We start from the raw sequence: 115,343 nt of genomic DNA on the forward strand, positions 1-115,343 counted from the left end.
GATTTGGGTATTTCCTCACCGCAAATTGATGATGGTAGCCGTGGCTTTAGCTTTATGCGCGACGGTGTGGTCGATATGCGTATGGATACCAGTCGTGGCCAATCAGTCGCTGAGTGGTTAGAAAAAGTTGACGATGAAACTTTGGCCAATGTGCTTTATGAGTTTGGCGAAGAGCGTCACAGTCGCCGTATTGCGCGTGCGATTAAGCAGATGGAAAGTTACAAGTCCACGCTTGAGCTGGCAGAAGTGATAAAAGTGGCGCATCCAAATTGGCAGCGCGGCAAGCATCCAGCCACACAAAGCTTTCAAGCCATGCGTATTTTTATTAACAATGAGCTGGGCGATGTCGATGACTTTTTAGAACAAAGTATTCCTATATTAAAGTCAGGCGGTCAGTTGGCAGTCATCAGCTTTCATTCGTTAGAAGATCGCCGCATTAAGCAGTTTTTGCAGCGTCATAGCAAAGGGCAATATCCAGAAGACGAAAATCTGCCAATGCCGCCAAATCGTCCACGGTATTTTAGCAAGCCCAAACGTGTTGGCCCTAGTAAAGCTGAGGTCAGTCATAATCCGCGCTCGCGTAGTGCATGGTTGCGATTAGCGACACGTACGGATACCGATTATCAGCAAAAACTAAAGTAATAAAACCTGTCGATGGCATGCTCTAGTATTCTGGTGAGTGAATGTGACTAAATGTCTTAATATTTACGCAACTGTTAAAAAGCTGTAAATATTATCTGCTAGGCTCAGCAGTTACTTTTTTGTTTATATATGCGCTAATTTGGCGATGACGATTAGTTCTTAGCATAGATAACAGTTGGTTTTAGAATAAACGTCAATCATGGCAGGTTTTTATGGCTATCATTGCACAGCATGTTTGGTTGTATTTTTCTTGATGGTACTGAGCAGGGATGAGATTGTTATTACCTGCAGACAGTTGCTGCTCTTTTATATTTGAAGTTTACTTTTTTGAGATCGTCATGGCAATATCTGACAAACCAGCAAACCGTCGCGCCGCTACAGCCAATACCACTGACGTTGGCGAGCTATTCGTGCGCCGCTTTAATGTGGTCAGTATTTATGTCGCCGTGTTATTGCTATTGGCAGCGGCTATCGTCTGGAGCGGTATCAAAACCGCTGAGGAAGTGCAGCAATATCATCAGGATTATAGAACCTTGCAAGACATGAAAAAACAAGAACGTAAGCTGAAAATTGAACATCAGCGCCTATTAATTGAACAGCAAACCTTTAGTGCGACCCCGCAAATAGCCAGTCGTGCTGTTGCTGAGCTTGGCATGTTTTCACCAGCCCTCACGGATAAGCTCATCATTCAGCCGGGTGCTGCCGTTGCATTGGCACCAGCCCAGCCGTCTAGCGCAGAGATGATTAGAGTCAATGATTCAGACGTAATCGAAACGGATGCTCCTACGACCGATGCTCCTGTGACCGACGCCAACCTTGCGGAGGCAGGACAATGAGTGATAAAAAGCCAAATACCAATCGCGGTAAAACAACTGCAAAAAATACCAGTAAAAAACCTGCCAGCGGTAAAGTGACCAAACCTTTGCGTCCTGCTAGTGCGGCCAAATCAGGACAAACTGACAGCAAGTCCTCAGACAATCGCAAAGCCAAACTCTTTGGTCGCCTCAAAAAAAATGAAGATCAAGGCGCGTATACCAGTGTCAAAAACCGTAAAAAAATGGTTTTTAATAAGGCCACTGGTGCATCATCTCGTGGCGGCTTTGAGTACGATAAAAACCGATTCCGTACTGTTTGGGGCATGGCGCTTGTCGTACTGGCGCTACTGATAGGACGTGCCTATTATATCCAAGTGGCCAACGCGCAATTTTATCAAGATAAAGGTAACGAGCTCATCACCAGCGTACGGACGCAAAAGTCCTACCGTGGTATGATTACCGATCGCAATAATCTACCCTTAGCTGTTAGTGCGCCGCTTGCGACTGTCTCCTTTAGTCCGCATGATTATTCGCGTGAATACTACGAGCTCAAACGCATTAAAATCACCAATCCTAATAGTCCACAGCTACAAGCACGCATGCAAAAGCGACTGGATAATATGGATCTGACTCGACTGGCAGCGGCAGCAAATATTCCGGTCAGTGAATTAAAAAAGGTCACTGCTGTCGACGATAGTATTGATGTCACCGATGAAGCGGCGGTAAAAGCAGCACTACCGTCGGGCGCAGGCTCGCATTATTTGCCACTACTGAATAAAGTGACGCCTGAGATAGCTCAAGGCGTCAGCTCGCTTGATTTCCCTGGTGTGTACGAAAAAAACTTCTTTCAGCGTTATTATCCGCAGCCCCAACCGAACTCGCAGCTGTTGGGTTTTATGGGGCAAAATGCCAACGATCCTGAAGGTGGCTATGAGGGACGCGCCGGTATCGAGCGCCAATTTGAAAAAGATCTGGCGGGTGATGATGGTAAGGTGTTGGTACTTAAAGACGCCAAACAAAACAGCCTAAAAGAAATTAAACAGGTTGAGCCAGAAATACCTGGCAAAGACGTGGCGTTGACGATTGATTCACGTTTACAGTATTTGCTTTATAAAGAGTTAGAGAAAGTAGGGCGTTTACAACAAGCCCGCTGGTCAACTGGTATGGTCGTTGATGTACAGACTGGTGAAGTGTTGGCATTGTCGACATGGCCATCATTTAACTCAAATAATCTAAATGAGATGACTGGTGAAAACCAGCGTAACCGTGCGCTCCTTGATGTATTTGAACCGGGTTCAGTCATGAAGCCATTTACCGTTGCTGCCGCGCTAGATTCGGGCAAATACACATCGACTACTTTAATTGATACCAATCCGGGTTCAATTCGTGTACGTGGTTATACCATTCGTGACCATAATAATTTGGGCACCATCAATCTTGCCACACTCCTACAAAAATCAAGTAACGTGGCCTCGACCAAGATTGCCTTATCTTTGCCCGCTGATGCTATTACCAATATGCAAAAGCAATTTGGCTTTGGTTCAAAGACACCATTAAAGTTCCCAGCGGAAGGCAGTGGGCTTGTGGTTACACCGGAAGAAAAAGAGACTTCACGTCGTGCAACGATCAGTTATGGTTATGGTATGGAGGCGACTGTAGCGCAGGTGGCGCAGGCTTATTCGGCATTGGCAGCAGGCGGGGTTATGCATCCTTTAACCTTGGTTAAGAGTGACAAAGTGCAGCCAAGCAAACGCATCATGGCGCACGAACAAGCCATGTCGATTGTACAGATGTTAGAGAGCGTTACCGAAGAAGGTGGTACTGCCAAAGCAGCGGCGATTGACGGTTATCGAGTGGCGGGTAAGACGGGTACGTCGCGCCGTATCAACCCAAAAGGCGGTTATTATACTGACCAATATCGCAACGTCTTTGCTGGCATGGCGCCAGCATCAAACCCAAGACTGGTCGGTGTCATCTTAGTAGAAGACCCTCGAGGGCTTCATTATGCTGGTCTGACCGCAGCACCCGTATTCCATAACGTCATGAAAGAAGCGCTACGCCTCTATAATGTGCCATTAGATAAGCCCTTAAAAACTGAAGCCCAGTAGGCATGGATATGGATTTTTAAGTATCCAGCTACTAATGATCTGATTTGTTTTAACTGTTTAGGATTTGCCAATGACTATGCTCACTTCATCGCCAACCAGTGCTACGGTTAACTTGCAACAGCTTATGGATGCTAGCAATCGTAATGACCATCGCCTAGCGCAGGCATTATCGGCGATGATAGCAGCATCAGCTCAAGCGCTAGCCACTCAAACATCAACAAATCAGGCAGCTGCTGCTCAACTAAATACAGTTGCCAACGTACCGTTTCAGCGGTTTCGTTTGGACAGCCGTCAGGTAGCGCCAAACGATGTGTTTGTACTACTAAAGAGCCATACGCCAAACTGTCAAAAAAGTCGTGATTACCTTTATCAAGCCGCTAAAAATGCGGCTTTTATCCTATCAGAAATCGATCCGATTGCTTTGCTTGCCACGGCTAATGTGCCACCACATGCCAATATTGCTCTAAGCACGGATGACTCACAGTCTGTAGCGCAGCAGCAATTAGACTCCTTGCCTTGCCCTGTATTATATGTGCCCAACATCCGTGATTTTTTGGGTGATTTAATCCAATCTCATTTGCAGCATCAGCAGCCAGTGACACTACCAGCAGTGGTGGCGGTGACAGGTACCAATGGCAAAACCACCATCAGTCAATTGGTGGCGCAATTAACCCAGTTAACCGGTATGAGCAGTGCGGTTATGGGTACGGCGGGTAACGGTAGACTAGGTGCCTTGGTGCAAGCCAGTCATACCACTGGCGATGCGCTAGCCGTCCAGCAGTTCTTATATCAAATGGGGTCAGAAAACGCCGAGCTATTGGCATTGGAAGCCAGCTCACATGGTTTAGATCAGCAGCGTTTGCAGGGTATGCTTGTGTCGGTGGCGATTTATACCAACCTAAGCCGCGATCATTTGGATTATCATGCTGATATGGCAGAGTATGCAGCGGCCAAAGCCAGATTGTTTGATAAAGCCCATTTTCCGGATTTGACCCACGCTATTATCAATATCGATGATGAGCATGCGCAGGTTATGTTGGATACTGCCCATGCCAGCGAATTGACGGTTTGGACTTATAGTTTGGATGCTTCAAAAACGGCTACTTTTGTCGCCGCTAAAATCAAGCCCAGCTTACAAGGTGTCGAGATTAGCCTGCATACAGATTTCGGCGATGGGAAAGTTAATAATTTAGATATCGTTAGTCCATTACTTGGACGTTTTAACGTGGCGAATTTGCTTGCTGCTATGGCAGCAGCGGTGGCGATTGGTGCTAAGTCAAATGTAGGTATTGAGCGTATTGCGCCAGTCGTGCCACAGCTACAAGGTGCTGTTGGTCGTATGCAACGTGTGCCCTCTAATGATGGCTGCTTTATCGTTGATTATGCGCATACGCCTGATGCTTTAAGTCAGGTGTTAGCCAGTCTAAAAACCCATTGCAAAGGTCAGCTATGGGCAGTGTTTGGTTGCGGTGGCGACCGTGATGCAGGCAAGCGCCCATTGATGGCGCAAGCAGGGCTGGCAGGTGCGGATCAAGTGATTCTAACAGCAGATAACCCACGCACCGAAGACCCACAAGTGATCTTGCAAGATATGCAAGCAGGCATGAGTGCGGAGCAATATCAGCGTACCCATATCGAACCAGCACGGCAAACAGCGATTGAATATGCCGTCAATCAAGCGGCTGCCGATGATATTGTGGTCATCGCTGGCAAGGGTCATGAGACTTATCAAGAAATCAATAATGTCCGTTATGATTTTGACGACAGTGTTATTTTACAACATGCCCTAGAGCACGCTGGGCGCGTATAAAAGAGTGCTGTCTAAATGTTTAGCATCAATAATTTTTAGCACCACTAATTTTTTTAATAATATTTATAAGTTTTAACATGCAGGGTCTGTTGAACATTCAAATGTGGAACTGGCAGTGTCTATTTTTTAGACAATACGCAGTGAAATTTTTGATGACTAGTCGTTCTAGGTTAGACAATTTCGCCATGTATTGGCAAAAAATAGCCCTGCCCTGAAAGGCTAATACTAAAATCGCCCCAAACGTTGTTGTAAACCTAGCTAAGGTCTCGACATTATCGTCGGTTTACGCCTAGTTTGGGGCAATTTTAGCGATCAGCAGTCCTAATATTTGAATGTTCAACAGACCCTAGTTATAAGAAATACGTAATCATCATATAAGGTAATCACTACTATGACAGCCGACAACGATAACACCATACAGTCGCAAGGGCTGTATGTCTGGCAAGCAGATAACTTGCTAGCAGCCACCACCGCTATTGATGGTCACTGGCAGTTAGATGCAGGACAGTTAAATGAAGGGCAAGCAGAGATAAGTAACGGCATTACTAGCAATCGTATTGCCACTGACACGCGCACGATAAAAACCGGTGATATATTTTTAGCCTTAACCGGTGACAATTTTGATGGTCACGATTATATCAATATGGCTGCCTCACAGGGCGCAGTTGCCGCTATCGTCTCACGGCCTATCTCTACCAATATTCCGCAGTTAGTTGTCAAGGATACTCGCTTAGCGCTAGGGCAATTAGCCGCCTATCGTCGTCAGCAGCATCAAGATTTGACCGTGATTGCCATTACTGGCTCCAGCGGTAAGACCACTTGTAAAGAGATGCTCGGAAGTATCTTTGGTAGGTTGGCGCCGACGCTCATCACTCGTGGTAACCTCAATAATGATTTGGGTGTACCGATGATGCTGCTCGAATTATCCGATCACCATCGCTATGCCATTTTAGAGTTGGGTGCCAATCATATTGGTGAAATTGCTTATACTACTGAAATTGTCCGTCCGGATGTGGCTTGTATTCTGAACATCGGCACCGCCCATCTGGGTGAATTTGGTAGCCGCGAAGGGATTTGCCAGACTAAAGCAGAGATTTATCATACTTTGAATGACACGCAATTTGCGATCGTTCCCGATAAAGATGATTTTACCAATCAATTACGCCGCATTGCTGAAAAGCATACCTCACATGTCATCGGCTTTGGTAATACCGATGTCAGCGCCAGTCACTTAGATGTCGAGCCTGAACGCAGTGAATTTAAGCTGCATATTGGCAACCAAGTCCATGATATTAGCTTGCCACTAGCAGGTGAGCATAATGTGAATAATGCGTTGGCGGCGGCGGCTTGTGCTCATGCCCTGAATATCGACGTGAATGATATTGTGATCGGGCTTGAGAACGCACGTCCCGCTAAAGGGCGCTTGAACAGTCAGCTCCTCGGTATGCATCGCCTGATTGATGATACTTACAATGCCAACCCACATTCGGTGCGCGCGGCTGCCAAAGTATTGGCGGCGCAAACCGGTACACAGGTGATGGTGTTAGGAGATATCGGTGAGCTTGGCGATGCTGCGGTGAGCGAGCACCAAAGCTTGGGTCGTACCATCGCAACCACGGGTATCAATGTACTGCTGTGTGTTGGCGAGTACGCGCCTTACACCGTGGCTGGGGCACAAGAGATTTCTGAGATTAGCGCGCATGCGTTCGCTGATAAAGATAGTTTACTGCAATATTTACAGTCTTACTTGCAAGCGCAACAAGCTCAGCCTTGTACGGTGTTGTTCAAAGGCTCTCGTTCCATGCAGATGGAAACACTTATTCATGCGCTAGTAGAGGAGTAGGCGGTGTTAGTTTGGTTGTTTGGCTGGCTTGGCCAGTATTACTCACCGTTTTCTGCGGTTTCTTCGTTGACGCTACGGGCGCTACTTGCGGTCGTTACGGCACTGGCCTTTAGTATGTTCTTTGGCGGACCGGTTATTCGGCATTTGCGATCATTAAAGTACGGTCAGGCCATTCGTAATGATGGCCCGCAGTCGCATTTGGCTAAAACTGGTACGCCGACCATGGGCGGGGTGTTGATTTTGAGCGCCATCGGGGTGTCGACCTTACTCTGGGCACGCCTCAACAATCCTTATGTCTGGATTTTGCTGATTGTGATGATTATCTTTGGCGCGGTCGGTTGGGCGGATGATTGGCTCAAAATTAAATATAAAAACCCCAAAGGTTTGATTGCTCGCAAAAAATACTTTTGGCTGTCTATGGGGGCGTTATTCGTCGGTATCTCGTTGTATTATATCGCCACGTTGCAACCGGATATGGCTACCACCCGCGAGATGCAAGATTTATTAATACCCATTTTTAAAGACTGGATGATTCCGTTCTCAGCCGTGCCTTTCGGCATTGGTTTTATTATTTTTACTTACTTTGTAATTAACGGTTCTTCCAATGCTGTCAACTTGACCGATGGCTTAGATGGCTTGGCAATTTTGCCTGTCGTTTTAGTCGCCGCTGGTTTGGGCGCGATGGCCTACGTCTCGGGTGACGTACGCTTTGCCGATTATTTGCATGTGCCTTATATTGCTTATAACTCTGAAGTAATTATTGTCTGTGGTTCGATGATCGGTGCTGGCCTTGGCTTCTTGTGGTTTAATGCGCATCCCGCGCAAGTCTTTATGGGGGATGTGGGCGCGCTTGCCCTCGGTGCGATGTTAGGTACGATTGCCGTCATGACCCGTCAAGAGATCGCTTTTGCTATTATGGGTGGTTTATTCGTCGCCGAGGCGCTATCGGTTATGCTGCAAGTCGGCTCCTATAAACTGCGCAAAAAACGCGTCTTTCGTATGGCACCGCTACATCATCACTTTGAAGAAATTGGCTGGAAAGAAACGCAAGTGGTTGCCAGATTTTGGATTATCGCCATTTTACTGGTCATACTTGGTTTGATGACGTTGAAGCTGCGCTAAGCCGCATTAAAATGGTATTAACCTAGGTGCTGTAGTAAATAAGTATTTATGTGATTAAAAAAGCCATCTCAGCGATCACTGAGGTGGCTTTTTGTTTTCTTAAATTCTATGTTGACGACTTCTTTTATCTATTAATCCACGCAATTTTTGTTAAAATGCTAGCCATATTGCTATGACCTAGAGATGCTTGTGTCCTTATTTGTTTGTCCCCTTTGTCAGTCCCCCTTACAGCCTGCTGCCGATACGTGGCGCTGCGATGGCAGTTTAAACCCTAAGCAAACTGCGCATCCGTTTGATGTGGCGCGTCAAGGCTATGTCAATCTGCTGCCCGTACAGCAAAAAAAATCCAAAACACCGGGTGATAGCCAGCAATCTATCGAAGCGCGCAAGCGGTTTTTGGCAGCTGGGCATTATGCGCCGTTACAAAGATTGGTTTGTCAGCAAATGAAGCAATTATTAGGGCAAGATGGAAGCATCTCTGTGCCAACAGCTAAGCCTAATAAAACCCCAGTCAACTGGTTAGACATCGGTTGCGGGGAAGGTTATTACACGCAGGCAATGGCGCAGATGGGCTCAGATATTATCGCTACCTTGATAGCAGCTGATATCAGCAAGCCCGCGTTGGTTGAATTGGCTAAAGTGAGCAAAGCCGCCAGTCAGCTGTGGTATCAACAACATAAAGACAAGGCTGAAAAGACGACGGTGATTTACCCGTTAGTCACCAGTGCGGCACATCTGCCTCTGCGTGCTCATAGCGTCACGGGTATCAGCAGTATCTTTAGCCCTATTTTGCCTGAGGCTTTCGCTAAGGTATTGGTTGATAAGGGCTACCTAATCATTGCCAAGCCCGATGTCAGACATTTAGCAACGATGCGCGATGCATTATTTGATAGCGTGCGCGAGCATGATTCTGATAAGTTTTTGCAGGAGTTGGCACCATACTTTACGTTGATAGAGACGCATCGAGTCAGTACCGAGATGACATTGTCAGCGACTGACTTAGCCGACTTGCTGACCATGACCCCGTATGCCTACCGCGCTCGTAGCGAAAAAAGACAGACATTACTGGCAGCGGTTGAACAACAAGCATTTAGCACGGAAGCAAAATTTGTGGTGTATATTTTGCAAAAAAGCGCTGATAAATAATGAGGACACGCCCTAGCACCCAGCCGTTATTTATAAAATAGGCCCCATCGTCGCGACAATATTGTTCCAAATTCTATATGGCAATGACCAGTCTGCAACTTGTTGACGGCTGACTTCTTCTGAATCAGCGATATACTGATACTGGCGTTCAATAATATCGGCGGTTAATACGGTATCGCTAAAGACGATATTGTTTTCGTAATTCAAATCAAAGCTACGCAAATCTAAATTGGTCGATCCAATTAAGCTGATCTGACCGTCAACGGTCAAGGTTTTAGCATGTAGCAATCCCGGTTTGTACTCATAGATTTTTACCCCTGCTTCTAGCAATTGCCAGTAATAACTGCGGCTGGTGGCAGCGACTACCAACGAGTCGTTGTGTTTGGGGAAGATCATCGTGACCTCTACGCCGCGATAGGCGGTGGCACATAACACATTGATGAGGGAATAATCTGGGACAAAGTAAGGGGTTGAGATGGTCAGGGTTTTCTGTGCTTGGCTAATGAGCACCCCCAAGAATTGCGGTGTTGCGCCTGAGCGTTGGGTGGGGCCATCAGCAAAGACTTGTGCGGCAAAGCCTGTAGAAGTTGGCGAGCCTAGTCGCTCGGTAGGGTAATAAAAGCTTTCAATCGCTGTGTCAGGGTTTTCTATCAGCCAATCACTGGCAAAAAGCATTTGGTTCTGTGCTACGACAGGTCCTTCGACGCGCAGCATAATATCGACCCACGGTGCAAAATTTGGCTTCACGCGAAACTCAGGGTCCGCGCAGTTTTGACTACCAGAGTAACCAATGCTGCCATCGATCACGGTAATCTTGCGGTGATTACGCAGATCAATACGGCTAAATAACATCACCTTTATAAGGTTGTTAATCGGTAGTGCCACGCTGACTTGCACGCCAGCATTTTTCATTTGTTGCCATATCTTTGAGCTCACCATCTTTCGTGAGCCCATGCCATCCACCATCGCTCGACAAGTGACACCGCGACGTGCTGCACGCATCAAGGCTTGGGCAATATCGATACCTGTGCCATCAATCAGCCAAATATAATACAGCACATGAATATGATCGGTTGCTGCATCAAAATCCGCAATCATTCGTTTGTGCGTTTCAGCCGCATCGGCCATGAGTTCCGCACGATTGCCCACCGTGGTATGAAAGCCTGTGACGTTCGCAGAGTAAGCAAACGCCGCTTGATACTCGGTTTTTATGGCGTGTGTTAAAGCCTCATCGCTACCGAGCACTTCAGGGTTCTGCGTATGGAGCTTATCTATAATTTGTTCATGCTTGCGGCTGAAGTCACTGCCTAAATGTACCTCACCAAACATCCAGTAAACCACGACGCCGATATAAGGCAAGATAAACAGGACGACCATCCATGCCAGCCTAGCCGATGAGGTCAAATCATGGCGGGAGAGTATGCGTAAGGATATCAGCACTAGTAATATGAAATGAATGGTCAATAAAATATCCAGTACCATAGCGCCGTCCTTAGTGATTGTCTTTATGCAGGGTGCTGCAATCGTTATTTATTACTCCGTACTTTACCATGGCAACTCGTTTAGACCGTAGCCAACTTGTCATCAGATTGTCATCAATAGCGTTGATGACAACAGCCTTTATTGGGATGAATTAAAGAGCTGTCTGGTGTAAAAACAAAGCTATTCTTTGTTCATCATAGCTTTCAACAGTCAACTCATAACTGGTTACAGATTTTTTAAAATCAGTCTTAGTGAATAGTCAAAAAAAGGAGTATAAGTATCGTGGTTATTCCTTTCATGGACTAAGGCTATGCACGCTGCCATTCGCTATCGATTACTTAATAATTTTACTGTTTTTATTAGCATCATTGGAGTAGCCGTGGCTCTCCTCGATAGTGGTTTTACGCTACCGAATTGGCTACAGCATGTTTTTCATATTTTGTATTTGGTCATTATCTTCTTAGGGTTTGTCGTCACAACAGGGCGCTACATTTATAGCAAAAAACCGCTAACGATTAATAAAGTGGCCGTTTTTGATTTGTTGACCAGTATCGCTATTGTCATTTTACTTGCGGCGCATTTCACGGATTTAATACGCTCAGGCTTGGCTGTTTCCGTTGACGGTTTTGTGGCGATTAAGATTGCGGTGCTGGTTACGTTCATTCGTGAAATCTCTGATCACGATTTCAATCTTGATCGTACTTTTCTAAACCCAGCCCAATTTTTTATCCTAAGCTTTTTGTCGGTGGTGCTGGTTGGCGCTTTGCTATTAATGATGCCCAACGCGACTACCCAGCCTTTGTCTTTTATCGATGCGTTATTTACTGCCACCAGTGCGGTGTGTGTTACTGGGCTTATTGTGGTGGACACCGCGACCTATTACACAACCTTTGGTCAAGTCATTATCATGGGCTTGATCCAAATTGGTGGTCTCGGGATTTTGACCTTTGTGACGTATTTTAGCTATTTCTTTAAGGGTGGTGTCAGTTATGAGACTCAGTTAAGTATCAGTGAGATGTCCTATATGCGTGGGACGGGTGATGTAGTGGCGACCCTCAAATCTATCTTATATGTGACCTTTGCTGTTGAGTCGTTGGCGGCGGCATTCATTTACGCCAGTATTTATGATTTACCTGGTATGGATTTATCTGAGCGCTTGTTTTTTTCTGTATTCCATGCGATTTCGGCTTTTTGTAATGCTGGATTTTCTACCTTTAGTGCAGGCTTATATGATGACGCGCTGCGCTTTAATTATCCTTTACAGCTGATTATTGGCATTACCTTTATTTTTGGCGGTATGGGCTTTGTGATTGTGGTCAATGTACTGCGGTATTTGCGTTACCGTGTCCAGCGCCTGATATATCGTCGTAATCAGCGCTACGCATATCTACCATGGTTACTCAATATTAACAGCCGTATTACCCTCATTACGACGGGTGCTTTGCTGCTAGTCGGGCTCATTGGGGTTATGCTGTTTGAATATAATGGTGTACTGGCTGACCACGGCAGTTTTTATGGCAAATTAGTGACGGGAATCTTCACTGCTGCCACTCCGCGAACGGCTGGGTTTAATAGTATTGATATGGGCGACCTAGCATTTCCGACGATTATGTTGACGATTTTTTTGATGTGGATTGGGGCGTCACCGAACTCGACGGGCGGCGGTATCAAAACCAGTACCTTTGCCATCGCGCTATTAAATACCTTGAGTTTGGCGCGTGGACAGACCAGAGTGGAAGTATTCAAACGTGAAATCGCTGAGATATCGATTCGTCGCGCGTTCTCTATCATGTGGCTGTCGTTATTGGTCATTGGCATGGGCGTGACACTTATCAGCTACGATCAGCCAGAGCTGGACTTGATTAAAGTGATTTTTGAGTGCTTTTCTGCTTATAGCACTGTGGGCTTGAGTTTGAATTTGACGACCGAGCTGTCCGATTTTAGCAAGATGGTGATTTCGGTGATTATGTTCGTTGGTCGAGTGGGTATGCTGACGCTCTTTATTGCTTTATTCAAAAACATGCGCGAGCGTAACTACCGCTATCCCACGGAAGAGATTACTATTAACTAAGTTTCTGTTAATTCAGGCGTGGCACTATTATTAAGGCATCAAAAGGATAATATGAAATATATCATCGTAGGGTTAGGCAACTTTGGCTCGTCGCTGGGTATGGCGCTGACCAGTCAAGGTCATGAAGTGATTGCTATTGACAGCAATATGCAAAAGGTTGAGGCCTATAAAGAGGTCATCTCGCATACCGTCTGTATGGATGCCACCGATGAGTATACCGTCACTGGTTTACCTATTATCGATACCGATATCGTCGTGGTCGCAATCGGCGAAGATCAAGGCGCGAACGTCATGGCAACGGCGCTATTTAAGACCTTAAAAGCACGGCGCTTGATTAGCCGCAGTATCAACCCATTGCACCAAAAAGTGCTGCAAGCCATCGGCGTGGACGATCTTATTCTGCCTGAAAAAGAAGCCGCCGACCGCTGGGCCAAACGGCTGTCACTGCGCTACTTTATAGATTCATTTGAGCTTACCGATCATTTTAGTATCGTTGAGCTTAGTATTCCAAATACATTGATTGGAAAGACCGTTGACGACTTACAGCTCAAGCAAAAATTCAATATTCGATTGCTTAGTACCATGCGCTATGAGTATTATGAAGACAGCTTTGGACGTACGCAACGTAAGCCGAGTATCGAAGGTTTAGCCGAGCCTGAGCAAGTGCTACAGGATAAAGATGTTCTGATTATTTATGGCGCGAACAAGCATATTAATCAGTTTTTACGTAGCGTTGGGGTAAAAATACAGTAGCGGGCTAAATCTAAATAAAGGATACATTGTCTTAACATCAATGATGACATACCTATTACTTAAATAGCAACGCTATGACATTATAAAAGGGAAAGTTATGAATAAGTATCACATATCCGTCCTACTGATTGCCATGACGGCACTGCTGTCAGGCTGTGATCAATCGTCTCAAGACCCGAACGTCATGCTGTCAGAAGGGCAGAAAGACCCCATCAAACAGCTTGAAATCACCTCAAAAATTGATCGTAGCAAATTTGGCTATCAGCAAACCTTTTATGTGCCGATTTACTCTGACATTTATACCGATAGAGACAATCGTAAAGTCTTACTGTCCGCGACTTTGAGCGTTCGTAATACCACCCTAAAGAAATCATTGTATATCAATAAAATCGATTACTACGATACGCATGGGACTTTTTTAAAATCGTATCTGCATAAACCTATTGAGCTACCGGCCATGGGCACGCTCAATTATATTGTCGAAAAAGAAGAGGACAAAGGTGGCTCTGGCGCTAACTTCATCATTGAGGTCGAAGGCATTGACGATACCGTCACCCCAGTTATTGAGGCGGTGATGATAGGCAACTTTAGCAATAAAGCCTTTGCTTTTACGACGCAAGGTACGCCAGTAATACATTAGGGTCTGTTGAGCATTCAAATGTGGTACTGGCAGTGGCTATATTTTAGGTTTTATTCATTCATTTCTAAACCAATGACGTGAGTGAGATGTCCAGTTTTCAGATACACCGTAGCACCCTCTGGCCCAGCTTTGGCTTGCGGCTGTTCACCTATAGGGAAGCGTATCCACCCACCTCGTTGATAGACTTGGTCATCATCTATCAGCTCACCTGCTAATACCAGAAGCTCTGCACCACCATCTATTGGAGTATCAAACAGCAACTCGTCTGCATTTATACGCTGCAAGCTAACCTGCTCGTTACTATCTAAAAACAGAGGACAAACGTCACGGTTATCTCGGCGCCGCCAATTGGCACTATCTTGGGTATCAATCGCCACAGGATTGGACTCATCAGATGACATTTGACGTAGTTTAACAAAAATAACTGCACCTTCCTCACTATAAGGTCTATGACCTGAAGCCGGTGGATTGCGTAAGTACCAGCCTACCGGATAGTGTGTGTCATCAGCAGAAAAAGTCCCTGACAATACCAAAATCTCTTCGCCACCCGGATGCAAGTGATGCGGGAAGTAAGAGCTCGGTGCATAACGAACCAAACTGGTCGCGCGTGCCTTCTCTTCTCCTACGCGGTCAAGCATCACACGTTCCACACCATTTTGTGGCGATTTTACCCATTGGTGATGTTCAGGGGCTAGCGAAGCACGACGTGAAAAATCTGCATTGATAAGCATAAGGTACTCCAAAAAAGTACTAAAGGTATAGACTGAGAGTCTTACTGTTAAAGGTTTTAAAATTCAGAGAGCTACTGACTGATAAACGTCACCGCCTCAGTACTACCATTTTTACTAGGCTGACTGATAGTGATTTTGCTTGCCAAAATATCGCCTTGAGCATTGATTTTATAGCATTCTGATGAAGTGCCATTAGGATCAAAATTGAGGAGTAGGTTCTCTGAGGTCTCTATACATAGCCAAGCACGGTTATTGCTCTCCCTCGTTAGCGACCAGCTTTGTTTATAAGTACCAGTTTGTTTGCGCATACTACTGTCGCTGTAGACGTTTTCGGTGATCAAGGCACTGGAATCGCCAACTGAAGCCATCTTGGGGATGACGGTCGTTTGGTTCGATAGTGAGTATCTACCGCTATTGTCCGTGAAGCCATGGAACATCAAGGGATTGGTCGTAAAATAGTTGGTCGCGATAGATTGATTGGTGATTTGATCGTAGCGTTTAGTGACGGTATTTATCTCAGAAGCTTTAACTGATTTATTGTTGAAAGCCACTGTACCTTTGGGTGTCACCTTAATATCGGCGACAATATTTTGCTTGTCCACTACGGCATATAGTTGTTCGCTGCGCTCTTTGGTATAGACATTGAGTAGGGCGGTCTCAACAGGGTATTGAGTGACGACATTCCCATTACTGCTACCATTATCAGTGCTGCCCATCGGTGCATTGATCGTCACGCAAGCGCTTAAGCTGAGTCCTGCTACTACTACCACCGCTAAATTTTTCATAAGGCCATCCTTCCCATTATTTTAATTTTCTGAGTTGCTAATACCTACTATAATCGAATTTTACGCCACTCGCGTCTGACATTCGTTAATAGCTATTTTTAGCCCGTTTAGATATGATCAATTGAATTGAGGACATGCCCTAGATAAAGAGGCTAAAAAGAATAAGAAGCAGGATAGGGGTCAAGAATAAAATAGCTTGCAGGCATGAAGCGACGATTAGACGGGTGTAAGCTGTCTAATCGTTGCACTGGCATTTTATTGCATACGGTGAAATCAGGCGGGCTGTTTTAGGTTTATTTCTAAAGAACTTGAACTAAGGTGTACCTGCATGACCTACTTTGACTTGTGTGGACAGCATACGACCTTTGGTTTCAGCTTTACGTGATGCTTCATCCCAATCAGGTGCCGCACACATAAATAGTGTTTTACCATCTTGTCCGCCAAGGGCAACCGCAAAGATACCATCAGGTGCAGTATCGATAGTCTCTAAAATCTCACCACCTTCTGCTACACGGACGGCACGCTGATTCAACGTATCCGCAATCCAAACCGCACCTTCGGCATCTAGCGCGAGACCATCAGGTAATATACTGGCATTTTCTATACGCAAACCAAGGTTTGGCTCATCACCTAACTCTCCAAAATTAGCAAAGTCGCGCTTTTCACCAAGGCTACCATCTTCGTTGATAGCAAACTGCGTAATTTTATTGCCAAACAGCTCGTTAACGATCAAGGTCTTTTGATCTGCAGAGATAACCATACCATTTGGAAATGCCAATCCTTCAGCGACAATCTGTGAGCTTCCATCAGGCTTAACCAAAACAAGCCCCGTATTTTCATGGTCAGCACCACCCATCAAGTCAAAGCCAAAGTTACCGATGTAAGCATTACCATTGGCTGAAACCACCATGTCATTGGCATGACCACCGCAATGCTCCCAAATATCGGCATGAACGACCAAGTTACCGTCATTTTCTAGTCGTAATACTTTGCGGTCTTTCATCGATACAACCAGCATACGCCCATCAGGCAGCCACCCTAAACCAGAAGGTTGCTGCTCAACATTAGCAATTTCCTCTGCCACTCCCTCATCGTTGACACGATAAATGCCTTGAGTATAAAAATCAACAAACCATAAAGCATTGTTATACCAGCGAGGGCCTTCTAAGTAATGAAAGCCATCAACGACAACGTCTAATTTATATTCTGACATAATTGTTTCCCTTGAATAGTGGTTATCTTCCTTGATAAATAAAACTGTTTTGAATAGCAACAATGGTTTCTGTTTTAGAGTATCTCCTTATATATCGTTGTCACCTCATCTAAAGTCATGTCTTTGGGGTTGGTTGCAATCAGTCGGGCATAGGTATTTATTACTATGTCTGCCAATGCGGGGATGTCTTGATCTGTTATATCCAATTCGCTTAAGCGATACTTGAGACCACTATTTTCTAAAAACATCTTTAGTTGATCAATAAATAAAGTCGCTGCGTCTAAGTCTGCCAGGCCAGATGTCTGAGTAGGCATGACAGCATGAGCCAGCTCAGCATAAAGCGGGGCGGCTTCTGATAAATTAAATGTGAAAACACCACACATAACGAGTGCATTGGCATGTCCATGAGGGATATGAAAATTGATACTAAGCGGATACGAGAGTCCATGTACTGCTGCTACTGATGAGTTAACAAAGGCAATACCAGCCAAAGTAGAGCCCAATAACATTTCGGCACGAGCGTCGATATCATCGCCTTGAGCCAATACTTTCTCAAAGTTATTCCAGAGCATCTGCAATCCTTTAACAGCCAATGCATCTGAAATAGGATTTTTCTTGGTACGGCTCGTATACGCTTCAACGCAGTGAACCATGGCATCTAAAGCGGTTGCAGCCGTGATGTGACGAGGTAGCTTCAGTGTTAGTGTGGCATCTAAAATGGCGACATCAGGTAGGATTTTAGGCGTATAAATGGCTTTTTTGCTGCCATCTTTTGCCGTGATGACAGAGACAAAGGTAGACTCTGCACCCGTACCAGCAGTCGTTGGTATCGCAAATAAAGGCAGCTTATTAAAGCCACTGACATCTTTGTCTAAAATGTCATTTACTGACTCAAAGTCATTTGGAAGCAAGGCGACGATTTTTGCAGTATCAATAGAGCTGCCACCGCCTAGACCAATAACCAGATCACAGTTATGGTCTCTGGCAATTTTCATAGCGTCATTGACGACGTCAACGGGTGGGTCAGCGATGACAGCATCGAAGACCACCACTTGAATGCCAGCTTCTTGTAATGATTGCTGTGCGATATCGACATAGCCCAGCTGAGTGATTCCAGCATCGGTAACAATAATAGCCGACGTCGCACGGTATTGTTGAGCTAACGCGCCCAGCTTTTTGCGCATACTGTCAGCTTCGCTGATGATATGACCATTGCTATAAAACTCAATCCCTGTCATTTTTTCTTCCTTGTGTAGAGATATATCTAGATATGAATCAGCACTAATCGTAAGATATATAGTCAATCCACTATAAAAGCGTTACAGCGTTAACCTCGCTTGAGGTATTAAATATACATCTAAACTCGGTTGTCTTGTACCACTTTTAAATTGAACCGACTATAGTCAATCCTCTATAAATTGGATGCGGTGTCAAGCTTGCTTAGTCTACTACTTGTAGTACTTTCACTCGCCTTCCTTGTATCCAAATTATACTGAACCGACTATAGCTTACGTAATTCAGTATACGCAACTTCCTTAGTTATAGGCTGTTTAGTATGCGTGCATATCAAGAGTTTATCGTGCTTGCATAACTGATTCAACATACCCTAACTATCTACCTAGCGATATACAGTATCTATAATTCAAAAAAATATCAGGACGTATTGGGTTTGATCATTATCGTCAGGCTGCGTAACTAAAATCTCTCAAGGTAATATTTACAGGATTAATAGCATAGGTTGACCAACGAATAGACCAACACAAGCCACGGGATAGATGGGTTATGTTCGGATAGATTAGGAAAATAGCAGGCATAAAAAAAACGCTAGAAGCGTTATTTATGAAGGTTTTAAGAGGTGTATAGGAGAGGGTAGGACAAGATAGAAAAACTAGGAGGCTTTCTTAAAATTGATAAGATTGGCGGTGAAGGAGGAAGTCGCACTTGTAATATAAGTTATTGATTTTAAACGATTTTTATTTATAAATTAAAGATATAGACCAACTGATAGACCAACACCTTTTAAGTATTGGATGCGAGACAGATAATGGGATTTATACCTTGGTTAAGTGTAACTAAATATTTCTAAGTCCCTATTTGATTTCAAACCTATACTACCACTAAATTTTTTTTGGTTGTTAGTGTTTCTTTCATTTTTATTTTCTAGATAATTAGCATGTTCTCGTATCAGTTAAGGTCGATTGTTTTCAAATATATTCTTACCGCAGCCATAGGTTCGGCGCTGTCTCTTACCGTCTTACTTATCACTCATAAGCTCAGTGATTTCACTCGGTTTTAAATAAATGGTACCTAAGCCATTTTTGAAATATCCCCTTTCAATACTCCTATATAGAAATAATCGCTCACATCGGACAATACTTCATCATAATGCGGTTTGATAAAGACTTTGCCTATGCTATGGATAAGGCCTCACTTCAAATGATCATAACTGTCTATACTGACTGATGTTCCAGTGAGCATTACAGTACTATTTGCTAGATTCAGCATGGTCTTGAGTGATACCCTAATTACCGCATTATAACGTAGCAAATATAAGTTGATTCAACTTAGCGTTGATATTTTTGCAAAGTTTCAAATTGACGCCATCATTCACTCATATAAGCTACTATCTCAAAACCATCTTGTGTTTGGTACGTAAAATTCAATTCACTATTTAATAAATTACCCTTGCTATTAATTCTATAATATTGATCGACTGTGCCATCAGGCTCGCTACCGACTAACAGGTTCTCTGAGCTTGTAATACGAAGCCAAGCAGTATCTTTAGTCGCTTGTGTTAACGACCATGATTGAGTGAACTTTTCCACTTGTTGGCTTTTACTACTATCCGAATAGACGTTTTCTGTAAGATAAGTACTTGAGTCGCCAACACTCGCTACCTTGGGAATAGTCGCGCTTTGAGTCGCTATAGAATACTCGCCTGAATCTTTGGTAAAACCATGGAAAACCAATGGATTTAAAGTAAAATAGTTTACGCCTACTGATTTATCAACGACCTGTCCTTCGACTTTACTAACCGTAACTACTTCGGCACTCTGTACCTGCTGATTATTGAATACAGCTGTACCTTTGGGCATGACTGTAAATTCTTTTGCCATTTTTAGACCATACATAACAGTAGACAGATCTTCACTACGCGTTTTTGTATATATGTTATTCATTGCAGTCTCAACCGGAAATTCAGTCACGGTTTGATTGCTGTTATTACTCGTTATCCCTGTATTCATTGCTGTTGTGCAAGCGCTTAAAGCTAGGCTAGCTAGTAGATAGAATGCAACTGTTTTCATATATTTTACTTCTATTATTGGGTTGATTTTAAATATTGCTTACAGCTATAGCGATTGCCGTTTTGACAGGCTTTACCGTACCATTTGATTGCTTCAGCATTATTTTTAGCGACACCATCACCATTGAGGTATAACGACGCAAGCATTGCTTGAATTGATTGGTCGTCCTTACCACTCTCTACTATCTTGTTCAACCACTTAAAAGCTTGCGTATAATCCTGTTCGACATCGTTACCATGGTAGTACATCCATGCTAGACCTGTTTGTGCCAAGACATTTTTTTGATTTGCTGCTTTTGTATACCATTTTAGGGCTTTTTCATGATTTTGCCCAACGCCTTCACCTCTAGAGTACATTCTTCCCAGTTCCAGTTGAGCAGTATCATGACCTTGTTCAGCAGCTTTTTGATACCAGTATGCCGATTTGTTATAGTCTTCTTTAGTACCATAACCATCATAGTACATAAAGCCTAGTGCATAGTACGAACGAACAGCATATTCACTATTTCGACTCTCTGTATTCGCCAGTTGTTTAAACATCTCAAGCGCTTTTTTCTGGCTTTCGTCATCGCCATAATGGTTTTGATAGTCATACGCAAGATGGAACAAAGCAGGGGCATAACCTTGTGCTGCTGCTTTCTCAAGCCAGTATTTTGATTTTTTTGGATCTTTAGGTACTTCATTACCGTAAGCGTATATTAACGCTAAGCCAAACTGCGCTTCTGCCACGTCTTCTTTAACTGCTTTTTGATACCATTCAAAAGCTTTGGTATGATCTAGCGGGACATATATACCATCATGATAAATACCGCCAACTTTCGCTTGGGCGATAGCGTTACCTTGGTTAGCTGCTTTTAAATACCAGCTAAACGCTTTTTCAGCATTGTCATCTACGTCTTTATCTTCATTATAGAAGTCGATAAGTTCATTATTAAAAATACGATAGTCTGGTCTTACGAGCGTCTGATAGTGCTTAGCAAGCCCAAGCTGAGACTGAGCATCGCCTGATTCAGCTAATGCTTTAAGAGACTCAAAATCCGCCGCTAATGCTGACCAGCTGATACTCAGCGCTATTATTGCTGTCGCCATTTTTTGGATAAAATACCGCATTAAAACCATGTTTTGTCTCAAAATAAAAATAGACAAATGTTACACCACTTTCGAAGAATCTCATAATTAAATGCTTGTCAGTTTAAGATATCCATATTAGACCCTGCTATCATTACCTCACTATAAAAACTCGTAACCTTCCAAAGTATTTAGGAATCATCAATGCCCGCTAGCCAAATCAATCAAGACGATATCAATAAAGCCGTATGGAACGCCTGTGATACCTTTCGCGGTGTCATTAGCGCCGATACTTATAAAGACTTTATCTTAACCATGTTGTTCCTCAAGTATTTATCAGACGTCTACCGCGATGAGTACATCAAGCTGGTCGAGCAGTTTGGCGACAACCCTGAGCTGATCCACGCCATGATGTCTAAGCAGCGTTTTGTCTTGCCTGAAGGCGCAAGCTTTTGGGACTTGTACGAGCAGCGTCATCAGCCGGGCAATGGTCAACGCATCGACGAGGCGCTACATGCAATCGAAGAAGCCAACGGTACGAAGCTCAAAAACGTCTTCCAAGACATTAGCTTCAACACTGATAAACTCGGTCAAGAAAAGCAAAAGAACGAGCTGTTACGCCACTTATTAGAGGACTTTGGCAAAGACATCCTCAATCTAAGTGCTGAGCGTGTCGGTAGCCTCGATGTGATTGGTAACGCGTACGAGTACTTAATCAAGCACTTTGCCGCGAGTAGTGGGGCGACGGCTGGTGAGTTCTATACGCCGCCCGAAGTGTCTAACTTACTAGCGACTATCCTTGAGCCTGTCGAAGGTGATGAAATCTGTGATCCTGCTTGCGGTTCGGGGTCGCTACTCATCAAGTGCGGGGCGATGGTACGCAAAAACTCAAATTCTAAGAAGTATGCGCTATACGGTCAAGAAGCCATTGGCTCGACATGGGCACTGGCCAAGATGAATATGTTCCTACACGGTGAGGACAACCACCGTATCGAGTGGGGCGATACCATCCGTAATCCGCTGCTATTGGGTAGTGACGGCAAGCACTTATTACAGTTCGATGTGGTGACTGCCAACCCGCCGTTTTCATTGGATAAATGGGGTCATGAGGATGCCAGCAGCGATCCCTATGGTCGCTTCCATCGCGGTGTACCGCCCAAGACCAAGGGCGACTATGCCTTTATCAGTCATATGATTGAAACGCTAAAGCCATCTACTGGTCGTATGGGTGTGGTCGTACCGCATGGCGTACTGTTCCGTGCGTCAAGTGAAGGCAAAATCCGTCAGCAACTCATCGAAGAAAACCTGCTCGATACGGTGATTGGCTTACCCGAAAAGCTGTTCTTTGGTACGGGTATTCCAGCCGCTATTTTACTGTTTAAAAAGAATAAAACTGATAACACGGTGTTGTTTATTGATGCCAGCAATGAGTTTAAGTCAGGCAAAAACCAAAACCAACTCACTGAGGATAATATTGCTAAAGTCATTGAGACGTATAAGGCGCGTGAAAGCGTCGATAAATACGCGTATCTAGCGAGCTTTAAGGAAATAGCAGATAACGACTTTAACCTAAATATTCCACGCTATGTTGATACCTTTGAGGAAGAGGCAGAGATTGATCTGGATGCGGTGCGTGCTGAGCGTCTTGAGTTGAAAGCTGAATTGGAGCGTTTAGAGACTGAGATGGCAGGGTTTTTAAAGGAGTTGGGTTATGGTGCCTAATGGATGGGAGGTTAAAACTTTAAAAGATATTACTTTAAAAATTCAAGATGGAAATTATGGTGCTAAATACCCCAAATCAGATGAGTTAGTTGACCAAGGCATACCTTTTTTAACATCTAAAGCCCTCGGTGGAAGTGGCAAAACAAATCCAGAAAAATATGATTTTATTACTATTGAAAAGCATATAGAACTAAAAAAAGCACACATAACTACAAATGATATCCTCTTTACCAATCGAGGTGCAAATGTAGGAGTGATAGGTGTAGCTGGCGAAGATTTATCTGATGCAAATATTGGTCCTCAGCTAACTTTGATTAGGTCAAACGAAAAATTGGTCAGTTATAATTATCTGTATTTTTCCATGCAAAGCAGTTTTTTTCAAAAACAAGTACAAGGGCAGGACTCTGGCAGTGCTATGAACTTTTTTGGTATAAAATCTACCGAACAGTTCAAAATAAAAATACCACCCCTCCTAGAACAACAAAAAATCGCCAAAATTCTATCGACTTGGGATAAAGCGATTAGCACCACTGAGCGTTTGATTGACAATAGTAGCCAGCAGAAAAAAGCCTTGATGCAGCAATTGCTGACGGGTAAAAAGCGTTTGCTTGATGACGATGGGAAAAGGTTTGAGAGTGAGTGGAAAACTGCTCCTTTGAAAGACTGTGTGACATTCTTAAATGGAATGCGCAAACCTATTAAGCAAGAAGATAGAGCTGATATTCAAGGTCAATATCCCTATTTTGGTGCAACAGGCATTATTGACTATGTAAACGACTATATTTTTGACGATGAATTAATTTTGTTAGGTGAGGACGGCGAAAACATTCTATCAAGAGTAGTTCCTCATGTGTTTATGGTTTCGGGAAAAATCTGGGTTAATAATCATGCACATGTCATGAAAGCAAATAAAGATAAAAACTCTGAGTTTTTGTGTATATATCTCGAAAGTCTCGATTATAGAAAGTTTAACTCAGGATCGGCTCAACCTAAAATCAATAAAGCTGTATGCGAAAAGATTCCAGTTCACTTCCCTTCATTAAATGAGCAAAATAAAATCGCCACCGTATTAACCAATGCCGATAAAGAAATTGAATTGCTTGAGCAGCAATTGGCTGATTTGCAGCAAGAGAAAAAGGCGTTGATGCAGGTGTTGCTGACGGGTAAGAAGCGGGTGGTGGTTGATGGGGAAGGTTACAACCTGAAGCCCTTCTAGATTAAAGGCGTAGTTTATATAGTGGAAAAGTATATTGGAACAGAAAAAGCGCTCTAATAGAGCGGTTTTATATATGGTGGGGACATAGGTCGAACCTTTGCGGAACTTATCGTTGTAACCTTTTTACTTACTCTCATCCCCGTAAGACCTTGCAAGATTTATTTGAAATAGTTGTTACCATATTCGTTTCTCCCTTGGTGAGCTTAGCGGACGTGTTATATATAAATACAAAAAGTGCAACGTCGTTTAAAGCGTTCCAAACTGTAAAGTCAGATATCAATCTTATAGGGCAAAATAGAACTATTAATACTAAGGTTACAAGCAAAGCTGTTTAATATAGTTAGGGTAAATCTTGCCATGTCGGTTCAAATTAGTCAATATACGGATATGAAGTTTTAATAGTAGCCAGACAGAGATAATGGTGCTAAATAAAATCAAGCCACTGATTAAATATTGACGGAAATCACTATGTCAGCAACATGCCCCAGCTGTAATAAAAAACTTGGTTATAATGATCTTTTACCTTTTATTAATAATATGGCCACATCTAACGAAAGCTTCTTTGAAATGGATGAGTATTGCCCGAAATGTGGTAAAAATATTATTTTGAGAAAAGATGGTTATAAATACTCAATGAAAGAAGCCAATGGGAATTTTGTGATGATTACTCATAGCTAGTTTTTTTACTGTACAGAGGGATGCACGTCTGCTTATTCAGGCCTTCTATATCAACATAACCGCCATATTTAGTACCCTTTAGGTATTGCGTAACCTTGGCGGTTTTGCTTTGTCCTTCTAGCGCAGTACCATATCAGCTCTAAACGAAATACAGCTACCTATAGCGATATCAGATAACCCATTGCTATACTAACTCAGTATGGTTTGACCCTTTATCGATAAATCCTACCGATGCAAAGCGTAAAGCTTGGACATAAAAATGGAAATAAAAAAGTTAACGCTAAATAACTTAGGACGCTTTGAGAGCCTTGAAGTGGACTTTGCTCCGACTGAAGATAACCAGTCGAATGTTACCGTATTTATTGGTAATAATGGCGCAGGCAAGACCTCAATATTAGACGCATTAGCGACTTCATTAAGCTGGTTCGTCGCACGCTTGCGTACCGAAAAGGGCAGTGGTCATGCCATTGATGAGCTGTATATTATCGATAACGCACCAGCAGCTAGTATTACTTTGCAATTATCTGATGATATTCAAACCGATAGCGAAGCCGCGTTTTTATCGTATCAATGGACGTTAGTTAAAGCACGTAAAGGGCGCAAAAGCGATAAGTCTAGTAATTTGAGCCATCTTTCTAAGCTTGTAGATAATTACCGTCAGCAACTTACCGATAATGACAGTGCGAGCTTGCCTTTGATCGCTTATTATCCTGTTGAGCGTTCGGTATTGGATATTCCGTTAAAGATCAAAAATAAGCATAACTTTGATCAAATAGATGGCTACGATAGCGCGCTCAATCAGGGTGTGGATTTTCGACGTTTTTTTGAATGGTTTAGAGAGCGTGAAGATATTGAGAATGAGGAAGAGAGTAAACGTCATAAAGATCTTTTAGCAAAAGAACGAGGGAGTATAGAGGAAATAAGATTAGACATATTAAAAGCCCAAAAAAACCTTAACGAATCTCGTAGTAAGATATTGTCTTCTGAGGCTTCCAACAAAGTTATATTAGAAAGTAAGGCACTAGAAAACTTAGTTGAAGGTATGATTGCAGAGATCAATTTACGTCTTGATACTTTAGTAAGTGGGGCTTATAAAGTAAATAGAGACAAACAGCTAAACGCTGTTAGAAACGCTATTACAGCTTTTATGCCAGATTTGAGTAATATACGTGTACAGCGAAAGCCTCGTTTACATATGGCCGTCGAGAAAAATGGTCAATCGCTAAACGTCATGCAGTTATCTCAAGGAGAAAAGTCCTTAATGGCATTGGTGGGCGATATTGCACGTCGTTTAGCGATGATGAATCCAGAATTAGATAATCCTTTGCACGGTGATGGCATCATCTTGATAGATGAAGTCGATATGCACTTGCATCCCAGCTGGCAGCGCAATCTGGTGCAGCGCTTTACTGATACCTTCCCTAAATGCCAGATTGTCCTAAGTACTCATTCGCCTTTAGTCATTAGCGACCAAAAGGACATCTTAGTTTACTTGTTAAATGATGGCGAGATCATTGCATTGCCACCTTTATATGGTGAGGACGTTAATACTGTCTTGCTAGAAGTGATGGATACTGATATTCGTGATCATGACATTAACGAAAAGCTTGGCAATCTGTTAGATGCAATTCAGGATGCTGATATTATCACTGCTAAAACCTTGCTGCAAACGTTAGAAACTGAACTTCCATCAGGAAACATGGAGCTTGCTAAAGCAAGGTTGCTACTTCGTAAGAAGGAGTTGCAACTTGCGAAAAATAACTAAGCAAGCAGGATTTGAGCCACAAAGCCTTACCCGCTGGAAGCGAGCAAACCCTCATGGCAATTACGATAACTTGAATAAAGTAGAAAGAGAAGATATCCGGCTTGCTTGTGCCACAGAACAGTTCTATCTTTGTGCATACTGCTGTAAACCCATCTCGGAGAATGGCAAAGATTGCATGAATGAACATGTCTTAGCTAGACGAATAGCACCGAATAAAAGCCTTGATTATACCAATATAGTAGCCAGTTGTAGGACGCCTAAGCAATGCGATAATGCACATGGTTCGCAGCCATTACCACTTACGCCTTTTGATATTGAATGTGAGACAGACTTAGAATTTAAGTTAAGTGGTAAAGTGGAAGGCAAAACTGCTAATGCAAAAGAAACCGTTCGCGTATTAAATTTGGGTAATGACAATAAATCTTTAGTTGAACAAAGAAAGCAGTTTGTACTGGCGCTACTATTAGGAGGGGGTATTGATCCAGACGACGTTATAGACGATAGCGACTTGATACAAATGGTCATTGATGATTTATCTGAACCAAAAAACGGTCAACTTGACGCTTTCGCACCAATTGCGATCAATGTTTTGCGTCAATGGGTAGCGTAATGTTTAAAAGTATCACGGTCTTCAAAGTAAGCATAAGTTGTATTTTTAGTATAGTCTACGAAAACGCCAATCGCCGTAAACGCCCTAGCTAATATAACCGGCACTCTAAGCCCTTTGGCTAACGCGCAATATTGGCGGTTTTTTATTGCCTTTTTTATGGTTGTATCCGCTACAATCGACAAAACCAAACAAACATATGTCTAAAGTGGGCAGATATGACCAATCCAAGTTCTAATATTAGCTCCAGTACAAGCATCAACTTCGCTGAAGAATTCAGCTCAAAAATACCTGCCTTAACCTTACTCACAACGCTGGGCTATCATTTTATTTCGCCCAACCAATGCAATGCTATGCGATCAAAGGTTGCCTCAAATAAAGCCACTAATCAAGTGGTGCTATTGCCAATCATGCGTGCGTTTTTAGCCAAGCAAACCTTTATGTTTGAAGGCACGCCGCATCATTTATCAGACAGCGCCATTGATAAAATCATGCATGAGCTAAACCCTGCTATGAACTTAGGGTTGCAGCTCGCCAATGAAAAGCTCTATAACGCCATGCTTTATGGCGTAACGGTAACAGAATTTATTGAAGGTAAAAAAACCTCGCAAACCATCAGTCTAATTGATTGGAATAACATCGACAATAATAGCTTTCACGTTACAGAAGAGATGGTGGTACAGAATGTCGAAGGTACAGGCAACGTCATTCCTGATATCGTCTGTTTTGTGAATGGTCTACCGCTGGCAGTAATCGAAGCCAAACGCCCTGATTCCAGTAGAGAGTGGCAATCGACCAACGCCCAAGCCATATCCCAGCACATTCGTAATCAAAAGCCAAAATTTATTCCAAATCTATTCGCGTATAGCCAGTTATTACTCGCGGTTAATGGTCATGATGGGTTGTATGCCACCTGCGGTACGCCTGAGAAGTTTTGGGCAAAATGGGTTGAAGAAGTAATTTCTGAGCCTGAGTTTCATCGTTTCAAGAACCAAGCACTCAGTCCTAAGCAGATTAATAAGCTATTTGATCATCGTCCTGCCTCTATTAAAGATGAATATAAGTCGTTGATTGATGGCGGTGATCTAGTCATTACCGATCAAGACCGCCTTATTATCAGTCTTTTGCAGCCCCAGCGTTTGCTTGAGATGATGCGTATGTTTACTCTATTCGATAAAAAGGTTGGCAAAATTGTCGCCCGTTATCAGCAAGTCTTTGGTATCAAAGCCCTGATTGAACGTATCAGTAGTTTCGATGAAAAAGGCAGTCGTGAAGGCGGTGTCATTTGGCATACCACAGGTAGTGGTAAATCTTTCACGATGGTATTCTTCTCCAAGGCGCTTATTTGGTTAGAAGAACTGGCGAAGTGCCGAATTATCGTTGTTACAGATCGTGTTGATTTAGAAAAACAGCTCAGTAATACCTTCAAGTCAGGCGGTGTAATAACCAGTAAACGCGATCATCTTGATGCTATGGCAACTTCTGGTCGTCGTCTAGCTGAGCAGATTGGTCACGGTAATGAGCGAGTTATCTTCTCTATCATTAATAAGTTTGGCTCAGCTGTGAAGTATGATGAGTGCTATAACGACAGCCCAAACATCATCGTCATGGTTGATGAAGGTCACCGTAGCCAAAACGGTGAGAGCAATATCCGTATGGCACAAGCCCTGCCAAACGCTGCTTTTATTGCCTTTACGGGTACGCCATTGCTAAAAGATGATAAGACCGAAAACAAATTTGGTAGCATCATTCACTCTTATACCATGCAGCAAGCGGTCAAAGATAAAACCGTTACCCCATTGTTATACGAAGAGCGTATCCCTGAATTGAATACCAATGACCAAGCCATCGATGCTTGGTTTGACCGTATCACTCAAAAGCTTACCGATGATCAAAAAACCGACCTCAAACGTAAGTTCTCACAAAAAGGTCAAATCTATCAGGTTGAAGGTCGTATTGAGCTGATCGCTCATGACATCTCTGATCACTTCCAAAACTTTAAACAGCAGCATCTCAAAGGTCAGTTGGCTTGTGACTCTAAAGCCTCAGCTATCCGTTATAAGATCGCCTTAGACAAGATTGGTAAAGTGACCTCAGTGGTTGCCATGTCACCACCTGATACCCGTGAAGGGCATGACACCGTTGATGGAGAGTCAAAAGATATTGTCCAGAATTGGTGGCAAGATAATGTTGCCAATCAGTATGGTGGTGATGAAAAAGCCTATACTGAATCCATCATAGAGGCCTTTAGTCAGGACGAAGGTCCTGACATTATGATCGTCGTTGATAAGCTATTAACGGGATTTGATGAGCCAAAGAATACCGTGCTGTATATAGATAAGCCCTTAAAGCAGCACAACTTGATTCAGGCGATTGCTCGTGTAAACCGCTTGCATGAGAAAAAACGTTTTGGTTATCTGATTGATTATCGTGGCATCTTAAAAGAGTTGGATATCACCATTGAGAAATATCAAGACTTAGCCGAGCGTACGCAAGGTGGCTTTGATATCGAAGACCTCAAAGGTTTGTATAATCCGATGGATACCGAATATAAGCAGTTACCTAGACTGCATAGCGAGCTGTGGGCTATTTTCTCATCGGTGAAAAATAAACAAGATGGGCAAGCGTTAAGGCAGGTGCTTGCACCTAAGGTGCAGGAAATTGATGGTAAAGTAGTCGATACTAAGCTCAAAGAACGTGACGACTTTTATGCGGCTTTGACCACATTTTCTAATGCTATGAAAATTGCGTTGCAATCAGCGTCTTTCTTTGAAGACAAATCATTCGATAGTAAACGTGATCGTTATAAGCAAGATCTAAAAGCCTTTATCAATCTACGTAAGCAAGTGCGCGAAGACGCTGATGAGACCATCGATTACGATGAGTACGAAGCGGATATTCGTAGCTTACTCGATAAGCATATTGCAGGGCTTGAGGTTCGCGAGGCAAAGGGCGTTTACCTAGTCGATAATTTAGGGAAAAACGTTAAGCCTGAAGCGATGAGTGACGATGAAGCGCGTAACCAAACGGATAAAATTACTGGTCGGGTGACCAAGATGATTGAGCAGGATTTGGCTGATGATCCTTATGCCCAAGAGTATTTTTCTAAATTGCTTAAGCAAGCGATTGCTGATGCTAAAGCAATGTTTGATGCGCCCGTGAAGCAATACATGATTTTCTTTGGACTTCAGCAAGACGTTCGTGAGCGTAAAGTCGCTGGTATGCCACATGAGTTTGTTGATGACAATGGCAAATTAAACCAACACGCGCAGGCATATTTTGGTTTGTTTAAGAAGCTATTTGATGACGATAGCAATAGTAATGCGTTGGCGGATAAAGGGCTAAACGACGAAAAGCTGGTCGCTTATGCCTTTAAAATTGATGAGATAGTCAAGACAGCAGTCGCGGAGTATTCTATCAATCCAGCAGAGATCGAAAATGCTATTAGTGTCAAATTGCTGCCAATGTTATTTATGGATTTGGGTATCGATAAAGCACAACAGCTCATCGAGGAAGTACTAAAGATTACCCGTCTTGGACTTTCCAGAGACAAGTAGCCTAAAAGCAAGAGAGTAGTAGGCAATGATTGAGAATGGTGTATTTTATTATGGCCAAGATAAGATTGATTATGAAGTCGTGCGTAAAAAAACAGCAGATAAGCCTAAAAGTCCCACGCTCATTAGTGAAAAGACTAAGCCTCGGAAAGTTGTGATTAAAGTACATCCAGATCAGCGTGTGGTCGCTACCGCACCTATCGATGCCAGCGAAGAAGTAATACATGATGCGATGATGAAGCGTGCTCGCTGGATATGGCAAAGCCTACAAGATTTTGCCAAGCAAAAAGATCATGTATTATCCAAGCGCTATATTAGCGGCGAAACCCAGTTTTATCTGGGTCGTCGTTATGTCTTAAAAGTGATAACGAATGCAGAAACTGCCGATGTAATACATAGCACTGTGAAGCTCAGTCGCGGTAAGTTAAATGTAGAATTGTCTAAAAGCGATTCTACATTAAATCTTGAAGAACGAACTGCTCTTGTGAAAAGCCTTATTGATAAATGGTATAAAAATAAATTTAGGTCGATCTCTAGAGAGAGGCTTGAAACCTTGATAAATAAGGCTTCATGGGTAAAAAATAGTCCTTCACTGAAATTAATGACAATGAAAAAACAATGGGGTAGTTGTTCTACAAAAGGCAATTTAATCCTCAATCCACACTTGGTCAAAGCCCCAAAGGAATGCATTGATTACGTGATACTGCATGAGCTCTGTCATATAGTTGAGCATAATCATAGCGAGCACTTTTGGCGGTTACTAACGCAAGTAATGCCGAACTGGAAAGAGGTGAAAGCTAGACTTGATGGGATGGCTGAGCTTTATTTGAATGAGTGAGAAAAAAAGAATTTGATATTTTTTTTATTCTTTTTGAAATGATATATGTGAATATGGCTTAATAAAAAAATATAGATTTTAGTTAATTTTTTTTAAAGCTGTGGTTAATAGAGGCTTATTTTAATGTTATTTGTTGCTACATTATTGCTAATAAGATATATTGCACTTATTGAAAGTTTTATAAAATTTAGCCTTATTTAAGTTGTTTCAAAAATATAAATAAGTTATTGATTTAATTGTATTTAAATATAATTAAATTTATTTTATCACACGTTATGGGTTTATAACCAATGTTCACTAGCTTTTTATTAATAATATTGCGCTTAATTTGTTATGTAATTCCACTAGTGTTTTTGTACTCTTTATTTAAGCCCCAAAAACTTAATATTCGTACAAAGAGAAATGCAAATGGTAAGTATTCGCGGAAAAATTACTATCTAGTAATGGGTGGACTATGGATATTTTTCTTAATTGTAGGAATGATTGTTGCTGAAAATTATTATGATTCCGAGAAGTTTACTTCTAATTCTGATCAAGACACATTCCGCACATCCCTTGAAAGTTATGATAGTGACGAACAAATTATCAATCAAAACACCCCCATAGATTCAAGTATTCAAATTGAAGAAAAATCAACAGTATCATCAGATGAGTATGAAGATATTGAAGAAGGTACTTTTGGTGTTACCCTAGATGATTTAGATAAAAATATTGAAGATTTGAGTAAGAAGCTTGGCGTATATGATGAAAGTGAAGGTGAAACGACCCCTTACAGTATTAGTAAAGGAGAGTTTGACGATACGTTTACAGAAAAGTATACCGAAAATGAAGGTATGATTGGTGTATTAAGTAAAAGTGGTAATATAAAAGAAATGACATTTATTAAGGATAAAGTTCTGCAAAGAGGTGATGATATAAACGTATTATTGGTAGGACTTGGGTCTTCAGTAGTTGGATTGGATCCTGACACAGATTTTTACCGGAATCAGGAGATTTTTACCAGTGAACTACAAAATGCTAAAGATCAATTTGAAGCTGAAGGGCGAAGCAAGCAGTCAGGAAGTATTGGGAATGTCACCTATATTATAGAAATTTCTGAAGAGACTGCTACACAAGTGACCCTTTTACCTTATCAATAAATCATTGAATATTGTTTTTTTACAAAGGGTATTAATAAAATGGGCTATCTTGGAATATTTTACTTACCTAGCTAGTACAGCATTTAATACGATATATAACTAATTAGCATTTTAGTGAAAAAAAACAATCGTTCTATATATAGAATGATTGTTTTTGATTCATAAGCTCAGTTAAAACATATCAAGTGATACTTGTTTTCCAACTTCGTCAAGTACTACTTTACCGCTATAACCTGCACTCTTATAGTGAAGGTTGACATCTGCTCTTTTAAATATACCAGTTAGCTCGATGGTTGACCAGTCTATATTATCTCTTTCAACTCTTGCATCTACTGAATAATTACATGCCCAAAAATCAAAAGAAGGTGCCATTTCTTTCGATTCTTCGCCAAATTGATTTCTAAAAACGCATTGATTGATATCAACATTCCTATAATCTGTACCCTGATCTGTAACTCTATCATGAAATATCATAGCTTCTAATATGTCATCTTCATTGAGAGAATCTGAACTAAAATATGAGCAGGAAGCTAACAAAAATATACTTAGAAATATTAAGCAATATTTAGGTGAATCAATAATAAGAAGATCTTTCGTGTAATTTTTATTCATTTTAGTCCAAAATGTAATTTATGCTAATGGTTTAGGGTTGAATGGTTAATAAAAACGAAATTTCATTTAACAAACATTTCTTCTGGCTAATCATTATAGTCGACTAAGTTCGAAATCGTTATATAATAATTTTCTATCTCAGCTTAGTTTTAGTTGTATTTCTTTATAAACCAATCGATTAAAGCTAAAGGTGATACTTTCCAGTAAAGACCTTAATTATTGAAATAAAAAATACAAGTTTTAAAATGAGACTAAACTAGTGAGTATCAATAAAGCAAGCCATTGTAATTAGCTTGCTTTATTGATTTCACCTAATTAAATCTATCAGCTAATTTAGTTTTTAACCAGTCTGCAATCTCACTCTCTACCCATGCCACACGTCCTTTTGACAGCTTAACCTGAATTGGGAAGGTAGAATCATAGCGATTAGACTTCTTGTCTAACATATCGTAAATAGTTGTACTACTTAGCCCAGTGAAGTAGATAACCTCTTTCAGTGGTAACATTCGTGGCATGCGTAAAACACTTAGATCCGCTGTGCTGGCTTGGTTATTAGTATTTAAATTTCCCATGATTTACTCCTTATAATTGAACGAGAGCGTTTCCTCTCATACAGTTAACGAGTCCTATATTTTTTTACAGCATTCCATGCAGTCCGGTCATTAGCCTTGTTTGAGACAATAAAAAAAGAGCTGAATCAATCAGCTCCTGTTTATACTGCATATCTGGCTTGATGATTTTAACTCACCGCTGTCACGCTTTTTCGTAATCCTTGCTCGATGCTGCTCACGTGCTGAGTCGCTAACCCATTTTGATAGCTTCCCTGCTGAGTACTACTCACATCCTCTGTATCCATGGGATAAAACTCCTCAGCCACATCAAGTAAGCCATCGTTGTCAATTTCAAAGCATGAATTGACGTAACCAAGCTTTGCCGCTTTCTCTAGTGCCGCTTGATCAAATCCGTGTTTGACAAGCTCCGCATCAATTGCCTGCGCATCTTGTACCGCTTGTTTTAGTGTCACATCATCGCGTAGCGTTAAATCTACGAAGTAAATCGGAGTTCGATAGCTTTGCGTGGTGCTTTTGCCACGTAGCGTGAGTTGCAGTGGTAGACACGACAGCTTATTACCTGATACCGCTGCAAAGTAGCTCAGCCGTGCGGATAATGTACGAATACTATTAAAGCCTGTGGTGCGAAAGATAAAGGTGCCAAGCTCATCGTCCTCAGACAAGTTCGCGTACAGCCTACCATATGGCTTACAAGCACCGCCTTGTGCTAATGGGCAGCGATCAGGTGATGGGCAAGGCAGTTGCTCAACGCCATTGCTTGTGCGACGTTGACACTGTTCACCATCGCCCACGCATAGTGGGCGACCTGTTTGTCTATCGAACAGCGTGTACTCAGCTCTTAGGTTTAACTCAGGTTCATTGAACAGCATCCGTACAGGTATTTGTCTTAGCTTACCGTCATTATTTGCGCGTAGCTTTGCATCAAGTGGATGATTGATCCAGCCGTCTTTGTTCTGAACTTGACTGGTGATGGTGAATTGATCGTCCTTAGCAGGTAGACGCTTGCCGTCTTTTTGAATGACACGGCCAATGCTGATACGACCTAAAACTGGCGGGGTTATAGTTAGACCTTTAATCATGGTGATATTCCTTATAGGTTTAATAAAATGTATTTAGTCATAAAAAAGCCCACCGGTTAGGTGGGCAGTTATGCACTTGTTTTGGTTAAGTGTAGTAGGTTTCGGCTTAGCCGTTTAAGATGACGAAGCGGCGACTACCTTGCTTGGTTTTACTAAATTTAGCTAATAGCTCAGGATGTGCGTTGATGGCAGCTTTGCTATCCAAACCGATACTATCTTTCGAGCGTTTCCATGAAATAGCGCCTTTCTCAAACACAGCAACTTCATTATCGGCAATCAGTGTTTGCAACTGATGCTTCACTTGGTCATGACGTTCTTCTAGCTCCTGCATATAGTTACGGTAGCTCAGCAATTGCTCAAACAGTTTGTTAGCACCATCATCATCCGTTAGATCAACCTTGCTTGAGGGTTTAGCCGTTGGGTACAGCTGCTTTAAGGCCCGAGCTGCAGATTCTGAATGATCAGGGGTTGGTGACGTATCTGTTTCTACGTATTGCCAGAACAGACGCTCATGTTCGATGATAGATTCAATCAAGCGCTCGTCACGCTCAACCTTGTATATCTTGGCTTCATGTCCACACAGCAGCACACAGATATGCGCAGCTTGTTTACCTGTGACTGCCAGTTGGTGTTGTACTTGGCAAGTGACATACAAGGGCACGCCATGCTTCCACAGCTTGGCACCATGTTCCCCAGCGGTTTTACACTCTAAAATCTGTACCTCCTCACTACCAGTGATTGCATAGTCTAAGTTTGCTAGCATGAATGGCTGCTCAGGATGCTGTAAAATAGCATTCACGCGACGTACTTTATTACCTGTCCGTTCTTGGTAGTACTTAGCCACCATCGGCTCTAAGGTATTGCCCCAGTACAAAGGTGAATATCCTTCGATGCTCTCATCGATGTCTGATGTCATGCGTCCAGTCTTGATCATCCATAGTTCAAGCATCGATAAATAAGGATGAATACCACAAGCGGCAGCGGCATCCGAACTGCCAATGCCTTGCTTACGAAACTGTAGCCAGTCCTCACGGCTTAAGTTTTTGGTGTTAACCAAGCGTTTAGCAGTGGTTGATGTGTTAAGTTGGGTAGGTTTGTCAGCAGTATCGCTTTGCTTCGTTTTCACTACTGATGGTTTGAACTTCACGGTGGCACGTTTGGCTTGTCTTGGCTGAGTAGAACTGTTTAATGCGATCATGTTCATGGCAAATTCCTTAGATAAATTGACTATTGGGATTCAATGAAATAAGCGACATAAAAAACCACGCTCGAAGGCGTGGTTGATTGTATTGTCAGACTTTACACGTGGCTGGTTAAGCCAGCATCAGTAGCGATTCCTCTAAACCCTTTTGCTTAAGCTTAGCGCCAGAGCCAAACCAAGCACCGTCTAATCTATGGTCTCGCGACATCGCCCTACGTTCGTGATCGACGTATTCAGTGATACTGCATAGCAAACCATAAGCGGTATCTTTGGCAGCATCAAGATCCGCCCCGCGACCTTGACCGTTAAACATGTTCATCACCTGATTCATCGCTTTAGCATTGGGCACAGCGTCTTTCTCTTTCTTAGCGCTATTAAACAGAATGATGTCATTGTCCTGATCGTTGAACACACGGCTAAGATAGTTAGCCGCTTCTGCTTGAGTGACTCGTCGCTCTGACAATTGCTTCATCTCGTAGCTGTGCTCCTCCCACTGCTTCACCGATACCCCTAATTGCTGCTTAACCTTGTCCGCATCAAACGAAGTACTATGCGGTACTTTCACTACGCCTCCGCTTCCGTTAGCTAAGCTAATAGCAAGCGTGTTATTACATACCACACGGATGGAGGTGAACTGAGCGGTGGTTGCTAGCGTACCGTCACAAGCGGTTGCTAATAACAAGTACCCATTACTAACATCCTTACCCTTAAGTGTTGCTGACTGGCCTGTACGAGCCAATGCCCAGAGCTTACGACCTCCCTTAAGTACACCTGCGGTTTCCAGCTCAAAGTCAGACTGCTCGGTGAGATCACGATAAAACTCTAAAATCTCACGAGGCTGAACTTCTTGATAGCGTTGACTGACCACTGATAACGGCTCGAAGTTATCGCTACGGTATAACACTTTCTGCTCAGCAAAGGGCAGGATCAGATTCTGACCTTTATCGTTATTAGCCATGTAGCTAACGTCTGATGACTCTATACGCCAGTCCATACCCGCTTGTTTTGCCCAGACCTCGATAGGCTGCTTGGGAGCCAGTTCATTCCCTAGACCATGCCAAGGGGTTTCGCCAACGTATGCCATACTTTCTATTAAATGTGCCATGAGAATATTTCCTTTTAGATTTGATTAGAATTATTGGTTGTACGAATAGATTAAATAGTGAAAGTTCTTGAGCAGGTATTGCAGGTATAACTAGGCTTTGCTGCCAAAACGAGTAAGGGTGGCTGCTGTAGTTTGTCTTTAGCCAAGCCGATTACTGATGCAATCGCATTACCTGCTATCACACCAATGGCAGGATTTAGCTTGTAATACTTACAGATGCTTACACCAAGACCTGATAGGGCAGATTGTGAACACAGTTGCTCGAAGATATTAAAGGGACTGTTAGTATCCGTATTGCTCGTCACCCTTGATGAGTGACAGTAAGGACAGATCGTTTGCATATAAGCTCCTTAAATTAAGCGCATAAAAAAAGGCCTGCGATTAAGCAGACCTTTGATTAGGATAGATTGGGGTTAGTAGACAGGTAGCTAGGCTTCCTGTCTTATCTCATGATGATACTGTATATCTGAAATTATTTTGATATAAGCGGTAGGCCTCTACGCTTTTTTGTACGATAAATACCATGACCAAAAGTACGCATGTTTGGTAACGCTAGTTTGAGTTGCTGCTCATTTTTGCTTGGCTCAGTTAAGTACAAAGCTGCGCATAGTGCGTTTTCTACTTCTTGTGGATTATTTTGATGGATCATGCCGATACCTAGTTTGCCATGTTGCTTATACTGCTGCTTACGTTCTTTATCGTGGTAGCTATAGTACTCGCCTAAGCCTCCAGTAATCATTTTCCATTTCTCACCGACATCTTTAGCAATATACCAATCATTGTCCCTTTTCGAGCCATCGTACATAAGCAGTAAATGACAGTGTAATCCACCGTTCATTCCTCCTTGTTCAATTGCCCAAGCATTGCCTTGTAAATGCTTAAAACAAGTTTTTTTATTACCGATAAGCTCCCGTAGTTTACTCATGTGTTCATCAAAGTCTTCGATAGATACATGATGGCTCGTCTGCTGTGCATATTTTAAATCGATACGTACAAAGAGCAGCCTTGAGTAGTGATTGGTCAGGCTGTTTACATAGTGCTCTAATCGTCTCTTGTTTTGAGATTCCTGATAGCTGAACGTAATACGTTCACGCTCAATATCATTTTTATAGCAAGACAATGTAGCGATAAATCGCTGGGTTTTCTCATGATTCCAAATAACGTTTTCTGGATAGTCATCTCCAACAATAGCATTGGTGCTATAAATAAATGCGACTACCGGCTGTGAGTAAAATAGCTCAGTATTTAAGTGTGTCATGAACGGGTAATACAACCTGTTCAGTTTGTTTATGGTGTCGTTAAAATTAATGGTGTTCGCTAGTATGTCTGCAACTAAACTGTGAACGTTTGCAGCAATTAGCGGTTGATTTAGGTGCGAGTAAGACATGATTGTGATCCTATTGAATTAATGTTCATAGGGTCAGTTCAGTCCATATTTTTATAATGTGAGTCGCTGAGAGTTGAGCTCTCAGCATTAGTGAAAATAGCTGCTGTGTTTAAATAATAATATATATAACCCACTAAGCACGAGCTGCCGGAAAGCAGTTTTATCCCAACTAGCGTTGAAAATTCGTGTGCTAAGCAACGTCAAATCTCTTTATGCTACAGGTGAATGGTTGGAATGAAGTTAGTACTTTGATATCTGTAATAGTTTAAGTATATTTCGTAAGCTTAGGTCTTATTCTGTGATAGGATAGCTTGATAATGAAATACGTTTTAATAACGTTTTAACAATGGTTTAATAACGATTTAATAACGATTTAATAACGATTTAATAACGTTATTATCTTTATTATTTAGTTAACTAAAGTCTGGTTTTTATTGTTTTGGAGATAGAAAGATGAGTGAAGCTGGGGCTCGAACTGAAATTAATCAGTTAAATCAGACCCAAAAAAATGCAGAATATATCGAAAAGAAGATCAATAGTCTTAGTTTTTATAGCGCCTATTGGTGTTTATTTGGATTGCGATCTTTACATAAATTTCCTGACAAACAGATTTTAAGAGACGACACTCACGTTAAATCAAAGTTAATTCATATATTAAAAAAGGCAAATTATAGCCCTAAAACTTTGGATGAGATCTTACAGAAAAGTGCTGACGAAAGCGTACCTCTATCTTACGTCAGATGGTTTTACGAAGATGATAGAGCGGCTTTATGGCTAAATATGGTTTTGAAAAAATATAATGCAGCGAGCGATTACATACAAACAAAATCAGACATTGCGATTTTTTCCCATAACCTTATCTTTAATGCAAATATCCGAATTTTGGGAAAAGCGATTCATATAGGGCCTGATTCTTACAACGACGCTTTAGTACTGAACAAAAAACAAGTTTTAGGTTTTTTAGAACGAGCTTACGTTCGTAGTAAAGTTGGCTTAGGAAAAACAAAATGGCTGGATAGTCGTAATGACATTCAGGTTAATCACTTATACCAGTATATGCAAAAACCTTGCGATCTTAATAATCTCTACGCAAATAAAATAAATAAAAAAACTGATACGCTTATTAAGCTAGATACTGTTATGCCCCGTCCTAGTCAAGCTTTGATTTATGCTGATACTATTGCCATAAAAGAATCAGATAGGGTTAGTAGGCTTAACCATATACTGGCTTCACTCGATTATTGGATGTTTGATACTTATTGGTTTGATGGAGAAATTGTCGCGGTAGAAGGAGACAAAGCCAATAATAGAATTACGTTTATAGAGATGATGAAGAATGTCTCTAATTCAAAGGCTAACCGTATTAGTAATAAAAATATAAAAGAAAAAGGCTTAGTACTCACTAGTGCAAACAAGAAAATTCTCAGTGTAATTGCTAAAAGACAAGGTAAAACACAGGCGCAAATGCTCAACGACATCGTTGCCAGCTATGATGGAACCTTTTTCTCCCAAATACCTAAAAGCGCTAATAGTATTAGCGCTTTCACAATGGGTAACTATGGTGAGACTTATATATCCTCATTTGAGACTGAGCAAAGCCTGAAAGCCAAGCAAACTAGCCCCGAGACGATATCAGTAGACGTTGATATTAGTAACAATAAAGATATAAGTCATCAGATTAAGACGTTAGAACCGACGCCCTATATTGAAGAGTCTAATGATAATAGGAGCGAAGAGCGTGTCGAAGATGTTAAACAGAACCAATCTGATGAGCAGTCTATAAGTTTGGGTGACAACCACGATGATAATAAACTAATAGATGAACCTGTTCTCCCTCTACATGAAGACACTATAGCTCCTGTAAATATCTTTGCGATGGCAACTGATGGTTCAACAACGAAACTACAGGCTGCAGAAAATAATTTAGCTCGCTCTGCAATTTATGAGGATATTAATATCAATCAAATAGCAGATCATGAAAAAGATCCCTTCAAAAAGAATGCAGAAATAATGAAAAAACAGCTAGGAGGAGCCTTAAAGAAGTGAACTTGAATTTGTATTTTCCCCTAGTTAAAATGCATTGAATGTTATGGTAGTAATCAATCCTTGATGACCAGTAAGGATCTTATATCTTCTGCGTCTAATCCTTTGCTTTTTAAAGCTTGTATTAAAGTATCGCTATCCACATCTGATAGTGATGCTGGTACTTGATTCTGATTTGTCAGCGATTGTTCAATCTGCTGACGAGCTGTCTGAAAATCTACCACTTCACCCGTGTCTCTAAGTATATCTAAGAAGTCAGCCCAAACTTGCATGATTTTTCGGCGTTCATCCAAATGTTGAGCATGATTATAGACTGCTCGAATGCTACTTTTTTTATCATGAGCCATCTGCTTTTCAATCGCATCGCCCATATAGCCAAGCTCGTTTAGGTTAGTGGATGCGATGTGACGGAAACCGTGTCCTGTCTGTTTACCAGCATACCCTAGTATATCTAGCGCGTTATTGATGAATTCTTCGCTATAAGGCTGGTGCATACCAGTATGATAGAACACATATTCATATTGTCCTGTAAGGGATTTCATCTCTTCCAAAACTGCTAGCATTTGATTTGATAAAGGAACGACATGCTTACGTGCAATCTTAAGATTATCAATATCGACACGCCATAGACGGTTAGGAAAGTCGATATGCTCCCACTTCATCATCCTAAGCTCAATAGTACGACAAAAAGAATATGCCAAAAACTTCATGCCTAATCGAGTCTGGTCATGACCATGGTAGCCTTCAATGTCTTGCAAGAGCTTAGGTAGTTCACTAAGATCAACGTGTTTCATGTGCTTGGTCTTCGCTTTCGGGTATAGCTCTTTCAACCCTTCTGTATGATTTACCTCGATTAGACGTTCTCTTTTAGCTCTTTTAAGAATATTGCCAACGAGATCAATAGTGCGTCTGGTTACTTCTCGTGGTGGTGTTCCTTTTTCGGCTCTAGCTTCAATGTTATCTGCCATCGATTTACAATCTTCAAATGTCACGTCTTTCAAGGCTATGCCTTTAAAGCTTGGTAGCACGTCTTTGTGCATGCGATTATAGTCTTGCTGATAGGTGCGATGCTTTACGTTGCGCTTACGCTCCTCTAACCATTCAAGTGCATACTCATTGAACATTTTGGCTTGTTCATTCGCAAGTTTTTCTTGACGCTTTTTATTCTTTGGATTGATTCCACTTGCTACTAAAGCCTTAATATCAGAGTTAGCTACTCGAGCTTCTGCTAAGCCCATCTGCGGGTATGTACCTAAAGTAGTCTTCTGTTGCTTACCATCGAAGCGATATGCACTTATCCAAGTTTTCGTGCCTGAGCTACGTACCAGTAACTGCAAACCTTGTCGATCACTATATTTGTCTGGACAAGAAGGGGTGCACTTATCAGTGGGTTTGAGCTTACGGATCTTACTATCACTTAACATGTTGGTCTATTCCCTATACCTACGAGCTATATGTTTAAAGCGTTAAGAGGATTATGTTGGTCTACAGCATGTAAATCTAGATCGAATGTTGGTCTAATTGAGGTGTATATGAATAATAGACCAACGAATAGACCAGCACAAGCTACGGGATAGGTGGTTGACGTTGGGTTGAATTGGGAAAACAGCAGGCATAAAAAAAACGCTAGACGCGTTATTTATAAGGGTTTTAAGAGGTGTATAGGAGAGGGTAGTACAAGATAGAAAAACTAGGAGGCTTTCTTAAAATTGATAAGATTGGCGGTGAAGGAGGGATTCGAACCCTCGATACGCTATTAACGCATACACACTTTCCAGGCGTGCGGTTTCAGCCACTCACCCACTTCACCGTTTTTGATATAGTAGACAGTTTTGATTGATTAAAATAAAAAATAATCAGTTGTCCGTATATTTGAGACCGCCTAGTATAGCGGATAGCATTTAAAATGTCACGGCTTACGCCTTATCTTTCTTTATTCACAGGCGCCTGCTACGATAGCGTATACGTAATGATAAGCATAGATGGTTGAAAGTTGAATGATAAGTGTCGGCAGGATCAAATACAGTGTCAAAAACAGCATCATAATGACTGTGATGATGGTAGTAAGCATAACCTCGGCGCATGCTGATGACTTTACCCAGTGTAGTCAGTCCTTTTATGGCAGTATCTATCCTGAATTTACCAATCCTAAGCTCAGTAACAAGACACAAGCGCTATGTATGGATGGTTTTGCCGTGATGTATTCGGGAGTATCACGTACGCCGCTGTGGTCGGCAGAGTATTTAGATCGCAAGCGTTTACAGCAAGCCAAAGAGATTGATCGTGAAGACAGTTTTCATGAAGAAAGCCGACTACCCACATCCGCACGTGCCTCATTGTCTGACTATTCAGGCTCAGGCTATGATCGCGGGCACTTAGCGCCCAATGCTGATATGGCGAATCGCAGTCAACAGTATGATAGTTTTAGCTTGGCCAATATTGCTCCGCAATCGCCACGTAATAATCGCTATATTTGGCGCAATATCGAGTCAGCCACTCGTTACTTAACCCAGCAATATGGAGAAGTTTATACCATTACAGGGGTGGCATTTACCGGCAAAAAAACCAAGCAATTGGCTGACCGAGTGCTTGTTCCCAGTCATTTCTTTAAAGCAGTCTATATTCCTGCGATTAATCAAGCAGGGGTCTATTACGCACCAAATGATGAATCAGAGCGTATAGAAATTATCAGTGTCGATGAATTGGCGACCGAAATAGGTATCGATGTATTACCCGTACTGGATGCCAAGACTAAAGCGCAAGCGTTCGAGCTACCACTAAAGGCTGGCGAGAGTTCAGATTTGCCTGAGGCGACTGTTGAAGAACCTACTTGGATGCTTTTTGTCTGGGCGATTCTTGACTGGCTAATCACCCAGTTGCAGGCGTAATGCTTCTACTATTAGCCTACTTAGTCGCTTTTATACAGATTGAGGACACACTCTAATGTCTGTATGTGACAGAAAGTACGAACTATTGAAAAATCACGTAAGATGCTGTTAATAGAAAGGAGACTCAAATGATTGACCCATTTGCCAATAATCATCAAAGTATGCAAATTGGTGAGCTCGTGATCGAAAACCAGCAAGATAAAATTATTATATATGGCGACATTGATTTGACCTTTGATGCCACTGGGCATCAGCAAGCACAACAGTTACATGACTTAACAAGTAAAATTTTACAAGCTTTTGAAAACAACACTGGATACAATAATAATGATGACAAGTCAAAAGAAAAAGATGACCAGCTGGATAAAAATATCGACAATCCCTTCTTGTAACTGTTTGATATAGTTCTGATTTTATAGAAATAATAAACTATAAAAAAATTACTAGGCAAAAGCTTAAAATTGCTTATAATGGGTCAAGACATTGCTTATGTCGTTTAGAATTTTAATGAACAGCTTATCTATTGTTGCGCTAACCCACTACTAGCTAGTAGGAAATCGCACAGCTGGGAATGAAGTTTTAGCGAAGGATAAGCCTAGGAGAGTAGAAACATAACGTTTCGAATAATCATTGTATGAAGGGAGTCAGTCTATGAAATTATTTACAAAAACCACTTTAGCAGTTGCAGGTATCAGTTTAGCAAGCATGGCATTTGCCGCTGATCCTCTAGCCAACACGACTTGGCAGACCTATGATGAAGGTAAGCCAAAAGGCACAGTAAAAATCACTGAATCAAATGGTGTTTTGACAGGTACGTTGATTTCTACTAATTCAGCCAAAGGTAAAAAACACGTTGGCACGACTATCATCAAAGGTCTTCAAGCTGATGGTGGTGGTAAATATAGTGGTGGTACGATTACTGATCCTGAGAAAGGCAAAGATTATCGTATGACTGCACAACTAAGTGGTAGTACATTGAAGCTAAAAGGTTATATCGGTCCATTCTCACGCAGTCAAGAGTGGAAAAAGAAATAATCTAATTCTAAAGAAACTGGATTATTAGATACTTTATAGAAAGCAATTTATATAGTACAAATTATAAAGCACAAAGAAATCCCGCATTACCGAAAGGTAGTGCGGGATTTCTTTGTACTGCAGTATTTTTCTAGATGCTCACCGATTATCTTACGAATTCTGGGTAAGCTTCCATACCGCATTCAGCGATATCACCACCTTCATATTCATCTTCTTCAGAGATACGTAGACCCATCACCACTTTAATGATTGACCAAACGATTAGACTGGCAACAAATACCCATATAAAGATGGTCGCTGCGCCTGCAATTTGACCTACGAACGATGCTGCTGGATTGGTAATAGGAACAATTAGTAGACCGAAGAGACCAATTACACCATGTACCGAGATAGCACCTACTGGGTCATCGATTTTTATTTTATCTAAAGCGAGAATGGATAAAACAACGATAACACCTGCTATCAGACCAAACAGTGTGGCCTGCAGCGCAGAAGGAGTAGAAGGTTCTGCGGTAATCGCAACCAAACCTGCTAGCGCACCATTTAGGAGCATGGTTAAATCAGCCTTACCAAAGATAAGACGCGCTACTAACAATGCACCAATAGCACCGCCTGCTGCTGCGGCATTGGTATTCAAAAATACCATCGCGACAGAGTTAGCACTGGCGATATCACCGAGCTTGAGGACAGAACCACCGTTAAAGCCGAACCAACCCATCCACAATATGAGAGTACCAAGTGCTGCTAATGGCAGATTGGCACCAGGAATGGCACGTATTTCACCGTTAGGGCCATACTTACCTTTACGAGCACCTAATAATAATACCCCTGCTAATGCAGCCGCAGCACCTGCCATATGGACGATACCGGAACCAGCAAAATCAGAAAAGCCTAAGTCACCTAAGTTAAATAAGCCAAAGACGTCTTTGCCACCCCAAGTCCAGCTGCCTTCAACAGGATAGATAACACCAGTCATGACTACCGCGAAGAGGAGAAAAGCCCACAGCTTCATACGCTCAGCGACAGCGCCTGAGACGATTGACATACAGGTTGCGACGAATACCACTTGGAAGAAAAAGTCAGAAGCTGCAGAATAAACAGAATCACCACCAAAGCCATTTTCAGCTGAGGCTGCTAAAGCATCTGCTACCAAAGCCTCACCGCCTGCAATACCGCTTAAGAATAGATTGCCATCATACATAATGGCATAGCCGCAGATCATGTACATGGTACAAGCGGTGGCAAATAGCGCGATATTTTTTGTTAGGATTTCGACGGTGTTTTTTGAGCGTACCAGCCCTGCTTCTAACATGGTAAAGCCCGCTGCCATCCACATGACCAGCGCCCCACACATTAAAAAGTAAAACGTATCAAGTGCGTACTGGAGCTCAAAGATTTGATTTTGCATGTTAATTCCCCCTTGAATATATGCAATATAGATATCGGTATGTCCTATAAATCTGTGTTTATAGGTAAGTCTACGCGTTAGATAGCGTCAGGACCTGTCTCGCCCGTACGAATACGAATGACTTGCTCAAGAGCCGTCACAAATATTTTACCGTCACCGATTTTTCCAGTGCTAGCGATGCGAGTGATGGCTTCGATAGCAGGTTCAACCATCTCATCGATAACGGCCACTTCAACTTTTACTTTAGGTAAAAAGTCCACCACGTATTCTGCGCCGCGATAGAGCTCCGTGTGACCTTTTTGGCGACCGAAACCTTTGACTTCAGTGACGGTAACACCTTTGACACCGATGTCAGAAAGCGCTTCACGCACATCATCGAGCTTAAACGGTTTTAAGATCGCAGTGATTAGCTTCATAAAAAATTCCTTATATGTGTGATGTCGCAGGTTGATATAGACATTGTGCTTCATCGTATGACTGCCATTCTTAACGTAAGTCATTCAAGAACTGTGCCAAACCTAATCAAGGGGGTAGCTAGGATTGAGCCAATTGGTTCAAAAATGCTTATGGTATTGACAAAAAATACGGCTTATAGGGGCACGATAATCGTCATTGTTGTCCATACAAGCAGAGTAGATCAACCTTTAACGTTGGAGTATCGAAAACTTTATTATAACCAACTTTTAAAGCGCTTGGGGAGGCTATCACTTTATTTCATGTGATGATTTGATAAAAGTGTATAGCAAATGAGTACTGAGTAAAAGTAGACAGGAGGAGCAGAGCACAATACTCTGCCCGCAAATTAAACGTTGGCATTATACTTTAGGGAAGAGTAGGTATGGGGTTTTGGTGCTGCCTAGTAGTTTTTTGGTGTCGCTGCCTTTGAGCAATTCATGCAAACGAGACTGACCAAAAGCGCCTGTTATCAGCAGACCAATATTGTGCTCATTTTGATAGTAAGTTAAGGCTGCTGTCACATCGCGGCAGTCTAGCAATGCCTTTTTGGATTTTATGCCAGCTTGCTTGAGACGGGCATAAGCTTCACGTAGTGCATCGCAGTTTTCCGAGTTATCTTTACCGACCATAACAATATGAATGGTTAGGGCGCGAACAAGCGGCGTTTTGCATAGCCAATTAAGCAGTTTATGAGAAGTTGCACAGTTGTCAAAAGCAAATAAAGCAGTCGTAGGGGTCAAAAATGGTGCATGAGTCACCAAAATGGGGCAGTGGCTTAAACGAATAAGTTGACTCAACGTTGCTTTGCAGGTCACATGATGACCAATAACAATCAATTGCGCCTTATTGTCGACATAATCGATACTTTGATTAAGATGTTCATGACGATGCAGCGTATACGTCTTTAATTTTTGGCGCTGCTGCTCGCAATAAGTTGTGGCTTGATGAAGTAACAGTTTGCCTTGCGCTTTTAGTTCACAATTACTCAAATGTTCTTTGGTAGTAAATTGATCTAATAAAGCACTTTCGTCATCGATATTGAGGCAACCAGAATAATTGACCGCTGCTTTTTGTTGCAAGCTTGGTACTGAATGCAACAGACCGATAGGGGCTTGTAAACGAGGTGCTGCCCACATGCTCGCCTCTAGCACGGCTTGTACGTGATCAGGGCAGTCTAAGCAGGCAATTACGCTATCTGGCTTTAAATTACTCATAAGGCCACCACATCATCTAATAATTAAAATACCGTCAAGCGGGTCAACTCATCTGCGATGACACTAAAGCTTGAACTGATATACCAATATAATGGTTTGTCTACAAACCATGAATTAACGTCCGTTCGATAACGCAGGCATAGTGCTTGGTTATCTAACCATTTAATCCAACAAGCCAATGTCTCGGCGATCATGGATAGAGAAACGGTCAATCAACGTACGGCTTGCACTGTTGAGTCCTACCACTTTGACATCAATCCCTTCACGTTGCAAGCGCATGACCAGCTTGTCCAAGGTATCTACGGCACTGACATCCCAAAAATGCGCTTGGCTGACATCGATATGGATGCTATCCAAAGCTTCTTTGGTATCAAAGCTATGCAAGAATTGCGTCGTTGAGGCAAAGAACACTTGGCCTTGGACGTAGTAGTAGCGCGTGTTACTACTGTCGTCATACTCGCTAAATATCGTTAAGAATTGCCCGATTTTATTAGCAAACGCTAGCGCAGACAGCAGCACACCAACACCTACGCCATATGCTAGATTATGCGTAAAGATAGTGGTCAAAACGGTCGCTAGCATGACGATGTTAAATGACATCGGATGGGTCTTGAACTCGCGAATAGATTGCCAATTAAAAGTACCAATGGAGACCATAATCATCACAGCCACTAGTGCTGCCATCGGTATCAGACTGACCCATTCACTCAAAAACACCACCATAATGAGCAGTACCACACCTGCCATCAAGGTAGACAGACGTGTACGTCCGCCTGATTTGACGTTGATCATTGACTGGCCAATCATCGCACAACCTGCCATACCACCAAAGAATCCTGATACCACGTTTGCAATACCTTGACCACGACACTCGCGGTTTTTATCGCTCGGCGTATCAGTTAATTCATCCACAATCGTCGCTGTCATCATAGATTCTAATAAACCAACGATGGCCAACGCGATAGAATAAGGCGCAATGATTAAGAGCGTCGTTAAATTTAATGGAATATCTGGCAGCAAAAATACGGGTAGAGAATCGGGCAAATCACCCATGCTACCGACGTTACGAATATCGAGATTCATATACATCGCTACCGCGGTCAAGCCAACGATACAAATCAGCGGTGAAGGAATCACCCGACCAATTTTAGGAATAAGCGGAAACAGATAAATAATCGCCAAGCCCGCCGCGGTCATGATATAAACGGTCATCCCGACCTTCTCAGTCATAGGGTTAAGTTCAGGTAATTGAGCCATAAATATTAAAATCGCTAGCGCATTCACAAAGCCAATGACCACCGAGCGCGAGACAAAACGCATCAGATTGCCAAGCTTAAGAATACCCATGACGACCTGAATCGCCCCGCACAGTAAGGTAGCAGCCAGCAAATACTGCAAGCCATGATCAGCCACCAAGTCTACCATCACTAGCGCCATCGCTCCTGTCGCTGCCGAAATCATACCCGGCCGACCACCGACGAAACTAATCACGACGGCGATGCAGAATGATGCATACAAACCAACTTTTGGATCGACGCCCGCGATAATAGAAAAAGCAATGGCTTCTGGAATCAAGGCCAGTGCAACCACCACCCCTGATAAAACGTCACCGCGAACATTGGAAAACCAGTCGTCACGTAAGCTATCAAAAAAAGATGTCATAAGTAAACTGCATAGAGTTAAAGGCAAAAAAAGTAATCATTACTCAGTGTTAAAATGATCGCGTTATTACAGGTCGTTATAATCAGTGCTACTAAACGTACTTTTATTATGCTGTTGCTTCATTACCAATCGATAATTAGCTAGCAGCACGCCCATCAATTTATTGATTGGTATCGCTAATACGCTCACCAATAGTCAATATGATGACAGTGCCTAAAATATAAGGCCTAAAATATAGTGTTTAAAATACAGTGTCTAAAATAAAGTATAAGAACCGCCATGACGTACCGCGGTAGAAGGAGATAAATAATCTATCAGACAAAAGCGCATAAGTAGATCGAAGCCAGTGTCTGCCATCTCATTACCTCAATAGGAATCGTTGCGGAAGCAGCGTGACAATAGCGCGGTAAATGTGACAACATGCTAAACTAAAATGCTTAGGTGAAATATCTAGCCCAAATATCTGTTTAGGCCGATATTATAGCATTAGCTACTCAATATAAAAACAGCCGCATAATAGCACAAAGTCATAAAAAACCAGTACCGAAATCTGAACGATACCGTTATCATGCTCTTCATCTTAACAGTATCATTCAGACGGTCTAAACCACGTATATGCTTGATGCCATTTTGTTCGTCCAATAGAAGGAAGAGATATGACCACCCTCACCGCAACAGAAACCTTACTTCATAAGGGCAGTGGTCTACAAGTCGTGGTCGGTTTGGGACAGTCAGGGCTTTCAGTAGCGAACTATCTTACCAAGCAAGGCTACCATGTGGCTGTCACTGACAGTCAGCCGACGCCTGCCTTAGCAGAGCAACTACCAGCAGCCGTTGATATTCGTCAATTTGGAACGATAGATGCAGAATTATTGCAACAAGCGGCACGGATCATTATCAGCCCAGGTATTTCTTTAGATACCGACGCGGTTGCTGCCGCCCGTCACGCCAACATTCCTGTGGTCAGTGATATTCAGCTGTTCTGCGAAGCCTGCACCGTACCGATCGTTGCTATTACGGGCTCCAATGCCAAAAGCACGGTGACGACTTTGGTCGGGCAGATGGCGGCGGATGCCGGTGTCAATGTAGGCGTCGGTGGTAATATCGGCGTGCCAGCACTTAATCTACTTGCCAATCCTGATATGCAATTGGCCGTACTTGAGCTGTCAAGCTTCCAGCTAGAGACCGTGACCAATTTAGGTGCGCAAGTGGCAACTGTTCTTAATATGTCACCCGATCATTTAGATCGCCATGGTGATATGCTGGGCTATCATCAAGCCAAGCACCGTATCTTTCAAGGTGCCAAATCGGTGGTGATCAATCGTGAAGATGCGCTGACTCGACCGTTGGTGGCGGATAATTTGCCACGGCTGAGCACGGGTATCCATGCTCCTGATAAAGGCCACTATGGTCTCATCACTGATCCAGAAGGACAGATCTATCTTGCACGCGGGACCGAGCGGTTACTATCAGCGGACAAACTACAGATTAAAGGGCGTCACAATTTGCTCAATGCGCAAGCGGCTTTGGCACTAGGTGAGCTTGCTGGCTTACCACTAGATAGCATGCTAAACACCCTGCAACAGTTCACAGGTCTCGAGCATCGCTGCCAATACGTCGCCACTGCGGCAAGCCTTGATTATTTCAACGATTCAAAAGGCACCAATATTGGCTCGACCATGGCGGCTATCGAAGGATTAGGCGCGGTCTATGCACCAAAAGACGGTAAGCTGTTGTTAATCTTAGGCGGACAGGGTAAAGGTCAAAAATTTGGTGAATTGACGCCTTTTATCAATAAATACGTCAGCCAAGTACTATTTATTGGTGAGGACGCTAAGCAGATTGAACAGCATCTACGTGCAACGAAATTAAGTGATGAAGTGGCGCTGCATCAATGCCAAACGTTAGAAAATGCATTTGCCACCATTCAACAAGTCACTATAAGCAGCTTGTCACAAGTGCAAGCCGTGTTATTATCGCCAGCTTGTGCCAGCTTTGATCAATTTAGTGGTTATGCGGCTCGTGGTGAGCATTTTAGCCAGCTGGTCAGTCAGCTTGCGACAGATATTTAAATAGCATTAGCTAAATATTGGGCAACTACACAGCAATACAAACACAGCAGTGTGTAGCCAATCGCATTTTGTTGATAAATGATTGTTTTGCTTATAGATTACTGCTACTGTCAATAATCAATCAGGCAGTTTGCTGACTTTATTATTAGAACAGTGATAATGGATACAATAATCCTAGGATAGCTGCCAAATCAGGCGTTATTCTTCTAGTATTGACGGGCTATTATGGTCCGTGTGGTACGATCTACTTTATATTTTTTATACGGTGGCGTTGCATAAACGCCGTGTTTTTTCGTTTGTTAGTGTATATAAAATTATGGCGCTCTCTTCTCTTTTTCGTTCGTCTCCCCAATCGCAGCAAGCCTCTGGCTCAGATGGCATTCTTTCTATGCCGTCAGCGCGTGCAATTTTATTAGCGAGTGTCGGCTGTATGCTGGTGCTCAGTCTACTGATGGTCGCTTCTGCTTCTATTCCCTTCGCGCTCAGTCGCGGCATGACGGAGCTATATTTTTTTAGAAATCAGCTACTCTATATGGGAATTGGACTAATCGCTGCCGCTTTTCCTTATTACTTAGTATCCTTACGAACCTTATATAAGACAGAGACTCAGTTTCTCCTGTTAGCCATTACGGGGGGCTTGCTGGTTTTAACTTTGTTTGGCACGCCGATTAATGGCTCTAAGCGCTGGTTAAATCTAGGGTTTTTGAACTTTCAGGTTGCAGAATTGGCTAAACTGGTCATGATTGTATTCGTGTCTGATTTTGTCGTACGTCGATCTTTTGAGGTTCGTAATGGCTGGGATGGCTTTTTACGGATATTTTTAGTGGTCGGTATGATCACGCTGTTACTGTTATTACAGCCAGATTTTGGCTCTTTGGTGGTCATTGTTGGCACCGTTTTTGCGATATTTTATATCGCTGGCGCACCTTACAAGCAGTTCTTGGCATTGGGCGGCTTGGTGGCTGGATTGGCAGTACTGGCAGTGACCTTGGTACAATATCGCTTGGTACGTGTGATGTCGTTTTTGGATCCTTTTGACGATGTGCAAGACACCGATTATCAGCTGGCACGCAGTTTGATTGCCTTTGGTCGTGGTCAGTTCACCGGCGTCGGTTATGGTGAAAGCGTACAAAAACTGTCACATTTACCTGAAGCGCATACGGATTTTTTATTAGCCATTACGGGTGAAGAGCTGGGTTTTGTGGGGGTCGCAGTGGTATTGCTGCTCGAGGCGCTCATCATTGGCAGTGCCATGCGTATCAGTTATAACGCCCTCAAGCGTCGCCAGATGCGTATGAGCTATACCGCTTTTGGTATCGGTGTGGTCTTTATCGCGCAAACGATTATCAATGCGGCGATGAATATGGGTGCCATTCCGACCAAAGGTTTGACCATGCCATTCTTTAGTTACGGTGGCTCATCGATGCTCATCAGCTTAGTGATGGTTGCCTTGCTGCTAAAGATTTATAAAGAAAGCCCTGAGATTGAAAAAAGCCAGTGCCGTTATTATTAGCAGGTGTTAATTTGTAGAAAAGCGTCGCCAGCAGCGGCGCTTTTTGTTTTTTAATAATTGGGCAGATTTAGTGCGCTTTTGCCTTGTAGCGGAGTGTTATCCCATTGTGCAATTGCTTGCGCTAACATTCGGGTTGGCGTATCTCTATCGACCGCTGGTTGCTGTAATAGCTGCAAAGCGTCGGCGATAAGCTTACTTGGATCGCGAGTATCAATCGGTTGCGCAAGGTTCTGCTTGGAGAGCTTTTGCCCGTCAGGATTGCATATCAAGGGCAGATGATACCAGTGATCGATAGCCGGTAAGTTAGCCGCCTGCATGATACTAATCTGAGCAGTGGTCATGGGTAAAATGTCCAAGCCACGCATAATATGAGTGATTTGTTGTAGCCCATCATCGAGGCTGGCGGCTAAGATATAATTGATCATGCCGTCTTGGCGTCGAACCACCATATCCCCTAAGGTTTGTTGTGGATTATCCCACTGCAACCCTTGAATACCATCGCTAAACCCGATTTTATGGTCTGGCAGTTGTATGCGCAGCTTGTGTTGCTGACGATTGAGATTGGCATTGAGGCAGCAGCGCGGGTAGCGTTGTCTATTGGGCAGCAGTTGCTTAATATCTGTAGCATTCAAACCTGCTGGTAGAGGCTCTAAATCTTGAGTCGTCGAGGATGCTTGTGCTTGCTGAGACCAATAGCGCTCTAAGTCCTTACGTGAGCACTGACAGCCATAAGTCAGCGCCAGCAAGTCTGATGACAAGTAGTCGTTGTAGATATCAATACGCTCAGACTGATAAATGACATCGCCGTCCCACTGTAGCCCGAGCACTTCTAAATCTATAAGAATCTGCTCAGTGAATTGTCTGTCACAGCGTTCCGTGTCGGTATCTTCGATACGCAGCAGCCATTTGCCACCGAGCGACTTGATATGGCAAAAGCTGGCAAGCGCAGTGGTCAAGGAGCCAAGATGCAGCTCACCTGTGGGTGAAGGCGCAAAGCGACCGATAGGAGGTGATGATGGCTGCTGATGGAGAATAGGAGTATGGGCAGTTTGCAAAATAGGGGTTATCAAAGTAATGACTATCAATGTAGGAGGATATAGCTAGAATAAAGAAGAACGGAGCAAAAAGATATTTATTAAATACGCTTGTTTTGTTAGGGCGTGTCTTCATTTTAAAAATGGTGATAAAAATGAGATAAATTGCCGTCAAACAAGAAAAATAGCACCGATAATATCGGGACATTAACCAGTTATTTGACGATGTTTGGCAAGATTTTGCCATTTTTAGCCCATTTAGATGACTATCGAGTGGATTGAAGACACGCCCTAGTCAATTAGTAAAAGCCATCCATAGAACAAGATCTATAAAACGCAACGAGCGACCAATAAATGGTCGCTCGTTATTATAAGACACTCAGTACTCATTTAAATGCGCTAGCATAAGAGAGCGTCTAGGTATGACCTTGGTTTTGACGCTCTTTGATCTCAGATAACGTCTTGCAGTCGATACATTGAGTGGCTGTTGGACGTGCTTCAAGACGACGCAAGCCAATCTCTACCCCGCAAGTTTCACAAAATCCATAATCATCATTGTCAATTTCTGCCATAGACTTATCGATTTTGCGAATGAGTTTACGCTCACGGTCACGCGTACGCAACGTCAAGGCAAACTCTTCTTCTTGAGTGGCGCGGTCATTAATATCCGGCATGGCGCTAGACTCATCTTGGATATAAGTCTTGGTGCGATCTGCTTCGCCAATCAGTTGCTGCTTCCAATCCAACAAAATAGCCTTAAAATGCTCTAACTGCGCATCAGACATATACTCTTCGTCTTTGGCAGGCACATAAGGAGTAAACTTAACATCACTCGGATTCGTGGTCACGGTGCTCATATGGGTATCCTACTTTTTCAAATTAATTCAATAAAACGACATATCAAAAGACAAGACGTTATAAGTTTAACAAACGCGATAAGTTGTCCCTTTATAAAACGTTTTACCACTTGGTAACACAAGTAACACAGCTGAACTCATCGTACGGTTATATTGATATGTTTATATCAATGGTCAGGTATATTGTTATGCATATTTTTATTTAAATGGCTGGGCCTAAATAATGCGACAAATGACTGACTGTGAAAACTTAGCTTGTGGTCAATGTAGCCATCCTAGCTATTATAATTTTGCTTGCGATTAGACGCGTTACCATCCTAACGCGGTTTGGTTCTATCAGTATCGTTATTCACTTATCATAAAGCAAAGTTTGATTTTGCCAACCATATGGACGAAATTTTTTGTATTAAATCAAACATATGGACAAAGACAATTACAGTGTTATTGACGCCGATAAAACTGGGCATCAAGTATCCAACCTTTTAACCCAGCTTGCAACCTCTCCATTGTTGGCTAATTGCAACCAGCGATAACCGGGGCGCGCGTTTTCATCGTAAGCAAAGTCATCTCTATAAGGCTTAAACTGATAGCAAGTCGAGGGCGTGCTATAAACGCTGACCCCTTGACGATGGCGCACTTGTGCTTGATGGGTATGACCGCTAATGATTACTTTTAATTGCTCAAACGGTGCCATATGCTGCCAGAAAGCCTCGGTATTCTTTGCCATATGAGTATCGATCCAGTCAGACTCTATCGGTATGACGTGGTGATGCAAGGCAATGAGCGCAGGCTTACTGCACTCTTGCAACTGCACACATAACCAGTCAATATCTGTCGTTGTCACTTCTCCTGCCACCTGCCCAGAAATAGAGGAATCCAGTAATAGCAGCTGCCAGTATTCCGTTTCAATAACGTGTCGACTTAGCAAACGCGTATCCATCGGCTGGGCGACGAGCTCCCGCTCAAAAAAAGGTAAATCGCTACCAATCTCATCAGTGACATCATGATTGCCAGCAATACAGGCAAAAGGAATATCAGTCGCTTGCAATACCTCAAAAATATGGTCGTAGATAGCAGGCTTTACTTTATTCACCAAGTCGCCCGTCACCACGATCAGGTCACAGCGGATGTCTTCATTTAATGCTTGTTCGATGACTTTTTCAAAGCTATGCTGACAGACAGATATGTCGGAATTATTGTCAATGTCGTCATTAGCTGGGGCAGAGGTGGGCGTTGATAAGTGCAAATCAGTGATCTGCAACACGTTTAGCTGTTCATCTGGCGTGCTGATGTTATTGGCAGGATAGCTTAGCATTGGGTCAGTCCCTTATCGAATCAAAACAAGTATTGCTATTAAAACGAATATGGATAAATCGATCACTTTTAGTTACGGGCTCTTATGGCGCATTTCTCCCATCCTTGATGGAAGATGTTGCCGCTTATAGCCCTACACTTACAAAACGAGCGATATGCAGCATTCTACTAACTATTACATTGATAGCATTAAGGAAAGTTTATATCATAAAGTGAATGAAAGCTCTAGCAATATTGATGAAATAAAGTTGGATAAAAGCCTAATGATCAGCTAAGGCATATAAAAAGCCTCTACGTAACAATAAAGATGGCACAACTAACGGCGCATCGTCCAAAATTTTGCCGTTAGCACTTTTGATAAAATCAGCGCTGCAAAAAATAAAATAGCCAATACCAGTACGATAGATAGTCCAGTCTGAATATCAAGCCAGATACTGCCCCAAACACCTAAGGTGACCCCAAGCTGAGCGATAAGCAGCGCGATAATCACCATTTGCTTTGGCGAGGCTGACCACAAACGTGCTGTTAAAGCTGGTAGCACCAGCAAGCCACTGATTAATAAGCTACCCACTGCTTGCAGGGCAATGGCACAAAACCCTGCCAATAATCCCATAAAAAACAGCCGTTGCCGTGTTGGGTTGACGCCCTGAATCCGTGCTAACGCTTCGTGAGTGGCAAGCTTAATTTGTGCGGGCCAAATATACGTGAGCAATACCAGTCCTACTAGCACACTACCGCCTATTAATGGCAAATCTGCCCAATCAAGCTCGAGCAAATTACCAAACAAAAACCCCAACACGTTGGCTTGCTGATCGGTCAGCTGGGTCAGCGCTAACAGCCCCAAACATAGCAGAGACACTGCAACCACCGCCAGTACGGAATCGACGGGCAAACGCTCATCATCTATCATCACGAGTCCTAGTACCACTATCACGCTAACCAATGCAATGCCAATTCCCATAGGCAGTTGCCACCACACAGCCAATGCGACGCCTAGCAAAGTGCCATGCGCCAAGGCATCGGCAAAAAATGCCATGCGTCGCCACAATACCAAACACCCTAGGGGCGCTGATAGCAATGCTAAAATACTGCCAGCAATCCAAGCAGGCGCAATAATGGCTAACCAAGCACTCATATCATGTATCCAATAAACGGTTTATAAAATAAAGGTCGTAAAGCAGCTTTTTGCTTTAGTCGTTTGGTTATGATGATTACAACTCGCTTGGCGCGTGATGTTCACAGGCATGCGGCTGATGGACATAAGGCTGCTCATAATGATGACCAAACAGCTTTTGAAACTCACTACTAATGGCAAGCTCGCTTGGTTGTCCCTCGCAGCAAATATGCTTATTCAAACAAATGACCCGTCGGCTGCCTTTCATCACCCAATGCAAATCGTGTGACACTACTAGCATGGCACAGCGTAAGAAGTCCGGCAGCTCATCAATAAACTGGTAGAGCCAAACCTCGGTATCAGGGTCAAGTCCTTGCATCGGCTCATCTAGAATCAACAAATTGGGCTTATCTAACAAGGCACGAGCCAATAAAACTCGTTGCGTTTCACCACCGGACAAGTGCAGCATTTGCCGTGATAGCAGGTGCGTCAACGATAAATTATCAAAGATAAACTGGCGTTGCTCAGCCGTTAAGCGTTTCTTATCTGCTTGCGCCAATAAGTCGCAGACTCGTAATGGCAATATTGGCGGTACCGCAAAGCGCTGCGGCACATAGCCAAGCTGTAACTTATGATGGGGCATCATTTGCCCTTTAGTTGGCTCAATCAACCCTAAAATAAGCTTAACCAACGTCGATTTACCAGCGCCATTTGGCCCAATAAGACTGACTGTCTCGTTAACCGCAATATCGATATTAATATGTGATAACAAGCGTTGCGAACCAATGTCATAGCTGATATCGCTTAAGCTCAACAGCTGGCTAGCTTGGTTGGTCTTATTATCCAGACTGATAGACGGAGACGATTGCTCTGATGGTGAAATGGGCAGGCTCATAGGCTAGTGACTAATATATTGGTAAATGATAAATGGCTGAGTACTTAATGCTAAATACTGAATAATAAGTACCTAGATCAGTACTTAATAAAGAAAAAATACAGCAAGCTTTATTGGCATGCTTGGCAACGACCACTGAGCTCAATGACACTACGAGCGACGATAAAGCCGACATCTTGCTCCGCAAAGCTCATCATTTCTTGTACCGGTAAGCTGCTACATTCTTGCACTCGCTGGCATTGATCGCAAATTAAAAATGCGGCGGTATGCTGGGCGCGTGGGTGACAGCAGGGCACATAAGCATTGATAGAGGTTAATTGATGTATCAAGCCTTCGCCCAACAAAAACTCCAAACTGCGATAAACCGTTGGTGGCGCGACATTCTTTGGCGTCTGCTGATTGGTCGGCACAGAATCTTGTGCATCCGGTTCTGACAAGCGCATTTGCTGCAATTGTGTGATCAAGTCGTAGGCACCAACGGGCTTATTGGCGGCCAATACTAACTGATATATCTGCTGCCGCAATGGCGTGAAGCGTACACCACTTATGCGGCATTGTTCTTTTGCCGCCGTCAAGCGCTCGGTTACATCATGCGCGGTAAAATGTTGCACATCGTGCAAATGTTCGCATGTCGATGAAGTAGTGGACATAGGACAAACTCCTAAAAAATATGACGCCTTTTTATGATGGCGTTTTTTATTGTTATAGTATAACATAATGAAATGAAAAACAGGTATGCTGCCTCAACTTAATATTAAAGAGCCTATTATGAATTCATTTTTCAGCCATTCTTTACGCTCGATCATTGTACTACAGCGACTGCTCATTACTGGGATAGTCGCGTTAAGCTGTCTGACGTTGAGCGCCCAAGCCGCTACCGTTAGCGTGAGTAATTATCCATTATTCTTGTTGAGTCAAGCCGTGACTGAAGGTGCGCCGCCTGCCAAGCAATTATTGCAAGCAGGGGAGGTTGGGCATCACGGTAGTATTAGTCCGGGCGATATAAAAGCCATTCAAGACAGTAAGTTTGTGGTATGGTTTGGCGAGCCATTAGAAAACAATTTGGCCGCCAGTCTCAATAGCGCGCCCAATGCCATTGCTTTATTCAAGTTTGATGCGTTCAACCGCCATCCACTACGCGATGTCAAAGGCGAAGCTATCACTGGCACGCTAGATCCGCATATTTGGCTCGATCCTGAAAATGCCAAAGCCATCACCCGTGCGCTTGCCGTGATTCATAGCCATGCAAATCCACAATATAAAGCTCTCTATCAAGCCAATGCACAAAAATTTGCCCAGCGACTGGATAAAGGAGTGCTTGCCACAAAGCAGAGCACAGCGACAAAGGCATTGCCTTATTGGGCGTATCACGATGCCTATCAGTATATGGAGGACAGCTTAAAGCTACAGCTCGTTGGCAGTCTAAGCACCGATCACCATTTAGCGCCAAAAGCCAGTCAGTTGCGCTGGCTAAATGAGAAGCGTCCTGCCAAGAAAATGTGTTTGGTTAGTCCAAGTGCGCCAGCTAAAGGGTTGCTCGCTAAGCTTCAACCTGTGAAGAGTACCGTGCAAGCTGAAGACATGAGCACCAGTAAAGACTTCGTTAGTGGTTGGCAGAGTATGGCGCAGCAAATCCGCCAATGTATCGCATAGCCATTTTTAGCCCATTTACTCGCTTTTGTTGAGATTAAGGGCATGCCCTAGCATAAAGCGTTATTTAGAAGGGTCTTGGCGCTCGATAGCATTATCAAATTGTCGAGCACCAAGACCTTTGTTTTATAAGATATTAGCTAGGCTTTACTAAGTTTTTAGAGGGAGCGTTAGCGCTAAACAATCAAATGCTTGATAAGACGCATATTTTACTTGCTAATCGCGCGCGCGCTCCCTATAATAAGTGGCGTTTTATTTTGGTTAAAAGGCAACGTCTGTATAGTGACTTTTCATGGATAAAATGGTCATGAATAAACTGGTCACGGATAAAATCGTGGCAAATATGCGACATTATCCCAATACTATAGGATAGCTGCTGATGACCAAGCCTGCCAAACGCACGCAAAAAGATGAGATTGGCATCTACCTGAAACGCCAAGCATGGATTTTATTTATCCTGATTATTATTGGCTGGGTAGTAGATGTGACTTGGCTAGACAGTGGGCTGATAGTAGCAAAAAGTACCGCGATCGGTGCGCTACTTAGTTTCGCCACACAAGCCGTCTTTGCAAATTTTATCTTTTGGCATACTGGATATCGCGCGCGCCGACACATTGTCAGCCAGCTATATCGAGGTCAGATGGTCAAATGGCTACTGACAGTGTTTGGTTTCGCACTAATTTTTATTACCGTACAACCCCTATCAGCGCCTGCGTTGTTCATCGGTTTTATGGTAATGCAAATTAGTCACAGTTGGATGTTGTGGCACATACGCTAGCACTCTTTACGATCAGTATTGAAGTGAGTAAGTATCTATTAGCGTTAGATAAGTCATCCTGCCGTCCAACTTCTCTATGGCTAGCTTCACAAAGCCAAAAGAATGACAAATAACTGATTTGACGTTAAGGTATGGACTTATAAGTTACTGCTATAAGTCGTTGAAATTAGCGTAAAAAGTAAAAATAGTCTTATAGATAAGATATAGTTTGGTTAATTGCCATCACTTATAATTTTATTTTTACAATTTCACGAATGATGCAAACCCATGCCACTAAAGGTCAATAGCCGCTAACTTGTTCATACAGCGGATAAAAAAGTCATAATAGACTTTACACGAATACAACGCTGCATTAATATAGGCAGCTAACTGCTTTGTTTTTGGACGCTATATTAAGCGTTTGCCTAAAAAGGCAGGTATGAGCAGACACCTATTCGATATAAACATTAAAGGGCTATTAATGAATAATCATAAGCCCTTTTTTGATAGCTAAAATTTATACTAAGCTAGGTATATAGCACTAGTAAATAGAACTATGGGTTGGATGTTGTTGGTTACATGAGCGCCTTGGTTGGTTTTATCTCCTTACGTGAGACACGTGGGAAAAAGACCGACCAATCGCCTCATCAGATGACAACCGTATTTTTGGTAGTTGATTAAATCGTTGATTAATAAGAAGCTTACATTATGGCATCCGAGCAACAAACATCATCAGAATATATCTCTCACCACTTAACGAATTGGACGTACGGCTATTTGCCGGGCGAAGGCTGGAAAGTTGCCTATACTGCTGAAGAAGCAGGGCTTATGGGCTTTAAAGCTATCCATCTTGATTCTATGCTTTGGTCAGTTGGCCTGGGTATCTTGTTTTGCACCATCTTTTGGATGGTTGCCAAAAAAGTCACTTCAGGCGTACCAAGCAAAACTCAGGCAGCAGTTGAGTTGATCGTTGAGTTTGTTGATAACAACGTTCGTGATTCGTATAGTGGTACCTCAAAACTGATTGCGCCACTGGCGTTGACTATTTTTGTGTGGATCTTCTTGATGAACTTGATGGATTTATTGCCTATCGACTTTATTCCAAGTCTTGCGGGGCAAGTTGGCGCCATGATGGGTCATGATCCACATCACGTATTCTTCAAGATTGTGCCAACGACTGATCCTAACATCACGCTTGGCATGTCATTTTCTGTCTTTGCGCTGATTATCTTTTATAGCATTAAAGAAAAAGGGTTGGGTGGTTTTGTCGGTGAGTTAACACTCCATCCGTTTAGTGCCAAAAACCCAATCATGCAAGCCATTTTGATTCCCATTAACTTTATTCTAGAAGCAGTTACCTTAATTGCAAAGCCTGTATCACTTGGCTTGCGTCTATTCGGTAACATGTATGCTGGGGAATTGATTTTCATACTGATTGCCCTGATGCCGTTTTGGATTCAATGGGCGTTATCAGTACCGTGGGCGATCTTCCACATCTTAATTATTACACTTCAAGCGTTCGTATTTATGATGCTAACGATAGTTTACATGTCGCTTGCATCATCAACTGAACATTAATTAGACATTCAATAGGTAAATGAGGATACATCAATGGATCCAGTATTAGGTGGTTACACAGTTATAGCAGTAGCGCTACTTATCGGTCTTGGCGCACTTGGCACAGGTATTGGTTTTGCTATTCTAGGCGGCAAATTCTTAGAAGGTGTTGCGCGTCAGCCAGAACTTGGCTCACAATTGCAAACTCGTATGTTCATCGTAGCAGGTCTTCTTGATGCTATTCCGATGATCGGTGTTGGTATTGCTATGCTATTGTTATTCGCTAACCCTCTAGCAGGTTAATCAGAAAGCTCAGTTGTAAATGTTTGGTAGTCAAAGTTTGTATCTTAACCATAGCCAAAGTTTGGCTATCAAATATGATCAATGAAACTGATTTTTCATTAACAAAGAGGTGATCACGTGAATATCAATTCTACCCTCATCGGTCAAGCCATTGCTTTTGCAATCTTTGTGATGTTCTGCATGAAATTCGTGTGGCCACCACTTATCGGTGCCATCAATGAGCGTCAGCGTAAAATTGCTGAAGGCTTGAATGCCGCAGAAAAAGCAAAAGCAGATCTGGCGACCGCGGAGCAAGATGTCCAGCAGGAGCTTAATCTTGCAAAGACTAAAGCTGCTGCTCTAATCGAGCAAGCGAACAAGAGCGCCAACCAGCTTGTCGAAGATGCCAAAACGCAAGCCCAAGCGGAAGGCGAGCGCATTCGTCAACAAGCGCAAGCATCTATCGACCAAGAAATCAATCAAGCGCGTGAATCATTGCGTGCCCAAGTTGCTGAACTGGCTGTGCTTGGTGCAGAAAAGATTTTGCAAGACAAAGTCGATGTGCAAAAACATGCCAGTATGTTAGACCAACTGGCGGCGAAGCTGTAATTGTGAGGATATAATGGCTGACTTATCAACCTTAGCACGACCGTACGCTAAAGCCGCGTTTGACTATGCCAATGAAAACGGGGTAGTAAATGAGTGGGAAAACTTCTTATTTATTGCCAGTAACATTGTCAATGACAAGTCGTTCAGTACTTGGCTAGACAATCCAGCTGTTTCTGCTGAGCATAAGTCAGCTGCTTTGATCGATCTTTATGATACACAAGTAGCTAGCGCTGATGATTCTGCTTTTAAGCAGTTATTAGGTGAGGCCCAAGGGGCTCGCCCAGACAACAACGCCAGCTATCCAAAAGTATCAGTGGCACTTAGTAACTTCGTTAATCAGTTATCAGAACAAGAGCGTCTGGCGCTGCTTCCTGAAGTTTATGCGCATTATCGCCGTCATAAGGCAACCAGCTTAAAGCAGCTTGATGCCTACGTGACCTCCGCCTATCCATTGACCGATGCACAGCGTGACATGCTCCAAACACGTCTTGCTGCTTCGCTAAATGCTAGTGTGGTGATTCATGAGTCGGTTGATCCTAGTCTTTTGGCTGGCGCTACGATCAAAGTCGGTGACAAAATCATTGATGATTCGATGCGCGGCAAGTTACAACAGTTAAAAACACAGCTAACTGCCTAATGCCATTCATCAACGTAGATATATAAAAACTGCGTGATAGTAAGAGCATTTAAGTCAGTGGGCGGGTTATCATAAATTAAAGGAAACAAGGCAATGCAACAATTGAATCCAGCGGAAATCAGTAACCTGATTAAGCAGCGTATTCAAGACCTTGATGCGGGTGCAACTGCAAAGAATGAAGGCACGATTGTCAAAGTATCTGACGGTATCGTGCAGATTCATGGTCTTGAAGATGCCATGTACGGCGAAATGATTGAGTTTGAAGGTGAAATCTATGGGATGGCGCTTAACTTAGAGCGTGATTCTGTTGGTGCGGTAGTACTGGGCGACTTCCTAAAACTACAAGAAGGCCAAAAAGCCTATTGTACTGGTCGCATTCTTGAAGTACCCGTAGGTCCTGAGCTGCTAGGCCGTGTTGTTGATGCTTTGGGTAATCCTATTGATGGCAAAGGTCCTATCGATGCCAAAATGACTGACAAAGTCGAAAAAATCGCCCCAGGCGTGATCGACCGTCAGTCAGTAGATCAACCAGTAATGACTGGTTATAAAGCCGTTGATACCATGATTCCAATCGGTCGTGGTCAGCGTGAGCTTATCATTGGTGACCGTCAGACGGGTAAAACCGCGATGGCTATCGATGCGATCATTGCGCAAAAATCATCTGGTATCAAGTGTGTATACGTGGCAATCGGTCAGAAACGTTCGACCATTGCAAACGTCGTACGTAAGCTTGAGCAAACTGGTGCACTTGAATACACTACAGTAGTAGTTGCTTCAGCATCAGAGCCAGCAGCACTACAGTATATCGCACCGTATTCAGGTTGTACGATGGGCGAATACTTCCGTGACCGCGGCGAAGATGCTCTGATTGTTTTTGATGACTTATCAAAACAAGCCGTCGCTTATCGTCAGATTTCACTATTGCTACGTCGTCCGCCAGGTCGTGAAGCGTATCCTGGTGATGTATTCTATTTACATTCACGTTTACTTGAGCGTGCATCACGCGTAAATGCTGCGTACGTAGAAAAATTCACCAATGGTGAAGTAGTGGGTAAAACAGGTTCTTTAACCGCATTGCCTATTATTGAAACCCAAGCTGGTGACGTATCTGCATTCGTACCGACTAACGTGATTTCAATCACTGATGGTCAGATCTTCTTAGAGTCTAGCCTATTCAACTCAGGTATCCGTCCAGCAGTCAACGCTGGTATCTCGGTATCTCGTGTTGGTGGTGCTGCTCAGACTAAGATTATTAAGAAGCTGTCTGGTGGTATCCGTACCGCACTAGCCCAGTATCGTGAACTAGCAGCATTTGCTCAGTTTGCCTCAGATCTTGATGACGCGACTCGTGAACAGCTTGATCATGGTGAGCGTGTGACTGAACTGATGAAGCAGAAACAGTATCAGCCAATGTCTATCTCTGAGCAAGCAGCGGTTATCTATGCGTCGAACGAAGGTTTCTTATCAGACGTTCCAGTTGAAAAAATTGGTGCTTTCGAAGAATCTTACTTACGTTATATGCATGATGAGCAAAGTGAATTGATGCGTGAGATTGATGATACTGCGAACTATAATGATGATATCGCAGGTCGTTTAAAGTCAGCTTTAGAGACCTTTAAACAAAATCACAGTTATTAATTTAACGGGTTAAGCCGAACTGGTTATGGCTGTCGCTGACAGCCTATAAGGTGACGCGTTGTCTGATAAGCTTTTTGCTGAGACAGGCGCGTCACTGCTTTAACCATCATCGGTATTAGATCGCGTGTTGCCACAAGATTTAAAATATTATTTGATCAGTTCAATGTTTTATATTAAAAAATTGTTGCAGGCGCCAATGCTTTTTAACCCTCTTATATTGGAATCATTATGGCAAGCTTAAAAGAGATACGTGCCAAAGTCACCAGTATTAAAAGCACCCAAAAAATTACTCGCGCTATGCAAATGGTAGCAGCAAGTAAGATGCGCCGTGCCCAAGAGCGCATGGAAGTGGGTCGCCCGTATGCTGATAGTATGCGCCGGGTTATTTCACATTTGGTGCATGCCTCATCAGACTACAAACATCCTTATATGGTATCGCGTCCGGTCAACAAGGTCGGCTATATTGTCGTTACCTCTGATCGTGGTCTCGCAGGTGGTTTGAATATTAACCTATTCAAAGCGCTCACCAAAAGCATTCATGAGTATCAAGATCAGTCTGTTCAAGCTGAGTTTGCAGTCATCGGTGCCAAAGGCGTCAGTTTCTTCAAAAATTTCGGCGGAAAAGTCACCTCAGCCGTGACCGACTATGGCGACAAACCAACGTTTGAGCAATTAAATGCACCCGTTCAGGCCATGCTTGAGGATTATAGTAACGGTAATATAGACCGTATCTATGTGGTATATAACAAATTCGTTAATGCCATGACTCAAAAGCCAACCGTCAATCAATTAGTACCTCTACCAGAGGGCTCATTTGGTGACGAAGAGAGCGGTATACAGACAGAACTTAGCTGGGATTATATCTACGAGCCTGACATCAAGACGTTGATTGATGAATTGCTTGGCCGTTATATTGAGTCGATTGTTTATCAAGCGGTAATGGAAAACATTGCCTCTGAGCAGTCGTCACGTATGGTTGCGATGAAAGCGGCAACAGATAATGCTGGTGACCTAATTAACGATTTACAGTTGGTTTATAACAAGCTGCGTCAAGCGGCGATTACCCGAGAAATCTCGGAAATCGTTGGCGGTGCTGCTGCTGTTTCATAATTGACTACACCTATATATAGAAGTTCAAGGAGAACGCAATGAGTAGCGGTCGTATTGTACAGATTATTGGCGCGGTTCTTGACGTTGAGTTCAACCGTAGTGAAGTTCCTCAGATTTATGATGCTTTGCAAGTAGATGGTACCGAAACCACCCTAGAAGTACAGCAACAATTAGGTGATGGCATCGTACGTACTATTGCTATGGGTTCAACTGAAGGCCTAAAGCGTAACCTACCTGTTACTAATACTGGTGCACCTATTTCTGTGCCTGTCGGTATTGGTACCCTAGGTCGCATCATGGATGTTCTTGGTCGTCCTATCGATGAAGAAGGTCCTGTAGAAGCTGACGAAAAATGGTCTATCCACCGTGAAGCGCCAAGCTATGCGGATCAGTCAAACAGTACTGAATTGTTAGAAACAGGCATCAAAGTTATCGATCTACTTTGCCCGTTCGCTAAAGGTGGTAAAGTTGGTCTATTTGGTGGTGCTGGTGTTGGTAAAACCGTCAACATGATGGAATTGATCAACAACATCGCGCTTAAGCATGAAGGCTTGTCAGTATTTGCTGGTGTCGGCGAACGTACTCGTGAAGGTAATGATTTCTATCACGAAATGCAAGAAGCTGGCGTTGTAAACACTGAAGACTTTAGTAAATCTAAAGTTGCCATGGTATATGGTCAGATGAATGAGCCACCGGGTAACCGTTTACGTGTTGCGTTGTCTGGTTTGACTATGGCTGAGTACTTCCGTGATACGAAAGATCCTGCTACTGGCAAAGGTCGTGACGTATTGCTGTTCGTTGATAACATCTATCGTTATACACTAGCCGGTACTGAAGTATCAGCACTGCTTGGCCGTATGCCATCAGCGGTTGGTTATCAGCCAACACTAGCTGAAGAGATGGGTATGCTACAAGAGCGTATTACATCAACTCAGTCAGGTTCAATCACGTCAGTTCAGGCCGTATATGTCCCTGCGGATGATTTGACGGATCCATCACCTGCTACGACGTTTGCTCACTTGGATGCAACGGTTGTACTAAGCCGTGATATCGCATCACAAGGTATCTATCCTGCGGTTGATCCATTAGATTCAACCTCACGTCAGCTAGATCCACAAGTGATCGGTGAAGAACATTACAACGTTGCTCGCGGTGTTCAAGAAATTCTACAGCGCTATAAAGAGCTTAAAGATATCATCGCAATTTTGGGTATGGATGAGTTGTCAGAAGAAGATAAACTAGTCGTTTATCGCGCTCGTAAGATTCAGCGCTTCTTGTCACAGCCATTCCACGTTGCTGAAATCTTTACTGGTGCACCTGGTAAATATGTACCACTACGCGATACCATTGCTAGCTTTAAAGCAATCATCGCTGGTGAATACGATGACTTACCAGAGCAGGCCTTCTATATGGCTGGTGGCATCGATGAAGTAGTTGCCAAAGCAGAAAAAATGAAATCTTCTGCAGCGTAAGTTGCTCAAGCATTGGCTAACGAGTAGATAGGCTATAATACGTTTATCTACTCATCAGTAACGCATTACAGTTTTTACTGTTTTTTGATCGCGTTTTGATAGTAAGGAGTTAAGTATGGCAACGTTACAATGTCGCGTCGTAAGTGCCCGTGAAGAGTTGTATTCAGGCGAAATTAGCATGTTAATAGCGACTGGTACCGAAGGCGAGATTGGTGTATTGCCAGGTCACACACCGCTTATTACTTTGTTAAAACCGGGTGCGATGCGAGTGCAAACACCAAACGGTGAAGAAGAAGTGATTTACGTATCAGGTGGTGTACTAGAAGTACAACCAAAAATGGTCACGGTATTGGCTGATACAGCGATGCGCGCCCATAATCTTGACGAAAGCAAAATTGTTGAAGCACGTAAAAAAGCAGAGCAAATGCTGGTCAATCAATCAGATACGGTACAAACCAACGCTGCCTTGGCATCATTGGCAGAGTCCGTAGGACAGCTACAAGCTATCCGTAAGTACAAAAACCGTGCTTAGTCTTATTATTTGCCGTGTTAAACTTTACGTTTAATCCAGTCTTATATCTCAAAAAACAGTCCATCATGGGCTGTTTTTTTTGCTCATTATTTGGTGTGAATTTAGGTCGTGGTACGATGTATCAAGCTATTCGCTATGAAATATTAAACTATTCACTATAATGCGGGATTTCTGTGTTAGGTTTGAATAAATACACGATATAGTTCGCCCTTTTAATTAATAGATAGCCAATATTAATAATTTTATGCAAAAGTCACTAGCGGCAATCCATATATCTCGCTATATTAGCTGTTGGGCAACAATTACCAAGAATATCAAAAACGTACTAGAGCTATTTTATCTAAGGGTTTGATGGTTCATACCTATTGGCCTCTTAACTGCTTGATAGAGACTGTGTTAGGTTTTTTGGCAGTACAAATCATATAATCTTGGACGCAAACTAAAGTTTTAATAGTCGTAGTTTATAGGTTTTGTTAACGACTATAAGCTATAGTATAGGAAGCTGTATGTTTAATAGTATACTGTCCTACCAAGTTTGTAACAGCTATACGAACATCAATTGTGCCACTCGGTGGCGCTATTAATTTACCGCTCTTACTTTTACTGCTTTTAAATTAGATGTATTAGAGGATATAACAATGACAACAACTGAAGAAGACAACACCCCCCGAATTTTGATTGTTGAGGATGATGAGCGTCTGGCCATGTTGACCCAAGATTACTTGGTGAAAAACGGTTTAGAAGTGGCAATTGAGACTGATGGCAATCGTGCCATTCGCCGCATTGTCAACGAACAACCAGATTTGGTCGTGCTTGATGTCATGCTTCCTGGTAGCGATGGGCTTACAGTCTGCCGTGAAGTACGTCCGCACTACCAGAACCCTATCTTGATGTTGACTGCTCGTACTGAAGATATGGATCAGGTATTGGGTCTTGAGATGGGTGCCGATGATTATGTCGCCAAACCTGCTCAGCCGCGTGTACTGCTTGCCCGTATCCGTGCTTTATTGCGTCGCTCGGAAAATGCACCATCAGAAGATGTGCCACAACGCTTAGAATTTGGCGAATTGGTCATCGATAATGGTGGTCGTTCAGTGAATTTAGGCGATGAGTTGGTCGATTTTACCAGTGCTGAATATGATCTTTTGTGGTTGCTGGCTTCTAATGCTGGTCGTATTCTCTCTCGTGAAGATATTTTTGAGCGTCTACGTGGTATTGAGTATGATGGTCAAGATCGTTCGATTGACGTACGTATCTCGCGTATTCGTCCAAAAATCGGTGATGATCCAGAAAATCCAAAACGTATCAAAACCGTACGTAGTAAAGGTTATTTATTTGTCAAAGAAGGCAACTAATTCATTAACTGAATTAGCCAGTTTTGCTTATGCAAAGATTGATTGTTAGTGTAAGTTAGATAAAAAAACCAGCAATGATGCTGGTTTTTTTGTGGCGAAATCTTAATTTTTGAACTTAAATGTGGTGTTATGTGGTTTAATTAAGCCATTATTATAGATACTGACTAAATAGATGTGATGCGCATAGGTAATCAGATTACTGGCACATAAAATCAAAACATAGCGGTCAGGGTTTATCTCTATTCAACGATGTTCGATATCATTAATATTGCGTCATTTATATGCTAAATGTTATCAGTCGTTATTATTTACTAAGTTGGTCACGGCACGTATGTCATTAGTCTCTTCTTTAAAACATAGTATTTTTGTCCGTATTTATGCTGGACTACTCATTGTCTGTTTGTGTGTGGCATTATTTGCTCAACTATTGATGGATACCATCAATAAAGAGCGCGTACAATCCTACCGTGAAAGCATGGCAACAGGTGCTTTTCATTTGGTCAGCGAAGGAATTGCGCATCAAGACAATGAGATGCAGCGTGAGTACTGGTTGTCTGATGCCAGTAGTTTGTTTGGCGCGACTTTTAGTGTTGTGCCGATTGAAAAAGTCGATTTTAATGCCAGCGAATTGCGACGTTTTGAGAACGGCAATACCGTTGTGCGTTATGTGAGTCAGCCCGTCTACGCAGACGTTTATTATCGTCTACCAGATAGTAAAAGCGTGTTGACCGCTAGAGTTACTCAAGTCACTGAGCAGCAAGTACGCGCCATTGCCGTATTTCTACTAGATGATTTGTCCTATCATATAACGCTGTCGGATAAGCGTGCTCGCTTGGCTGAATTGGAAGAAAAGTTCTCTTTTCCTTTGGCATTTAAAGCCGTCAATACGCTTGAGTTGGACACGGATCAGATGGCGCGTCTGCGCCGCGATGAAGTGGTCATTTTATTGCAAGATACCAATAGCAGTAAAAGTAACTCATCTATCAAAATTATTGTGCCATCTGAAATCAACGATATGGCGATTCTGATTGGGCCGGTTCCTTTGTTCAATTGGTTCCCGCTCAATCTGATTATCAGTATGATTCTAATTAGTATGTTTTTGATCAGTCTGGGTGTCTATGCGCTTATTTTTCCGCTCGAGCGTAAATTACAATTGATCCAAGTCGGTGTTAATGAGGTGAGTCAAGGTAACCTTGATATCCAAGTGCAAGTCATTGGGCAAGACGAAATTGCGCGTCTGTCAGCGACGTTTAATGCCATGACCTCGCATATTAAGCGTTTGATTGAGTCGCAGCGAGAGCTGACGCGCGCGGTATCTCACGAGTTGCGTACGCCAGTGGCTCGTATTCGCTTTGCTGTCGATATGCTAGCAGATACCGATGACGAAGACTCACGTTTTATGCAGCGTGATTATATTGACGAAGATATTGAGTCGCTCAATGGCCTCATTGATGAGATTTTGACCTATGCTAAGCTTGAAGAAGGCTCACCAAAACTCGATCTAGAGCCGGTGAATCTTAAAGAATTGCTCGAACAGATTGAGCGCGAAACCAATGCCTTAGGCAAACCTATAAAAATCGTCGCCAATCTGCCAAATCCTAAAGTAACAGCAGTAGCAGACAGACGATATTTGCACCGTGTCATTCAAAACCTTGCGGGTAATGCTTTACGCTATGCAGAAACGACCATTATTATTAGTGCGGGCATCAAAAAGGGCAATGCTTTTGTCAGCGTAGAGGACGATGGTCAAGGTATTGCAGAGGCTGATCGCGAAAAAGTGTTTATTCCATTTTCACGCTTAGATGACAGCCGTACACGAGCCTCTGGTGGCTATGGTCTAGGACTTTCTATTGTATCGCGTATTGCCTTTTGGTTTAATGGCAGTATGAAGGTAGACGAAAGCCGTGATCTTGGCGGTGCTAGATTTGTGATGACATGGCCTATCAAACCTTTGACGCAAGTGCTGGCTGCTGATCAATTAACCCAAGAAAAAAGCGACCGTGATTTTGAGATTAAATAATGCAAGCAGCTACTTTATGTCTGTAAAATTATGAGTATTTGACCAGCAAAAAATAGACTAAGCGCTCAATATATGGTGAACTAAGCTGAGATGCTTTGGTAGCAAACCTGTAATAACAGGTTTTATAAGTTGTAAAATAGAGGAGGGCAGAGGATGCCGTATTTATTTGGTGGTTTGGTACTACTGAATGCGTTGACACTGGGTTATTATTTATTTCTACAGCAGCCAACCACGACTCAAACGCTCAAAGCCGCGCAGGATGAAATTACTCAGCCCCTAGCGTTCACTAATAGTGCTGAGTATATTCCACCGATTATCGGCGTACGGGAATAATTTTTGTTGCCTAAATATTGAGACAGTTAGGGCGTGTTGAACATTGAAAAATAGGCACTGCTGATCGCTAAAACTGCTCCAGACAAGGCGTAAAACGACGGTAATGCTAGAGCCTTAACTAGGTTTACAACGCAGTATGGAGCAGTTTTAACATCAGCTCTAATACCAACAAAGGGAGACAGGACTATTTTTTGCCACTTCATTGTTAAAAACAGACGCTTAGAATGACTAAACTTACTATTTTTAACGTCGAACTGTCTAAAAAATAGTATCTGTCAGTGCCATGGTCGAATGTTCAACACGCCCTAAGTTATCACACCAACTTTTAAAGACGATTATGAAATCGTCTTTTGTCAGTTTTTTATAGGTCTTTATTAAAGGTAGTATCTGCCCTCGACGTTTTATCTGTATTAGCTGCTAATGTTTGCTCTCCTGCTACCTTGGACAGTAAAGGGATACGCACACACACTTGTAGTCCGCCTTCAGGGTGATTGATTGCCTCAACCGTACCATGATGTAACCGTGCAATACGGTCAACAATCGCCAGACCCAGTCCACTACCTTGCGTGGTACGTGCTGTCTCACCGCGTTCGAAAGGCTGCATGATGCGATCTAATTGATCTTCTGCTACGCCATCACCACAGTCCCTTACACATATCATCAGCTGCTCTTGAGCTTCTTTATTGACTTCATTTTCAGAAACCACGTCGCTGTCTTCTACTTCAGTTGTTTCTATGAACGTTGGTACGACAGTCGCTGAAAGATAAATAGGCGGTTTGCCATACCGATTGGCATTGTTGACCAGATTAATGACCAAGCGCTTAATCGAGAGAGGTCGCACTGGTACTACTTTGTCACATTCCGATTGATAAATAAATTTCATTGGCGCAAATTGCACCATGATTTCATTAAATATGGTGTCTAAATTGGTCAGGCGCACTGGTTCATCCGAGCCATCTTTCATAAATGAGATGAACTGTTCTAAAATCGCATCCATATCCTCAATATCATAAATCAAACCCTCGCGAAAAAAATCATCCGGTAGCATCTCTGCGGTCAAGCGCATACGAGTCAAAGGCGTGCGCAAATCGTGCGAGATACCGGCGAGCATAATCGTGCGCTCTTTCTGTGCTTGGTTGAGTGTGGTAAATAGACGATTGAACGCCATATTTACTTGACGAATTTCAGTAGGGCCGTTGCGTGTCGGCAAGGTAGTAGCGTGACCAAGGCGAATATAATTGGTCGCCGCACGCTGTAAATAACGCAGTGGACGATTCAATTGCCGTGCTAATAAAATAATGGTCAGCAGCGATAATATAGGTAATCCAATGAGGAATAGTACTAACAATCCTGGGCTATATTGAGAATAATAAACCACGGGTTCACGAATCCAAAAACTGGTGTCACGGCTGTCTTGTACCCAAAGCTGCGGCGTTGGTTTGAATTTAAAATAGACCTCAACCGGTCGACCCAACTGTGCCCCGATTTCGTACTGCAATACATCGGTAAAAACTCCCACAAACGCTTTATCTGCTACTTGTGGGAAGTCACTAGGATTGTCGACCACCACCACGTGCGAATGTTGATATATCCACTGCCGTACCTTAGGGTTATCCTGCCAGTCTCTATTGACGCTATTCATCAAACGTAGCTCGCTGGTCAGATAACGCGCATGATTTTTCAGCTCTGGCAAATACAGACTGCGCCAAAAAAACACAATCGATAAGCCGACACTGATAAGGACAATAAAGGACACCATCAACGTGGTCAACCAACTGTTCGAATAGGAGCGTGGCAGCCAACCTTTGCGAGGTGGTTTGGGGTTTGGGATGATCATATGAGTCCAAGGCGTAGATAAATAATAGGGTGATAAAATAAAGTCGTGTTTCACAAACTTCAATATTTTTTTATCGTTAAGCAATCAAGCACGTTGCCGACATTGGGTATTAAGGTCTATTGTAGACTGTTTTTATTAGACCATTATAGAGGCCGGTAGGGTAGCACAATCAAGTAACTACGCTGATGGCTCAAATTTGCATAATTATATTTAGCCATTTTAAGACCTCTAAATGTATCAAGGTGCTAATTGATGACATGCTCTAAATAGAATATAGAAAAGTCACCTAACAGTGTTTTAGCGATTTAATAGAATTAAGCGCACAAGAACGGGGCTGCATAATCGTTGACGATTCATAATTTTAATTTACATATAGGTGCATTTAAGCTATTGTTAATAAATAATTAAATAAGCACAGTTTATGTTTTCAATAAAATAAGACTGTGCTATAATTATGCCCTTTTTGGTATACCTGCGAAAGAGAGAATTCACATGGTTGTTATTCGTTTAGCACGGGGCGGTGCCAAGAAACGCCCATTTTATCAAGTAGTTGTTGCTGATCAACGCCGCGCGCGTGACGGTCGCTATATTGAAAACATCGGCTTTTTTAACCCACTCGCTAAAGAGTCTGAAGAAGCAGTACGCCTAAACATGGAAGCGTACAACGCGTGGATCGCAAAAGGTGCACAACCTTCAGATCGCGTTGCTTCATTAGCAAAAGCTTACAACAAGTCTGTAGCTCAAACTGAAGCAACTGCTTAAGTTTAGGTTATTACTGAGACGTTTATAGTCTGACTATGATCTCACTCAGTAGACTTTAGAATACATAGCGTAACTGGTCTCACCAGGGTGCGCCATTAACTGTTTATCGCTTTTGACACAATTGTTTTTTCAATTGCTGTTTTAATCATTGTTAGGTTAGCTGCTATGTCATCTGTTCCAAACGCTAGTGCCCTTATGAAAATTGGTCAGCTCAAAAAGCCTTACGGCATCAAAGGTTGGCTTTGGGTATTCAGTGAGACGGATGATCGCACAGCGATATTCGATATGAAGCCGTGGTGGATGAAAACTGCCACTGGCATGAAACCTTTGACTGTAAAGGCATGGCGTGAGCAAGGAACAGGAATTGTGGCTCAGTTTGAGCAGGTTCCTGATCGTAATGTTGCTGAGACCATGAACGGTGTTACCGTTTGGGTCGAGCAAAACATTCTGCCTGAAACAGCTGAAGACGAATATTATTGGTCGGATTTGGTCAGTCTGCGCGTGATGAACGAGCAGGGTGAATATTTAGGCAATATCACTGAAATGTTTGAAACTGGCGCCCACGCTATCATGCGTGTAACGGCAAATTCAGACAGTTTAGATAAGGAAGAACGCCTGATTCCATGGCACAAGCAAACTGTTGTAGAGGTCAATATAGCCGAAAAAACAGTGCTGGTTACATGGCAAAGTGATTACTAATATAATATCTGGCTTTTTAGCCAAGTGTTATTGGTAGTCATACCGATTGTTTTAGCCACAATGCAAGTAGACATCAGATGTATTTTGCCGTCATTAGTATTTTTCCTGAGATGTTTGCGACGATTCGTGATTTTGGTATCACGGGGCGAGCAGTCACTCAAGAGCAAGTGACGATTGAATGCATTAATCCACGTGATTATACCACTGATAACTATCGCCGTATTGATGAGCGCCCTTATGGTGGCGGTCCTGGGATGGTGATGATGGCTGAGCCATTGTCAAAAGCTATCGAGGATGCGCGCCTGCGAGCGAGTCAACATGGCTGCCGTGTCGACAGTGAGCATTGTCCGGTGATTTATATGTCGCCACAAGGACAAACGCTCAGCGAAAGTAGTGTGGTCAGTATGACTGAGTACGATGGCATGATTATATTATGTGGTCGTTACGAAGGTATTGATGAGCGCTTACTGGCGCAATATGTCGATATGGAAGTATCGCTGGGTGATTATGTGTTGACTGGTGGCGAGCTGCCAGCAATGGTGATGATGGATAGTGTGATACGTCGTTTGCCAGATATCATGGGTGACGACAAGTCAGCTGAGCAAGACTCGTTCGTCGATGGCTTGCTTGATTGTCCACATTATACGAAACCGCATGATTTTGCGGGTATGGCTGTTCCTGAAGTATTACTATCAGGTCACCATGCCAATATCGCTAAGTGGCGCTTTAGTCAGCAAGTCAGTCGCACGCAAGCGCGTCGTCCAGACTTATGGCAAGCGTTCACACCGACGGTAGCGCAAGCGAAGTGGTTAAAAGCATTGGCAAAAGCAGATAAAAAATAGATTGTTGAAATCTGTTTTTTTTCACATTTGATAAACGGTTAAGAAATAGAATTTTGAGCATTAATAAAACGAGTCATCGCATAGTGGCCGTTGGTTATAACCCATTTACGTTGTGTCTCACTATAAAGAGATGCGATTAATTATTACAAACAGGTGATATGCGTTAAGCCTCTATTATCTAATGTGAGGAGATAACTCTCATGAGCAACAAGCATCCATTGGTTCAGGTCATCGAAAACGCTCAATTGCTTGAGCGCCCAAACTTTGCACCCGGCGATACCGTTGTGGTTCAAGTAAAAGTACGTGAAGGTGAGCGTGAGCGTTTACAGGCTTTTGAAGGCGTTGTAATTGCTAAGCGTAACCGCGGTCTAAACTCAGCATTTACCGTTCGTAAAATCTCAAGCGGTATCGGTGTTGAGCGTGCATTCCAACTGCATTCACCAATCATTGAAAGCATCGAAGTGAAACGCCGTGGTGCGGTTCGTCGTGCGAAACTATACTACTTACGTGAACGCTCTGGTAAATCAGCCCGTATCCGCGAAAAACTTGGTGCTCGTCCAGTTGCTAAGAAAAAAACTAGCGCTGGCGTACCTGATGCAGTTGATACTGCACCTGGTATTTAAGCACAAGTTTGCCATGCCTATTTAGCCGTATGATTATATGGTCGATGATAGGTAAGGCGAGAGTAGATACAAGCCCTTATTCATAGGTTTATTTATAAATAAGCGGGCCATACCAAAAAAGACGGAACCCCAATCTATGCGAAAGCTAGGTTGGGGTTTTTGTATGTGTGGTTTTAAATTTGAATTGAAAATGACATGTTCAGTACGCTTTAACCTTCATCATCAAAATTATCTATACTACTACTTTGGTCTTTAGATTTGCTGTACTTACGCAGTCGGATGTAGATAGTTTTGGTGACAGTGGCGATCAGTTTTTGCTGATCATCAAAGATATCGGCCTGATATTCACGAAAGACCGCATCACCATCTTTGGCCAGTTCTTGAATAGTGATGATTTCAGCACTGGGGATTTTCATCCGAGTGATCACTTTACTGTTACCTGGCGCGACAAAGTCGATATGTGAGCTTTTGTCCCACACCACGTAGCTACTGCCCAATTGATGCATGAGCATAATCATATAAAATGGATCAACCATCGAATATAAACTACCACCAAACTGAGTGCCGACGATATTTTTGTTCAAAGCATTAAGTCCCATACTGACGACGCACAGACCTTGATCTAGATTGATATGATCGATTTTGATACCTGCACCGACATAAGGTGCATAGGTATTGATGCGTAGCTTAAGTAAATGTGGTGTCAGTAATGGCATGATGCTTTGTTTAGCCCGACGTTTTAATGTCTCAAAATTGGATGGTAGTAAACGCATGAACTTATCCTGTTATTGCTTCTGAGTTTTTCTATTTGTTTTAATACAGCTGATTATTTGAAAGATATTTGTATTGAGCATAATCATTAGGGGGTATTTATCATAAGTAAAAAACACCAAGACCGCTAGCCTTAAAGCGTAACTGACATGGATTTTCTATGGTTACTTTAAAGTTACCATAAACTATTTAGTGTAATTATCTTTAGTATTTATTTATGTGATAACTAATGTCCAAATATAGATGATTGTTAAGAAAAAAGTCATTTACATTAATTTAAAGCCTATATTGGATGTGTTTTTTCCTCAGGGTTTCCTATTAAGTTCAATATCGTGCTAAATAGAAACTTTAATTTATATATTATAATGAGATATACAGTATCTTTAAATGGTTCTAAGTTCGCATTTCAAGTTCTCATGTCATACAATGGCTTGCAATTTTTAATGAACGCTTTAGTCACATAAATTTTCACTATTAAATTATCAGTTAACCAAAGCCTCAGTCGACACAAGGAAATGTGATGAGTAACACTCAGATCCCTTCTCCAGGGTCTAATCAACAGCCGTCAAACCCGTCAGATTACGACACAGAGTCATCAGGTAGCTATGTCGATTTGCACAAGCCAAGTTCAAGCTTTGATAGTCGTGATGATTATCTGAATCATGAATTGCAAATCATGCAGCCCAAACGCTGGCGTGCCAACCTACCGTTTCGTGATTATCGCTTTGAATATGAAGACACTATTCCTGCAATGGCCGCGACGATTGGCAAAGTGGTTATGGTAGGTGCGATTGCTGCCACATTTGCAGGTCCACTTGGTTTGGGCGATGCGTTTGTTTTAGAAAACGTTCGTTATGAGCTATTGATCGTTTCATTTTTTATTATCTTATTTTCAGGCTTTCTGCTGCCTACAGCCAACCTCGCAGGTACTCACGGTCCCCTTATTCCACTTATTCCTATTGTTGTAGCTGCTGGTGGCCACCCAATGGCGTTTGGTCTGCTCATTGGTGCTTTTGGCTTGCTATTGGCAATCAGTAAAGGGGGAAGTTTGCTGGCAAACTTGACCAGTAAAGGGGTGTGCGGTGGCCTCTTGATTTACTTAGGGTTTATCGGGACCACCTCACAGGTCAAAAACCTCTTTGCATGGTCAGAGAGTATCGGCATGTCGCATATTGCCTTTTTTATTATTTTGGCAACTATCCTGTTATATGCATTACTTGAGCACTGGCAAAAACGCTGGCTCGCTGTACCGCTAAGCTGTGTCTTAGGTGGTGGTCTTGCTTTTGCATTGGGCGCACCCTTTGAGTTCAAAACTGCACCAGGCTTGCCGAATATGAACCCGATGTATTGGTGGGGTGAAAATACTGGTTGGATGCTAGGATTACCGACAGTTGAGAGCTTTATTATTGTACTGCCATTTGCTATTTTGGCAGTTGCTATGTGGTCACCAGATTTTTTAGGCCATCAGGTCTTTCAAAAAATCAGCTATCCTAAACGTACTGAAAAGGTACTCATGGATATCGATGACACCATGACCAGTGCCTCATTTCGTCAGGTCGTCGGCTCTGTATTGGGCGGTGCTAACTTTGCATCATCGTGGGGCACCTATATTGTCCCAGCAGCGATTGCCAAACGTCCGATTCCTGCCGGTGCCTTATTGACGGCATTGTTCTGTATTATCGCAGGGGTTTGGGGCTATCCAATGGATTTGGCTATCTGGCAGCCAGTGATGTGTGTGGCATTGATCGTTGGGGTGTTTATCCCACTGCTTGAAGCTGGTATGGAAATGACTCGCGAAGGAAAAACCACGCAATCTGCTGCGATTGTGGTGTTTGCCTCTGCATTGGTAAATCCTGCATTTGGTTGGTCACTCACGTTATTACTTGATAACTTGGGCTTGATTGGTTCTAAAGAACGTAGCGCCAATTTGACTAAAATGAGCCGCTGGATCATACCGGGTATTATGTTTGTGGTACTGACAGGCGTAATGGCTATCGTTGGTATGTTGCCAGGCATCCCAGCATTGATGGCTAACTTCCGTCATTAGTAGTATGTTGCTGAATAAACGATAATAGAACAAACTAAGTCAGCGAAAGCTGGCTTTTTTATGGGTGATACTATGATAATAATTGGCTTGTAAAACAATGACTCCCGCCCCATAACTAGCAGTATTATAAGACTTTTAAGAGCAATGAATTCTATGGTTAATGTCTCAGAATCGAGTCCTATCGATGATAAAAAAGCCCGTCTTAAGCATTTAATTCAGCGCCTACCAAATTTGCCAGGCGTGTATAAAATGCTGGGGAAAAACGGTGATATCTTATACGTTGGCAAGGCTAAATCACTGAAAAGCCGCGTAAACAGCTACTTTGCAAAGACGATCGATCATCCAAAGACACGAGCATTAGTGGCGCGAATTCATAATATTGAGACCATCATCACACGTAGTGAGACAGAAGCACTATTGCTCGAGCAAAATCTGATTAAAGAATATCGTCCACCTTATAACGTGCTACTGCGTGATGATAAATCTTATCTTTATGTGTTTATTTCAGCAGATAAGCCCTATCCAAGATTGGCTTATGGTCGTGGTAAAGGTAATCATCAAAAAGGTCGCTTTTTCGGTCCTTTTCCTTCCGCGCATGCGGCAAAAGAGACACTGGTGCTGATGCAAAAAATGTTTCAAATGCGTCAATGTACCAATACTTTCTTCAAGCAACGTAAGCGCCCATGTCTTGAGTATCAAATTAAACGCTGCCGTGCGCCTTGCGTGGGTCTGGTATCAGCAGAAGAGTATGCAGAGGACGTCAACAATACGATTCGCTTTTTAAAAGGCGACTCTAGTGATATTCACACCACGCTGATTGAAAAAATGGAAGAATCAGCTGAAGAATTAGATTTTGAAAAAGCGGTCTTTTATCGGGATCAGCTCTCTATGCTGCGTGAAGTGCAAGCCAAGCAAGCTGTCTATACCGTACAAGGTGAGGCCGATGTGATTGCCATTGCCAGTCAGGCAGGCATGACGTGTGTCAACGTACTGACTGTCCGTGGCGGGCGCGTACTGGGTGGTAAGAACTATTTTCCTGATGTCGACAGCAGCGAATCGCTCGCGGATAATTTATCTGCTTTTATTACTTCTTTCTATTTTCAAGTAACCGATGACTTGCCAGCAGAAATTATGCTAACTCATGAGCTACCTGATCAGGTGGCGGTGAGCGAAGCTTTAGCCACGCACTTTGGTAGCAAAGTCGTCATCAAAACTAACGTACGTGAACATCGTGCAGAGTGGCTGGATTTGGCAAAACTGAACACTAATAACGCGCTAAAAACCAAGCTGGGCGATTATTTAGAATTGCATGCACGCTTTGGTGCATTGAAAGATGTATTGGCCGATGTCACTGAGCGCACCATTGATCGGATTGAGTGTTTTGATATCTCACATACGATGGGTGAAGCGACCATTGGTAGTTGTGTGGTATTCGACCAAGGTGGCTCGCGTCGACGTGATTATCGTCAGTATGCTATCCATGACATCGTAGGCGGTGATGACTATGCGGCAATGAAGCAAGTGCTGACACGGCGTTATAAGAAGCAGCCGTTGCCTGACTTGTTGCTTATTGATGGTGGTAAAGGTCAGCTTGGTATTGCCAAAGAAGTATTAACTGAGTTGGGTATTCTGGGTGACACTTTGCTCATTAGCGTGGCAAAAGGGGAAGGGCGCAAGGCTGGGCTTGAAGTATTGCACTTTATTGACCACGAGCCGCTAGATCTACCGATGGATAGTAAAGCACTGCATTTATTGATGCATATTCGCGATGAGGCGCATCGTTTTGCAATCACTGCTCACCGTAAAAAACGCGATAAGCGTCGTTCATCGTCAGTACTAGAAGTCATACCGGGGCTGGGTGAAAAGCGCCGTCGTGACCTGCTCAATCACTTTGGTGGTATGCAGCAATTGCTTGGTGCGTCTCAGCAAGAGCTGTCTGGAGTGCAAGGTATTGGTCCGGTATTAGCGAAAACCGTTTATAAGGTTTTGCATGAGTAGCTGTATATATTAAAAAAACGACAACAGAACCAAATCTGTTGTCGTTTTAACGTTAGTAATGTTTAGCAGATTGAAATATTTAATCGCTAAAAATTAAAACTTAACTGCTGGTTTGGATAGCTACGACAGTGTTCGCAAACGCGCTCCCAACGATTAAATCGATAGCGTAAATACCAACGAACATGCACAGCTTTAGGATAACCGCATTGAATAGCCATTAGTGACCTCTATAATTATGATTAGGAATTCATAACCATGGAGACCAGACATAGACACTTATTAGCATTTGCTATAAAATATATGAACCCTGCAAGGTAAATAAACTTTATTAGTATGCTAATAGCGGAGTCTAGCTCCACAGTTATCTTATCTAAAAGTTTTTTAAGCTCAGCAATTAATTTTGCTGGGCTTTTTTAATTTTCCATATTTGGTTCCTCCTTTTAAATTATATCTTATTAAAGTTGAATAGAAGACCAACCAACGTTAGGCTTTTACTTTATAAGTCACAAATTTGAAATCTAACGTACTCTTTTCATCGTGCATCTGCTCAGACTGTTCTGCCACTTCAAATTCACTTGGCAATTCAGGATAAAAAGCCTCACCATCAGCAATTTCGGTATCTACATGGGTCAGCTCAATACGATCGGTATACATCATCGCCTCTTTAAACACGCGTTCACCGCCAATCACCCAAATCGTATCCAAATGTGCGCCATGCGCCAGACTGGCTGCTTGTGTGAGAGCATCATCTAGGTTATGCGTGACATAAGCATTGGTCTTACCGACAAGGCCTTTTTGTTCAGCATAATCCATCTGAGTACTGATGATAAAGCTTACTCGATTTGGCAAAGGCTTGCTGCCCATTGATTCAAAGGTCTTGCGCCCCATGATGACGATACCTTTAATAGCACCATCACTATCTTTGGTTGTCATCTTTTTGAAATGCTGCAAGTCCGCTGAGATGTGCCACGGCAGCGCATTGTCTTTACCGATACAGCGATTACTACTGATAGCAGCGATTTGGGCGACTTCGGTGTGGGCATAACTCATAACGTATCCTTTTTATTATCTTTTACAATGCTAATCTTATTTGAATCAGTCAATCAGACAGATGCTATACCGCAACTTTTGCTTTGATAGCAGGATGCGACTCATAACCTTCAACACTAATATCGTCATAATTAAAGGCAAAAATATCATTAACCTCAGGGTTAAGCGTCAACGTTGGCAGTGTATATAGCGAACGCGTCAACTGTAACTCAACCTGCTCACGGTGGTTTTGATAAATATGGCAGTCACCACCTGTCCAGATGAATTCACCCACTTCTAGACCACAAATTTGCGCGACCATATGGGTAAGCAGGGCATAGCTGGCAATGTTAAACGGCACACCTAGGAATAAATCTGCTGAGCGCTGATAGAGCTGGCATGACAGTTTATTGTCCGCGACGAAGAATTGAAATATGGTATGACAAGGCGGTAAGGCGACTTGATCTGCTTCGCCAGGGTTCCAACCAGACACGATCAAGCGGCGTGAATTAGGATTGGTTTTTATTTGCTCGATAACCTGGGTGATTTGATCGACACCATCAGCATGGTAATTGCCGTCTTCATCTTTGGTAGCGCCATAATTGCGCCATTGATGGCCATAAACAGGGCCCAAATCGCCAGCAGGACGATTAAAACGAGCCGTCTGCTCTGCAGTAGCCCATTCATTCCAAATGCGTACGCCATTGGCTTGCAGGTAATCGACGTGAGTACTACCACTTAAAAACCAAAATAGCTCATAAGCGATGGATTTAAAATGGACTTTTTTGGTGGTCAATAGCGGAAACCCTGACGCCAAGTCAAAACGTAGCTGTGCGCCAAAGTGACTGAGCGTACCAGTGCCAGTACGATCGCCTTTTTCAGTGCCTGTGGTCAAAACGTGTTTGAGCAAGTCTAAATAGCCCTGCTCGTTATTGTTATTGATCATAAAAATACTCTTTTGCATTATTAAAATGCATTGTCAAAACCGATACTCGACTAAAAATACTGCTTAATAAGCAGCTTGCTTACCCCAGTCATAGATGCCGCGTTTGTAGGCATAAATTAACAAGACAAAGCCAATGATTATCATCGGTGCGCTTAGTATTTGCCCTTTGGTCATCCAGCCTAATAGGATGAATCCTTGGTCGATGTCTGGCTGACGAAAGAATTCAATAATGAAACGGCTAAAGCCATAACCCAACATGAAAATACCGGTCGCTGCCATACGAGGGCGGGGTTTCGATGAATACCACCATAAGAATAAGAACAGCAATAGACCTTCAGCAAGCGCTTCATATAGCTGTGAAGGATGACGAGGTAATAGATACTGACCATTGACTTCGGTCATTAGCTCTTGCAGCTCAGGATTGGTCTGTAACTGCTGCATATCGAAAGAAGCGGCTTGCGGGAAGTACGTCAACCAATTATAGCCGCCATCAGAGACACGCCCCCACAGCTCACCATTGATGTAGTTACCAATGCGGCCAAACAATAGGCCCGTCGGTACGCATGGCACGACAAAATCTAGTACTTGGAATGGTGTCTTTTTATACTTACGAGCAAAATATAGCATACCAAGCATGACGCCGATCAAGCCGCCATGGAATGACATACCGCCTTCCCAGACTTTGAAGAGATATGCTGGGTTTTGTAGCAATTCACCAAACTGATAGAACAAGACATAGCCGACACGGCCACCCAAAATCACACCGAGTGCACCAAAAAATACTAAGTCAGAGACCATATCAGTGGTCCAATTATCGCGTTTGCTGCTGCGATACCATGCCAGACCGAAAGCGGCGGCAAATGCCAGTAAATACATCAGCCCATACCAATGGACTTCGACGGGTCCAATTGCTAATGCTACAGGATCGTACTGAGGATGAATCATCATAAGGGCATCATAATATTGATAATAAAGTGCTGACTATAATAGCAAAATTCGTCCCTTGCGAATACTATGATGAGTGAATGGATGATTGAATGAATAGCAAAGCGATAAAAAAACCGATAAGATGAAAAAATCGCATTAATTTCTGAGGAATCATCATGCATCTATATTTATCAACGCCACCGTTTTTGAGTGACAAAAATCAGAAATAACGGCTGATGAGACCTGATTAGCAAATAAAACCTTAAACGACGTCTTTTACCTTTGCTAACAAGTACTTGTACAACAGAAAATTATTATAAAAGGAATGCTATGTGTATCGTCGCCATTGCTTGGCAGTTATTTGATGAGTTGCCATTGGTATTATTGTCTAATCGTGATGAGTTTTTGCAGCGTCCAACTGAGCCACTACATCAATGGTCTGATCAGCCTATTTATGCTGGCCGTGATAAGCAAAGCGGTGGTACATGGCTAGGCATTCATCAGCAAGAAACACATGCACAAAATCCAGAATATCATGAGCAGAATGGACGTTGGGCTGCGGTATTGAACTTTCGTGATGGTGTGCAGGCAAGCAGTAATGAGCGCTCACGTGGTGCGCTCGTGACAGAGTTTTTAACAGGAGATTTAAGCCCGATGGATTTTGCCCGAAGTATTAATCTGCAAGATTATGCTGGGTTCAATCTTATTATTGGTGATACGGCACAAGCCGTCATCGTTAATAATCGCGGTCATGCACCCACGCCATTACATGCAGGACTTCATGTCATCTCTAATGGTCAGCCAGAGGACAGTTGGTTTAAAACCGAGCGTCTACGTGGCAGGCTGCGGCAAGAAGTGCTACCCTTGATTGCTGAGGACAGCTCGCCTAAGTACTGGCAAGAGGCTGCTTTTAATGTATTGTCAGATAATACGAAAGCACCGGTGGACCAACTACCAGAGACGGGTATGAGCACTGAGATTGAGCAGACCTTGTCGTCTGTTTATATTGAACCAGTTGCTTTTGGCAATGCTGAAACCAGCAAACCCACTTACGGAACACGGACTCAAAGTATTTTAACCTTACGCCAAAATAGGGCATCAGACAAACAAATCCTTGCTGAACTTATCAGCCATAAATGCAATCATCCTGCAAATCCCAAATAAAAATGCCCACATTAATATCTACGTTTTTTAGATATCAATGTGAGCATGTGTTTTGTATTAAACTATCTATTTACTCCATTAACAAGTGATTGTCTTGCTCAGGAATAATAAGCTCTTGTCTAAGTGGTAGTTCGCGTGCCAGTTCTTGCAAGGCGCGACGATATACTCCGCGTTTAAAGTGAATCACTTGTCCGAGTGGATACCAGTAGCTGACCCATTGCCAATGGTCAAATTCCGGTTTTCCCTCATCAAAGCGGATGTGTTGAGTATTTGGCTCATCTAAGCGCAGCAAAAACCACTTTTGTTTTTGCCCAATACATAAAGGGTGCTGTCCGTGACGGACATAGCGTTTTGGCAGACGATAGCGCAACCAGTCTTGCGTGACTGCCAATAAGTCCACATGACGCGGATGTAAACCGACCTCTTCCCAGAGTTCGCGATACATCGCATCCATCGGCGTCTCTCCACGGTCGATGCCGCCCTGCGGAAATTGCCAAGCGTTGTGACCAATGCGTTTTGCCCACAGAACTTGCCCTTGTGTATTTGCCAAGATGATACCGACATTGGCGCGAAAGCCGTCTGCATCTATCATGACTAAACCTTTTAATATGTCTAAAAATAGCTTATTCCCACATAACACCGTGACAGCAATCATAATTATTATAGGGTGACTGTTATCGATATCAGGCAAAAATAAGATTCATTACCGTTATTAAACCAAGAAACAAGCAAAATGTGTAACAGTATTTTGCTATAAAATGTTTCACGAGTTTAATCCTTTAAAATCAGTTAGTTAGAAATGGATTTTTGTAAGCTTATTTTAGGCATTATGAAGACAAACTTAGGTCACAGTAAAAAAACTGTGTTCAGTATGAGGCTGAAAGTCTGGCTAGCGAAAGTGCACCCTCGAAAACAGACTCACCGAGCGCTCATGGCGATAATCTCACAAAAATAATCTAGGGCATGTTCTCACTTTGAATTCATTTAGATCATTATCGATCGAATGTAGGGCGTATCCTAAGACAATGGCTGTATAAAATCTCGCTTTGGCTTATGCTACACTAGCCAAGCGGCATATCTTTCAAACAATAAAAAATAGGCAATACGTCAATTAAAATAAGGAATATCTACAATGTCAGAGTCAAAAGCAAGCGTCACATGGCAAGAGAACAAAGCCTTTATGGGCGTGTCACCATCAGGACATAATGTACAAATAGATGCTGATAAAGAAAAAGGTTCAAGCCCGATGGAGCTGATCTTACTAGGGCTGGGTGGCTGTGCGAGCTACGATGTGGTAGCGATTTTACAAAAGTCACGCCAAGAGGTGACAGACGTGCGTTGTGATTTGACCGCGCAGCGTGCCGAAACTGTACCAGCAGTATATACCGATATCCACATGCACTTTGTTGTGACAGGGCAAGATATCAAAGACAAACAGGTTGAGAAGGCCATTCATTTATCAGCAGAAAAATACTGCTCCGCCAGTAGAATGTTGGTACAAGGTGGGGTGAATATTACCCACGATTTTGAAGTGATTGCAGGGTAGGGGCAAATAGAATAATGAATGTATTTTTTGGGTTAATCCCTGATACAGCAGCGTCAGCGATCTGGGCGATGGTGGTAGCAAGCTTATTGCCATGGGTGGTATCAATAGTTGCAAAAGCATCTGGCGGCTTTAAGTTCAGAAATAATGCGCATCCACGTGATTTTTTTCAGCATGCGACAGGGGTTGCAGCACGAGCTAATGCTGCACAGCAGAACAGCTATGAGACTTTGCCTATATTTTTGGCCGCAGTAATAACAGCGATGCTATTTTTTGTACCGCAATCGATTATCAATGTATTGGCTTGGCTATATGTGTTGATTCGTATCGGTTTTTGCGTGGCTTATATTACTAATTTGGCGATGTTTCGTTCTATCCTTTGGGCGTTATCGATGGCTTGTTCTTTGATGCTATTCTATCTAGCTATTCGAGTGAGTGTTTAGCGTTATTTGTTTCGTTAAGGTGCCAGTTTGAGAGAGAGGCAGTTATGATTATCGTACACTCATTCGTAGTGCACTAATGATAACTGCTTTATTTTTTTCTCGTTTGATACTGTCCCATAATATTTTTGCCTCGCTATAACCTTTGGTGAGCATCGCGAGCCACTGCTTGTAACGACCAACCAATATCACTTCAGTTTTAGCCTGACCTTCCAAGAATTTTATCTGATGTGCAATTAAATCTTCCCATGCTAAAACAGTCAACGTTTCTGCATCATCGATATTGGCATCAACCTGCGCAATCAAATCGGGACGGGTCACTGCACCGCGACCCAACATCAAATGCTCTGTACCTGCTTGCGTCATACAATTTTGTGCATGCTCTGCATTCCATATTTCGCCATTGGCAATGACGGGAATATCAAGCGCATTAAAGCTTTGAATCTTGTCCCAATAGGCTGGTGGCTTATATCCTTGGGTTTTGGTTCGTGCATGAATGGTCAGCCAATCAGCACCACTGTCGTTAATAGCGCCGCGAATATCATCCATGCGACTGGTATCGGTATAGCCTAAACGTATCTTAGCTGAGACTGGAATGTCGGCAGGTACCGCTTGACGCACCGCACTGATAATCTGATACATGGTTTCGGGTTCATCCAATAATACTGAACCACCGCGATGGCTGTTTACCGTTTTAGCAGGGCAACCAAAATTGATATCAATGGCAGGTGCACCAAGCTCGGCAGCATATGCCGCGTTGTCTGCCATGAGTTGCGCTTCACTACCAAGTAACTGGATATGAATCGGTGTGCCGCAGGCGGTCTTGGCATCATGACGCAACTCTGGAACGTATTTATAAAATACATGCGCTGGCAAGACGTGTTGGGTCACGCGGATAAACTCGCTCACTGACCAATCATAGGGACGACCTAAATCTGCTGCAATCTGCGTTAGGATTTGTCGCATTAATGGATCTGTTAGGCCTTCCATTGGCGCAAGGAGGCGGACAGGATTGGCAAATAACTGACGGATGGTGTTTTGACGTGCTTGAAGTTGCTGACTATTATTCATGCTTGTTATTCACTGCTAAAAGGTCGTTATAAAGAAAGGTAGACTAAGAATTCAAATTGACAACTACGAAGAGGGATTAAGTATTGCCAAAAATCACTTTTTTGCCTGTCTGTAATCCTGATATCAAGTCTTTGATATTATGGATGTCCAAATTACTCTGCGCACGTGTACAAGCAACGTAGAGCAAACGCAATTCTTCTGGGCTTATCCTGACCGCATTGGTGGTGACATCATAATAAAAATCATCGTCTAATTGTACCTTTCCCCATTCAAGCCCTTTGGCTTTGTGAGCGGTAGAGATGACATAGTCGGCATTTTCGATGCTGGTCAAACTATTAACTGCTTGGCTTAATACATTGGTGCCATGATCATCGACCAACTTGACTAGAGTTTTGAGATCGCTGCCTTCATTGGTTTCAGCATATTCTTGTACATCAGACCAGTTATAGAAATATGCCAGCTCTGGCACACCATACGCCGATTTGCCATTTTTTAAATTTTCGGCGGCCTGACAGAATTTCAGCATACGCTCGGTATCGGCTTGCAATGCCACGCGGTGTCCTAGCTTAAGTCCGGTCAATAATTGCGACATCGCAGCGGCATTGGTGCGGCACAGAATGGCATCTTTTTTACTATGAACCATACCTTTTTCAGTAGAAGACTGCTTGTTAGGATTGCCTTTTAACGGTACCTCTTCTTGCAATGCTTTGAGCAAAGTGTTGGCAACCTCAGCAATCGGCTCACCGAAACGAAACGACTGCGTCAATAAGGTTTGCGGCAATGGCAGCTTTTTCATTGCATTGACCGCGCCGCGCCACTCATAAATCTGCTGGTGCGCATCGCCGACATAAATGACTTGCCGTGGTTGCTGCGTCAGAATTCCCATCATCAATGGGTCAGCATCTTGCGCTTCATCAAATAATATAAAGTCCGCAGGGATACTTGGCTTAGATAGCGCCCAAAGTTTGAGATAAATGTCATGCCCGATACCAGCGGGGTGACGTGCATCAATCGATTGTAGCCAGCGTTGCTCTACGGCAGGGTAGAGCATCTCACGTAATTGCTCTGCATCAGAATCATCGAGCCAACTCGGAAACAATATATGCCTTGGTGCCGGATAGCTGGCATGCGTACTACAAAAGTTGCTGACTGCGTCACTAACGAATCGAGCTAATCTCGCAGGCGTGAGCGTAATGTATTTATTAATGCCATCCATTTGCCGACGTACTTGTACCGGTTGCAATCCCAAGTCATCACCAAGACGCTTGGGTGAAAAGCGTGGCAAGGATAGTTTTGCCGTGATATCACGCGCGACATGCCGATAAGCAAGCGAATGAAAGGTGCGACATTCCACATGGGATGGAAACTTTGAACGAGCGTCATTGGCAATTGTTTTGTTAAAGGCTAAATATAAGCCGCGTCCACGTAAGCGCTCACCGATTAGTTTTAGCGTCGTAGTTTTACCGGCACCCGCATAAGCGACCACTTTAAATGATTTGTGATCCATCGCCATATTAAGCGCGCTCAGCTGCTCATCAGTGGGATCGCTCATATAAGCTGGCATAGATGCGGACATAATAAAGCTACCTAAAAGACTAAAAGTGAGTAAAAACGATGGGGGTAAAAAAAGCCACTGGATAAGCAATGGCTGGCGAACAATGATGACGCTTAGTAAGGCTAATAACTATAGTGAATTTACTTTAAAACAGATACAGTGCGACTGGGATGAATTTTTCGTAGCCTCTGTGATAGCAGCAAGCAAGAAAAATTTATACCAGTCGCACTTAACTAGTCATGTATCCATTTTGTTTTGAACTGATGATACTAAGCTAATAAATGAGATAGAGGAAAGTCAAAAATAAATGCTAATAAAAAGATTAGCATTTATTGATGCGTCAAAACATAGAGAATATAGTTTTTTTACTCTTTATCTACGGCTGCCAAATCAGGACTAGACTTTTCTTTGATTAAGATTTTTGCTAATAACAGGCCCAGCTCAAACAATAACCACATAGGGATGGCTAGTAACAACATCGACACGCCATCGGGTGGTGTGACGACTGCAGACACGGCAAAACAACCAACGATAATATAACGACGTTTATCTTCTAGAGTCTGAATGGAGACAATCCCCACCAATATCAATAGTAAGGTGACGACAGGAATCTCAAAAGTCAGGCCAAACACCATAAATAGCTTAAGCGCAAAACTTAAATAGCTATCGATATCCGTCATTGGCAAAACGTTCTGCGGGGCGAACATGATAAAGAATTTTAAGACGCCTTTCAGCACGATAAAGTAAGAAAAAGCCACGCCCGCATAAAACAAAAAGATAGAGGACATCAGCACAGGGATAGCGATTTTTTTCTCTTTTTTATATAACCCGGGTGCGACAAAAGACCAAATTTGGTACAAAATATAAGGCATGGCAAAGAAGGCGGCGACAAAGACAGTCAGGCGTATTGGTGCCATAAAGTTAGAGGTGATATCTGTGGCAATCATCGTCGAATTGGCGGGTAGCTGCGCGACCAATGGATCGGATAAGAAATTATAGAGCTCGCGTGAGAATCCAGCCAAGGCTAAAAATATGACCAACACTGCCACGCATATTTTGATCAGATGCGAGCGTAGCTCAATCAGGTGCTCAGTGATGGGCATATCAGCCAATGAACTTAATATATCATCAGATTTCTCGTTACTGGCTGTCTCAGTTGTTTTTTCTAAATCTGCATCTGCAATTTTTTCTTGACGACTTTTTTTGCGCTTAAATAAATTCATCAATCAGTCTCCTGCTTATTGACAGAAGCCTGTGTTTTTAAAGAAGGATCTAAATGACTGTTTAATAATCTATCCGCTTTGTAATTCGGTAAATAGGGCGGCTGCGGCAAACGACGCGCTTTATCATAAGCGCCCAGACGGAACCACATATTTTCCCATGGCTTAGTAGTGATGATTTGAGCAGTTGGTTGAGTAATTTGTTGAATATTATCACTAGAGGCAGTTTTTGAGGTTTCGTCGCCAGTACCGTGTTTCAATAATTGCTCAGAATCTGCTGATTTTTCGTCCTGCTCGTAGGCGTAGTCAAATGCCTTTGGTGTGACAGGTGGCGTGTTTTTTTGATCACTATTATCTTGCTGATTATTGCTTGTTTTATTATTGCGATGGTCAGAGTCTAGGTCATGCGTGGCTTTCAGAGTCTGGTTTTGTGAAGACTCAAACTCCTGCATACTGCCACGCATTTCTGCCATCTCACGCCGCATTTCTGCCTCAGTTTCACGGATTTTAGCCAGCTCTTTTTGCATTTGTTGCCGTGTTTCAGCTAGGTCTAGCTCAGCCTCTATTTCAGACTGTAGGGTAGAGACTGTACGGCGAATTTTGGCATACCATTGCCCAGCAGTGCGTGCTGCTTGTGGCAGTTTTTCTGGGCCCAAGACAATTAAGGCAATGACGCCAAAGAGGAGTAATTCAGAAAACCCAATATCAAACATAATGGTTGATTATCACTATCTAGATGCCAGCAGTATCATACCCAGCACTATACTTGGTATTATCAATGGTGCTTATCGTCAACAGGTGCAGTATTGATATCGCTATCCTGCACCTTACTGGTTGCCGCGTGATCTGTTGGGTGTGCATTGCCATCATGGTCGAGAACTGCATGCTTTTTGGCATGCTCTGTATTCTCATCTTTGACCGCTTCTTTAAAGCCTTTGACGGCACCGCCCAAATCCTTGCCCGCATTTCTAAGTTTTGAGGTGCCAAATACGACCACCACTACCACCAATAATATCAGCCAATGTGTAATGGAAAAACTGCCCATAATGATATCCTTAATGTCTTGATTGTAATATCTATATATGAATGCTTTTATGTTATAGAATATTGATCTGTTAAACAAAAAATATAGATAAAAGATGCGAAGCTAAAAGAGCTATATTATAACCTGCCATTGTGACAAAAAGGTGAAAGCAATCATAATCAAAACAAGTAGAGATTTGTTTTACGACTTCGCCCGTTATCGTTACTGGATTAACTTTTCAGTGTCACAATTTATCGCGAGGCCTTTTCGTCGATGCCTGATAGCCCAAAGCGACGACCCAGCTCGTTTAACACAGCATCCGACTCTATATCGAACCATGCTAGCCCCACCAATGTATGAAACCAGACATCGGCAACCTCATAAATGAGCTCATGACGAGCCTCGTCATATTGTGCTTTGTTAGTTTTCTCATCGCAATTGGCAAAGTCTTTGGCAGCGATAATGCTTTCTGTGCTTTCTTCGCCCACTTTTTCTAGGATTTTATTCAACCCTTTTGCATATAAGCTTGCCACATAAGAGCTGTCGGCATCCGCTTGTTTGCGCTCTGCCAATACGTTATCAAGTTGCTGTAAAATGGAGGTGTTACCTGTTGCGGTATTATGATCTTCAACTGCGTTATTCGTACTATCCGCATTCATAGCATCATTTGTATCAGTATTATGGCTGTGAGAAGTAGCGCCAGAAGCTTCAGAAGATTGATAAATATCTGCTGGGTCTTTTAGTACTTTATCGACGGTTTGCCATTCAGGGGTCTGCCCAGACAAATCCAAACGCTGGTAAAAGCAAGACTCGCGACCAGTATGACAGGCGATACCACCAGCCTGAGTCACACTCAACACAATCACATCAGCATCACAATCTAAGCGAATATCATGGACAGTCTGAGTATGCCCTGATGATTCGCCCTTATGCCATAGCTTGGCACGTGAACGTGAAAAATACACGGCAGTTTTTGTTTGTGCTGTTAATTGAAGTGCTTCAGCATTCATCCAGGCCATCATCAAAATGCGCCCTGACTCGTGATCTTGAGCAATCGCAGGAATCAAACCATCAGCGTTAAACTTTATGGCAGTCAGCCAAGCAGGTAAAGTCATAATCTGTCTATCGTCTTATAATTAGAAAGTGGTAAGTAATTGGTTAGTACTACCAAGCCCAAAAAGTACGATTAGCGGTGTCAAACTCGTTTAGTCTACAATGCGTAGCACTTACACTCGTTTTCCTTGCTACTCTAATTTTTGTGAATGGTATAAGAAAAGTTAAAGCTCGAATAAATGCGGGTATAAGGCTTTCTTAATCGTGCTATCTAGCGTGGTTATTTTATTTAGGCGAAAATCATAATTGACAAAATGCTGCCTTGCCTTTGCCACTATTTCGCCATTGTGCATACGCATGGCTTTAAACACAATATTGCCACCATTATCACATAATGGCTCAACGCCGACCTCAAACAAAAGCTCTTCACGCGCCCGTACACAGCTAAAAATGCTCAGCTGTAGCTTATTAATAATCAAGCCTTGATGATCGGCATTGATCTCTTTAATCCCTTTAGAGTATAAAAAGCGCTGCATTGCTTCAGTCAGTAGGGCTGTCAATGATTGCAGTGCTAAATGCTGACCCATATCAATTTCGGTATTGCGCACCCGCATCACCGTTTCAAACACAAATATTCCGTCATCAAAGTTTAGTTCTTGGTTTGACAACGTCGTCTCCTAGAGTGATTGTCCATAATCAGTTGTTCTGTTGAGCAATTGGCAAGCTAGCCGAATAGTTAAAAATAAACATGCATCGTATGATCTACGGTAAGTAGATGCAGTAATTGGCATTGTTTATTGGCACTTAAAATGTAGCGACGCTCAGTCTCTACTTAAGCACAGCTTAAACCGAGATTCAATCTATTTACAAAAAAATTCGTGGTTTATGAAGCTTTATAGAGATTTCAATAATGTATGGTGCTATCGAACACTATTCAATAGTACCTGACATAAGTTTTTATCCAGCAACAAATATGAAATGAGGCAAAGAGCGCTGAACCCTTGTGTCTGGTTTATGGTAAATAATTGATCGTGGCTGCATGATTATTAGCGCTATTTTATCTTATTCATATCTTATAAATTAATGATAGCTAAAAAAGAGAGGTCTTTATGACGATTAAAACGGCTAGGAAATGTACTTTTGTTAAGACGAATGACAAGCATGAATTGTCTATTAGAAGAGGGCTGAAACTTTACTTGGCAAAATAGCACACTATCTGCTAAAATAGCGCCTCCCACCTCGAGGCAAATAGAGGTCTAGTGGTTGTTTTTAAAGCCACTATTCATTCTAACTATTTGACGACCAGGTTCTATTAAAGACAAAGAGGCAAATCATCATGAAAGTTAAGATGAAAACCAGAAGCGGTGCAGCTAAACGCTTCAAAAAAACAGCAAACGGCTTCAAGCGTAAGCAAGCAAACAAAAGCCATATCTTGACCAAGAAATCAGCTAAGCGTATTCGCCAGTTGCGCGGTCTTAAGATGGTGGACAAGTCTGACGAAGCAGCAGTTCGTCGTATGTGCCCATACATCTAATAGCCTATCGTCATATGTATTTAATCAAGAGCTGTTTAATTCATAGCTACTTAGTTAAAAATATTTGACCTTGCAATTTGATAACGATGTCTACTATTTGATGACATCGTGATTCGTTTAATAATGATTAACAATATCTTGGAGTAATTTATGGCCCGTGTAAAACGTGGTGTACAGGCGAATCGTCGTCACAAAAAAATCTTAAAGCGCGCAAAAGGCTACTACGGTGCCCGTTCACGTGTTTACCGCGTAGCGGTACAAGCAGTGACCAAAGCTGGTCAATATGCTTATCGTGACCGTCGCAACAAAAAACGTACCTTCCGTCGTCTTTGGATTGCACGTATCAATGCTGGTGCACGCTTAAACGGCTTAAGCTATAGCCGCTTTATCAATGGTATGAAAAAAGCCAACATCTCAATCGATCGTCGCGTACTTGCTGACATCGCTATGCATGATGCAGCGACTTTCACAGCATTGGTTGAAAAAGCAAAAGCGGAACTAGCATAAATATTAACTATCCTTTAGATATTAAGTAGATATAACGCTTATCTGATTAAGCATCTAAACGAATAGGACTAATATTGATTAATAGGTCGATATTAATAAAAGCTACCGCTGGTCGGTGGCTTTTTTTATATTAAATTATTTTACGACTAATTTTATTAATGCTTAAGCTTCTTGTGCTTTTCGCGATATTGCACATTTAATCGTCTAAATATTCAAGCCATTCATATAACTGGTATTTATTTTTTGTTATTCGAAAGTAGTTAGGTACAATTAGCGAAACAAAAGTAGTTAATTAAAAATAACTAATTACGAGCAACTAATTGAAAGTAGCTAAATACGAATAACTAAATACGAATAACTAAATAAAAGTAACTGGGTAAATGGTTTGCAATATTTGGTCAAATCCCTACAATTAATAGTCTGTTTAAATCAGGAATGATGCGTCTTATGACTACCCCTGTTGCCACCAACGATTTGTCGGCGCTACCGACTTTGTCTTCAGAGCTCAATGAGCTAAATGAAGCTCAGCTAACTGAATTTGCCAGTGCTGCTGAATCTTTAATATTACAAGTAACTGATGCGCGTGTGCTGCAAGAGTTGCGTGTGCAATTGACTGGCAAAAAGAGCCCATTAACCGGCTGGTCGAAGCAGATGGGTAAGCTCAGCAGCGACGATAAAAAAACTTACGGTGGCTGGTTACATCAAGTGCGGAGCCGTATTCAAGAATCGTTGACCAATCAGCAGCAGCAGCTGGAAGTCGCGGCATTAAATGCCAAGCTTGCAAGCGAGAGCATTGATATTACATTGCCTGCTCGCGGTGGTCAAAAAGGCCATTTGCATCCAGTGACCATGATTACCCAGCGTATGCAGCAGTATTTTATACAAGCAGGTTTTAACGTCGCCACAGGCCCTGAAGTTGAGAGCGATTACTATAACTTTGAAGCACTAAATATCCCATCGCATCATCCTGCACGCGCGATGCACGATACATTTTACTTTGATGCGCATTATTTATTGCGTACGCACACCAGTCCAGTGCAAATTCGCACCATGGAAAAAAATGAGCCACCGATTCGTATTATTTGTCCCGGTCGCGTCTATCGTAATGACTCGGACCAAACCCATTCGCCGATGTTTCATCAGTTAGAAGGGCTTATGGTTACTGAGTCGAGTACCTTTGCTGAGCTAAAAGGCTTGATTAGTGAGTTCTTAGAAGCTTTCTTTGCCAAAGAATTAACCGTTCGTTTCCGTCCGTCATTTTTCCCATTTACTGAGCCTTCTGCTGAAGTTGATATCTTAGATGACAATGGCAAATGGCTTGAAGTCATGGGCTGCGGTATGGTGCATCCACAAGTGCTGACCAACTGCGGTATTGATGCCGAAAAATATACGGGCTTTGCCTTTGGTATGGGTATTGAGCGCTTTGCGATGCTCTATTATGGTATTGATGATTTGCGCCTGTTTTTCCAAAACGACGTACGCTTCTTAAAACAGTTTGGCTAGCGTTTCCCTCGTTGATATAACAGGTTAATACGTCACCCTTTATTCTAAAATCTTTATTATAAAATTCTGATCCGAGATATTTATGAAAATTAGTGAGCAGTGGCTACGTCAATGGGTAAACCCCAACAATACCAGTGAGCAGTTGGCCGAACAACTCACTATGGCAGGGCTAGAGATTGATGATCGCTATGCGGTCGCCCGTGCCTTTAGTGGTGTGGTCGTCGGTGAAGTCGTCAGCGTCGAGCAACATCCAGATGCTGATAAACTGCGAGTTACGCAGGTAAATATCGGTGAAGCTGAGCTGCTACAAATCGTATGCGGTGCGCCTAATGTCACCGTCGGTATGAAAGCACCTGTTGCGACCGTTGGGGCAGTGCTCCCAAGCGATGACAAGAAAGGCTTTAAAATTAAAAATGGCAACCTACGCGGTGTCGACTCTAACGGTATGCTCTGCGGTGCTTCTGAAATTGATTTAACCGATAGCATTGATGGTCTTCTTGAGCTACCAGCTGATGCACCGATTGGTACAGATATCCGTGAATATTTAGGTCTAGATAACCAAATACTGGATATCTCTATCACACCAAACCGTGGTGATTGTTTTAGTGTCCGTGGTATTGCGCGTGAAATATCAGTCATTAACGACTTGCCAATGCAGCTGCCTGAGATTCCTACCAATGTAGCGGTTGCTGATAACGGTACTGATACTGCTACGCCAGCGGTAACGGTCAGTGCAATTGAAGCGTGCCCGCGTTATTTATTACAATCAATCAGCAATATTGATCGTAGTATCGATACGCCAAAGTGGATGCAAGATGCGTTGGTTCAATCAGGACTACGCTCGCACAACTTTTTGGTTGATGTGACCAATTATGTATTGATGGAATTGGGTCAACCGCTACATGCTTTTGACGCCGATACCATTGTTGGTGATATCGTGGTTCGTTTGGCACAGCCTGCTGAGACCATTACCTTGCTGAATGAGCAAACCATTACCTTAACGGGCGATGAGTTGGTGATAGCTGATGATAAAGGCGCTCTTGCGCTTGCTGGTATCATGGGTGGTCAGCGTAGTAGTGTGACTGATAGCACGACTAATATTATTGTAGAAAGCGCTTTCTTTGGTCAGCTTGCTATTGCTGCACGTGCACGCCGTTTTGGTTTGCACACTGATGCCTCACAACGCTTTGAGCGTGGGGTAGATTTTGAATTACCAGCGCTGGCACTGGCGCGTGCTGTTGATTTGATTACTAGCGTTACTGGCGGTCAAGCAGGCCCTATCGTAAAAGCTGAAAGTAGTGAGCACTTGCCAGCCCGTGCACCAATTACTTTGCCAATCACTAAAGTTCGTGATGTTATCGGTATTGAGATAGCGCCAGCAGTCATGGTACGTATCTTAACCCAATTAGGGTTTGAGGTAGAGCAGCAAGCGGATAGCCTTATCTGCACGCCGCCTTCTTATCGTTTTGATATGAGTATCAAAGAAGATCTCATCGAAGAAATCGCTCGTATCTATGGCTATGACAATATTCCAAGCGTCCTGCCACATTTGCAGGTAAGCATGGATTATGATGATACGGCAGACTTGACGCACGAGATGAAGCTAGCACTGGTCGATAATGGCTATATGGAAGCGATCAGCTTTAGCTTTAGTGATGCAAAAATAGAAGCATTACTTGATGATGAAGCATTAGGAGAAGTATTAGCACTAGCCAATCCTATCTCTAGTGATTTAGCAGTGATGCGCCGTACTTTGCTATCAAGTTTATTGCCTTGTGTACAATACAATCTCAATCGTCAGCAGCCACGCGTACGTTTCTTTGAAACAGGTCTGAGCTTTGTTGGTCAAAGTATTAGCGATTTGGTACAAACGCCAAGTATTGCCCTGGTCGCAGTCGGTGATATTTGGGATGAGCAAGCTTATCAAAACCGTGCGCTAGACTTTTATGACCTTAAGCACGATATCGAGCAACTGCTACCAGCGCAAATCGATAGCATGCGTATCCGCTACGAGCGTAGTGAGCTTGCCTTCTTACATCCGGGTCAAAGCGCCAAATTATATATCGATGATGCGTATGTCGGTTGGCTTGGTCAATTGCATCCTAATACGGCCAAACAGCTAGACTTACCGGCTACTTGGGTTGCACAATTGTCCCTTGCACCTTTGCTAACGCTGGCTCGTGAACAGCAGGCTATTACCACGCCAAGTAAATTCCCACAAGTACGCCGTGATATTGCCATCTTAATAGATAGCGAGATCAGTTTACAGGCATTAGAATCGACGATTCGTGCTGCCGCAGGTGAGCTATTGACTGATCTATGGTTATTCGATGTTTACCAAGGTGATAAAGTACCAGCAGGTCAGCGTTCACTGGCATTTGCATTGATATGGCAGGATAGATCGCAGACCTTGTCTGATGAAGCTGTGAAAACAGCGACTGACAAGGTAGTACAAGCACTAACTGAGCAACATGCTGCAAAACTGCGTGACAGCTAACACATAACATTCATAATAGCCTATGCTCTGTAGCCTTTCTCGTTATGAGGCTATAGAGCATTGCTATTTATAAAGATTGTTATCTTAGATAAAATTTTATAAAAAAAGTTAAGTGGTTATTATCAAAGGATTTTAATTCAGACTTTATTAAAAGAATAACAAAAAACCTTTATACTAACTAAGCTTAACCCTCATACCGCTAAACCATGATATTCGACATCACGACATAGCATAGGAGTCGTACTGTGAGCACCTTAACCAAATCTGACATGATTGAGCATTTGATGAGTCATCTTAACCTGACACGCCAAGAAGGCCGCTGTTTGGTAGAGAATTTTTTTGATGAGTTGTCAGAGAGTTTGATTGATGGCAACGAGGTCAAGCTTTCAGGCTTTGGCAACTTTGAGCTTAAAGATAAAAGCAGCCGTCCAGGACGCAACCCTAAGACAGGGGAGCCCGTGGCTGTATCAGCACGCCGTGTGGTCACCTTTAAAACGGGGCAAAAATTTCGTCAACAAGTTGATGAGCGTCTATTCGATGAATAGCTGTCACTCATCTCTATAAAATTCTGACCAGTGAAAGATCTTATAATGTCGCGATGATTTTTCAGGATCAGTGTGCGTTGTCTATAGCTGTCAATGCAAAGTGTGACAACAAGCATTAAATCTTCTAGCCCGTTATCAAATATATTAAATAATAGGCATAAAAAAAGAGAGCATAGGCTCTCTTTTTTTTACTACAGTATATCTATCGTTGGATACGATAAAATTACTGAGCTGGTTCTTCAACAACAACTTCGTCAGATGCTGCAACAGCAGTATCAGTTTCGCTAGCCATATCTACGCTAGTAGTAGTACCGTCTACAGGAACTTCAGCGTCCATTTCGTCAGTAGCAGTTGCAGCTTGTGCATCAGCGATATCAGCTTCAGCGCCGGCAACAGCAGCGTCAGCATCAGCAGTCATTTCGCCTTCAGCAGCAGCTTCGTTTAGCTCTTCTGAAGCGTCTTGCACTTCTTCTTGCGCGTCAGATAAATCTTCAGCAGCGTTTTCTTTGTTGCTGTCACAGGCAGTTAGGCCCATAGTTGCAGTCATGATACCAGCTAGAGCAAGTAATTTAAGTTTCATAAGGTTTTCTCCGGGAAAATGAAATGAGCAGTAGCAGCAGCAAAGGTTGAATGTCCGAGATGTCTCAGAATTCAACTAGTCTTAGTCACAGCTACTCAGCTTCCACGCATTCTATATGTTTTCTTTTCAAATGAAAAGACCCTGTACAATTGAGTAACAATAAAATTGTAAAAAGTATTTTACATAGCTCATCTAATATAATTTTTAATACAACAACCTCAATTAATCGACGTATAATTAATGCAAATCGAGCCATTTTCGTAACCAATTGGCGAACATTATGGTGTGGCGTTGCCTCTTAAATAGATTCTATTAAACAAGTTTTACTAAATAAAGCAGGTAACAGGTTAATTGCTTATTAGAATGGAAGGATAGTCAAAGACTAGAAAAACAGCGGGTAGGTGAGACATCTATTAAGCATGATTAATAGCAAATCGAGTCAACAACTAAACAATATAAATAACTACCCATGCGCATGGCAGGGTGTATCGTATGTTTCGGGAGTAAGAATATGAAATGGCAAGGCAGACGAGGTAGCTCCAACGTACGCACGAGTAGCGGTGGTGGCAAAATGATTGGCGGTGGTATTGGTGGTATTATTATCGCGGGTATTTTGTGGTTAGTATTTGGCGTTAACCCTATGACCGCTTTACAAACGGGCCAAGTAGTAGCAGGTGGCGGTAGCAATACTTCAACCGAGCCGGCGACCAGTGACGATCGTGATACGCAGTTTGTAAAAGTAGTGCTAGCCGACACAGAAGAAGTGTGGCATCAAATATTTAATGAAGGTGGTAGTACTTATCAAGAGCCGTCATTGATACTCTTTAATGGACAAGTCAGCTCGGCTTGCGGTAGTGCCAGCTCTGCAACGGGTCCATTCTATTGTCCAGGAGACCAGACGGTCTATCTAGATACTTCTTTCTTTGTAGAAATGCGGCAAAACCTTGGTATTACAGGTGATCAACAAGGATCAGGTAATAGCGAAAACCAAGGAAAAGCGGGAGATTTTGCGCAAGCTTATGTGATCTCGCATGAAGTTGGTCATCATGTGCAGACGCTATTGGGTATTAGCCAACAGGTTAATGAAGCTCGTCAGCAAGTGACGCGTGCAGAAGCCAATAAGCTCTCCGTATTACAAGAGCTACAAGCTGATTGCTTCGCGGGTGTATGGGCGCAGCGTAATCAAGAACGTGTCCAGTTCTTAGAAGCGGGCGATATAGATGAAGCCATCAATGCAGCCAGCCAAATTGGTGATGATCGTTTGGCGCGTGCGAGTGGAGGCGCGGTAGTCCCTGATAACTTTACCCATGGTACCAGTCAACAGCGTGTTCAATGGTTCACTCGTGGTTTGGAGAGCGGCAATGTGCAGACCTGTGATACCTTTAGTGGGGCGTTATAGACGCACTGGCTTTTGACCAATAGACCAAATGCTAAACACAAAAAAGCCTGCAATTGATTGCAGGCTTTTTTTATCTTAAAACATTCTAGGCAGAGTTATGTGTATACAGAATAAAAGCAGTTAACCTAATTAGAGATTATCTGCTGTTATTTAAAATATAAGCACCAGCACCGCCTATTGCAGCACCACCAAGTGCGCCACGAGCGATGTCTTTGCTATCGCCGCCACTTTTGATAAGTGCACCAGCAGCAGCGCCAGCAGCAGCACCTTTAGTCGTGTTGCTTAAGCCACTGGTATATCCAGTGTTAGCACAACCACTCATGATAAGAGCAGAACTAGTGATTGCCGTCATTACGATTGTTTTAGCAAATTTCATATGATTACCTATAGATTCATCAAGTTTAAAATACCAGATCCTTAAAAGAAGGCGTCCAGATTATTTTCAAATATATTCCTACTATCTATCATGATAGTCGGTTGCTAATCATATAGTCGTAGTAAAAACGCTAATCTTTGCAAACACGATGTAAGCGATGTTGCCACACTGTGTCATAGGCAGTACCTACAGCTTATATTGAATAGCAAATTTCTAATCATTAGATAATGGATATTTTAGGGCGTGTCCTCACTTTAAAAATGGTGATAGAAATGAGATAAATTGCAGTCAAACAAGGAAAATAGCGCAGTTAATATCTTGATATTACCCAGCTGTTTGACGAAGTTTAGTCATTTTTAGCCCATTTAGATATTCATCGATTGAATTGAGGACACGCCCTAGTCTTGTAAATAAAAAAGACCACCTATTGGTGGTCTTAATATTGAATCAAAGCTAAATACATCTGACAAGATAATCGGAAATTAGTTTTGTGATTTACGCTTCATTTGCTCAAAGAATTCATCATTGGTCTTAGCTTCTTTTAAGCGATCCAATAAGAATTCAGTGGCTTGTACGCCATCCATCGGCTGTAGCAATTTACGTAAAATCCAAACTTTGCGCAATTTATCTTCATCAAGCAGGCGCTCTTCGCGGCGAGTACCAGATTTTTTGATATTGATCGCAGGGAAGACACGTTTTTCAGCCAAATCACGCTCAAGCGTAATCTCTTGGTTACCGGTACCTTTAAATTCTTCAAAGATAACGCTGTCCATCTTACTACCAGTATCGATAAGGGCGCTGGCAATAATCGTTAAGCTACCACCTTCTTCAACATTACGTGCGGCACCGAAGAAACGTTTTGGACGTTCCAGTGCATTGGCATCCAGACCACCAGTCAATACTTTACCCGATGAAGGAATGACGGTGTTGTAGGCACGGGCGAGACGAGTAATAGAATCCAATAGGATAACCACGTCTTGCTTGTGCTCGACCAGACGCTTGGCTTTCTCGATGACCATTTCGGCAACCTGTACATGGCGCTGAGGTGGCTCATCAAAGGTCGAAGCAACCACTTCACCGCGTACCGTACGTACCATCTCGGTGACTTCTTCTGGACGTTCATCGATCAGTAGCACGATTAGATAGCACTCAGGATTGTTACGAGTGATGGATTGGGCAATGGTCTGTAGCAACATCGTTTTACCCGCTTTTGGCGGTGCGACGATAATAGAGCGCTGACCTTTACCAATCGGAGCAATCAGATCGATAATACGACCAGTCAAATCCTCAGTAGTACCGTTACCTAGCTCAAGCTTTAATTGCTCAGTTGGGAATAGGGGCGTCAAGTTCTCGAAGATAAGCTTATGACGTGAGCGATCTGGGGTATCAAAGTTGATTTCACCTACTTTCAATAGCGCAAAATAACGCTCAGAATCTTTTGGCGGGCGAATGGTACCAGCGATACTATCGCCAGTCTTTAGGCTAAAGCGACGAATTTGGCTGGGGCTGACATAGATATCATCAGGGCCTGCTAAATAAGAGCCTTCTGATGAGCGTAAAAAACCAAAACCATCAGGGAGAACCTCAAGTACACCATCACCGTAGATGGCTTCACCGTTACGAGCATGGGTTTTTAGGATAGCAAAGATGATGTCTTGTTTACGGCTACGCGCCATATTATCAAGACCCATTTCTTTGGCGATGGCCAATAGCTCGGCGATTGAGTTTTTCTTTAATTCAGTTAGATTCATAGATAGGTCATTAGCAATTGGTCAGATGAGAGATGCCATTAGCAGCACGAATCACGATATTGATTAAAACAACGATTGTAGGGCGATAGAGGGTGTGGGCACAGAGCTGGATTTATGTAGTAAAAATTTTATGTGTCAGCTTACGTACGCGTTGCGGGTTTTGCTGCAAGGTCATAAGAAATGAAGATAAAGAAGGCCACATAAGAGTCTGCGTCAAAAACTCAGTATCAGTAATTGTGTTTAGTCATTTCGTTCAGTAATGGTGTTTATAATGACGATTGTGTTTTTGTTGATAAACACGAGGAGAATAGCGACAAGATACTTAGGAAAACCGTTAGTTTTCTCTTGTCAGCAGACTATACGGTTTTCATAATGGCATTGTCAATAATTTTTGCTAAAAAAGTCATATAATTGCGCTTTTTGCATAAAAAACAAGCAAAAAAGCCATTACCTATACAAGATAATGGCTTTTTCGATTAATCTGGCTTTCTGTGCATTTGCTAATATTTAAATGAGTTAAAACCAGCAGTATCACTTATAGATGTTTATCTATTACTTTAGCCAATTCAGCTTTTGGTTGTAAACCCATTACTGAGTCAACTTTTTCGCCATCTTTGAATACAAATAGCGTTGGGATGTTACGAATACCAAAACGGCTGGCTGCTTGTGGGTTGTTGTCCACATCAACTTTGACGATTTTGACTTTGCCTTGATACTCAGATGCTAGATCTTCTAGAATAGGGGCAATTGCTTTACAAGGACCACACCACGTTGCCCAAAAATCTACCAATACTGGTACATCTGATTGTAGGACGTCTTGGTCAAAATTTGCATCGGTGGTGTTAACAATAAGGTCTGACATAGTTTTTCTCTCTTGTTTTATTATTTCTATCGCTACTCATCGACATGCATATTGGTTTAATAATAGATTGGTCAGTAGCTAAAGAAGCGTTAAGAAGTGGTGAAAATGTGCCATTATATTAACATGTTTGCCCAGATTTGACAGATACAGGCCGGTTAAATTGCTCAACAATTACGATTAGCACAATAAATCAACACATAACGACACAAGTACTGTTTTACCTGTCACCTTTGCCATCTACTGTCGTTTTAGCTCTGTGCTCGAACATGATTCTCACGGTCTGGTTCAATCTCAACTTTTAGCCAAAAACCTTATGTCGATAGATCAGTTTAGATGCAATCTTCGATTTAGCATTTTTAATGCACGACAGTATTTATTCTCAAGTTCAACAATATAAGTAGCTTCTTTTATGCCTTTTACTGATGAAAAAATCCTAACCCTTAACGCCCAAGAAAGTGCCTATCCGCTTGAGTTTTTCAAAGCGTTCGCGAAAGACGTTACCGTTTACGAGGATGACGATATCTGGGTGGTCGATAAGCCAGCCGGACTGCTGAGTGTCGATGGCAAAACGCTAAAGGTGAGTTTGCTTTCGCGCCTTGAGCGTGCCAATCCTGCGGTTAAATTGATTCACCGACTGGATATGGATACCTCTGGTTTATTGATTTTTGCAAAAAATGCCGCTGCGCAAACCAATATCAGTAAACAGTTCATTGAACGTCTGCCACAAAAAAAGTATCAAGCACGGGTTTTTGGCGCATGGGAGAGCGTGGGTGCAAAAGGCAAAATTTCAGTGCCAGTACGCTATGAGCCAAGCACCAAACCGCGCCACATCGTTGACCACGACTGGTCAAAGCACGCGCTAACCTTGTATGAAGTGCTTGCGCATGAAGACTGCAATGGTCAAACGGTCACGCGAGTGATGCTAAAGCCAGTCACCGGTCGTAGCCATCAGTTGCGCGTCCATATGGTGCACGTCGGTCACGTCATGATAGGCGATCCTATTTATGCTGAAGGGAATGCGTTGACAATTGCGCCACGGCTCAATTTGCATGCGCAGCAACTGCGTCTCAAACATCCGGTACTAGGCGCGTGGATGGACTGGGAGAGTCCCAGCCCTTTTTAAGGCGTCTGCTTTGCGCTATAGGTTGTTTAAACATTATTACCAATATTGTGTTATGGGATAAAAAATAAGTAAGCTAACTATAGGGATAAAATTATGCTTAATATCACAGCGACCAGACAAGCCATCAAGAAGCGCTTTAAACACAAAAAATCACCAGCAGCGCCGCCAGTAGATTGTGATGTGCTTATCGTTGGTGCAGGGCTTGCCGGTATCGGGATGGCCTGTCAATTACAACAACGCAAGTCAAAAAAGAAAGTGAGTAAGCAGGCAAAAACGCCACCATTTATCGTATTAGAAAAGCGCTCGGATCTAGGTGGTACTTGGGATTTATTCACGTATCCTGGTATTCGCTCTGACTCTGATGCCTTGACCTTTGGCTATAGTTTTAGACCGTGGTTGGATCATCGAATGCTGGCAGCAGGTGAGGACATTAAGAGTTATATCGCTGATACGGCACGTGAATTTGGCATTACTGAACATATTCGCTATCAGCATGAGGTGCAGCAGCTGTCATGGTCAAGCCGTGATCAACAGTGGTCAGCCACGATCAAAAATCATATGAGCGGTGAGGTGTCTACGTTGACCGCAAACTTCGTCGTCGGGGCAACCGGCTATTATGACTATGAGCAGGGTTATCAACCGCATTTTGAAAAGGAAGAAGATTTCCAAGGTCAAATCGTCCATCCGCAGCATTGGCACAACGTTGATTATCATGATAAAAAAGTGGTCATTATTGGTAGCGGTGCCACAGCGATGACGTTGTTGCCTGCGATGGTCAACGAAGACGATGGTCAATGCGTGCAGCACGTCACGATGTTGCAACGTTCGCCGACTTATGTGGCAAGCGTACCTGGCGATGATTATGCGCTTGAGTGGCTATCTGCTAAATTTTCGCCTTTATCAAAACAGCAAGCTTATACGCTATTGCGGGCGCGTAACGTCTTAAGACAGCAAGGCGTTTATCAGTTTGCTGCCCACGCACCGAAAGTATTAAAAGCGCTATTAACCTATGGCGTGAAAAGAGAATTAAAAGGTAGTGGTGTCGATGTTGATCATTTTGTTCCTGCGTACAATCCATGGGACGAGCGACTCTGTGCGGTGCCAGATGGTGACTTATTCAATACCTTGCACAGCAAAAGAGCAGGGGTGGTCACTGACCAAATCAGCCACTTTACTCAAACGGGCATCATGCTTGAGTCGGGTAAACATCTCGATGCTGATATTATTGTCACCGCAACGGGATTAAAGCTGCAAATGCTCGGCGGCGCGTCATTGTATATTGATGGTCAGCCAGTCAAAGTGGGTGCACGTATGACCTACAAAGCAGTCCTAGTTGAGGATGTGCCCAACATGGCCGTGATGTTTGGTTATATCAATGCTTCGTGGACTTTAAAGGTAGACTTAGCCTCTCAGTATATCGTACGGCTACTTGATTATATGCAGACCCATCGTTATCAGGTCGCTGTGCCACAAGCTGAGACCAAGCGTGAAAAGGTACAAGTTCAGTCAGATACGGTGATGGGTGCACTATCGGCGGGTTATATTAAGCGAGCTCAGGACGAGTTGCCCAAGCAGGGCGATCGCTACCCTTGGCATGTGACGAATAATTATGTCAGCGACCGCATTATGCTCAAACACCGTAAAATAAAAGATGACTGGTTACGTTTTAGCCGTTAGCATTTTGGTGGCTATCAATAAAGTCAGTGACTTTGTTGCTTAGCATTTGCCATAAAGTTTCTTGCGCACTCTTGCTGCCCCATGCATTGTGCGGACTAAATATGACGCGTGGATGATTAGCAAGGGTCAATAAAGGGTCGTCTTTGACAATCGGCTCTTGTTCAAACACGTCGCTGGCATAGCCGATGATTTGCTCATTATTGATGGCATCGGTCAGTGCTTGGCTATCGACAACGCCGCCGCGAGCCACATTGACGATAAGTGGTTGCTTGGTCATTTTTGCCAAGGTGTCTTTATTAATGAGATGTTGGGTTTGCGCGTTTAATGGGCAATGCAAGCTCAACACATCAGCGCGGGCAAGCACCTCATCAAACGCGGTATAGTCGTTATTACGTGGTGCCCGTCCTTGATGTTCCGTCCACAATACGCTCATGCCAAAAGCACGGGCAATCTCGGTGACGCGTTTGCCGATAGTGCCGACCCCAATAATCCCTAGCGTTTTATTTTCCAAATCTATCAACGGAATATCCAGCAGGCAAAAATTACCGTTTGCCTGCCATGTGCCGTCAGCGACTTTTTGATGATAATAAATACCGGCACGCATAGCCGTCAGCATGAGCATAAAGGTATGCTCAGGCACGCTTTTAACCGCGTAACCTGCGACGTTATATAGCGCGACATTATGCTCAACACAAGCCTCTTGGTCGACGTTATTCATACCGGTCGCTGTCAGCTGGATAAGCTTCAGGTTGGGGAGTTTGCTTATTACGTCAGCGTCAATTTGGACTTTATTGGTGATGATAATATCAGCGTCTTTGCAGCGCGCTAAAATGACCTCATTGTCTTTTGGCGTGTCATCATAAGTCACATAGTCACTGATGCCTGTTGGTGCTGGCAAGTCGACGCCATCAGAAAACGTACCTTTATCTAAAAAAACCGCTTGCATGGCTATTCCTTATCTCATTGTTATTTTAAATGGGTTTGCATGATTATCGGCTTAATGTAGCACGTTGGTGATTTTAGTCAAAAAACGCAAAGTAAAAAACCTCTACTTCAATATTGAAATAGAGGTTTTAATTTTTGCGACAGGAGTTTTTGTGCTTATGTTGTTTTTGTGCTTATGTCATTTTTACGCTTATAAAGAGAAACGTTTGCGCAATTTGCCGATAAGGCTACGTACGCGACTGCTTAAATCAATGCGCACATCGTTTTCAGGGTCATGTTCGACTTCATAACGCTTCACCAACTCTGGACTGGCTTTCAGTTTTGTATGGTGTTGGAATGCACGATTGACACTAATCTCAAGTAGGCTGGCGCGCATTGGCTTCGGTAAGCAGCGATAGACTTGACCTTTATTAATCAAATCAATCAGCAAGCCTGCATCTTGGAATTCAGTCTGTACCAAGACCACCAAGTGCGGCGCATCTTGTTTTAAGGTAAAGATAATCGGGGCGATATTTTCGCCGCTGACATTAATATCAGTGATACAAACACCGATATCTTCGTTCGCCAGATAATCATAAGCCTCTTCTAAGCCCTCAGCGTGCAGTACTTTATAGCTGTTAGAGAACTGCTTGCGTATCTGCTCAATCAGCTCGTTGGTCTCATCGATCACCAACAGTGTTTGCTTATTACCTGAGCTATCAAATTGGTCGGCATCTTCGTCTGGATTATAGGTCAAGGCGATTTCGGTGGCGCGGCCAATGACGGCGAGTAGCTCTTCAGATTTGCACGGCTTGGTTAAATAACGATAAATCTCACCATCGTTAATAGAGCCAATAATGGCATTTAAATCGGCATAACCTGTCAATAAAATGCGCATGGTAGACGGAGAGATGTCTTTCACTTCGCGTAGGAGATCCACACCGACTCGCTCAGGCATACGTTGGTCACTGACCGCGACGTGTACATGATTGTTTTTAATATAGTCGATATACTCAGTCGGGTCGGTGGTGATAAAGACGTCATGGGTCTTACGAAACAGCAGTTTCATAGACCGTAAAATGCGTTGTTCGTCGTCAATAAAGGCCAATTTTGGCTTTGATTCAGACCCTAGCTCAACGGCATTGGGCGTATTTTCAGATTCATTCATGATGATATCCTTATGATGAATAATAATTGTCGTTAAATATCTAAATATGTTCTACTTAACAGGGCAGTTGACCCAGCGCTTACGCAACTAGGCTTTGCTCTGTTAAGTCATTATTAATCGGTAGCGTTAAGGTAAAAGTGGTGCCCATGCCTTCTGTAGATACAACTTTGATATCACCATTATGTTGCTCCATAATCTGCTGACTGATAGCCATACCAAGTCCTGTACCTTCGCCTGCGCCTTTGGTCGTAAAAAACGGCTCGAATATTTGATTAAGGATTTCTGGGCTCATGCCTTTACCGTTATCACTGACATCGATATAAACATTGCTATCATCGGCGTGCGTGCGCACTTCGATTTTGCCATCCGGTTTTTCTCCCATGGCTTGCGCGGCGTTATTGAGCAAGTTCACCAATACTTGGTTAATTTGCGACGGTGAGCATTTTACTTCAGGCGTGGGCGCAAAATCAGTGACAATCTCTTGATGTCTGATAGAGTTACCAGCGATTTTGAGCGAGGCTTCAATACATTCGCGCACATCGATGGTTTTTACTTTTGATTCATCAAGACGGGCAAAGTTACGTAGATTTAACACCATTTCCGTGATTTGCTCAACGCCAAAGAGTGAATCTTTAATCAGCTCTTTTAGCTCAGATGATAGGTCGTCTTCTTGGATTTCATCAGACGCACGGACAATATCTGCTAGTAACTTGTCAATTTTGCCATCAGATGCTGCCTCAGACTTAACGCCTTTTAATCCTTGTACCAGTTCAATCAGCTCTTCGTATTGCTCCGTCAACTGACCGATAATTTCTAAATTGTTTTGCACATAAGACAAGGGTGTATTCACTTCATGGGCGACGCCTGCCACCATTTGACCTAGAGTGGCCATTTTTTCTGACCGAATCAATTGCAGCTGGGAGTTTTTCAGCTCTTTTAGCGTGTCTTGTAGCTCAGCAGTACGTTCTTCAACTTTAATCTCTAACTGTTGGTTGATATTGGCAAGCTTACCTTCGTTAGATTGGATTCGATCTAATAGATCATTAATAGAGCCGTTTACCAGTCCAATCTCGTTTCGACCTTCAGAAAATTTAACTTCGCTCAGCTTATTGTATTGCTTGTCGTTAATCAGGTTTTCCGCTTGCGAGATTTTATCAGTGGTTTCTTTTAGCGGTTTGAAGGCTAAGAAAGTCAACATAAAATAAATCACGCCTGCTGTGATGAGTAGCGCCAATGCAATCCAGTTAATCAAGTTTTCACTAAGATTATCGGCGATGGCGTTAATTTCAGCATCAGGCTGGACAACGATAAGCTTCCAGTAGGTTTCAGGAATCTCAAAAACGTACGCTTGACTACCGTTGTAGTAGCTGTCTTTCGCCAGCGCAAAGCTCTGTAACAAGCGACTGTCCATGGCGTTCTGCTTGTTCTCACCGTTATTTAGATAAGCGGCGTAGTTGACGAGATAATAACCCTTTGCCGTACCGGTTTCTGCTTTATCAAGCGTGGTCAATACTTGTTGGATTTGCGGTGAGACGTTAGCAGCAACTTGCTCGATGGTCTCATTACGTTGGACATCTAAGAAATCAAGCACCGGTTGCCAAGCAGGGTCTGAGTTAATGACTTGTTTGATATCAAGCGGCGTACCGGTTTCTTCGTCAATATAGCTTAAGCGTTCAGGGTTAGAGGACGCGATAACTTTATCACTGTTATCCAATAATAAAATATAGCCTGAGCCCGAGCTTTCGCTTAACTTCACGATGTTTTCTTGTAGCTGGTTAAGGGTGAAGTTGACGGTACTGGCACCCCAAAACTGATTGTCACGCTCAATAGCGACGCCGCAGCTCATCGCAAGCTCGCCTTTGGTTTGGCTGGCGCGGACATGGTTCCAGATACAGCTCTCAGGTTTGAGCAGCTTCAAGACACTAAACCAATCTTCTTGATAATAAGGGTTAGCTGGATTTGGGTCGCTCAACACCGCTTGATAGTCACCATTTTGACGTACCATCAAGAAAGGATGGGTGGCGGTGTTTGCCCCAAGTGCCCCATTATCAGGCCAAATACCACCACTACCCAACAGGCTATAATCACGCTTATCAAAGGCATTGGCAGTACTGGCTTGTAAAATCGCTTCTTCTGGCGGCAACGTTTGAGCGCTCTGTTGTAGCAGTAACGCACTACGCATCACTCGATTGATATCAGCAGAGATGCTATTGACTGCCGTATTACCACGTTCCGCCACCAGCTTTGCTGATTCAAGACGGATTTTTTCATAGCCTTCTTTATCAACAACATAGACGACAACTGCGAGTACGATTGCAAAAGCAATAAATAAAATAGTAGTCACTTGGGTACTAACTTGATTAAAAAAGCCAACTTTTTTGGAGGCACTCATGATGGTGATGGTCCTTGGGTGATAGTGACCACAAAAAAGACTGCCAATACAATTTAATGATTGCAATCAATCGTGTGGTTATATGTAATTTTGATCAATATGATTTGTATATAACGGCAAAACACCTAAAAGTATAAAAGTTATGGAGATATAACTTAACCAACTGAATTGTCTGTGTGCTCATCACTTAAAAATTTATAGACAGCCATACTGTGCCTACAAATCATGAAAGATAATCAATCACAGATATTGGCCAGTTAAGTGGTATGTTTAAGTGAGCGTTTGGACAATTTAGGTCGTTCAGGTAAGAAAAGGGAGATGTTCTATTGCATTTGTTAACAATACAGAAGCAATTTTATAATGACAATATTTTTTCTTTACTTACGAGTCGTTATCTTATTATTTTATATAACCAACTTATGCTTGGTATTGAAATAATCTTGCATCAATCTGCTCTTGAAAAGTCAACTTAACGCACTCATCTAGCCGCTAACGTTATATAATGGTTCGGCCAAAACGTTGGCTTGATTTATGTGGCTGCTTTGCACTGACGTTTTTTGACGGGTAGCGGCGTGAGTAAGTAACCTTTGCCAGCATTACTAGCCACCATTGCTAACTACCTATTTTCTTATCATCTGAGTACAAAAAGACATCGCCTTATGACTATCTCTATCGCTTCATTGCACAGCACCGAATTCGCCGTTGGTCAACGTTATTTATCTGATACGGAGTCCGAGTTGGGCTTAGGTGTGGTCATCGATGTAGACGACCGATGTGTACATATTTTATTTCCGCAAAGTGAAGAGACGCGCGTCTATGCGAAAAACTCCGCGCCATTATCACGCGTGGTGTTCAAAGTTGGCGATAGCATTTATGACCAAGACGGCAAGTGCTATCTGGTCAATGCGGTTGATGAAGTGATGGGCGTGCTCAAATATGGTGTCGATGAACACGAGCGCGGCATCATGGAAACTCGTCTCGCTGCCAACATCACCTTGGCTAAGCCGCTTGAGCGTCTGCTAGCTGGTCGTATTGAGCGCGGTGATTGGTACGAGCTGCGTCAAGATATCTTGCGTATGCAATCGGCGCTTGCTGGTCATCCACTCAAAGGCATGATGGGCGCACGTGTCGATATCATTGAGCATCAGCTCTATATCGCCCATGAAGTTGGCAAACGTATTGCACCGCGTGTGTTGCTCGCTGACGAAGTGGGTCTGGGTAAAACCATCGAAGCGGGTTTGATTATTCATCAACAGTTGTTAACGGGCAAAGCTGAGCGTGTGCTTATCCTAGTGCCAGACAGTCTACAATATCAGTGGATGATTGAGCTGCGCCGTCGCTTTAACTTGAATTTTGCGCTGTTTGATTTGGTACGTGCGGCAGCCATTAAAGAACACGATCCTGAACAAAATGTCTTTGCGACTGAGCAATGTATCATTGCTGGTATGGATCTATTGCTCGACCATCCTGACTTGTATGATCAAGCGATGGATGCAGGGTTTGATTTATTGGTGGTCGATGAGGCGCATCATCTGCATTGGGACGAGGCGCAAGGTGGCAACGATAAATATGACTTGATTGCTGACTTTGCCGAAGAGACGCCAGGAGTTATGCTACTGACAGCGACGCCTGAACAGCTTGGGGCACAAAGTCACTTTGCTCGATTGCGTTTGCTCGATCCAGATCGCTTTGATGACTTGGATGAATTTATCGATGGTCAAGAAGCTTTTGCTGAAACGGCTGCTGTCGCTGGTGTATTAATCGAAGATAAGCCTTTGAGTGACAGTCAAATTGCCGCCTTAAGCAGTTTGCTAGACATCAGCATGGATGAGTTGGCAACGATTAATGATGATGAAAAACTGCGCACACATGCGCTCAATGAGCTACTAGATCGTCATGGTACAGGCCGTATTTTATTCCGTAATACTCGTGAGAGTGTCAAAGGGTTTTATGGTCGTAGCAGCCAGCCGTATCCACTGGCATTACCTGCCGCATGGATAGACAGCTATCAAACCAATGGCAAATTGCGCGAGCAGCTGTGGGGCGAAGAAAACCAACCTGATGGTGGCTGGCTAGAAGACGATCCACGTGTGCCATGGTTGATTGAGATTTTGCGCGGTGAGCTTAAACACAAAAAAGTGCTATTGATTGCCCGTAGTGGCGCGACCGTTGAGAGCTTGGAGGCGGTATTACGTCTGCATGCAGGCATTAAGACGGCTATCTTTACTGAGCAAATGACGCTACTTGAGCGTGACCAAGCAGCCGCATTCTTCGCAGACAGCGAAGGCGCGCAGATACTATTGTGCTCGGAGATTGGCTCGGAAGGTCGTAATTTCCAGTTTGCCAGCCAGCTGATACTATGGGATTTACCTGCCAATCCAGATACCTTGGAGCAGCGTATCGGTCGCTTAGATCGTATCGGACAAACACAACAAATTATGCTGCACGTGCCTTATGTACAGGGCACAGCGCAAGAGCGATTGTATCAT

Annotated in this window: 100 protein-coding genes and 1 tRNA gene (2 of these 101 cut by a window edge); 55 read left to right on the forward strand and 46 right to left on the reverse strand. The window is 42.8% G+C overall.

Translation table 11 applies throughout. The features are described from left to right. The 7 genes from rsmH to JMY08_RS02450 all read left to right on the forward strand — a co-directional run. Positions 1-642, forward strand: partial view of a 16S rRNA (cytosine(1402)-N(4))-methyltransferase RsmH gene (gene rsmH, locus JMY08_RS02420; RefSeq protein WP_201590250.1) — the 3' portion only. 414 nt of this gene lie to the left of the window's left edge; only the last 642 of its 1,056 coding nucleotides appear in the window; the start codon falls outside the window, past its left edge; the stop codon is at positions 640-642. A gap of 338 nt (positions 643-980) precedes the next feature. Then, on the forward strand, positions 981-1,478 hold the full coding sequence (locus JMY08_RS02425; protein WP_201589821.1) for a cell division protein FtsL: 498 nt from the start codon (positions 981-983) through the stop codon (positions 1,476-1,478). Then, positions 1,475-3,565: a peptidoglycan D,D-transpeptidase FtsI family protein gene (locus JMY08_RS02430; protein ID WP_201589837.1), complete on the forward strand. Its 2,091-nt coding sequence runs from the start codon at positions 1,475-1,477 to the stop codon at positions 3,563-3,565. Before JMY08_RS02425 ends, JMY08_RS02430 begins: the two co-directional genes overlap by 4 nt. A 70-nt stretch (positions 3,566-3,635) precedes the next feature. Continuing rightward, positions 3,636-5,375, forward strand: coding sequence for a UDP-N-acetylmuramoyl-L-alanyl-D-glutamate--2,6-diaminopimelate ligase (locus tag JMY08_RS02435; RefSeq protein WP_201589840.1), 1,740 nt, complete (start codon positions 3,636-3,638; stop codon positions 5,373-5,375). A 391-nt stretch (positions 5,376-5,766) separates the two neighbouring features. Further along, entirely contained in the window at positions 5,767-7,218 is a 1,452-nt protein-coding gene (locus JMY08_RS02440; RefSeq protein ID WP_201589843.1) for a UDP-N-acetylmuramoyl-tripeptide--D-alanyl-D-alanine ligase, read from the forward strand. A gap of 3 nt (positions 7,219-7,221) precedes the next feature. Further along, on the forward strand, positions 7,222-8,340 hold the full coding sequence (gene mraY, locus JMY08_RS02445) for a phospho-N-acetylmuramoyl-pentapeptide-transferase (RefSeq protein ID WP_010198007.1): 1,119 nt from the start codon (positions 7,222-7,224) through the stop codon (positions 8,338-8,340). 183 nt (positions 8,341-8,523) lie between these two features. Further along, a complete protein-coding gene (locus JMY08_RS02450) occupies positions 8,524-9,486 on the forward strand; it encodes a putative RNA methyltransferase (RefSeq protein ID WP_201589846.1) in 963 nt (320 codons plus the stop codon). 30 nt (positions 9,487-9,516) lie between these two features. Here JMY08_RS02450 and cls read toward each other — a convergent pair whose 3' ends face one another. Beyond that, positions 9,517-10,968: a cardiolipin synthase gene (gene cls, locus JMY08_RS02455; RefSeq protein WP_201589849.1), complete on the reverse strand. Its 1,452-nt coding sequence runs from the start codon at positions 10,966-10,968 to the stop codon at positions 9,517-9,519. Between the two features lie 310 nt (positions 10,969-11,278). Here cls and JMY08_RS02460 point away from each other — a divergent pair, with 310 nt between their 5' ends. The 3 genes from JMY08_RS02460 to JMY08_RS02470 all read left to right on the forward strand — a co-directional run bounded on the left by JMY08_RS02460 (position 11,279) and on the right by JMY08_RS02470 (position 14,432). Further along, a complete protein-coding gene (locus JMY08_RS02460) occupies positions 11,279-13,039 on the forward strand; it encodes a TrkH family potassium uptake protein (RefSeq protein ID WP_201589852.1) in 1,761 nt (586 codons plus the stop codon). 51 nt (positions 13,040-13,090) lie between these two features. Further along, on the forward strand, positions 13,091-13,792 hold the full coding sequence (locus JMY08_RS02465) for a potassium channel family protein (protein ID WP_010197995.1): 702 nt from the start codon (positions 13,091-13,093) through the stop codon (positions 13,790-13,792). 97 nt (positions 13,793-13,889) lie between these two features. Next, a complete protein-coding gene (locus JMY08_RS02470; RefSeq protein ID WP_194620946.1) occupies positions 13,890-14,432 on the forward strand; it encodes a DUF3124 domain-containing protein in 543 nt (180 codons plus the stop codon). Positions 14,433-14,482: 50 nt separating this feature from the next. Here the strand turns inward: JMY08_RS02470 and JMY08_RS02475 are convergent, their stop codons facing one another. From JMY08_RS02475 to JMY08_RS02500, 6 genes are all read right to left on the reverse strand, one after another. Further along, on the reverse strand, positions 14,483-15,163 hold the full coding sequence (locus tag JMY08_RS02475) for a cupin domain-containing protein (RefSeq protein ID WP_201589855.1): 681 nt from the start codon (positions 15,161-15,163) through the stop codon (positions 14,483-14,485). Positions 15,164-15,234: 71 nt separating this feature from the next. Continuing rightward, positions 15,235-15,948: a hypothetical protein gene (locus JMY08_RS02480; RefSeq protein WP_201589872.1), complete on the reverse strand. Its 714-nt coding sequence runs from the start codon at positions 15,946-15,948 to the stop codon at positions 15,235-15,237. A gap of 313 nt (positions 15,949-16,261) precedes the next feature. Beyond that, positions 16,262-17,161: an SMP-30/gluconolactonase/LRE family protein gene (locus JMY08_RS02485; RefSeq protein WP_201589875.1), complete on the reverse strand. Its 900-nt coding sequence runs from the start codon at positions 17,159-17,161 to the stop codon at positions 16,262-16,264. 74 nt (positions 17,162-17,235) lie between these two features. Further along, positions 17,236-18,399, reverse strand: a complete 1,164-nt coding sequence (locus JMY08_RS02490) for an iron-containing alcohol dehydrogenase (protein ID WP_201589879.1) — start codon at positions 18,397-18,399, stop codon at positions 17,236-17,238. Positions 18,400-19,764: 1,365 nt separating this feature from the next. Then, a complete protein-coding gene (locus tag JMY08_RS02495) occupies positions 19,765-20,466 on the reverse strand; it encodes a hypothetical protein (protein ID WP_201589882.1) in 702 nt (233 codons plus the stop codon). 14 nt (positions 20,467-20,480) lie between these two features. Then, entirely contained in the window at positions 20,481-21,575 is a 1,095-nt protein-coding gene (locus JMY08_RS02500) for a tetratricopeptide repeat protein (RefSeq protein WP_201589885.1), read from the reverse strand. Between the two features lie 162 nt (positions 21,576-21,737). On the opposite strand from JMY08_RS02500, the gene JMY08_RS02505 reads away from it, so the two are divergent. From JMY08_RS02505 to JMY08_RS02540, 8 genes are all read left to right on the forward strand, one after another. Then, entirely contained in the window at positions 21,738-23,255 is a 1,518-nt protein-coding gene (locus JMY08_RS02505; RefSeq protein WP_201589888.1) for a type I restriction-modification system subunit M, read from the forward strand. Beyond that, complete coding sequence (locus JMY08_RS02510) at positions 23,245-24,471, forward strand: restriction endonuclease subunit S (protein WP_201589891.1); 1,227 nt, start codon at positions 23,245-23,247, stop codon at positions 24,469-24,471. The genes JMY08_RS02505 and JMY08_RS02510 overlap by 11 nt, the downstream gene beginning before the upstream one ends. A 468-nt stretch (positions 24,472-24,939) precedes the next feature. Then, complete coding sequence (locus JMY08_RS02515; protein ID WP_201589894.1) at positions 24,940-25,149, forward strand: hypothetical protein; 210 nt, start codon at positions 24,940-24,942, stop codon at positions 25,147-25,149. Between the two features lie 259 nt (positions 25,150-25,408). Further along, positions 25,409-26,914: an AAA family ATPase gene (locus JMY08_RS02520; protein WP_201589897.1), complete on the forward strand. Its 1,506-nt coding sequence runs from the start codon at positions 25,409-25,411 to the stop codon at positions 26,912-26,914. After that, a complete protein-coding gene (locus JMY08_RS02525; protein ID WP_201589900.1) occupies positions 26,898-27,524 on the forward strand; it encodes a TIGR02646 family protein in 627 nt (208 codons plus the stop codon). Before JMY08_RS02520 ends, JMY08_RS02525 begins: the two co-directional genes overlap by 17 nt. 215 nt (positions 27,525-27,739) lie before the next feature. Further along, positions 27,740-31,078 carry a type I restriction endonuclease subunit R gene (locus JMY08_RS02530; protein ID WP_201589903.1) on the forward strand — a complete coding sequence of 1,113 codons (3,339 nt, stop codon included), beginning with the start codon at positions 27,740-27,742 and terminating at the stop codon, positions 31,076-31,078. Positions 31,079-31,103: 25 nt separating this feature from the next. Further along, complete coding sequence (locus JMY08_RS02535; protein ID WP_201589918.1) at positions 31,104-31,913, forward strand: M48 family metallopeptidase; 810 nt, start codon at positions 31,104-31,106, stop codon at positions 31,911-31,913. 290 nt (positions 31,914-32,203) lie between these two features. Next, a complete protein-coding gene (locus tag JMY08_RS02540; protein WP_201589920.1) occupies positions 32,204-33,052 on the forward strand; it encodes a hypothetical protein in 849 nt (282 codons plus the stop codon). A gap of 171 nt (positions 33,053-33,223) precedes the next feature. On the opposite strand, the gene JMY08_RS02545 is transcribed toward JMY08_RS02540, so the two are convergent. The 7 genes from JMY08_RS02545 to JMY08_RS02575 form a co-directional block, all read right to left on the reverse strand. After that, positions 33,224-33,664, reverse strand: a complete 441-nt coding sequence (locus tag JMY08_RS02545) for a hypothetical protein (protein ID WP_201589923.1) — start codon at positions 33,662-33,664, stop codon at positions 33,224-33,226. Positions 33,665-33,975: 311 nt separating this feature from the next. After that, positions 33,976-34,236, reverse strand: a complete 261-nt coding sequence (locus tag JMY08_RS02550) for a helix-turn-helix transcriptional regulator (RefSeq protein WP_320157782.1) — start codon at positions 34,234-34,236, stop codon at positions 33,976-33,978. A 167-nt stretch (positions 34,237-34,403) separates the two neighbouring features. Continuing rightward, positions 34,404-35,315 carry a hydrolase or metal-binding protein gene (locus JMY08_RS02555; protein ID WP_201589926.1) on the reverse strand — a complete coding sequence of 304 codons (912 nt, stop codon included), beginning with the start codon at positions 35,313-35,315 and terminating at the stop codon, positions 34,404-34,406. 106 nt (positions 35,316-35,421) lie between these two features. Beyond that, the gene (locus JMY08_RS02560; protein ID WP_201589929.1) at positions 35,422-36,519 is read right to left on the reverse strand and encodes a YqaJ viral recombinase family protein; all 1,098 of its coding nucleotides are present in this window, start codon (positions 36,517-36,519) and stop codon (positions 35,422-35,424) included. A 109-nt stretch (positions 36,520-36,628) separates the two neighbouring features. Further along, positions 36,629-37,621, reverse strand: coding sequence for a DUF932 domain-containing protein (locus JMY08_RS02565; protein ID WP_201589931.1), 993 nt, complete (start codon positions 37,619-37,621; stop codon positions 36,629-36,631). Positions 37,622-37,671: 50 nt separating this feature from the next. Then, entirely contained in the window at positions 37,672-37,962 is a 291-nt protein-coding gene (locus JMY08_RS02570) for a hypothetical protein (RefSeq protein ID WP_201589934.1), read from the reverse strand. Positions 37,963-38,093: 131 nt separating this feature from the next. After that, positions 38,094-39,008, reverse strand: coding sequence for an inovirus-type Gp2 protein (locus JMY08_RS02575; RefSeq protein ID WP_201589949.1), 915 nt, complete (start codon positions 39,006-39,008; stop codon positions 38,094-38,096). 453 nt (positions 39,009-39,461) lie between these two features. On the opposite strand from JMY08_RS02575, the gene JMY08_RS02580 reads away from it, so the two are divergent. Beyond that, on the forward strand, positions 39,462-41,054 hold the full coding sequence (locus JMY08_RS02580) for a hypothetical protein (RefSeq protein WP_201589952.1): 1,593 nt from the start codon (positions 39,462-39,464) through the stop codon (positions 41,052-41,054). Between the two features lie 53 nt (positions 41,055-41,107). Here JMY08_RS02580 and JMY08_RS02585 read toward each other — a convergent pair whose 3' ends face one another. Continuing rightward, entirely contained in the window at positions 41,108-42,475 is a 1,368-nt protein-coding gene (locus JMY08_RS02585) for a tyrosine-type recombinase/integrase (RefSeq protein WP_201589966.1), read from the reverse strand. 295 nt (positions 42,476-42,770) lie between these two features. Continuing rightward, positions 42,771-42,861: transfer RNA gene (locus tag JMY08_RS02590), tRNA-Ser, on the reverse strand. 247 nt (positions 42,862-43,108) lie between these two features. On the opposite strand from JMY08_RS02590, the gene JMY08_RS02595 reads away from it, so the two are divergent. From JMY08_RS02595 to JMY08_RS02605, 3 genes are all read left to right on the forward strand, one after another. Beyond that, a complete protein-coding gene (locus JMY08_RS02595) occupies positions 43,109-43,939 on the forward strand; it encodes a DNA/RNA non-specific endonuclease (RefSeq protein WP_227679572.1) in 831 nt (276 codons plus the stop codon). 128 nt (positions 43,940-44,067) lie between these two features. Then, positions 44,068-44,331, forward strand: a complete 264-nt coding sequence (locus JMY08_RS02600; protein WP_201589969.1) for a hypothetical protein — start codon at positions 44,068-44,070, stop codon at positions 44,329-44,331. 259 nt (positions 44,332-44,590) lie between these two features. Beyond that, positions 44,591-44,974: a DUF2147 domain-containing protein gene (locus JMY08_RS02605; protein ID WP_201589972.1), complete on the forward strand. Its 384-nt coding sequence runs from the start codon at positions 44,591-44,593 to the stop codon at positions 44,972-44,974. Positions 44,975-45,119: 145 nt separating this feature from the next. On the opposite strand, the gene JMY08_RS02610 is transcribed toward JMY08_RS02605, so the two are convergent. The 4 genes from JMY08_RS02610 to JMY08_RS02625 form a co-directional block, all read right to left on the reverse strand. Then, positions 45,120-46,382 (reverse strand): ammonium transporter, encoded by a 1,263-nt coding sequence (locus JMY08_RS02610; protein WP_010197982.1) that lies wholly within the window; start codon positions 46,380-46,382, stop codon positions 45,120-45,122. Between the two features lie 77 nt (positions 46,383-46,459). Beyond that, positions 46,460-46,798 (reverse strand): P-II family nitrogen regulator, encoded by a 339-nt coding sequence (locus tag JMY08_RS02615; RefSeq protein ID WP_010197981.1) that lies wholly within the window; start codon positions 46,796-46,798, stop codon positions 46,460-46,462. Positions 46,799-47,197: 399 nt separating this feature from the next. Beyond that, positions 47,198-48,052 carry a universal stress protein gene (locus tag JMY08_RS02620; RefSeq protein ID WP_010197979.1) on the reverse strand — a complete coding sequence of 285 codons (855 nt, stop codon included), beginning with the start codon at positions 48,050-48,052 and terminating at the stop codon, positions 47,198-47,200. A 162-nt stretch (positions 48,053-48,214) separates the two neighbouring features. Beyond that, positions 48,215-49,714 (reverse strand): SulP family inorganic anion transporter, encoded by a 1,500-nt coding sequence (locus tag JMY08_RS02625; protein ID WP_189585982.1) that lies wholly within the window; start codon positions 49,712-49,714, stop codon positions 48,215-48,217. Positions 49,715-50,370: 656 nt separating this feature from the next. Between JMY08_RS02625 and murD the strand changes: the two genes are divergently transcribed. Both murD and ftsW read left to right on the forward strand, forming a co-directional pair. Continuing rightward, complete coding sequence (murD, locus tag JMY08_RS02630) at positions 50,371-51,786, forward strand: UDP-N-acetylmuramoyl-L-alanine--D-glutamate ligase (RefSeq protein WP_201589975.1); 1,416 nt, start codon at positions 50,371-50,373, stop codon at positions 51,784-51,786. Between the two features lie 316 nt (positions 51,787-52,102). Then, the gene (gene ftsW, locus JMY08_RS02635; protein WP_189585987.1) at positions 52,103-53,299 is read left to right on the forward strand and encodes a putative lipid II flippase FtsW; all 1,197 of its coding nucleotides are present in this window, start codon (positions 52,103-52,105) and stop codon (positions 53,297-53,299) included. 50 nt (positions 53,300-53,349) lie between these two features. Here ftsW and gluQRS read toward each other — a convergent pair whose 3' ends face one another. The 6 genes from gluQRS to JMY08_RS02665 all read right to left on the reverse strand — a co-directional run bounded on the left by gluQRS (position 53,350) and on the right by JMY08_RS02665 (position 59,163). After that, the gene (gene gluQRS / locus JMY08_RS02640; RefSeq protein WP_413786669.1) at positions 53,350-54,366 is read right to left on the reverse strand and encodes a tRNA glutamyl-Q(34) synthetase GluQRS; all 1,017 of its coding nucleotides are present in this window, start codon (positions 54,364-54,366) and stop codon (positions 53,350-53,352) included. Positions 54,367-54,749: 383 nt separating this feature from the next. After that, a complete protein-coding gene (dksA, locus tag JMY08_RS02645; protein ID WP_010197974.1) occupies positions 54,750-55,190 on the reverse strand; it encodes an RNA polymerase-binding protein DksA in 441 nt (146 codons plus the stop codon). Between the two features lie 466 nt (positions 55,191-55,656). Continuing rightward, complete coding sequence (locus JMY08_RS02650; RefSeq protein WP_201589994.1) at positions 55,657-56,505, reverse strand: metallophosphoesterase; 849 nt, start codon at positions 56,503-56,505, stop codon at positions 55,657-55,659. Between the two features lie 315 nt (positions 56,506-56,820). Continuing rightward, positions 56,821-57,639, reverse strand: coding sequence for a metal ABC transporter permease (locus JMY08_RS02655; RefSeq protein WP_194620937.1), 819 nt, complete (start codon positions 57,637-57,639; stop codon positions 56,821-56,823). A 76-nt stretch (positions 57,640-57,715) separates the two neighbouring features. After that, a complete protein-coding gene (locus JMY08_RS02660) occupies positions 57,716-58,513 on the reverse strand; it encodes a metal ABC transporter ATP-binding protein (protein ID WP_227679573.1) in 798 nt (265 codons plus the stop codon). A gap of 110 nt (positions 58,514-58,623) precedes the next feature. Further along, a complete protein-coding gene (locus JMY08_RS02665) occupies positions 58,624-59,163 on the reverse strand; it encodes a transcriptional repressor (protein ID WP_201589996.1) in 540 nt (179 codons plus the stop codon). A gap of 118 nt (positions 59,164-59,281) precedes the next feature. On the opposite strand from JMY08_RS02665, the gene JMY08_RS02670 reads away from it, so the two are divergent. From JMY08_RS02670 to JMY08_RS02730, 13 genes are all read left to right on the forward strand, one after another. Beyond that, on the forward strand, positions 59,282-60,166 hold the full coding sequence (locus tag JMY08_RS02670; RefSeq protein ID WP_201590007.1) for a metal ABC transporter solute-binding protein, Zn/Mn family: 885 nt from the start codon (positions 59,282-59,284) through the stop codon (positions 60,164-60,166). Positions 60,167-60,542: 376 nt separating this feature from the next. Further along, positions 60,543-60,941, forward strand: a complete 399-nt coding sequence (locus tag JMY08_RS02675) for an ATP synthase subunit I (RefSeq protein WP_194620934.1) — start codon at positions 60,543-60,545, stop codon at positions 60,939-60,941. 687 nt (positions 60,942-61,628) lie between these two features. Beyond that, on the forward strand, positions 61,629-62,498 hold the full coding sequence (atpB, locus tag JMY08_RS02680; RefSeq protein WP_010197962.1) for a F0F1 ATP synthase subunit A: 870 nt from the start codon (positions 61,629-61,631) through the stop codon (positions 62,496-62,498). A gap of 33 nt (positions 62,499-62,531) precedes the next feature. After that, positions 62,532-62,780, forward strand: a complete 249-nt coding sequence (gene atpE / locus JMY08_RS02685) for a F0F1 ATP synthase subunit C (RefSeq protein ID WP_010197960.1) — start codon at positions 62,532-62,534, stop codon at positions 62,778-62,780. A gap of 117 nt (positions 62,781-62,897) precedes the next feature. Continuing rightward, positions 62,898-63,368 (forward strand): F0F1 ATP synthase subunit B, encoded by a 471-nt coding sequence (locus JMY08_RS02690; protein WP_010197957.1) that lies wholly within the window; start codon positions 62,898-62,900, stop codon positions 63,366-63,368. A 13-nt stretch (positions 63,369-63,381) separates the two neighbouring features. After that, positions 63,382-64,005, forward strand: coding sequence for a F0F1 ATP synthase subunit delta (locus JMY08_RS02695; protein ID WP_189586005.1), 624 nt, complete (start codon positions 63,382-63,384; stop codon positions 64,003-64,005). A 93-nt stretch (positions 64,006-64,098) separates the two neighbouring features. Next, a complete protein-coding gene (atpA, locus tag JMY08_RS02700) occupies positions 64,099-65,643 on the forward strand; it encodes a F0F1 ATP synthase subunit alpha (RefSeq protein WP_010197953.1) in 1,545 nt (514 codons plus the stop codon). A gap of 228 nt (positions 65,644-65,871) precedes the next feature. After that, positions 65,872-66,753 carry a F0F1 ATP synthase subunit gamma gene (gene atpG / locus JMY08_RS02705; protein WP_194620933.1) on the forward strand — a complete coding sequence of 294 codons (882 nt, stop codon included), beginning with the start codon at positions 65,872-65,874 and terminating at the stop codon, positions 66,751-66,753. 38 nt (positions 66,754-66,791) lie between these two features. Beyond that, on the forward strand, positions 66,792-68,225 hold the full coding sequence (gene atpD, locus JMY08_RS02710; RefSeq protein ID WP_010197951.1) for a F0F1 ATP synthase subunit beta: 1,434 nt from the start codon (positions 66,792-66,794) through the stop codon (positions 68,223-68,225). A gap of 115 nt (positions 68,226-68,340) precedes the next feature. Next, positions 68,341-68,757, forward strand: coding sequence for a F0F1 ATP synthase subunit epsilon (locus JMY08_RS02715; RefSeq protein ID WP_010197949.1), 417 nt, complete (start codon positions 68,341-68,343; stop codon positions 68,755-68,757). Between the two features lie 638 nt (positions 68,758-69,395). After that, a complete protein-coding gene (locus JMY08_RS02720; RefSeq protein WP_010197939.1) occupies positions 69,396-70,112 on the forward strand; it encodes a response regulator in 717 nt (238 codons plus the stop codon). A gap of 331 nt (positions 70,113-70,443) precedes the next feature. After that, positions 70,444-72,132, forward strand: a complete 1,689-nt coding sequence (locus JMY08_RS02725; RefSeq protein ID WP_201590015.1) for an ATP-binding protein — start codon at positions 70,444-70,446, stop codon at positions 72,130-72,132. A gap of 153 nt (positions 72,133-72,285) precedes the next feature. Further along, a complete protein-coding gene (locus JMY08_RS02730; protein WP_026037138.1) occupies positions 72,286-72,465 on the forward strand; it encodes a hypothetical protein in 180 nt (59 codons plus the stop codon). Positions 72,466-72,826: 361 nt separating this feature from the next. Here JMY08_RS02730 and JMY08_RS02735 read toward each other — a convergent pair whose 3' ends face one another. Then, complete coding sequence (locus JMY08_RS02735; RefSeq protein ID WP_201590017.1) at positions 72,827-74,302, reverse strand: ATP-binding protein; 1,476 nt, start codon at positions 74,300-74,302, stop codon at positions 72,827-72,829. 492 nt (positions 74,303-74,794) lie between these two features. Between JMY08_RS02735 and rpsP the strand changes: the two genes are divergently transcribed. From rpsP to rplS, 4 genes are all read left to right on the forward strand, one after another. Next, positions 74,795-75,064, forward strand: a complete 270-nt coding sequence (gene rpsP, locus JMY08_RS02740; RefSeq protein WP_010197931.1) for a 30S ribosomal protein S16 — start codon at positions 74,795-74,797, stop codon at positions 75,062-75,064. Between the two features lie 165 nt (positions 75,065-75,229). Next, a complete protein-coding gene (gene rimM, locus JMY08_RS02745) occupies positions 75,230-75,763 on the forward strand; it encodes a ribosome maturation factor RimM (protein ID WP_010197930.1) in 534 nt (177 codons plus the stop codon). 77 nt (positions 75,764-75,840) lie between these two features. Continuing rightward, entirely contained in the window at positions 75,841-76,605 is a 765-nt protein-coding gene (trmD, locus tag JMY08_RS02750) for a tRNA (guanosine(37)-N1)-methyltransferase TrmD (RefSeq protein ID WP_201590030.1), read from the forward strand. Between the two features lie 200 nt (positions 76,606-76,805). Next, the gene (rplS, locus tag JMY08_RS02755; RefSeq protein ID WP_010197927.1) at positions 76,806-77,228 is read left to right on the forward strand and encodes a 50S ribosomal protein L19; all 423 of its coding nucleotides are present in this window, start codon (positions 76,806-76,808) and stop codon (positions 77,226-77,228) included. 209 nt (positions 77,229-77,437) lie between these two features. Here the strand turns inward: rplS and JMY08_RS02760 are convergent, their stop codons facing one another. Beyond that, complete coding sequence (locus tag JMY08_RS02760) at positions 77,438-78,001, reverse strand: DUF4442 domain-containing protein (protein WP_201590033.1); 564 nt, start codon at positions 77,999-78,001, stop codon at positions 77,438-77,440. A 518-nt stretch (positions 78,002-78,519) separates the two neighbouring features. On the opposite strand from JMY08_RS02760, the gene JMY08_RS02765 reads away from it, so the two are divergent. Both JMY08_RS02765 and uvrC read left to right on the forward strand, forming a co-directional pair. Then, the gene (locus tag JMY08_RS02765) at positions 78,520-80,046 is read left to right on the forward strand and encodes a DUF3360 family protein (protein ID WP_201590036.1); all 1,527 of its coding nucleotides are present in this window, start codon (positions 78,520-78,522) and stop codon (positions 80,044-80,046) included. A gap of 153 nt (positions 80,047-80,199) precedes the next feature. Further along, complete coding sequence (gene uvrC / locus JMY08_RS02770; RefSeq protein WP_201590263.1) at positions 80,200-82,044, forward strand: excinuclease ABC subunit UvrC; 1,845 nt, start codon at positions 80,200-80,202, stop codon at positions 82,042-82,044. A 483-nt stretch (positions 82,045-82,527) separates the two neighbouring features. On the opposite strand, the gene JMY08_RS02775 is transcribed toward uvrC, so the two are convergent. The 3 genes from JMY08_RS02775 to lgt all read right to left on the reverse strand — a co-directional run bounded on the left by JMY08_RS02775 (position 82,528) and on the right by lgt (position 84,967). Further along, positions 82,528-83,094, reverse strand: a complete 567-nt coding sequence (locus JMY08_RS02775) for a dihydrofolate reductase (protein ID WP_201590039.1) — start codon at positions 83,092-83,094, stop codon at positions 82,528-82,530. A gap of 64 nt (positions 83,095-83,158) precedes the next feature. Then, positions 83,159-84,019, reverse strand: a complete 861-nt coding sequence (locus JMY08_RS02780) for a thymidylate synthase (protein WP_201590042.1) — start codon at positions 84,017-84,019, stop codon at positions 83,159-83,161. Positions 84,020-84,082: 63 nt separating this feature from the next. After that, positions 84,083-84,967, reverse strand: coding sequence for a prolipoprotein diacylglyceryl transferase (lgt, locus tag JMY08_RS02785; protein WP_010197913.1), 885 nt, complete (start codon positions 84,965-84,967; stop codon positions 84,083-84,085). Positions 84,968-85,276: 309 nt separating this feature from the next. On the opposite strand from lgt, the gene JMY08_RS02790 reads away from it, so the two are divergent. Then, on the forward strand, positions 85,277-86,110 hold the full coding sequence (locus tag JMY08_RS02790; RefSeq protein WP_201590045.1) for an NRDE family protein: 834 nt from the start codon (positions 85,277-85,279) through the stop codon (positions 86,108-86,110). A gap of 70 nt (positions 86,111-86,180) precedes the next feature. Here the strand turns inward: JMY08_RS02790 and JMY08_RS02795 are convergent, their stop codons facing one another. Continuing rightward, positions 86,181-86,702, reverse strand: coding sequence for an RNA pyrophosphohydrolase (locus tag JMY08_RS02795; RefSeq protein ID WP_194620922.1), 522 nt, complete (start codon positions 86,700-86,702; stop codon positions 86,181-86,183). Positions 86,703-87,242: 540 nt separating this feature from the next. Here JMY08_RS02795 and JMY08_RS02800 point away from each other — a divergent pair. After that, the gene (locus tag JMY08_RS02800; RefSeq protein WP_201590048.1) at positions 87,243-87,656 is read left to right on the forward strand and encodes an OsmC family protein; all 414 of its coding nucleotides are present in this window, start codon (positions 87,243-87,245) and stop codon (positions 87,654-87,656) included. 14 nt (positions 87,657-87,670) lie between these two features. Then, on the forward strand, positions 87,671-88,096 hold the full coding sequence (locus JMY08_RS02805) for an MAPEG family protein (RefSeq protein ID WP_201590051.1): 426 nt from the start codon (positions 87,671-87,673) through the stop codon (positions 88,094-88,096). 48 nt (positions 88,097-88,144) lie between these two features. Here JMY08_RS02805 and JMY08_RS02810 read toward each other — a convergent pair whose 3' ends face one another. The 7 genes from JMY08_RS02810 to JMY08_RS02840 form a co-directional block, all read right to left on the reverse strand. Then, positions 88,145-89,164, reverse strand: a complete 1,020-nt coding sequence (locus JMY08_RS02810; protein WP_201590056.1) for a tRNA dihydrouridine synthase — start codon at positions 89,162-89,164, stop codon at positions 88,145-88,147. Between the two features lie 76 nt (positions 89,165-89,240). Further along, positions 89,241-90,740, reverse strand: coding sequence for a UvrD-helicase domain-containing protein (locus tag JMY08_RS02815; protein WP_201590059.1), 1,500 nt, complete (start codon positions 90,738-90,740; stop codon positions 89,241-89,243). A gap of 344 nt (positions 90,741-91,084) precedes the next feature. Beyond that, the gene (gene tatC, locus JMY08_RS02820) at positions 91,085-91,942 is read right to left on the reverse strand and encodes a twin-arginine translocase subunit TatC (protein WP_201590076.1); all 858 of its coding nucleotides are present in this window, start codon (positions 91,940-91,942) and stop codon (positions 91,085-91,087) included. Then, positions 91,942-92,652, reverse strand: coding sequence for a Sec-independent protein translocase protein TatB (tatB, locus tag JMY08_RS02825; RefSeq protein WP_201590079.1), 711 nt, complete (start codon positions 92,650-92,652; stop codon positions 91,942-91,944). Before tatB ends, tatC begins: the two co-directional genes overlap by 1 nt. Before the next feature lie 62 nt (positions 92,653-92,714). Beyond that, positions 92,715-92,984 (reverse strand): Sec-independent protein translocase subunit TatA, encoded by a 270-nt coding sequence (tatA, locus tag JMY08_RS02830; protein ID WP_189586058.1) that lies wholly within the window; start codon positions 92,982-92,984, stop codon positions 92,715-92,717. Positions 92,985-93,214: 230 nt separating this feature from the next. Next, positions 93,215-94,078 (reverse strand): phosphoribosyl-AMP cyclohydrolase, encoded by an 864-nt coding sequence (gene hisI / locus JMY08_RS02835; protein ID WP_189586061.1) that lies wholly within the window; start codon positions 94,076-94,078, stop codon positions 93,215-93,217. A gap of 162 nt (positions 94,079-94,240) precedes the next feature. After that, on the reverse strand, positions 94,241-94,684 hold the full coding sequence (locus JMY08_RS02840) for a thioesterase family protein (RefSeq protein WP_189586064.1): 444 nt from the start codon (positions 94,682-94,684) through the stop codon (positions 94,241-94,243). A gap of 668 nt (positions 94,685-95,352) precedes the next feature. Here JMY08_RS02840 and rpmI point away from each other — a divergent pair. The 5 genes from rpmI to JMY08_RS02865 all read left to right on the forward strand — a co-directional run bounded on the left by rpmI (position 95,353) and on the right by JMY08_RS02865 (position 100,602). After that, positions 95,353-95,550, forward strand: a complete 198-nt coding sequence (gene rpmI, locus JMY08_RS02845; RefSeq protein ID WP_010197866.1) for a 50S ribosomal protein L35 — start codon at positions 95,353-95,355, stop codon at positions 95,548-95,550. A gap of 150 nt (positions 95,551-95,700) precedes the next feature. Then, positions 95,701-96,057, forward strand: a complete 357-nt coding sequence (gene rplT, locus JMY08_RS02850) for a 50S ribosomal protein L20 (protein WP_010197865.1) — start codon at positions 95,701-95,703, stop codon at positions 96,055-96,057. 447 nt (positions 96,058-96,504) lie between these two features. Further along, complete coding sequence (pheS, locus tag JMY08_RS02855) at positions 96,505-97,560, forward strand: phenylalanine--tRNA ligase subunit alpha (RefSeq protein WP_201590082.1); 1,056 nt, start codon at positions 96,505-96,507, stop codon at positions 97,558-97,560. Between the two features lie 82 nt (positions 97,561-97,642). Continuing rightward, entirely contained in the window at positions 97,643-100,057 is a 2,415-nt protein-coding gene (gene pheT, locus JMY08_RS02860; protein WP_201590085.1) for a phenylalanine--tRNA ligase subunit beta, read from the forward strand. A 245-nt stretch (positions 100,058-100,302) separates the two neighbouring features. After that, positions 100,303-100,602 carry an integration host factor subunit alpha gene (locus tag JMY08_RS02865; protein ID WP_010197859.1) on the forward strand — a complete coding sequence of 100 codons (300 nt, stop codon included), beginning with the start codon at positions 100,303-100,305 and terminating at the stop codon, positions 100,600-100,602. A gap of 223 nt (positions 100,603-100,825) precedes the next feature. Here JMY08_RS02865 and JMY08_RS02870 read toward each other — a convergent pair whose 3' ends face one another. Further along, on the reverse strand, positions 100,826-101,182 hold the full coding sequence (locus JMY08_RS02870; protein ID WP_189586073.1) for a hypothetical protein: 357 nt from the start codon (positions 101,180-101,182) through the stop codon (positions 100,826-100,828). Positions 101,183-101,693: 511 nt separating this feature from the next. Here JMY08_RS02870 and JMY08_RS02875 point away from each other — a divergent pair. Continuing rightward, the gene (locus JMY08_RS02875; RefSeq protein ID WP_194620913.1) at positions 101,694-102,581 is read left to right on the forward strand and encodes a neutral zinc metallopeptidase; all 888 of its coding nucleotides are present in this window, start codon (positions 101,694-101,696) and stop codon (positions 102,579-102,581) included. Positions 102,582-102,717: 136 nt separating this feature from the next. Here the strand turns inward: JMY08_RS02875 and JMY08_RS02880 are convergent, their stop codons facing one another. The 3 genes from JMY08_RS02880 to trxA all read right to left on the reverse strand — a co-directional run bounded on the left by JMY08_RS02880 (position 102,718) and on the right by trxA (position 105,570). Continuing rightward, on the reverse strand, positions 102,718-102,957 hold the full coding sequence (locus tag JMY08_RS02880; protein ID WP_010197855.1) for a hypothetical protein: 240 nt from the start codon (positions 102,955-102,957) through the stop codon (positions 102,718-102,720). Between the two features lie 482 nt (positions 102,958-103,439). After that, on the reverse strand, positions 103,440-104,708 hold the full coding sequence (gene rho / locus JMY08_RS02885) for a transcription termination factor Rho (RefSeq protein WP_010197854.1): 1,269 nt from the start codon (positions 104,706-104,708) through the stop codon (positions 103,440-103,442). 535 nt (positions 104,709-105,243) lie between these two features. After that, positions 105,244-105,570, reverse strand: a complete 327-nt coding sequence (gene trxA / locus JMY08_RS02890; RefSeq protein WP_201590087.1) for a thioredoxin — start codon at positions 105,568-105,570, stop codon at positions 105,244-105,246. 409 nt (positions 105,571-105,979) lie between these two features. On the opposite strand from trxA, the gene JMY08_RS02895 reads away from it, so the two are divergent. Together JMY08_RS02895 and JMY08_RS02900 are read left to right on the forward strand one after the other, a co-directional pair. Then, positions 105,980-106,693: an RluA family pseudouridine synthase gene (locus tag JMY08_RS02895; protein WP_201590090.1), complete on the forward strand. Its 714-nt coding sequence runs from the start codon at positions 105,980-105,982 to the stop codon at positions 106,691-106,693. A 93-nt stretch (positions 106,694-106,786) separates the two neighbouring features. Next, complete coding sequence (locus tag JMY08_RS02900) at positions 106,787-108,370, forward strand: flavin-containing monooxygenase (RefSeq protein WP_201590092.1); 1,584 nt, start codon at positions 106,787-106,789, stop codon at positions 108,368-108,370. Here JMY08_RS02900 and JMY08_RS02905 read toward each other — a convergent pair. The 3 genes from JMY08_RS02905 to JMY08_RS02915 all read right to left on the reverse strand — a co-directional run bounded on the left by JMY08_RS02905 (position 108,360) and on the right by JMY08_RS02915 (position 112,854). After that, complete coding sequence (locus JMY08_RS02905; protein ID WP_201590094.1) at positions 108,360-109,316, reverse strand: D-2-hydroxyacid dehydrogenase; 957 nt, start codon at positions 109,314-109,316, stop codon at positions 108,360-108,362. The two genes, JMY08_RS02900 and JMY08_RS02905, sit on opposite strands and share 11 nt — an antisense overlap. Before the next feature lie 189 nt (positions 109,317-109,505). Beyond that, a complete protein-coding gene (locus JMY08_RS02910; RefSeq protein ID WP_201590097.1) occupies positions 109,506-110,462 on the reverse strand; it encodes a response regulator in 957 nt (318 codons plus the stop codon). A gap of 79 nt (positions 110,463-110,541) precedes the next feature. Continuing rightward, the gene (locus tag JMY08_RS02915) at positions 110,542-112,854 is read right to left on the reverse strand and encodes a sensor histidine kinase (RefSeq protein WP_201590100.1); all 2,313 of its coding nucleotides are present in this window, start codon (positions 112,852-112,854) and stop codon (positions 110,542-110,544) included. Between the two features lie 659 nt (positions 112,855-113,513). Between JMY08_RS02915 and rapA the strand changes: the two genes are divergently transcribed. After that, a protein-coding gene (gene rapA, locus JMY08_RS02920) for an RNA polymerase-associated protein RapA (protein WP_194620905.1) crosses the window boundary here: on the forward strand, positions 113,514-115,343 show its 5' portion. It continues 1,059 nt past the right edge of the window; only the first 1,830 of its 2,889 coding nucleotides appear in the window; it begins with the start codon at positions 113,514-113,516; the stop codon falls past the right edge of the window.

Origin of the sequence: Psychrobacter sp. Pi2-51, from assembly GCF_904846665.1 — a bacterium.
GTDB classification, from domain to species: domain Bacteria; phylum Pseudomonadota; class Gammaproteobacteria; order Pseudomonadales; family Moraxellaceae; genus Psychrobacter; species Psychrobacter glaciei.

Coding starts and splice junctions, on each gene's coding strand:
- JMY08_RS02775 (WP_201590039.1), bottom strand. CDS start 83,094: ATGAGTTATGCCCACACCGAAGTCGCCCAAATCGCTGCTATCAGTAGT.
- JMY08_RS02730 (WP_026037138.1), top strand. CDS start 72,286: ATGCCGTATTTATTTGGTGGTTTGGTACTACTGAATGCGTTGACACTG.
- ftsW (WP_189585987.1), top strand. CDS start 52,103: ATGGCGCTCTCTTCTCTTTTTCGTTCGTCTCCCCAATCGCAGCAAGCC.
- JMY08_RS02670 (WP_201590007.1), top strand. CDS start 59,282: ATGAATTCATTTTTCAGCCATTCTTTACGCTCGATCATTGTACTACAG.
- JMY08_RS02535 (WP_201589918.1), top strand. CDS start 31,104: ATGATTGAGAATGGTGTATTTTATTATGGCCAAGATAAGATTGATTAT.
- JMY08_RS02660 (WP_227679573.1), bottom strand. CDS start 58,513: ATGAGCCTGCCCATTTCACCATCAGAGCAATCGTCTCCGTCTATCAGT.
- rpsP (WP_010197931.1), top strand. CDS start 74,795: ATGGTTGTTATTCGTTTAGCACGGGGCGGTGCCAAGAAACGCCCATTT.
- atpB (WP_010197962.1), top strand. CDS start 61,629: ATGGCATCCGAGCAACAAACATCATCAGAATATATCTCTCACCACTTA.
- cls (WP_201589849.1), bottom strand. CDS start 10,968: ATGGTACTGGATATTTTATTGACCATTCATTTCATATTACTAGTGCTG.
- JMY08_RS02450 (WP_201589846.1), top strand. CDS start 8,524: ATGCTTGTGTCCTTATTTGTTTGTCCCCTTTGTCAGTCCCCCTTACAG.
- JMY08_RS02435 (WP_201589840.1), top strand. CDS start 3,636: ATGACTATGCTCACTTCATCGCCAACCAGTGCTACGGTTAACTTGCAA.
- JMY08_RS02875 (WP_194620913.1), top strand. CDS start 101,694: ATGAAATGGCAAGGCAGACGAGGTAGCTCCAACGTACGCACGAGTAGC.
- JMY08_RS02575 (WP_201589949.1), bottom strand. CDS start 39,008: ATGTCTTACTCGCACCTAAATCAACCGCTAATTGCTGCAAACGTTCAC.
- JMY08_RS02460 (WP_201589852.1), top strand. CDS start 11,279: ATGCACGCTGCCATTCGCTATCGATTACTTAATAATTTTACTGTTTTT.
- JMY08_RS02615 (WP_010197981.1), bottom strand. CDS start 46,798: ATGAAGCTAATCACTGCGATCTTAAAACCGTTTAAGCTCGATGATGTG.
- JMY08_RS02490 (WP_201589879.1), bottom strand. CDS start 18,399: ATGACAGGGATTGAGTTTTATAGCAATGGTCATATCATCAGCGAAGCT.
- atpA (WP_010197953.1), top strand. CDS start 64,099: ATGCAACAATTGAATCCAGCGGAAATCAGTAACCTGATTAAGCAGCGT.
- JMY08_RS02440 (WP_201589843.1), top strand. CDS start 5,767: ATGACAGCCGACAACGATAACACCATACAGTCGCAAGGGCTGTATGTC.
- JMY08_RS02465 (WP_010197995.1), top strand. CDS start 13,091: ATGAAATATATCATCGTAGGGTTAGGCAACTTTGGCTCGTCGCTGGGT.
- JMY08_RS02495 (WP_201589882.1), bottom strand. CDS start 20,466: ATGAAAACAGTTGCATTCTATCTACTAGCTAGCCTAGCTTTAAGCGCT.
- JMY08_RS02585 (WP_201589966.1), bottom strand. CDS start 42,475: ATGTTAAGTGATAGTAAGATCCGTAAGCTCAAACCCACTGATAAGTGC.
- JMY08_RS02760 (WP_201590033.1), bottom strand. CDS start 78,001: ATGCGTTTACTACCATCCAATTTTGAGACATTAAAACGTCGGGCTAAA.
- JMY08_RS02560 (WP_201589929.1), bottom strand. CDS start 36,519: ATGAACATGATCGCATTAAACAGTTCTACTCAGCCAAGACAAGCCAAA.
- atpD (WP_010197951.1), top strand. CDS start 66,792: ATGAGTAGCGGTCGTATTGTACAGATTATTGGCGCGGTTCTTGACGTT.
- murD (WP_201589975.1), top strand. CDS start 50,371: ATGACCACCCTCACCGCAACAGAAACCTTACTTCATAAGGGCAGTGGT.
- JMY08_RS02470 (WP_194620946.1), top strand. CDS start 13,890: ATGAATAAGTATCACATATCCGTCCTACTGATTGCCATGACGGCACTG.
- JMY08_RS02725 (WP_201590015.1), top strand. CDS start 70,444: ATGTCATTAGTCTCTTCTTTAAAACATAGTATTTTTGTCCGTATTTAT.
- JMY08_RS02910 (WP_201590097.1), bottom strand. CDS start 110,462: ATGAATGAATCTGAAAATACGCCCAATGCCGTTGAGCTAGGGTCTGAA.
- rho (WP_010197854.1), bottom strand. CDS start 104,708: ATGAATCTAACTGAATTAAAGAAAAACTCAATCGCCGAGCTATTGGCC.
- JMY08_RS02595 (WP_227679572.1), top strand. CDS start 43,109: ATGGTAGTAAGCATAACCTCGGCGCATGCTGATGACTTTACCCAGTGT.
- tatC (WP_201590076.1), bottom strand. CDS start 91,942: ATGAATTTATTTAAGCGCAAAAAAAGTCGTCAAGAAAAAATTGCAGAT.
- JMY08_RS02610 (WP_010197982.1), bottom strand. CDS start 46,382: ATGCAAAATCAAATCTTTGAGCTCCAGTACGCACTTGATACGTTTTAC.
- JMY08_RS02500 (WP_201589885.1), bottom strand. CDS start 21,575: ATGCGGTATTTTATCCAAAAAATGGCGACAGCAATAATAGCGCTGAGT.
- JMY08_RS02580 (WP_201589952.1), top strand. CDS start 39,462: ATGAGTGAAGCTGGGGCTCGAACTGAAATTAATCAGTTAAATCAGACC.
- JMY08_RS02600 (WP_201589969.1), top strand. CDS start 44,068: ATGATTGACCCATTTGCCAATAATCATCAAAGTATGCAAATTGGTGAG.
- JMY08_RS02475 (WP_201589855.1), bottom strand. CDS start 15,163: ATGCTTATCAATGCAGATTTTTCACGTCGTGCTTCGCTAGCCCCTGAA.
- JMY08_RS02675 (WP_194620934.1), top strand. CDS start 60,543: ATGACCAAGCCTGCCAAACGCACGCAAAAAGATGAGATTGGCATCTAC.
- JMY08_RS02550 (WP_320157782.1), bottom strand. CDS start 34,236: ATGGGAAATTTAAATACTAATAACCAAGCCAGCACAGCGGATCTAAGT.
- rpmI (WP_010197866.1), top strand. CDS start 95,353: ATGAAAGTTAAGATGAAAACCAGAAGCGGTGCAGCTAAACGCTTCAAA.
- JMY08_RS02515 (WP_201589894.1), top strand. CDS start 24,940: ATGTCAGCAACATGCCCCAGCTGTAATAAAAAACTTGGTTATAATGAT.
- JMY08_RS02545 (WP_201589923.1), bottom strand. CDS start 33,664: ATGAATAAAAATTACACGAAAGATCTTCTTATTATTGATTCACCTAAA.
- JMY08_RS02520 (WP_201589897.1), top strand. CDS start 25,409: ATGGAAATAAAAAAGTTAACGCTAAATAACTTAGGACGCTTTGAGAGC.
- JMY08_RS02880 (WP_010197855.1), bottom strand. CDS start 102,957: ATGAAATTTGCTAAAACAATCGTAATGACGGCAATCACTAGTTCTGCT.
- JMY08_RS02810 (WP_201590056.1), bottom strand. CDS start 89,164: ATGAATAATAGTCAGCAACTTCAAGCACGTCAAAACACCATCCGTCAG.
- tatB (WP_201590079.1), bottom strand. CDS start 92,652: ATGTTTGATATTGGGTTTTCTGAATTACTCCTCTTTGGCGTCATTGCC.
- JMY08_RS02895 (WP_201590090.1), top strand. CDS start 105,980: ATGCCTTTTACTGATGAAAAAATCCTAACCCTTAACGCCCAAGAAAGT.
- JMY08_RS02715 (WP_010197949.1), top strand. CDS start 68,341: ATGGCAACGTTACAATGTCGCGTCGTAAGTGCCCGTGAAGAGTTGTAT.
- JMY08_RS02780 (WP_201590042.1), bottom strand. CDS start 84,019: ATGATCAATAACAATAACGAGCAGGGCTATTTAGACTTGCTCAAACAC.
- tatA (WP_189586058.1), bottom strand. CDS start 92,984: ATGGGCAGTTTTTCCATTACACATTGGCTGATATTATTGGTGGTAGTG.
- JMY08_RS02915 (WP_201590100.1), bottom strand. CDS start 112,854: ATGAGTGCCTCCAAAAAAGTTGGCTTTTTTAATCAAGTTAGTACCCAA.
- atpE (WP_010197960.1), top strand. CDS start 62,532: ATGGATCCAGTATTAGGTGGTTACACAGTTATAGCAGTAGCGCTACTT.
- JMY08_RS02530 (WP_201589903.1), top strand. CDS start 27,740: ATGACCAATCCAAGTTCTAATATTAGCTCCAGTACAAGCATCAACTTC.
- JMY08_RS02510 (WP_201589891.1), top strand. CDS start 23,245: ATGGTGCCTAATGGATGGGAGGTTAAAACTTTAAAAGATATTACTTTA.
- JMY08_RS02870 (WP_189586073.1), bottom strand. CDS start 101,182: ATGAAACTTAAATTACTTGCTCTAGCTGGTATCATGACTGCAACTATG.
- JMY08_RS02505 (WP_201589888.1), top strand. CDS start 21,738: ATGCCCGCTAGCCAAATCAATCAAGACGATATCAATAAAGCCGTATGG.
- JMY08_RS02765 (WP_201590036.1), top strand. CDS start 78,520: ATGAGTAACACTCAGATCCCTTCTCCAGGGTCTAATCAACAGCCGTCA.
- trmD (WP_201590030.1), top strand. CDS start 75,841: ATGTATTTTGCCGTCATTAGTATTTTTCCTGAGATGTTTGCGACGATT.
- JMY08_RS02665 (WP_201589996.1), bottom strand. CDS start 59,163: ATGTCCACTACTTCATCGACATGCGAACATTTGCACGATGTGCAACAT.
- JMY08_RS02625 (WP_189585982.1), bottom strand. CDS start 49,714: ATGACATCTTTTTTTGATAGCTTACGTGACGACTGGTTTTCCAATGTT.
- JMY08_RS02555 (WP_201589926.1), bottom strand. CDS start 35,315: ATGATTAAAGGTCTAACTATAACCCCGCCAGTTTTAGGTCGTATCAGC.
- uvrC (WP_201590263.1), top strand. CDS start 80,200: ATGGTTAATGTCTCAGAATCGAGTCCTATCGATGATAAAAAAGCCCGT.
- JMY08_RS02655 (WP_194620937.1), bottom strand. CDS start 57,639: ATGAGTGCTTGGTTAGCCATTATTGCGCCTGCTTGGATTGCTGGCAGT.
- trxA (WP_201590087.1), bottom strand. CDS start 105,570: ATGTCAGACCTTATTGTTAACACCACCGATGCAAATTTTGACCAAGAC.
- JMY08_RS02735 (WP_201590017.1), bottom strand. CDS start 74,302: ATGATCATCCCAAACCCCAAACCACCTCGCAAAGGTTGGCTGCCACGC.
- JMY08_RS02695 (WP_189586005.1), top strand. CDS start 63,382: ATGGCTGACTTATCAACCTTAGCACGACCGTACGCTAAAGCCGCGTTT.
- JMY08_RS02425 (WP_201589821.1), top strand. CDS start 981: ATGGCAATATCTGACAAACCAGCAAACCGTCGCGCCGCTACAGCCAAT.
- lgt (WP_010197913.1), bottom strand. CDS start 84,967: ATGATGATTCATCCTCAGTACGATCCTGTAGCATTAGCAATTGGACCC.
- rimM (WP_010197930.1), top strand. CDS start 75,230: ATGTCATCTGTTCCAAACGCTAGTGCCCTTATGAAAATTGGTCAGCTC.
- rplT (WP_010197865.1), top strand. CDS start 95,701: ATGGCCCGTGTAAAACGTGGTGTACAGGCGAATCGTCGTCACAAAAAA.
- JMY08_RS02815 (WP_201590059.1), bottom strand. CDS start 90,740: ATGTCCGCATCTATGCCAGCTTATATGAGCGATCCCACTGATGAGCAG.
- JMY08_RS02430 (WP_201589837.1), top strand. CDS start 1,475: ATGAGTGATAAAAAGCCAAATACCAATCGCGGTAAAACAACTGCAAAA.
- rplS (WP_010197927.1), top strand. CDS start 76,806: ATGAGCAACAAGCATCCATTGGTTCAGGTCATCGAAAACGCTCAATTG.
- JMY08_RS02800 (WP_201590048.1), top strand. CDS start 87,243: ATGTCAGAGTCAAAAGCAAGCGTCACATGGCAAGAGAACAAAGCCTTT.
- JMY08_RS02540 (WP_201589920.1), top strand. CDS start 32,204: ATGTTCACTAGCTTTTTATTAATAATATTGCGCTTAATTTGTTATGTA.
- JMY08_RS02480 (WP_201589872.1), bottom strand. CDS start 15,948: ATGAAAAATTTAGCGGTGGTAGTAGTAGCAGGACTCAGCTTAAGCGCT.
- atpG (WP_194620933.1), top strand. CDS start 65,872: ATGGCAAGCTTAAAAGAGATACGTGCCAAAGTCACCAGTATTAAAAGC.
- pheT (WP_201590085.1), top strand. CDS start 97,643: ATGAAAATTAGTGAGCAGTGGCTACGTCAATGGGTAAACCCCAACAAT.
- JMY08_RS02570 (WP_201589934.1), bottom strand. CDS start 37,962: ATGCAAACGATCTGTCCTTACTGTCACTCATCAAGGGTGACGAGCAAT.
- JMY08_RS02605 (WP_201589972.1), top strand. CDS start 44,591: ATGAAATTATTTACAAAAACCACTTTAGCAGTTGCAGGTATCAGTTTA.
- JMY08_RS02905 (WP_201590094.1), bottom strand. CDS start 109,316: ATGCAAGCGGTTTTTTTAGATAAAGGTACGTTTTCTGATGGCGTCGAC.
- JMY08_RS02620 (WP_010197979.1), bottom strand. CDS start 48,052: ATGAGTAATTTAAAGCCAGATAGCGTAATTGCCTGCTTAGACTGCCCT.
- JMY08_RS02795 (WP_194620922.1), bottom strand. CDS start 86,702: ATGATAGATGCAGACGGCTTTCGCGCCAATGTCGGTATCATCTTGGCA.
- pheS (WP_201590082.1), top strand. CDS start 96,505: ATGACTACCCCTGTTGCCACCAACGATTTGTCGGCGCTACCGACTTTG.
- JMY08_RS02720 (WP_010197939.1), top strand. CDS start 69,396: ATGACAACAACTGAAGAAGACAACACCCCCCGAATTTTGATTGTTGAG.
- hisI (WP_189586061.1), bottom strand. CDS start 94,078: ATGACTTTACCTGCTTGGCTGACTGCCATAAAGTTTAACGCTGATGGT.
- dksA (WP_010197974.1), bottom strand. CDS start 55,190: ATGAGCACCGTGACCACGAATCCGAGTGATGTTAAGTTTACTCCTTAT.
- JMY08_RS02650 (WP_201589994.1), bottom strand. CDS start 56,505: ATGCTAAGCTATCCTGCCAATAACATCAGCACGCCAGATGAACAGCTA.
- JMY08_RS02565 (WP_201589931.1), bottom strand. CDS start 37,621: ATGGCACATTTAATAGAAAGTATGGCATACGTTGGCGAAACCCCTTGG.
- JMY08_RS02790 (WP_201590045.1), top strand. CDS start 85,277: ATGTGTATCGTCGCCATTGCTTGGCAGTTATTTGATGAGTTGCCATTG.
- JMY08_RS02485 (WP_201589875.1), bottom strand. CDS start 17,161: ATGTCAGAATATAAATTAGACGTTGTCGTTGATGGCTTTCATTACTTA.
- JMY08_RS02805 (WP_201590051.1), top strand. CDS start 87,671: ATGAATGTATTTTTTGGGTTAATCCCTGATACAGCAGCGTCAGCGATC.
- JMY08_RS02900 (WP_201590092.1), top strand. CDS start 106,787: ATGCTTAATATCACAGCGACCAGACAAGCCATCAAGAAGCGCTTTAAA.